This window comes from Herbidospora sakaeratensis, assembly GCF_001570525.1.
Taxonomy (GTDB): domain Bacteria; phylum Actinomycetota; class Actinomycetes; order Streptosporangiales; family Streptosporangiaceae; genus Herbidospora; species Herbidospora sakaeratensis.
Genome location: NZ_BBXC01000007.1, coordinates 1276961 through 1386481 on the forward strand (window position 1 = coordinate 1276961; position 109521 = coordinate 1386481).

A 109521-nucleotide genomic window follows, 5' to 3' on the forward strand; every position below is an offset into this window, starting at 1 on the left:
TGGAGGAGAACGCCGGGCTGCACGCCCAGCTGCTCGTCCAGGCCCGCGAGGCCGGCGTGCTCGACGAACGCCAGCGCATGGCCCGCGAGATCCACGACACCCTCGCCCAGGGCCTGATCGGCATCATCACCCAGCTCCAGGCCGCCGAGCAGCGGCACGAGGTGCCCGCCGCGTGGCGGCGGCCGTTCGACGCGGTGATGGGGCTGGCCCGGGAGAGCCTGGCCGAGGCCCGCCGCTCGGTCGAGGCGCTGCGCCCCGCCGACCTGGAGACCGCCCGGCTCGGCGAGGCCCTGGAGACCGTCTCCGGGAAGTGGTCGGCGCTGCACGGGGTCCCGGTCCGGTTCACCGCCACGGGGACCGCCCGGCCGCTCGCCCCCGCCATCGAGGTCGCGCTGCTGCGCACGGCCCAGGAGGCGCTGGCCAACGTGGCCAAGCACGCCGGGGCCACCCGGGTCGGGGTGACGCTCTCCTACTTGGCGGACGAGGTGGCCCTGGACGTACGGGACGATGGGAGGGGTTTCGATCTCTCCGGCCGGAGTGAGGGTTTCGGGTTGGCCATCATGCGGCAGCGCGTCGAGGGGCTCTCGGGGAGCCTGCGCGTCGAGTCGGAACCCGGCGGCGGCACCGGCGTCTCCGCCTGCGTCCCCTGGAGGTCCGCGTGATCCGGCTGCTGGTCGCCGACGACCACCCCATCGTCAGAGACGGACTGTGCGCCATGTTCGCGGCGGCCCCCGGCTTCGAGGTGGTCGGCGAGGCCGCAGACGGCGCCGAGGCGGTGCGGCTCGCCGTCGGCCTGCGGCCCGACGTGATCCTGCTCGACCTGCGCATGCCGGAGCTCGACGGGCTGGGCGCGATCACCGAGCTGGCGCGGCTGGGCGTGCCGTCGAGGATCCTGGTGCTGACGACGTACGACACCGACTCCCACGTGCTGCCGGCCATCGAGGCGGGCGCGACCGGCTACCTGCTGAAGGACTCGCCCCGCGAGGAGCTGCTGCGCGGCGCGCGGGCCGCCGCCCGAGGGGAGAGCGTGTTGTCGCCGTCGGTGGCGGCCCGGCTGCTGACCCGGGTGCGCACACCCCCGCCGCCGCTCAGCCCCCGGGAGCTGGAGGTGCTCGAACTCATCGCGGCCGGCAACTCCAACCGCGAGACGGCGGCCCGGTTGTTCATCACCGAGGCCACGGTCAAGAGCCACCTGCTGAACATCTACGCCAAGCTCGGCGTCAACGACCGTGCCGCGGCCGTCGCCGAGGCCTTCAACCGGGGCCTGCTGGTGCCCCGTTAGGCCCGCGACAGCGGCAGCCTGACGGGCGGCGGCAGCGGCGCGGCGACCGGCTCGGCCATGAACGACTGGATCATCAGCGCCGCGAACCGCCGCGAGGCGGCCACCCGCGTCGCGGGCGACTCGGCCCGGATGCCCTCGTTGGCCATCAGCGCCAGGCTGAGATCCTCGACGACGAAGTCGCGGCGCAGCGGGCCCGCCTTCTTCGCCCGGCCGACGAGGTCGAGCAGCATGCGCAGCGTGCGGTCGCGGTCGGCGGCGAAGACCGCCTCGGGCAGCCGCGAGGTGAACACGCGGGCGAACCCCCGGTCGAGGGCGTGCAACTCCATCAGCCGCTCGACCACCAGCCGGAACCCCTGCCACGGATCGGCCGCCGCCAGCCCCTCGGCCACGATCGCCGAACACGTCTCCATCTGCTCGGCGAACGCCTCGGCCAGCAGCGCGTCCTTGGTCGGGAAGTGGCGGTAGAGGGTCGCCGGGCCGACCTCGGCGCGGCGGGCGATCTCGCGGATCGGCACGTCGACGCCCTCGGTGGCGAACGCGAGCCGGGCCACCGCCAGGATGCGCTCACGGTTGTCGCGGGCGTCGGACCGCAGTTTCGGTCCCACTTCTGCCGTCATCGCTCTCACTTTAGACAACCGGACGGGGTGTTCCGTTACGGTCCCCGGACATGAGAACAGTGCAGTTCACCGCATACGGCCCGCCGTCCGTCGTGCACGTCGCCGAGGTCCCGGAACCGCACGCCGGGCCGGGGGAGATCCGCGTCGCCGTGCGCGCGTCGGGGGTGGCCGCCGGCGAGATCGCCATCCGCTCCGGGCGGCTGCGCGACCTGGTGCCGGTCGCCTTCCCGTTCCGGACCGGCTTCGACGCCGCGGGCGTGGTCGACGAGGTGGGCGACGGCGTCACCGGCGTCCGGGCCGGCGACGCGGTGTTCGGCGCGGCCGGTTTCACCCGGCGCGGGGCCAACGCCGACCACGCCGTGCTGACCGCGTGGGCGGCCAAACCGGCCGCGTGGAGCTGGGAGGAGGCGGGCGGCGCGGCGGGCGCCGCCGAGACGGCGACCCGGGTGCTCGACCGGCTCGCCGTCGCCGCCGGGCAGACGGTGCTCGTCAACGGGGCCGCCGGGGGCACGGGCGCGGTCGTCGTCCAGTTCGCGGTCGCGCGCGGGGCCACGGTCATCGGCACGGCGAGCGGGCACAACCACGGCTTCCTGCGCTCGCTGGGGGCGACGCCGACGACGTACGGGCCGGGGTTGCCCGGCCGGGTCCCGGCCGGGGTCGACGCCGTCGTCGACTGCGCCGGCGGCGCGCTCCCCGACCTGGTCGCCATCGCCGGCGACCCGGCGCGTGTGGTGACGATCGCCGACTTCGCCGCGCGGGAGCACGGCGTGCACCTGTCCTCCGGCGCGACCGACCCCCTGGCCTGGCACGGGCTCGCGGTCGCGGCCGCCCTCGCGGACGAGGGGCGGCTACGGGTGCCGGTCGCGGCGGCGTTCCCGCTGGACGAGGTCGCGGCCGCGCACGAACTCGGCGAGACCCGGCACGCCCGGGGGAAGATCGTGCTGGTGCCCTGACGGAAAGTTTCGGTCCCGTGGCGGCGTTGTTCCGAAACCGCGCCCCGGCCGATCGTCGCAGCTGAGACCGGCTCACCCCGGCTGATCGGCGAGGTAGCGAGGGTGAAAGTTTCGAAACTATTGACCCCTTCGTTCGTTACATCTACGTTTGCTGCGATCGAGTACGGCAGACGGAGGGACGGGTCACATGAGAGCTGCGCTGCTGGAACGGGTCGGAGCGCCTCTCGTGGTGCGCGACCTCGACCTCGCCCCACCGGGCCCCGAAGAGGTGCTCGTCCGGATCGAGGCGGCCGGGGTCTGCCACAGCGACCAGCACTATTTGGCGGGCGACCTCACCTGCCCCCTCCCGGTGGTCCCCGGCCACGAGGGCACCGGCGTGGTCGAGGCCGTCGGCCCGGGGGTGACCCGCCACCGGCCGGGCGACCGCGTCTGCCTCATGTGGCGGCCGAGGTGCGGCCAGTGCCGCAACTGCCTCGTGGGCCGCCCGGCCCTGTGCGAGGCGGCGGGCATCATGGTCGGCTCCGGCGGGCTGCTCGACGGCACCACCCGGCTCAGCGCCGACGGCGAGAAGGTGCACCACCTGCTCGGCGTCTCCTGCTTCGCCGAATACGCCGTGGTCTCCGAGCGCGCGGTCGTGCCGGTCCCCGGCGGGGTGCCGCCGGAGATCGCCGCCATCGCCGGGTGCGCCGTCATCACCGGCGTCGGCGCGGTGCTCAACGCCATCGGCGAGTGCGCCGGCGACGGCATAGTGATCTTCGGCGCGGGCGGGGTCGGCCTGTCGGCCGTCCTCGGGGCCGTGCTCGCCGGCGCCAACCCGATCGTCGTCGTGGACGTCGTCGCCGAACGCCTGGAGACCGCCGAGCGCCTCGGCGCCACCCATGTGGTCGACGCCTCGGCCGGCGACGTCGCCGAGGCCCTGCGCGAGATCCGCCCCGGCGGCATGGAATGGGCCATCGAGGCCATCGGCCGCCCCGAGACCCTGGAGACCGCCTTCGAGGTGCTGCGCCCCGGCGGCGCCCTGGTCGCCGTCGGCCTCGGCAGGGTCGGCCAGACCTTCAACGTGCCGGTCAACCTGCTCGTCCAGCGCGAGAAGCGGGTGATCGGCAGCCTCTACGGCTCCGCCAACCCCCTGATCGACCTGCCCAAGATCTTCGAGCTCTACCTCGCCGGACGCCTGCCCCTCGACCTCCTCATCGGCAGGCGCTACCGGCTCGACCAGATCAACGAGGCGTTCGCCGACCTCACCGGGGGCGCCGTCGGCCGTGGAGTGATCGTGCCATGAGCGAGTACGCCACCTATCCCAGCCTGCGCGGCAGGGTCGCCCTGGTCACCGGCGGCGCGACCGGCCTGGGCGCCGAGTTCGTCGCCCAGCTCGCCGCCCAGGGCGCCAAGGTCGCCTTCGTCGACGTCGACGACGCGGGCGCGCAGAAGCTCACCGACCGGGCCCTCTACATCCATGCCGACGTCACCGACGTCGACGCCCTGCGCGGCGCGATCGTCATGGTCGAACAGGCCCTCGGCCCCGTCTCGATCCTGGTCAACAACGCCGCCAACGACACTCGCACCGGCATCGAGACCCTCGAACCCGCCGAATGGGACCAGGGCATCGCCGTCAACCTCCGCCACCAGTTCTTCGCCGCCCAGGCCGTCCTGGCCGGCATGCGCACGCTCGGCGGCGGCTCGATCATCAACCTCGGCTCGGTCAGCCCCCACGTCGGCCTGCTCGGCCTGCCCGCCTACGTCTCCTCGAAGTCGGCCATCGAGGGCCTGACCAAGATGATGGCCCGCGAGCTCGGCGGCGACCACATCCGCGTCAACTGCGTCATCCCCGGCTGGGTCTTCACCGAGCGGCAGCTGACCCATTGGGTCACACCCGAGGTTCGCGAGAAACTCGCGGAGGTGCAGTGCCTGCCCGACAACCTCGCGCCGTCCGACGTGGCGCGCCTGGTGCTCTGGCTGGCCGCCGACGACAGTGCCATGTGCACCGGACAGAACTGGATCGTGGACGCCGGATGGATGATGTGAGCGAGAACGTGACGCGACGCAGTCAGCACTGGTTCGGGGCCGAAGGGCGCTCCGGCATGCTCTACCGCTCCTGGATGCGCAACCAGGGGTTCGGGCCGGAGGTGTTCGACGGACGGCCCGTCATCGGCATCGCCAGCACCTGGTCGGAGCTGGCCCCCTGCAACGCCCATCTCGACCGGGTCGCCGACGCGGTCAAGCGGGGCGTCTGGATGGCGGGCGGGTTCCCGCTGGTGTTCCCGGTGATGTCGACCGGTGAGACGCTGCTGCGGCCGACCGCGATGCTCTACCGCAACATGCTCGCCATGCAGGCCGAGGAGCTGATCCGGGCCAACCCGCTCGACGGCGTGGTGCTGCTGTCGGGGTGTGACAAGACCACGCCGGGCCTGCTCATGGGCGCGGCCAGCGTCGACCTGCCCGCCGTCATGGTGACCGGCGGGCCGATGCTGAACGGCAAGTTCCGGGGCCAGGACGTCGGCTCGGGCACCCACGTGTGGAAGTTCGAGGCCGAGATCAAGGCCGGCCGCATGTCGGTCGAGGACGGCTACGTCGCCGAGGGCTGCATGGCCCGCTCGAACGGCCACTGCATGACGATGGGCACCGCCTCGACGATGGCGTGCCTGGCCGAGGCGCTCGGCATGCAGCTGCCCGGTTCGGCCACCTGGCCGGCCGTCGACTCGCGCCGCTACGAGGTCGCGCAGGAGGCGGGCAAGCGGATCGTGGCGATGGTCGAGGAGGACCTGAAGCCGAGCCAGATCATGACCCGCGCCGCGTTCGAGAACGCGATCCGCGCCAACGCCGCGATCGGCGGGTCGACCAACGCGATCGTCCACCTGACCGCGCTGGCCGGGCGGCTGGGCGTCGACCTGCCGCTCGACGACTTCGACGCGCTGGCCCGCGACGTGCCGACCATCGTCGACCTGATGCCGTCGGGCCGGTTCCTGATGGAGGACTTCTGCTACGCGGGCGGCCTGCCCGTCGTGCTGAACCAGCTCGACGAGGCCGGGCTGGTCAACCCCGACGCGCTCACGGTGACCGGGCGCACGCTCCGCGAGAACGTGCGGACGGCGGTCAACTGGAACACCGAGGTGATCCGGCCGATGGCCGCGCCGCTCCAGCCCGCCGGGACCGGCACCGCGATCCTGCGCGGCAACCTCGCGCCGAACGGCGCGGTCATCAAGCAGTCGGCGGCCTCGCCCGCGCTGATGACCCACACCGGCCGCGCGCTGGTGTTCGACTCGCCCGAGGCCTACCACGCGGTCTGCGACGACGACGACCTCGACGTCACGCCCGACGACATCCTGATCATCCGGGGCGCGGGGCCGAAGGGCTACCCGGGCATGCCCGAGGTGGCCAACGTGCCGCTGCCCGCCAAGCTGCTGCGCGCCGGGGTGACCGACATGGTGCGGATCAGCGACGGCCGGATGAGCGGCACCGGCTTCGGCACGGTCGTGCTGCACGTCTCGCCCGAGGCGGCCGTGGGCGGCCCGCTGGCTCTCGTCCAGACCGGTGACCTGGTCGAACTCGACGTGCCCAAGCGGAGTCTGACCCTGCTCGTACCGGACGACGAGCTCGCCCGCAGAAGGGCCGAGTGGACGCCCGCGGTCCATGAGGACCTGGGCGGCTACCGGTGGCTCTACCGGGAGCACGTGCTGGGGGCCGACGGCGGCGCCGACTTCGGGTTCCTGCGGGGTGGACGTGGCAGCGACGTGCCGCGCGACTCCCACTGACCTCGGTACGATCGGTTGATGTCCGACTCGTTAGTTTCTCGCGTGACCGTGGCCGACATCGCCGCTGAGGCCGGGGTGTCCCGCGCGACGGTCTCGAAGGTGCTCAACGGCCGGTCGGACGTGGCGCCCGCCACCCGGTCGCAGATCGAGACCCTGCTGGCCCGGCGCGGCTACGTGCCCACCAAACGCACCAAACGGCCGCTGCCGCTCGCCCTGCCCCGGGCCTCGTCCCGGCGGGGCGGGCTGCTGGAGCTGGTGGTGAGCGACGTGAACTCGCCGTGGGCGGCCGAGGTGATCCGGGGCGCCGAGCAGGAGGCGCGGTCGGCCCGGGTCGGCGTCGTGGTGTCGGTGTTCGACAACACGCCGGGGCACGGGCAGCAGTGGCTGGAGGACATCGCCGACCGGGCCCCGGGCGGCATCATCCTCGCCCTGTCGGAGCTGACCCCGGCCGACCTGGCGCTCATCGCCAAACTGGGCTTGCCGGCCGTGCTGGTCGACCCGGTCGGCGACGCCGACGGCACGATCCCGTCGATCGGCGCGGGCAACTGGGGCGGCGGCCTGGCCGCCGCCAAGCACCTGCTCGACCTGGGTCACCGCCGCATCGGCGTGCTCACCGGGCCGATGCGGCTGCTGTGCAGCCAGGCGCGGCTGGCCGGGTGCCGCGCGGCGGTCGAGCGGGCCGGGATCACGCTCGACGACGACCTGGTCCAGCACGGCGACTTCCACTACCACAGCGGGTTCTCGCTGACCCAGGCCCTGCTCGACCGGCCCGAACCGCCGACGGCGATCTTCGCGGGCAACGACGAGCAGGCCCTCGGCGTCTACGCCGCCATCCAGGAGCGGGGCCTGCGGGTGCCCGCCGACGTGAGCGTCGTCGGGTTCGACGACGTGCCGATGGCGCAGTGGATGGCCCCGCCCCTGACGACGGTCCGGCAGCCGATCGCGAAGATGGCGGCGCTGGCGGTCCGGTCGCTGCTCGGTCACCAAGAGGGCGCGGAGATGACCGAGGGCCGGGTCGAGTTGTCGACCAAGCTGGTGGTCCGGGCCAGCACCGCCTCCTATTCGCCGGGGTAACGCAGTCCGGCCTGGGCGCGCACCTCGTCCATGGTGCCCATGATCTGGCACGACTCGTCGAGAGTGAGGACCGGGCTCTCCAGCAGGCCCGCGCGCACGCAGCGGGCGACCTCCTCGGCCTGGAAGCGCAGGCCGTTGCCGGGCACGTCGAAGGTGTAACGCTCGGCCGCGCCGGCGCGCGTGGTGAGGGTGAACGACGTGGGCCGGTACCACCAGGGGTCGATGTCGACGCGCGCGTCGGTGCCGGCGATCGAGGCCCGGTTGGGCAGGAACGCCTCCATGCTGCTGGTCGCCACGCCCTGCCGGCCGCCCTCGTACTTCGTCAGCACGGCCGTCTGGCCGTCGACGCCGGTGTCGCCGAACTGCGTCGAGGCGGTCACCGAGACCGGCGTGCCGAAGACCATCGACAGGAACGAGACCGGGTAGACGCCCAGGTCGAGCAGCGCGCCGCCGCCGAGGGCGGGGTCGAACATGCGGTGGACGGGGTCATGGCGGAACCAGACGCCGTGCTCGGCCACCGCGAGGCGCACGTCGCCGAGCCGCCCTTCGGCGAGCAGCTCGCGGATGCGGACCATGTGCGGCAGGAACCGGGTCCACATGGCCTCCATCAGGAACACCCCGCGGGCGCGGGCCGCCGCGACCAGCTCCTCGGCCTCGCGCCGGTTGATGGTGAACGGCTTCTCGACCAGGACGGCCTTGCCCGCCTCGATCGCGGCCAGGGCGCCGGCGTGGTGGGCGGGGTGGGGGGTGGCGACGTACACGGCGTCGACGTCGTCGGCCGCGAGCATCGCGGCCTGGTCGGCGTAGGCGCGGGGCGCGCCCGTCTCGGCGGCGAACGCCTCGGCGCGGGCCTGCGTCCGCGAGCCGACCGCCACCAGCTCGGCGGCCTCCGTCAGGCGCAAATCGTCGGCGAACTGGCGGGCGATGCCGCCGGTGCCGATGATCGCCCAGCGCAGGGGAGGGGAAGAGGTCATGACAACTCCTGGGAGAGAGAAAGGGGCGGCCCGGCCGACGGGCCGCCCCCGGATCCGTCAGAGGACGGATGCTTCCATGACTCGGTCGAATCCGACAAAACGCCGGGGGCCGGTCATCGTCACGGCGAGCACGGCGCGGACGTCGGCGCTGGACGCGCCCACCCGCAGCTCGACGTCGCCGGGGTCGACCTGCCGCCGCCACGACGCCCCGGTGTAGGAGGTCTGGTCGGCGTGCAGGGTGAGGGTGAGCTGGCGGCTCTCGCCGGGGGCCAGGTCGACGCGGTGCGCCGCGATGAGCGCCTGCACCGGCCGGGCGACCTCGGCGACCGGGTCGTGCAGGTAGACCTGGACGACCTCGGAGGACTCCCGCTCGGTCTCGTTCCGCAGCGTCACGGTCACGTCGAAGGTGCCGTCGGTGGTCCAGGCATCCGGGCCGGTGACCTCGCCCCAGGTGACCGGGGCGTACGACAGGCCGTGGCCGAAGGCGAACAGCGCGCTCGGGTCGACGTTGCTGACCTCGCTCTTCTGGGCCAGCGGCGCGCCGAGGTAGGTGGCCGGCTGGTTGCCGCCGTCGCGCGGGAAGCTCACCGGCAGGCGCCCGGCCGGGTTCGCCCGGCCCGACAACACGTCGGCCAGCGCCGCCGCGCCCTCCTCGCCGGGGAAGAACCCGCACACCACGGCGGCCAGGCGGTCGATCTGCCGGCCGAGCTCGTAGGGGCGGCCGACCAGCAGGACCAGCACGACCGGCTTGCCGGTGTCCAGCAGCGCCTCCAGCAGCTCCTCCTGCCGGCCGGGCAGCGCCAGGCCGGGGGCGTCGCAGCCCTCGCCGGAGGTGCCGCGCCCGAACAGGCCGGCCTGGTCGCCGAGCACGGCCACGATCACGTCGGCGTCGGCGGTGGCCGCGACGGCCGCCGCGATGCCCGCGTCGTCGCCGCCGGTCACCGGCACGCCCTGCGCGTGGGTGACGGCGTACTCGCTCTTCAGCGCGTCGAGCAGGGTGGGGATCTCCACGCCCATGCCCGTCTCCGGGTGGTGCACGCCGACGTGCATCGGGAAGGAGTAGCAGCCCATCATGGCCTGCGCGGTGTCGGCGCGCGGGCCCACCACGGCCAGCTTCGCGCCGGGGGCCAGCGGCAGCGTCGCGTCCCGGTTGTGCAGCAGCACGATGGAGCGGCGGGCCAGCCGGCCGGCCAGCTCGCGCACCTCGGGCCCGTCGAGCACCGGGTCGGTCTCGTGCAGGATGGGCGGCTCGGGATCCCAGTCGGCGTCGAGCAGGCCGAGCTCGGCCTTCTGGACCAGCACCCGGCGCAGCGCGCGGTCGATCAGCGCGAGGTCGACCTCGCCCCGCTCCACCGCCTCGACCAGCGCGGGCCCGAAGGTGTTCACGGTCGGCAGCTCGACGTCGATCCCGGCGGTCAGCGCCAGCCGGGCCGCGTCGGTGGGGGAGGCGGCGACATGGTGCAGGGTCTGCAGGAACGCCACCGAGAAGTAGTCGGCCACGACCGTGCCGGTGAAGCCGTAGGTGTCGCGCAGCAGGTCGGTCAGCAGGGTCGCGTCGGCCGCGACGGGGGTGCCGTCGATGTCGGCGTAGGAGTTCATCACCGACCCCGCGCCCGCGCGCAGGGCCATCTCGAACGGCGGCAGCAGCACGTCGGCGACCTCGCGGCGGCCCGCCGACACCGGGGCGAGGTTGCGGCCGCCCTTGGACGCCGAGTAGCCCACGAAGTGCTTGAGGGTGGCGACGACGCCCTGCGACTGCACGCCCCTGATGTAGGCGCTCCCGATCAGGCCCACCAGGTGCGGATCCTCGCCGATGGTCTCCTCGACCCGGCCCCAGCGCAGGTCGCGGGCGACGTCCAGGACCGGGGCCAGCCCCTGCTGGACGCCGAGGCGGCGCATGGTCGCGCCGATCTGGGCGCCCATCCGCTCGACCAGTTCGGGGTCGAACGTGGCGCCCCAGCACAGCGGGTTGGGGTAGACGCCCGCCTGCCAGGCGGCCACGCCGGTGAGGATCTCCTCGTGCACGAGGGCGGGCACGCCCCAGCGCCCGGCCGTCATGAGGGAACGCTGCGCGGCCGCCAGCGTCGTGGCGCCCTTGACCGGGTCGACCGGCGTGGTGCCGAACGGCCGGGTGAGCTGGCCGATGCCGTCCTTGACCAGGTCGTCCCACGGGATCGGCAGCGCGGTGAACTCGTGCTGGTGGGGGGCCATCTCGCCGTCGGTGTTGTCGATGCCGACCCACACCCCGTACAGCTGGGCGATCTTCTCCGGCAGGCTCATCCGCGCCATCAGCGCCTCGGCCCGCTCCTCGGGGGACCGTCCCGCGTCCTTCCAGGGGGCGGCGGGGGTGTCCACGATGGTCATGTGTCTCTCCGGTTGATGCGGTCGAGTTCGTCCCACAACTCGGCGGGGATCGGGATGGACGCGAGCTCCAGCGTCGCCGCGACGCGTCCGGGTTCGGAGACGCCGACGATGGTGGAGGTCACGCGGGGGTCGCGCAGCGAGAACTGGAGCGCCGCCGCGGGCAGGGGCACGCCGTGGGCGGCGCACGCCGCGGCCATGGCCCTGACCGCCTCGCGGACCGACTCGGCGGTCTCCCGGTAGGCGTAGCGGGGCTGGACGTCGGGGCCCTTGACGAGCATGCCGCCGCCGTAGGGGGCGCCGTTGACGAAGGCGACGTCCTTCGCGTGGGCGTCGTCCATGAGCGGAGCGGCGGAGCGGTCGACCAGCGTCCAGCGGTTGTGGTTGATCACGGCGTCGAAGACGTCGGTGGCGACGAACCGGCGCATCAGGTCGACCGGGCCGCCCGCGATGCCGAGGTGGCCGACGACGCCCTCCTCGCGCAGCGCGACCAGCGCCTCCACGGCGCCGCCGGGGGCCATCGCCTCCTCGAAGGTGACGTGGTACTCGGGGTCGTGCAGGTACATGACCGGCACGTGGTCGACGCCGAGGCGCTCCAGGCTCTCCTCGACCGAGCGGCGCACCCGCTCGCCGGAGAAGTCGCCGGTGTCGGGGTCGGCGTCGGCCTTGGTGGCCAGCACGAAGCCCTCCGGCAGGCCGCGGCGGCGGATGACCGCGCCGATGCGGCGTTCGGCGCTGCCGGCGCCGTAGTTGTTGGAGGTGTCGAGGAAGTTGACCGGGCCGTCGAACACGTCGTCGATCGTCGCCTCGGCGCGGGCGTCGTCGACGGCGTAGCCGTACAGGTCGGGCATGCTCGCCAGCGGGCTGGTGCCGACGCAGATGGGCGTCACGCGCAGGCCCGTCCGGCCGAAGGGCCGTTCGTCCATCTCAGATCACGAACCTGTTCGCGGGTCGGCCGCGGTGGCCGGGCTCGGCCCGGAAGATCGCACCGGCGGCGGGCTGGTCGCGGAGCTGCGCGGGGGAGAGCTCCTCGGTGGAGGTGGAGATGTAGAGCAGGCCGAGGTCCGGCCCGCCGAACGCGCACGAGGTGACCTGGGTGACGGGCAACTCGACGACCACGTCGGGCTCGCCCTCCCAGTAGCGCACCACCCGGCCGCCGCCCCAGAAGGCCACCCACACCCCGCCCTCGGCGTCGACGGTCAGGCCGTCGGGCATGCCGGGCTGGTCGGAGGTGTCGGCGTAGGTCCGGCGGCCGGTCATGTCGGCGTCGAAGACGTCGATCCGCCGGGTGGGGGTGTCGACGTAGTAGCAGCGGGTGCCGTCAGGCGACCAGTCGATCCCGTTGCTGCACGTCACGCCGGTCAGCACGGTGTGCAGGGACCGGTCGGCGTCGAGCCGGTAGAGGGCGGCCGCGCCGGTGGTGAAGGCGTAGGCCATGCTCCCGGCCAGGTAGCGCCCGGCCGGGTCGACGTTGCCGTCGTTCATCCGGATCTCCGGCCGGCCGGCCAGCGGCGCGGCGAGCCGTTCGGTGACCACGCCGCCCGAGGTCAGGGCCATGCCGTCGCCGTCGGCGATCAGCAGGGTGCCGGGGTCGGTGGTCATGTGCACGGCCGTGACCGGCGCGGGCAGGTCGACCCAGTGGACGTCGCCCTCCGGCCCCGCGTCGAAGACCCGGCCCCGGGGGATGTCCACGAACCGCAGGCGGCCCGCGACGTCGTCCCAGGTCACTCCCTCCAGGTGGACGCCCCCGACGTCCAGCCAGACGTCCGCCATCAGCGGGCCGGCGGGGTGATCGCCGCCAGGGCGGCGTGGTGGGCGGCGACGAGCCGGCCGAGCACCTCGTCGGTGGCCGCGTCGGGACGGGTCTGCCCGGGGTTGGCCGACCGCCAGGCGTGCAGCCGCCGGGCGCCCTCCGACCACGTCGTGGTCGGGTTGAAGGCCGGCACGAACCGCTTGATCTTGCTGTTGTCGAAGACCGCCGTGTGGGCGAGGTCGCCGAGGATCAGCGTCGACCAGAACCAGTCGGGCGCGACCGTCGGCAGGAACTCCGAGGGCAGGTGCACCAGCCGGGGCTCGACGTGCTCGGTCCTGGCGATGATGCCGTAGATCTCGTCCCAGGTCAGCGACTCGTCGGAGGTGATGTGGAAGTCCTCGCCGATCGCCTGCCAGTTGCCGATCAGGCCCGCCAGGCCGACGGCGAGGTCGCGGGCGTGGGTGAGCGTCCACAGGCTGGTGCCGTCGCCGGGCACGACCAGTTCGTCGCCGCGCGCGATGCGGTCCCAGGCGGTCCAGTCGCCGGGCAGCGGCGGGTTGGCGTCGTCGTAGGTGTGCGACGGGCGCACGATCGTGACCGGGAACGCGCGCTCCTCGTAGGCGCGGTGCAGCACGTCCTCGGCGGCGATCTTGTCGCGGGCGTAGGCCAGGTAGGGGTTGCGCCGGGTGGTCGACTCGGTGACCGGCCACTGCCGCACCGGCTTGTGGTAGATCGAGGCGGAGCTGATGTGGACGTACTGGCCGACGCGGCCGTCGAGCAGGTCCACCATGGCGGCGGCGTCGCCGGCGCCGAAGCTGAGGAAGTTGACCACGCTGTCGAACGCGGCGCCCTCGAACACCTCGGCGAGGGACGCCGGGTCCTGCACGTCGCCCGTGATGGGCGTGACCCCGTCGGGAGGGGGCGCTTGCTGGTCTTGCCGCGGTTGAGGACGTACACGTCCTGTCCCTGGCGGACCGACTCGGCCACGCACGACGAGCTGATCGTGCCGGTGCCGCCGATGTAGAGAACCTTCATCGTGAAATCTCCTAGTTGCGGGACTTGCCGGCGTACCAGTCCTCGAAGCCGTTCTCCACGACGCTGATCAGCAGGTCGTCGTTGCGGATGCCGAGGTCGGCCAGGTTCTTCGCGATCAGGTCGAAGGTCGCCCACTTGGTGGTCACGTCGTACATGTGGACCATCTGGATCTGGATGCTGATCAGGTCGCGGCGGTCGACGCCGTTGTACCCGGGGTCGGCGACCAGCTCGCCGGGGGCGTGCGTGCGGAAGATCTGGAACTTGTCGGTCGGGTCCATCCCGAGCCCGTCCACCAGAGCCTGGTGGACGCCTTCGCTGATCTGTGGGCCCAGCCGTTCGGCGAGGGAACGGTCGAGGTCGATCTGCACGAGAGGCACCGGGGACTCCTTCAAAGAAAGTTTCGGGAATTATCCGAAACTCCGAGCATTCGGAGACACCGTAGGGCTGACTTTTCCGGACGTCAAGACTGTTTCGAGGAAGTTTCGGACGGCGCGGCGGTGCTGTCCCTGATCACCAGGCTGGTCGAGAGCTCCAGCCGCAGCGGCTCCTCCGCCGGGTGCTCCGACTCCAGCACGTTGCGCACGGCCAGCATCGCCATCTGCGCCAGGGGCTGCCGGATCGTGGTCAGTTTCGGGGTCGTCCACTCGCAGACCTCGGTGTCGTCGAAACCCACGACGCTGAGGTCGTCGGGCACCCGCAGGCCCCGGGCGTGCACCTCCTCGTAGACGCCGGCGGCCTGCTGGTCGGAGGCGGCGAACACGGCGGTCGGAGGTTCGGGCAGGTCAAGCAGGTCGGCCGCGCCGAGGCGGCCGCTCTCGGGGTAGAAGTCGCCCGGCCGGATGAGGCGCTCGTCGACCGGCAGCCCGGCCCGGCGCAGCGCGGCGCGGTAGCCGTCGAGGCGCTCCATGCTGCACGGCACGCCGTCGGGCCCGGTGATCATGCCGATGCGGCGATGGCCCAGGTCGATGAGGTGCTCGGTGGCCGCGAACCCGCCGGCCCAGTTGGTCGCCCCGATGGTCGGGATGTCCTTGTCGAAGCCGCCGACCTGGTCGACGACCACGAACGGGGCGTCGATCGTGCGCAGCCGGGCCGCCCCCAGGTGCTGGGTGCCCGACCCGACCAGGACCACACCGTCGGTCGGCCGGGAGGCGATGGCGGCCAGCCACTCGCGGGGGTTGGCCTGCCGGTCGTGGGTGACGGTGAGCACCAGCCGGGCCCCCAGCCGGTAGGCCTCCTGCTCGGCGCCGCGCAGCAACTCGCTCGCCCAGGCGGTGTCGAGCTCGGTGATCACGAAGTCGACCAGACCCACTTTGCGTGGCTCTGACCTGGCCCTTCGCTGGTAGCCTGTGGCCTCCAGCGCATCCTGCACGCGTCTCCGGGTCTCCGGGCCCACGGCGTCACGGCCGTTGAGCACCTTGCTCACGGTCGGCACGGATACCCCCGCCGCCGTGGCGACCATCGCGATGGTCACCCGGTCGGCGCGCCTGGTTGTGACCCGCTTCGGCACGACACCTCATCATGCGTAGATTCGATCTGTCGAAACTTTCCATCACCGTAGCACCGGCCGGGTCGGTGCCGTCCAGAGCGCTCGTGAACTGGGCTTATTCGGATCTATGCCCGAGACGGCGCTCCGGATGGCCGGTGGCAGCGCAGGTGACAAGATCCAGAGTTTCGAAACTCGACGGAAACAATTTAGCCCAAATTCTTGACACTGCCGAGAGCTCGGTGTTTCTCTCTTTCGAGACCGCTTTCGAAACTTTCGGAGTTTTCGGAAGCCTTGCCTGATCCGGCTCTCGACTTTTCTCACGGGGCGGAACGGCGTCAGTACCACGGTGCGTGCCTATCACGCGCAAGGAGAGACACATGCTGGGATCTTCGCGAATCTGGAAGCGTCGTCCCCTCGGGTTCGCCGCCGCGATCATGAGCGGCGCGCTGGTGCTCGCCGGTTGCGCCGGCGGCGGGGCGCCGGCGGGGGGCGCCGCCCAGAACGCGGATCAGGGATCCGCCGACTCGGGCGAGATCACCTGGTGGGGCTGGACCCCCGACGCGGCGCCTGCCGAGGCATACATCAAGGCCTTCAACAAGGCCTACCCCAACATCAAGGTCACCTTCAAGAAGCTCACCATCGACGGCTACGACGCGGCGATCCGGCCCGCGCTCGCCTCGTCGGTCGGCCCCGACGTCTTCGACGTCGCCCCGGGCGCGGCCAACGGGTCCGTCGACATCTACGGCGTCAACGCCATCGACCTGAAGCCCGCCGTGGAGAAGGCGCTCGGCGCCGACTGGGAGTCGAAGCTGGCCCCGATCGGGGTCTCCAGCCTCAAGAACGGCGACAAGCTCGCCGCCCTGTCGGTCGGCTCGGTGTTCTCCGGCACGGTCTGGATCAACAAGGACCTGTTCGACAAGTACAACCTGCAGCCCCCCACCAACTACGACGAGTGGAAGAAGGTCTGCGCGACCTTCAAGGCCAACGGCGTCGGCTGCTTCGTGCAGGGCGCGGCCCAGACCGCGTTCAACGAGGACACCCTCCAGGCGATCTCCAACAACGTCCAGCCGGGCGTGTGGGAGAAGGCCCTCAAGAAGGAGGTGCCCTGGACCGACCCGACGATCGTCAAGGCGCTCACTCTCTGGAAGGGCCTGTTCGACGACGGGATCATGCAGGAGGGCGCCCTCGGCACCCAGCAGTACCCCGACGCCAACAACGGCTTCATGTCCGGCAAGTACGCCATGGTCATGATGGGCAGCTGGTACATGCAGTACTCCACGGTCGAGGGCATGACGGCCGCCATCTCCGGCGCCGGCGTCGCCGACCCCAAGCCGTTCACCCAGCTCCCGATCGCCTTCCCCGACATCGCGGGCACCGGCAACGTCGGCTCCCTCTACGGTGACGCCGACTTCGGCCTGGCCGTGAACCAGAAGTCGAAGAACATCGCCGCCGCCACCACCTTCGCGACCTGGCTCGGCACCTCCGCCGAGGGCCAGCAGGCGGTGGCCGACATCCTCAACGACATCCCCGCCCTGGTCAGCGCCCAGCCCAACTGGGACACCGTCAAGCTGGTCAACCCCGAGGCGCAGCAGCCCGCGCTGGAGAAGCTGATCGCCGACGCCGGCAAGTCGGACGAGCCCCGTCTGGCCACGGTCGTCGCCGACCTGCAGACCGCGATCGGCGTCGCGTCCACCACGGTGGCGGCCGGCGAGGCCACCCCCGAGGAGGCCGCGGCCACGCTGCAGGACACCGCTTCGAAGATCAAGTAACCCCCGAGGACGGAACCCTTGACCTCCACGACCACATCGAAGACCGGGGCACGCCGTCCTTCCGGATCCTCCGCTCCGGGACCCGGTTCCCGGAGCGGGGCGATCCGCCCCTCCGGCCTTCCCTGGATCCTGCCCGCGTTCGTCTTCGTGGTCGGCATCCTCTACTACTGCATCGGCGAGACGGGCTACCTGTCGACCCTCGACTGGGACGGCACCAGCCCCACCCCCACCTCGGTGGGCCTGCAGAACTACCAGGACATCCTGGTCGACCCGATCTTCTGGCAGGCCATCTGGCACACGGTGATCTTCTTCCTGGTGACCTTCACCGCGCAGACCGCGATCGGCTTCGTGTTCGCGGCGCTGCTGCACTCGAAGGTGAAGCTGGCCACCGTCTACAAGGTGATCGTGTTCACGCCGGTCGTCATCGCGCCGGCCACGATGGCGCCGGTGTTCCGGCAGATGTTCGCCGCCGACGGCCAGCTCAACTGGTTCCTCGACCACGTCGGCCTGGGCTTCCTCTCTCAGCCCTGGCTGGCCCAGTCGAGCACGGCCATGCCGGTGATCATGTTCATCACCGTCTGGAACTTCACCGGCCTGACCTTCGTGCTCTACTACGCCGCGATGGGCCAGATCGACCCCGAGGTGCTGGAGGCCGCGCGCACCGACGGCGCCAGCAACCTGCGCACCCTCGTCAGCATCGTGTGGCCCGGCGTGCGCAGCACCACGGTCGCGCTCGCCATGCTCAGCGTGATCGGCGCGCTGAAGACCTTCGACATCCCCTACCTGGTGACGATCGGCGGCCCCAACTACGCCACCGAGTTCCTCGGCACCTACATCTACCGGATCAGCATCCCCAGTGCCCACGTCGGCTACGGGGCCGCGCTGTCGATCATGCTCCTCGTGCTGGCCCTGCTCGGCGCCATCGCCGTCGCCGCCCGCTCCAACCGGAAGGACGGTGAGAGCGGTGTTTGAGGCCCGCCGCCCGTCGGCCAGGCTGCTGCTGCAGATCCTGGTCACCGCGATGGTCATCCCCTACCTGTTCCCGCTGGTCGTGATGGTCCAGGGGTCGCTGGCGGGGGAGGGCTGGGGCAACTACCGCGCCGTCTTCGAGGTCGGCACGATCGGCACCTTCTTCAAGAGCAGCGTCATCATCTCGGTCTCGACGATCATCATCGTGTACGTCCTGACGATGCTCGCCGCGTTCGGCTTCTCCAAGCTGCGCGTGCGCCGCAAGGAGGTCTACTTCTGGATGATCCTGGCGGCGCTGACGCTGCCCGAGGTCGTCCTGCTCACCCCGTTGTTCGCCACCACGCTGGCGCTCGGCGTCTACGACACCTACTGGGCGGTCGTGCTGCCGCTGGCCGCGCTGCAGATCCCCTTCACCGTGCTGATCGCCCGCCGGTTCGTCGACGGCGTGCCCGACGCGCTGTTCGACGCCGCCCGCATCGACGGCGCGAGCACGTTCACCTCCTTCCGCTACATCATCATCCCCATGACGCGGCCGATCGCCGCCGCGATCGTGGTGCTGACCCTGATCGGCTCGTGGAACGCCTACCTGCTGCCGCTGGTCCTCATCCAGGACCCGGCCCAGCAGACGGTGACGCTGCTGCCGCAGTTCTTCGTCAGCCAGTTCAGCAACGACCAGACCAAGGTCCTGGCCAGCGCGGTGATCACCGCGATCCCCGAGATCGTCGCCTACCTCTGCCTCCAGGGCCTGTTCGAACGCGGCCTGTCGGCCGGTGCCATCAAGTAAAGGAACCCCTCACATGACCTTCCTCCGGGTCGAAGGACGCCAGATCGTCGACGAGTCGGGCGCCCCCGTCCGCCTGCGCGGCGTCGCGGTCGGCGGCTGGCTGAACATGGAGAACTTCATCACCGGCTACGCGGCCAACGAGGCGCTGATGCGCAGCACGGTGCGCGAGGTCCTCGGCGACGAGAAATACGAGTTGTTCTTCGACCGCCTGCTGACCGCCTTCTTCAACGAGGACGACGCGAAGCTGCTGGCCGAGATGGGCATGAACTGCGTCCGCCTCCCGGTCAACTACCGCCACTTCGAGGACGACGAGCGGCCCTTCGAGTTCAAGACCGAGGGCTTCAGGCACCTCGACCGGGCCGTGGAGGCGTGCGCGAAGCACGGCATCTACACCGTCATCGACCTGCACGCCCTGCCCGGCTCGCAGAACCACCACTGGCACTCCGACAACATCACCCACCGCCCCCTGTTCTGGGACCACCCCCACTTCCAGGACCGCGTGGTCAAGATGTGGGAGCACATCGCCGAGCACTACAAGGACAACCCCTGGGTGGCCGGCTACAACCCGATCAACGAGCCCGCCGACGAGTCGCGCAAGGTGGTCGGCCCCGTCTACACCCGCCTGGTCAACGCCATCCGGGCCATCGACGACCGGCACATCCTGTTCCTCGACGGCAACACCTACTCCACCGAGTTCGACGTCTTCGACGAGCCGTGGGCCAACACGGTGTACGCCGCCCACGACTACGCCGCCCCCGGCCTGGGCGGCGGCGGCCCCTACCCGGGCGAGACCGCAGGGAAGCACTGGGACAGGTCCACCCTCGAGGAGAAGTACGCCGAGCGCACCGAGTACAGCAACCGCACCGGCACCCCGGTGTGGGTCGGCGAGTTCGGCCCCATCTACACCGGCTCCGAACCCCGCGACGCCGAGCTCCGGCAGCTGCTGGCCGACCAGCTCGACATCTTCAGGCGCGACGACGCCGGGTGGTCGATCTGGATGTACAAGGACCTGGGCCGCCAGGGCCTGGTCACGGTGCGCCCCGACTCCCCGTACCTGAAGCGGTTCGGCGACTTCGTCGCCAAGAAGGTGCGCCTGGGCGCCGACCAGTGGGGCAGCGACGGCACGGGCGTGGCCGAGGTGACCGGCCCGTTCTACCAGATGATCGCCGACGAGTTCCCCGGCTTCGACCCCTACCCCTGGGGCCAGTACGACTGGGTGCGCACCCTGCTGCTGAACCTCACGGTCGCCCAGCCGCTCGCCTACGAGTACGCGGAGTTGTTCCGCGGCCTGACCGACGACGAGCTGATCGCCCTGGCCGACTCGTTCGCGCTGGCCAACTGCGACGTCCGCACCACCCTGCGCGACCAGATGATGGCCGGTTAGAGGTACTGGCGCGTCCACTCCTCGAAGGTGGTCAGCGGGATGCCGAGCGCCCGCGCGTACTCCGGACGCGCGGGCTGCCCGACCGCCCCGGTCCGTTCGTGCGAGATCCCCGCCCAGACGGGCATGCCCAGGGCGAGCGCCTCCTCCTCGGTCAGGTCGGGCGCGGTCAGCTCGGCGCCGAGGGCCTTCGACATGACCGCCGCGATCTCCGTCATCGTCAGGAGCTCGCTCGCCAGCTCCAGCTCGACCCCGTGGAACCGCTCGGGGTCGAGCACGGCCGCCGCGGCGGCCCGCCCGATGTCGTCGACCGCGACGAGCGAGAGCCGGGTCTGCGGCTTCAGCACCGTGACCAGGCCGCCCTGGACCCCGCGCGGCAGCAGGTAGGCGGCCGAGGGCAGGAAGTTCTCCATGAACCAGCCGGGGTTGAGCAGCGTCCAGTGACGGAACCCGGCCTCCCTGACCCGGTCCTGGATGCCGGACTTGGTGGTGTAGTAGGGCTGCAGCGCCGCCCACCGCTCTCTGGTGATCTTCTGCGCGGCCCCCGACACGGCGGTGTGCACGAACTGCGGCACCCCCGCGGCCAGCGCCGCCTCGATCAGGTTCTCCGCCTGGACGCGTTCGCCGTCGAAGTCGATGGCGTCGTCCTGCATCGGCGGCATCTGCACCGAGAACACGGCCCGCACCCCGTCCACGGCCGCGTCCAGCGAGCCGCGGTCGGTGAGATCGCCCGTGACCAGATGGGCCCCGAGCGCCTCGACCGCCTTGGCCTTGGCCGTCGAAGGATCCCTGACCAGGGCTCTGACGGGCACCCCCGCCGCGATCAGGGCGCGGGCGGTCGCGCCTCCCTGTTGTCCGGTGGCGCCGGTGACCAGTACCTGGGACATGGCACTCCTCTTCCGATCATAAACGGCGGGGTCCGCCGTTTCTGTTTCGGTACGATACGGAGACCCCCGCCGTTTAGCAATCCCCGAGGTGAGGCCCATGCGCGCCGACGCCCAGCGCAACTACGCGCGGCTGCTCGCCGTCGCCGAGGAGGAGATCGCGCTCAACGGCGCCGACGCGTCACTGGAACAGATCGCCCGCGTCGCGGGCGTGGGATCGGGCACGGTCCGCCGCCACTTCCCCAACCGGCACGCCCTGCTGGCCGCCGTCTTCCGCGACCACGTCGAGACCCTGTGCGCGCACGCCCGCGACCGCGTCGGCCGCCCCGACCCGAGGGCGGCCCTGCTGGAATGGCTCAACGCGGTGACGACGTCGGCCGCGACGATCCGCGGCCTGGCCATGGCCCTCAACCGCGACCAGGTCACCGGCGACGAGCACGAACACTGCGCCACCGGACAGCTCACGGAGGCGGGCGAACCCCTGGTCCGTCAGGCCGCGGCCGTGCTGGCCCCCGGCGTCACCATCGCCGACCTGCTCGCCCTGATCACCGGCATCGCCCTGGCCACCGAACACCACCCCGACCCGGCCGCCGAGGCCAACCGCCTGCTCTCCCTGGCGGTGACGGGCCTCAGCCCGGCGCCCTGAGCGGCCGGCCGGCGGCGCGGGTCAGGCGGCCTGGCTGCGCGCGGTGAGGGCGCCGAGGGCGGTCAGCAGGCGGTCGACGTGTTCCTCGGTGCTGCCGAGGCCGATCGAGGCGCGGACCGCGCCGCCGATCTCGTCGCAGCCGCCCCGCCCCACGCCGAGCAGGTGCCGCACGAACGGGTGGGCGCAGAACTTGCCGTCGCGGACGCCGATGCCGTGCTCGGCCGACAGCCGTTCGGCCACCTCGCGGGCGGTGTGCCCGTCGACGACGAACGAGACGATGCCCACCCGGGGGTGGTCGGCGGGCCACAACGCCAGCTCGTGCACGCCGTCGATGGCGGCGAGGCCGGTCCGCAGCCGGGTGAGCAGGCGGTCCTCCTCCTCGACGAGGCCGGCCCAGCCGGTCTGGTTCAGGTGGTCGCAGGCCGCGGCCAGGGCGATGGCGCCCAGCACGTTGGGGGTGCCGGCCTCGTGCCGGGCCTCCACGTCGGCCTGCCACTCGGTCTGGTCGCCGACGGCGACCGTCGCGCCGCCGCCCTTCAGGTAGGGCTCGGCCCGCTCCAGCCAGTCACGGCGGCCGATCAGCACGCCCGCGCCGAAGGGGGCGTACAGCTTGTGGCCGGAGAAGGCGACGTAGTCGAGGTCGAGGGCGGCGACGTTCAGGGGGCGGTGGGGGGCCAGCTGGGCGGCGTCGACCGCGATGCGGGCGCCGTGCCGGTGGGCGATGTGGGCCAGGCCGGCGATCGGCCACAGTTCCCCGGTGACGTTCGAGGCGGCCGTGACGACCAGCAGCGCGGGACCGTCGATCGCGGCGAGCGCCTCGTCGGCGGCGCGGACGGCCTCACCGGGCAGCGCGGGCGGCGCGAGGCGCACGGGGGCCGGCCAGGGGAGGAGGGTCGCGTGGTGCTCGGTGTCGAAGACGACCACCGTGGTGCCCTCGGGCAGGCTCCGGGCCAGCAGGTTCATCGCGTCGGTGGTGTTGCGGACGAACACGAGCGCGTCGTCGGGCCGGGCGCGGGCGAACGCCTTGATGGTGTGCCGGGCCTGCTCGTAGCGGGCGGTGGTCAGCTGGGAGGCGTGGCCGGCGCCCCGGTGGACGCTGGAGTAGGCGGGCAGCGCGTCGGCGACGGCCTGGCTGACCGCCTGGAGACAGGGGGCGCTGGCGGCGTAGTCGAGATTGGCGTAGGGGACCAGGGCGCCGTCGCGAACGGGCACGTCAAGGGAGAAGACAGGGGACATGACGCCTCCAGGCGAGTCACGCGCTTGCCCGCCGCACCCCGCGACGGACCAGGTCTTCACCCGGGGCACCCCGCCGCGGACGCGAGGGTTGCCGGCCAGCAAGCCGGGGCTGTGCGCTGGCACTCATGACCTTCGCGAGGACTATAACATCCCGTTTCGGATCTACTTTGTAAAGGCACCGGTCCAGTGCAACGACAGGTCGGTCGCCTTGCGCTCGGCCCGGATCTCCATCCACTCGCCGAGGATCGTGGCGTGGTCGACGACGATCGGCGTGCCCCGGTCGTCGTAGGTGACACGCTCGCTGACGAACACCGGGCCGCCCGCCGGGCGGCGCAGCCGCGCCGCCACGGGGGCGGTGAGCAGGGCGGGCCTGATGCGCTCGGTGGCCCGGTGGATGCGCGCGCCGGCGTCGGCGAGGGCGGTGTAGAGGGGGACCTCGGTGAAGTCGGCCGCCCTGACGGCCGAGGCGTGCGGCTCGGCGACCCACGAGATCTGGTGGACGACGGGCCGGTCGCCCAGGTGGCGCACCCGGACCAGCCGGAGGGCCCGCAGTCCGGCCGGCGCGTCGCCGAGCAGCCGGGTGAGGGAGCGCGGGGCCGGTCGCAGCGCGGCCGAGACCACTTCGGTGCGCAGCGGATGCCCCTGCCTGCGCAGGTCGTCGCCGAGGCTGCGCAGGGTGTCGAGCGGGTATTCGGCGCCCGGCCGCGTCACGTAGGTGCCCCGGCCGGCCCGCTGCTCGATCAGGCCCTCGCCGCTGAGGACCTGCAACGCCTGCCGCAGCGTCATCATCGTCACGCCGTAGGAGGCGCTGAGCTCACGCTGCGCGGGCAGGGCCTCGCCCGCGCGGTAGTGACCCGACCTGATCTTGTCGCTCAGGTCGTCGGCGATGACGCGGTAGCGGGGCGTGCTGCTCATCGGGCTCCCTAGTCGAGTGCGCGGCGCATGCTCGCCACATACTCTCCCAGTTCACGCGGCCGGGCGCCGTCGAGAAGGCGGCGCATCAGGGCCGAGGCGACCACGACGCCGTCGGCGTGCCGGGCGAGCTCGGCGGCCTGGCGCGGGCTGGAGACGCCGAAGCCGAACAGGACCGGCCGGTCGGTGAGCTCCTTGAGCTCGCGGCCGAGCCGGGCGGCCTGCTCGGGCACCTCGTCGCGTTCGCCGGTGGTGCCCATGCGGGTCAGCGCGTAGACGAAGCCCCGGCTGCGCGCGGCGATCTCGCCCAGCCGGGCGCGGGGGGTCGACGGCGCGGCCAGCAGCACGAGGTCGAGGCCCTCCTTCACGGCGGCGTCGGCCAGCTCGCCGGCCTCCTCCAGCGGCACGTCGGGCACGATGAGCCCGCGCAGCCCGCTCATGGCCAGCGCCGCGCAGAACTTCGCGCCGCTCCGCTGGAAGACCAGGTTTCCGTACGTCATCGCGACCAGCGGCACCCCGACGTCGAGCGCCGTGACCTCGTCGAGGATGCCGGTGACCGTGGTCCCGGCGGCGATGGCCCGGTCGGAGGCCTCCTGGATGGTGACGCCGTCGAGCATGGGGTCGGAGAAGGGGAAGCCGATCTCGACGGCGTCGGCCCCGGCGTCGGCGTAGGCGCGGACGACGTCGGTCCATCCGGGGGCGGCCCCGGCGGTGACGTAGGGCACCAGCAGGCGCCCGGTGGCGCGGCGGGCGAGCAGGAACGTTTCCAGGGACGTGGTCACAGCAGCTCCTTGATGGACGCGATGTCCTTGTCTCCCCGGCCCGACAGCGTCAGCATCACGGACGACCCCGGCGCGATCCGGCCGGATCCGGCGGCCCTGATCACCCAGGCCAGGGCGTGGCACGACTCCAGCGCGGCGACGATGCCCTCGGTGCGGGCCAGGCGCACGAGCGCCCGGACGACCTCCTCGTCGGTGACGGTCGCGTAGCGGGCCCGGCCGCCGTCGCGCAGGTGGGCGTGCTCGGGCCCGATGCCCGGGTAGTCGAGCCCGGCCGCGACCGAGTGGGCCTCGGTGACCTGGCCGTGTTCGTCCTGGAGCACGAGCGAGCGGAAGCCGTGCAGGACCCCGGCCCGGCCGGAGGTGGCCGCCGCGCCGCCTTCGGCCTCGACCCCGACGAGCCGGGCGGTGGTGCCGACGAACCCGGCGAACGTGCCGGCGGCGTTCGACCCGCCGCCGACGCACGCGACCACGTAGTCGGGCACCGCGGCGGGCAGTTCGGCGGCGCACTGGGCGCGGGCCTCCTCGCCGATGACACGCTGGAACTCGCGCACCATCCACGGGTAGGGGTGCGGGCCCAGCACCGAGCCGAGGCAGTAGTAGGAGTCGTCGGTGGACGCCACCCAGTGGCGCATCGCCTCGTTGCAGGCGTCCTTGAGGGTCCGGCTGCCGGTGGTGACGGGCACGACCTCCGCGCCGAGCACGTTCATGCGCAGCACGTTGAGCTCCTGGCGCTCGATGTCGCGCTCGCCCATGAACACGGTCGCCCGGAGCCCGAGGAGCGCGGCGGCGGTGGCGGTGGCGACGCCGTGCTGCCCCGCGCCGGTCTCGGCCAGCAGCCGCCGCCTGCCCATGCGCTGGGCGAGCAGCGCCTGGCCGACCACGTTGTTGATCTTGTGGGAGCCGGTGTGGGTGAGGTCTTCCCGCTTCAGCAGCAGCGTGACGCCGAGCTCCTCGGACAGCCGCCGGGCGGGGGTCAGCGGGGTGGGGCGGCCGGCGTACACGGTGAGCAGGGTGGTCAGCCGGTCGCGGAACCCGGGGTCGGCCCAGGCGTCGCGGAACGCGGCCTCGATCTCCTGGCAGGCCGGGATCAGCGACTCCGGCACGTATCGCCCGCCGTAGTCGCCGAACCGGCCGGTGGTCCCCGGGTCGCTCATCAGGGTGGTCATGGACGTCGTCCTCCGACTGTTCTAGAACAGCATCTGTTCTAGAACAGTACCTCACGGAGTCACGGACGCGCCGGAGGCCACGGGATCTCCGCCAGGAGGGGAAGCAGCACCTCCTCCTCGTAGTCGAGGTGCGCGGTCAGCTCCGCCGCCATGCGGTCGAGTTCGGCCCGGAACCGCCGGGGGTCCGCGCCGCCGATGTCGGCGAGCAGGGAGGCCAGGTCGCCCTGGATGCGCGCGACGGTCCGGTGTTCGGCGGCGAGCCGCTCGAAGACGCCGGCCAGGTGGGGGTGGTGCGGGGCCATGCCGGGGAACAGGTGGCCGTCCTCGCTGGTGTGGTGGAACTCCAGCGCCTGGCAGAACGCCAGGCAGCGCTGCCGGATCTGCAGGCCGAGGCTCGGGGGTTCGCCCGGCTGGGCGGCGAAGTGGGCGTCCACCTCCGCGCGCACGTGGCGCAACTGCCCGCGCAGCCAGGTGTGGACCTCGACGAGCTTGTCGGCGAGATTGGCGATCACGCGCGGTTCGCCGGGATCGGCGCGCTCCAGGACCACGACCGGGGGCGTGCCGGTGGTCTGGGCGCGGTGGTCGTGGTGGCCGGGGGAAGCGCGCACGACCTGCTCGAACAGCTCGTCGTGGCCGGCGGGTGTCGCGGGGGCGTTCAGGGCCTCGAACAGTTCGTCGCGCCGGGTTCCTTCGGCGGGCACCGCGAGGGCGTCGAAGGTCTCGCCGCCCAGTTCGACGCGGACGGCGGGATGGGCGAGCAGGTCGTCGTACCAGCCGGGGGAATCGTCCGGGCCGGAGCCGACGACCAGCAGCAGGTCGCCGTGGCGGACATAGGGCAGGGGAGTGGTGGTCGGCTCGCCGGACGTCGCGCCGGTGGTGGTGAGCAGCAACAGGTCTGATGGCGTGGGCATGCGGATGTGTCTCCGGAAGACAGGGGAAAACGCGGCAGGTCAGAAAGAGGGGGAGTGTGCACTCATTGGAGAGACCCCTCGAAGTCGGGATGCTCGCCCGATCACCGGCCGGCCCACTGCTCTTTGGCCGGAGTCACGCGACATCGGGGCTCATTAGACCGGCCGTCCGCCGTCCCGTCAACGCAGTTGGAAATCTACTTAGTAAAGACGCTGGGTTGTGGCAGTAATCTTCAGCTTGCAGACGACAACCCTCCACGAAGGGAGAGCGCGGCGCTCCGAAGCGGCGTGACCAGGGCTGACAGGGCGCCGCTGTGATCGTCATGGGTGCCTTCGTGCAGAAGGCCGACGGGTCAGGTGAGGGTTCGGTGCAGGCGGTTGTCGGGGCGAACGGGGCCGGTCGACGATGGCGTCATGGTGGGGATGCGACGGCGGGTGCGGGGGATCCTCGACCGGATCTACGTGCGGAGGCTGGCGGGCCGGCTGCCCCGGGAGCTGATGCCGCGTCATATCGGGATCATGGTCGACGGCAACCGGCGGTGGGCGCGGTCGGCGGGTTTGCGTGATCCGGCCGACGGCCATCGGGCGGGTGGGGCGAAGATCCCGACGTTCCTGCGCTGGTGTGACGCGTACGGGATCGAGCAGGTGACGATCTATCTGCTCTCGGACGACAACCTGGGTCGCGGGGAGGCGGAGGTCGCGGCGCTCCTGGAGATCATCGAAGGGGTGGTCGAGGAGCTGGCGGCGCCGGGCCTGCGGTGGGAGGTGACGCCGATCGGGAGCCTTGACCTGCTGCCGGACGCGACGGCGCGGGCGATCAAGGGGGCGGCGGCGCGGACGGCGGGCCGGCGGGGCGGCGTCAGGGTGAACGTGGCGATCGGTTACGGGGGTCAGCGGGAGATCGCGGACGCGGTGCGGTCGGCGATCGGTGAGCGGCTGGCGGCCGGGGTCGCGTTGGAGGAGATCCTGGACGGGTTCGACGCGGCGGTGATCTCGCGGCATGTGTACACGGCGGCGCAGGCGCCGCTCGACATGATCGTGCGGACCAGCGGCGAGCAGCGCCTGTCGGGTTTCATGTTGTGGCAGTCGGCGTACGCGGAGATGCATTTCTGCGAGTGTTACTGGCCGGACTTCCGGGAGATCGACTTTCTGCGGGCGCTTCGTTCGTATGCGGGCCGGGGCCGGCGGTTCGGCCGGTGAGCGGTTATTCGTGGCTGCCGGTGAACTCGTCGATGGTGGCGGTGGTCTGGGTGACGCCGGTGAGGACGCAGTTGGCGCCGAGGTCCAGGAGGCTGGTGGTGGTGCGTCCGGTGAGGTGGGCGGCGCCGCTGTCGAGGGTGTAGGCGGTGAGGTCGCCTCGGTGGCTGGCCTGGTTGGCGGTGGTGGTGGTGCCGTCGTTCCAGGTGATGGTGAGGCGGGTGTAGCCGGGGCCGATGGGGCCGGGGCACTGGGTGGTGAGGTTGCCCTCGATGTGGATCCTTCCGCCGGTGATGGCCGGGTGCCGGGGCGAGCCGCAGACGCCGAGGTCGCCGTTGGCGGTCATCCAGGTGGTGTTCTTCCGGTAGGTGATCGGGGGCGTGTAGTGGAGGCTGATGCTGCCGCCGTGGCAGGTGATGTCGCCGGTGTCGGCGGCGGCGGCCGACGGGAGGGGGGTGAGGGTGAGGGCGAGCGCGGCGGCGTACAGCAGGTGGCGCATTGGGATGTCCCTTCTGTGGAAGGGCTCCATGATGTTCATGGGTGGGTGGTGCGGGAGCTTGTCGACGTGCCAGGGTTTGCCGGAATTTGGCCTGGTCAGCGGGCGAGGAGTTCGCGGAGCCGCCCGGTGATCTCGGCGGGGGCCTCTTCGGCCATGAAGTGGCCGGCGGTGGTGGTGTGGTGGTGGAGGCCGGGGGCCCAGGCGCGCCAGAGGGCGGCGGCGTCGTAGCCGAGGGCGGCGCCCCAGTCCTGCTGGACGACGGTGACGGGCATGGTGAGGCGGTTGCCGGCGGCGCGGTCGGCGGCGTCGTGGTGGACGTCGACGCCGGCGGAGGCGCGGTAGTCGGCCACGATCGACGGGATCGCCTGCCGTGAGGCGGTGAGGTAGGCGTCGCGGACGTCGTGGAGCGCGGCGGGGTCGCGCACCCACGCGTCGAGGAAGTGGCCGAAGAAGGTGTCCGGGTCGGCGGCGATGAGGGTCTCCGGCAGGCCGGGCGGCTGGGCCATGAGGTAGAGGTGCCAGGCGACGGCGGCGGAAGCGCCGTGCAGGACGTCCCACATGTCGAGGGTGGGCAGGACGTCGAGGCAGGCCAGGTGGGTGACGGCGGCGGGGTGGTCGAGGCCGGCGCGAAAGGCGACGAGGGCTCCCCGGTCGTGGCCGGCCAGCGCGAACCGTTCGTGGCCGAGGGAGCGGGCGAGGGCGACGACGTCGGCGGCCATCTCGCGTTTGGAGTATCCGGTGGCGGGTTTGTCGCTGTCGCCGTATCCGCGCAGGTCGGGGCAGATGACGGTGTGGGTGGCGGCGAGGTCGGCGGCGACGTGCCGCCACATGAGGTGGGTCTGCGGGAAGCCGTGCAGCAGGACGACGGCGGGCCCGTCGCCGCCCACGGCGGCGTTGAGGGTGACGTCGTCGGCGACGGGGACGCGGTGGTAGGTGAAGTTCTCGATCACGGGGTCGAGGTTGCCGGGTGCGGATGAGCAACCGATGAGCACTAGCGTGGTGGGGTGTCCGTTGTGGTGGGGGTCCTCGGGCCGGTGGAGGCGTGGGACGCGGCGGGGGCGGCGATCGCGTTGCGGGGGCCGCGGCACCGTGAGGTGCTGGCGCGGCTGGTCGCGGCCGGCGGCCGGGTGGTGCCGGTCGAGGTGCTGGCGGCCGATCTGTGGGACGACCCGCCCGAGGGCGCGGTGGCGGCGATCCGGACGTTCGTGGCGGCGTTGCGGCGGGCGCTGGAGCCCGGCCGGCCGCCGCGCACGCCGCCGAAGGTGATCGTGACGGCGGGTCCGGGGTACGCGTTGCGCGCCGAGGCCGACGTGTGGCGGTTCGAGGAGGCGGCCCGGTTCGCCGGACCGCCGGCGGCGGTGCTGACCCGGCTGGATCAGGCGCTGGGATTGTGGCGGGGCCCGGCGTACGCGGGGCTGGCGTGGGCCGAGGGGGAGCGGGCGCGGCTGGCCGAGGTGCGGTTGCGGGTGGTGGAGCGGCGGGCGCGGGCGCTGGTGGACCTGGGCCGGGCGGATGAGGCGGTGCCGGATCTCGACGCGCACGTGCGGGCTCATCCGTGGCGGGAGGAGATGTGGCGGCTGCTGGCGCTGGCGCTCTACCGGTCGGGGCGGCAGGCCGACGCGCTGGCGGTGCTGCGGGGCGCGCGGGCGGAGCTGGCGGGGCGGCTGGGGCTCGATCCGGGGCCGGGGTTGCGGGACCTGGAGGCGGCGATCCTGCGGCAGGACGACGGGCTGGCCTTCGGTGACGCGGCGGCGCGGGTGTGGGCGGGCGCGGCGGCGGCGCATGACCGGGTGGCGGCGGGGGCGGGGCCGAGGCTGGAGGCGGCGGTCGGGCTGATGCGGGGGCTGGCGGTGACCGGGGGCGAGGGGCTGGTGGCGGCGCGGGAGCATCGTGCGGCGGCGGTGGAGGCGGCCGAGGAGCTCGGTGACGCCGATCTGGTGGCTCGGGTGATCGGCGCTTATGACGTACCGGCGATCTGGACCCGTTCCGATGATCCGGCGCAGGCGGGGCGGGTGGTCGGGGCGGCGGCGCGGACGCTGGACCGGATCGGGGCCGGGGCCGGGCCGGCGACGCGGGCGCGGCTGCTGGCGACGATCGCGGTGGAGTCGCGGGGCGGCGGGTCCGCGCGGGCGGGCGCGGCGGCGGCCGAGGCGGTGGAGATCGCGCGCGGGCTGGCCGACCCGGTGCTGCTGGTGTTCGCGCTGAACGGGGCTTACATGCAGGCGTTCGGGCGCACCGGCCTGTCGGGGCGGCGGGCCCGGATCGGGGCGGAGATCCTGGCGGTGTCGGCACGGCACGGCCTGGCGAACTACGAGATCCTGGGTCGTCTGATCGGGCTGCAGTCGGCCTGCGCGGTCGGCGACTTCGGCACGGGTGACGGGCACGCCGCCCGCCTCGACGCGCTGGCCTCGCGGCACGACCGGCCGCTGACGTCGGTGTTCACGGCGTGGTACCGGGCGCTGCGGCTGGCCGAGGATCCGGCGGCGGCGTTCGCCGGCCAGGAGGCGGCCTACCGCGAGGGGGCCGGGTTGCTGGAGGGGGCCGGGATGCCGGGGCTGAGCGAGGGGCTGCCGGCGTTGGCGTCGTTGTGCCTGCGGCTGCGCCACGGCCGGCCGCCGGAGCCGGTCGATCCGGGGGTGTACGGCCCGTTCGAGCCGTGGGCGGGTGCGGTGCTGCGGCCGGACGCCGATCTCGGCGCGGTCCCCGATCCGCCGCGAGACCTGCTGGCCGAGGCGATGTGGGCGCTGCTGGCGCGGGCCGCGCGGGTGCGGGGCGACGGCGCGGCGTTCGGGCGGGCGCGGGCGGCGTTGCGGCCGGCGGCGGGGGAGCTGGCCGGGGCGGCGAGCGGCCTGGTGAGTCTCGGGTGGGTGCGAGACGTCATCGGCTGACCCCCTTTCCGGCGGGCGGCGCGTCGGTTAGGTTGATCATGACATCGCGGGAGCCCGGCGTACCGGGCTGAGAGTGCGGCTGGAACGGCCGCAGACCGCTTGAACCTGACCGGGTCATGCCGGCGTAGGGAGAAGGTCTCATCATCAGCACGTTCAGCGACGGGTTGTGGGACGCCGCGGCCCCCATCTATCAGGCGATCCTCCGTCATCCGTTCATCACCGGGCTCGTCGACGGCACGCTGCCCCGGGAGGCGTTCCGGCACTTCGTCGTCCAGGACTCCCACTATCTGCGCGACTACGCCCGCGCGCTGGCGGTGTGCGCGGCCAGGGCGCCCGACGAGGACGTCACCCGCGCGTTCGCCGGTGACGCGGTGGGGGCGATCGCGGCCGAGCGGGAGATGCACGCCGCGTTCATGGCCGACCTGGGCGGGTCGGCCGAGGAGGCGGCGGCGCAGCCGGTGGGGCCGACGACGCGGGCGTACACGAGTTACGTGCTGGCCACGGTGTACGGCGGTTCGTTCCTCGACGGGCTGGCGGCGGTGTTGCCGTGTTACTGGATCTACGCGCGGGTGGGGGCCGACCTGCTGGCGCGGTCGTCGCCCGATCCGCTCTATCGGCGGTGGATCGCGGCGTACGGGAACGAGGAATTCCAGGAGACGGTCCGCCGGGTGGTGGCGCTGGCCGACCGGCTGGGCGGGGAGGCGACGGAGATGCAGCGGGCGCGGGCGGTGGAGCACTTCACGGCGACGGCCCGTTACGAGTGGATGTTCTGGGACGCGGCCTGGCGGCGGGAGTCCTGGCCTCTGTGACGCCGGAGGCGGGTGAGCGACGGCCCGCCCGCGAAGCACCACAACGCGATGACCGGGTCGCACAGGGCGCAGCCGAAGCTGGAGTCCTCGGCGAAGGGGATGATCGGCGCGCCCTGGAGGTGGTGGACGACGTCCCAGGCGGTGTGCAGCAACCAGCCGACGCCGATCCAGTTCCAGTTCGTCAGGCCCCGGTAGGCGACGTAGGTCATGACGACGGGCAGCACGAACTCCCCGTAGCCGAGGCCGCCGCCGCCGAGGTAGGCGGCGCCCGCGCCGGCGACGAGCACGGCGTTCACCGGGCGGCGATGCGGCTCGGGGATGAGCGACAGCAGGGCGACGCAGATCAGCCCGATGACGATCGGCAGGACGACGGCCATGTGGTTCCGTTTCTCGATGGGTGCGGGGTGGCAGCGCCACGGTAGGACGGCCGGGCCGCGCCGCCCCATGGGGTGAACGGACAATCTCCGCCGGGTTTCCGCCAGTAGCGTGGCGCTGTGCACACGGTGGCGGTCCTGGCGCTGGACCAGGTGGTGGCGGCCGATCTGGCGACGCCGGTGGAGGTGTTCGGGCGGGCCCGGCTGGCCGACGGGAGCCGCCCCTACAGGGTGGTGGTCTGCGCCCCGGCGCCGCGGGTGACGGGTGCGGCTTTCACCCTCATCGCGCCCTACGACCTGTCGGTGCTGGGGGAGGCGGGCACGGTCGTCGTCCCGGGATGCTCCGAAGGGTCGCCCCCGCCGCCGGTCGCGGTCCTCGACGCGTTGCGCGCGGCGGCGGCCCGGGGCACCCGGATGGTGTCCATCTGCGCGGGCGCCTTCACCCTGGCGGCCGCCGGGCTGCTCGACGGGCTGCGCGCGACCACCCACTGGGCCGCCGCCGACCTGCTGGCCCGGTCGTATCCGCGCGTGACGGTGGAACCCGACGTCCTGTACGTCGACAACGGGCGCATCCTGACCTCGGCCGGGGCCGCCGCCGGGCTGGACCTGTGCCTGCACGTGATCCGGCGCGACTTCGGATCGGCGGTGGCGGCCGAGTCGGCCCGGTTGTCGGTGGTGCCGCTGGAACGGGAGGGCGGGCAGGCGCAGTTCGTCCCGCACACCCCGCCGCCCGTTCCGCGCGGGTCGCTGCTGGAGCCGGTGCTGGCGTGGATCGAGGAGAACCTCGACGGGGAGGTGACGGCGGCGCGGATGGCCCGGCGGGCCGGCATGGGCGAGCGGACCTTCGCCCGCCGCTTCCGCGAGCAGACGGGGACGACGCCGCTGCAGTGGCTGCTGCGGGCGCGGGTACGGCGGGCCCAACTGCTGCTGGAGAGCACCGACGAGGGGGTGGAGCGGGTGGCGGCGCGGGCCGGGTTCGGGTCGGCGGCGGCCTTCCGCGACCGGTTCAAACGTGTGGTCGGGGTGACGCCGACGGCCTACCGCGCGGCCTTCAGGGATTGTCGGTCGGGTTCGACATGATGAGGGCATGACCGAGACACCCCCCATGACGGCGATCGCCGATGAGACCGCGTACGCCGAGGCCGTCCAGCTGGCCGTCGACGCGTCGGCAGCCTATTACGCCGACGGCACCTCCACGCTCGACGACGACGCCTACGACCGGCTGGTGCGGGGCATCGAGGCGTATGAGGCCGCCCATCCGGAGCAGGTGCTGCCGGCCTCGCCGACCGGCAAGGTGGCGGGTGGCGCGGTGGTGGGCGACGTGCCGCACACGGTGCCGATGCTGAGCCTGGACAACGTGTTCGGGCCCGATCAGCTGGTGGCGTGGGCGGCGTCGCTGGAGCGGCGGCTCGACCGTCCGGTGACGGCGTGGAGCGTGGAGGCCAAGCTCGACGGGCTGGCGGTGTCGGCGCGTTACCGGCGGGGGCGGCTGGTGCAGCTGGTGACGCGCGGTGACGGCCTGGCGGGGGAGGACGTGTCGCATTCGATCGGCACGATCGTGGGGTTGCCGGAGCGGCTGGCCGAGGCGGTGACGGTGGAGCTGCGCGGTGAGGTGATGATGACGACGGCGCAGTTCGAAGACGCGTGCGCCAAGCGCCAGGCCCACGACGGCACCACGTTCGCCAATCCGCGCAGCGCGGCGGCGGGCACGTTGCGGACGAAGGACCGTCCGTATGTGTGTGAGCTGACGTTCTTCGGTTACGGCGCGTTGCCGTTGCCGCCGGGTGACGACTCGGAGCTGGCGGTGCGGCTGCGGGAGTGGCCGCACAGTCAGATCATGGAATGGGTGGCGGGCCAGGGGGTGCGGACGACGGCGGTGACGCCGGTGGCGGGGGTGCTGGTCGCCGATCTGGCGGCGGTGCAGGCGCGGGTGGAGGAGATCGCGGCGGCGCGGGCCGGGCTGGAGTTCGGCATCGACGGCATCGTGGTCAAGTGCGACCTGGCGGCCGACCAGGCGGCGGCGGGGTTCAGCTCGCGCGCCCCGAGGTGGGCGGTGGCCTACAAGCTGCCGGCCACCGAGAAGATCACCAAGCTGGTGGGCGTGGAGTGGAACACCGGCCGGACCGGCATCATCGCGCCGCGTGCGGTGCTGGAGCCGGTGGAGCTCGACGGGTCGATCGTCACCTACGCGACCCTGCACAACGCGGCCGACATCGCGCGGCGCGGCCTGATGATCGGCGACTCGGTGACCGTCTACAAGGCGGGCGACGTGATCCCGCGCGTGGAGGCCCCGGTCGTCCACCTGCGCACCGGCGACGAGACGCCGATCGACATCCCGCAGGTGTGCCCGTCGTGCGGCGACGCGATCGACGCGAGCCAGGAGCGGTGGCGGTGCGTGCGGGGCCGCGCGTGCCGGGCCATCGCCTCGATCGAGTACGCGGTGGGCCGTGACCAGCTCGACATCGAGGGTTTGGCGGTCAACCGGATCCAGCAGATGCTCGACGCCGGTCTCATCGCCGACTTCGCCGACCTGTTCTTCCTGACGCGTGAGCAGCTGCTCGGGCTGGAGCGTATGGGCGAGACCAGCACCGACAACCTGCTGGCCGCCCTCGAACGCGCCAAGGCGCAGCCGTTGAGCCGGGTGTTCTGCGCGCTGGGCGTGCGCGGCACGGGCCGCAGCATGTCGCGCCGCATCGCCGCCCATTTCGGCACCATGGACGCCATCCGCGCCGCCGACGCGGCCGCGATCCAGGAGGTCGACGGCATCGGCCCGGAGAAGGCCCCCGTGGTGGTCGCCGAGCTGCTGGAACTCGACGCCCTGATCGACAAGCTGATCAAGGCGGGCGTGAACATGACCCAGCCCGGCGTGGTGCCGAACCGGGCCGACGTCGCCGAGGCGGCGGGCGAGCCGGTCGAGCTGCCGCTGGCGGGCATGTCGGTGGTGGTGACCGGCACGATGACGGGCCCGCTGGCGGCGTTGTCGCGCAACGAGATGAACGAGCTGGTGGAGCGGGCGGGCGGCAAGGCGTCGTCGTCGGTGTCGGCCAAGACGTCGCTGGTGGTCGCGGGCGACAAGGCGGGCTCGAAGCGGGCCAAGGCCGAGAGCCTGGGGGTCCGGGTGGCGAGCCCGGAGGAGTTCGCCGACCTGGTCGCGGCGTTCCTATGAGGTCGGCGCGTCGCCGTCGTCGTCATCCGGTGGTGGCCGTCGAGCTCGGTCAAGCGACCGCCGCCGGTTACGCGGAGTGAACGGCGGTCGCCTCCGCCCATGGGGCGGCTAGTTTCCGCTGTGGTCGATCACGTTGCCGTTGGAGCAGTTGTTCACGTGGTTGCCCACCCAGTCTCCCAGGACCGGCACGACCGCGACCTCCTGCAGGCAGACGGCGGCGGCCGTGAAGTTCCAGTTGTTGGCCGCGTTCACCCCTCCGCCGAAGTTCGAGTCGGGATCGTCGGCATGCGCGGAGCCGGCCATCCCCGCCACGCCCAGCGCCAGCGCGACCGTCGCGAACGTCCTCTTCATCGGAACCACTCCCTCAAAACCAATTACAAAGCGTAATCAGAGTGGCGCATGCCTCGATCGATCCCGTAGAGCCACGCCCACGATGACCGGCACGTCGATGTCGAAGCCGTGCACGAACAGATCGGGCTCCCGGCCTCATCCGCGAAGGCCGGGGTGTCGGGCCGGGACCACCTGCCGGTCGGGCACTAGGGTGTCCGGGTGAGCGACTGGCGCTTCCTGTACGAAAGCCTCCACGACTCGCCCGACCCGCTGTGGCCCTGGCTGGCCGCGCACCCGGATCTGGTCGCCGACGTCCAGCGGGCAGGTCGGCCCGGCAGCCACCTGACCTCCCCGGGAGACGAGACCCTGTGGCGGCTCTACGCCGTCGGCCGCGTCATCGACCTGCTCATCGCCGACCACCCCCGCCTCTACCCCGCCTTCTGCACAGCCCTGGGAGGCGACCGCATCGACCGACCCGACTTCCACCCGTTCTGCCACGAGGTCGCCGAGGTCCGGCAGGCCGCCGACCCCGACCAGCCGCCGGTGATCGTCGAAGAGCGCCGGCCAGGATTCATGGTCGGGTCGTTGTTGTTGTCCCGCGCCGGCGTCGTCGTCACCGCAGGGGAACGCCACCTGGTCGCCGGGGTCGCCGACCGCTCGACCCTCTACTGGACGCACCGCCGCCGCGACCGCCCCGCCCGGGACCTGTCCCACGGCTGGGGACACAACTCGCAGTGGCGGACCGCCGCCCGCCGCGACTACCTCGCCGACGGCCACTTCCACTACAACGTCGACGGCACCGAGCGCCCGACAGGCCGGGCGGAGATCGAGATCGTCCGCCATCGGTGCGGCACGCTGCACGATCCGGGTGACGACCTGTTCCCCTACGACGACGTCCACGTCGAGCCCGCCATGCCGGCCGCATGAAGATCGTCGTCCTGTCCGACACGCACGCGCCGCGTTTCTGGAAGGCCCTCCCGCCCCGGGTCGCCGAGCACCTGCGCGGCGCCGACGTGATCCTGCACGCCGGTGACGTGTGCGTCGGGTGGGTGCTCGACGAGCTGGCCGCCCACGCGCCCGTCCACGCCGTCAAGGGCAACAACGACGGCCCCGACGTCGAGGCCCCCGAGACGCTGGAGCTGACGCTCGGCGGGCTGCGCGTGGCGATGATCCACGACGCCGGGCCGGCCAAGGGCAGGCCGGCGCGGATGCGGGCCCGGTTCCCGGACGCCGATCTGGTCGTGTACGGCCACTCGCACATCCCCCTCGACGACGACTCCGGCCCGGTCCGCATCTTCAACCCGGGCTCGCCGACCGACAAGCGCCGCCAGCCCCACGGCACCCTCGGCCTGCTGCGCGTCGAGGGCGGAAGGCTCGCCGAGGCGAGGATCGTCGCGGTGACCTGACCCGCGTCCGGTGCCGCGCGGCCTACGATGTCGCAGGTGACCGCCTACGACGACGACCTGTTCGAGCACCTCGACACCGCAGGGCTGCCGCCGCGCCAGCAGCGGATCCTGGCCACGATCCACGACTGGGTGGTGCGGCACGGCTATCCGCCGAGCACCCGCGAGATCGGCGACGCGGTGGGGCTGCGGTCGGCGTCGGCGGTGTCGCGGCATCTGCGGAGCCTGGAGGAGCTGGGGTTCCTGCGCCGGGGCAGTGCGATGAGCCGGCCGATGGACGTGCGGGCGTTCCTGCGCGGGCCGGCGGCGCGGCCGGCCGCCGACCTGGTCAGCGTGCCGGTCGTGGGCGACATCGCGGCGGGGGCACCGATCCCGGCCGAGCAGTACGTCGACGACGCGCTGACGCTGCCGCGCGACCTCACCGGCCGGGGCACCGTCTTCGGGTTGCGGGTGCGGGGCGACTCGATGGTCGAGGCGGCCATCTGCGACGGCGACATCGTCGTGGTCCGGCAGCAGCCGGAGGCGCACTCGGGGCAGATCGTGGCCGCGATGATCGACGGCGAGGCGACCGTGAAGGTGTTCCGGCGGCGCGGCGGCCACGTCGTGCTGGAGCCGCGCAACCCGGCCTACCCCGACATCGACGGCGACGACGCGGTGGTGCTCGGCATCGTGGTCTCGGTGTTGCGCAGCGTCTGAGAAATTCCTCCCGCCGGGATGTCGAGAACGCGGCGGCGGCTCCGTCCCCGGTTCACCTACGGAGAAGGAGAACCACCATGACCGTCCAGCGCATGGACAACGTCGCGATCGTCGTCGACGACCTGGAGGCCGCCGTCGCGTTCTTCGCCGAGCTGGGGCTGGCCGTCGAGGGGCGGGCCCGCATCGAAGGGGGGTTCGCCGACCGTACCGTCGGACTGGAGGGTGTGAGCAGCGACATCGCGATGATGCGCACCCCCGACGGGCACGGGCGGCTGGAGCTGACGAAGTACCACCACCCGGCGGCGGTCGGCCCCGACCCGGGCAGCCTGCCGCCCAACACGCGGGGCATGCACCGCGTCATGTTCGCCGTGACCGGCATCGACGACGTCGTGGCCCGGCTGCGTGAGCACGGCGCCGAGCTCGTCGGCGACGTGGTCCGCTACGAGGACAGCTACCGGTTGTGCTACCTGCGCGGCCCGGAGGGCGTCATCGTCGCCCTGGCCGAGCAGCTGAGCTGACACCGAAGGAGGGACCGGAGATGGCCAAGTACCTGCTGCTGAAGCACTACCGGGGCGCGCCGGCCGCCGTGAACGACGTGCCGATGGACCAGTGGACGCCCGAGGAGGTCGCCGCGCACGTCCAGTACATGGTCGACTTCGCCGCCCGGCTGGAGGGCACCGGCGAGTTCGTCGACAGCCAGGGACTGTCCCCGGAGGGGAGTTTCGTGCGCTACGACGGCGAGGGGCGGCCGCCGGTCGTCGACGGCCCGTTCGCCGAGACGAAAGACCTGATCGCGGGCTGGATGGTGATCGACGTCGAGTCGCCGGAACGCGCCTACGAGCTGGCCGCCGAACTGTCGGCCGCTCCCGGCGCGGGCGGCCGGCCGATCCACGAATGGCTGGAGGTGCGGCCGTTCCTCACCCTGCACGCGGCCGTCTTCGACCGGGTGCCGGATTGAACGAGGCGCTGCTGCGGGAGCTGGTGCCCGCGGTGATCGGGGTGCTGGTCCGCCGCGGGGCCGACTTCGCGGCGGCCGAGGACGCCGTCCAGGACGCCCTCGTCGAGGCGGTGCGGGCGCCGCAGGACGTGCGCGACCCCAAGGGGTGGCTGATCACGGTGGCCTGGCGCAAGTTCCTCGACGCCGCCCGCGCCGAGACCTCCCGGCGCGACCGGGAGCTGCGCGCCGACAACGAACCGGAGCCCGGCCCGGCCGAGTCGGCCGACGACACGCTGCGCCTGTACTTCCTGTGCGCCCACCCGTCACTGACCCCGGCGTCGGCGGTGGCGCTGACGTTGCGGGCGGTCGGCGGGCTGACCACCCGGCAGATCGCGCAGGCCTACCTGGTGCCCGAGTCGACGATGGCGCAGCGCATCAGCCGGGCCAAACGCACCGTGGCCGGGGTGCGGTTCACCCGGCCGGGCGACGTCGCGACCGTGCTGCGGGTGCTCTACCTGGTGTTCAACGAGGGCTACTCCGGCGACGTCGACCTGGCGGCCGAGGCGATCCGGCTGACCCGCCAGCTGGCCGCCATGACCCGGCACGAGGAGGTCGCCGGGCTGCTGGCGCTGATGCTGCTGCACCACGCCCGGCGGCCGGCCCGCACCACCCCCGAGGGGCGGCTCGTCCCGCTGGCCGAGCAGGACCGGAGCCGGTGGGACACCCGCCTGATCGCCGAGGGCGTCGAGGTGCTGCAGGCGGCGCTGGCCCGCGACCGGCTCGGCGAGTTCCAGGCGCAGGCCGCCATCGCCGCGCTGCACGCCGACGCCCCGGCGGCCGCCGAGACCGACTGGGTGCAGATCGTCGAGTGGTACGACGAACTGGTGCGCCTGACCGGCAACCCGGTGGCCCGGCTCAACTGCGCGGTCGCGGTCGGCGAGGCCGACGGCGCGCACGCGGGCCTGGCCGCTTTGGCCGAGGTCGACCCGGGCCTGCCCCGCCACACGGCCGCCTCGGCCTACCTGCACGAGCGGGCCGGCGACCTGGCCGCCGCCGCCCGCCTGTACGCCGAGGCCGCCGGCCAGGCGTCCAGCGTGCCCGAACGCGACCACCTCACCCGCCAGGCCGCCCGCCTCAACGCCCTCCTGCGCCGTTGATCAAAACGGTCGGTAAGGTGCAGCACCATGGAATTCTTCCGCCACGGCCCCGCCGGGTCCGAGCGCCCCGCCGTCCGGCACGGGGGCCGCGACTACGACCTGACGCCGCTCACCGCCGACATCGACGGCCCCTTCCTGGCCGATGACGGCATCGAGCGCGCCGCCGCCGCGCTGGCCGCCGACGAGCTGCCCGAGATCGACATCGCCGGGCGGCGCATCGGCCCGCCGATCGCCCGCCCGCCGGCGGTGGTGTGCATCGGCATGAACTACGCCGCCCACGCCGCCGAGTCGGGCGCCGCGCCGCCGCCCTACCCGATCGTGTTCCTCAAGCACCCCGGCTGCGTGGTCGGCCCCGACGACGACGTGATCCTGCCGCCGAACTCGGCCAAGACCGACTGGGAGGTCGAGCTCGCCGTCGTCATGAAGGGCACCCCCCGCTACCTGAACGACCCCTCCGAGGCGCTCGGTTACGTCGCCGGATACGCCCTGTCGAACGACCTGTCGGAGCGCGCCTTCCAGCTGGAGGAGTCGGGCGGCCAGTGGTCGAAGGGCAAGTGCGCCGAGACGTTCAACCCGCTCGGGCCGGTGCTGCGGCCCGCCTCGGAGATCGACCCCACCGGGCTCCGGCTGCGGTCGTGGGTGAACGGCGAGGTGCGGCAGGACTCCAGCACGGCCGACATGGTGTTCTCCGTCGCCGAGATCATCCACCACCTGAGCCACTACATGCTCCTCATGCCGGGCGACGTGATCAGCACCGGCACCCCCGAGGGCGTGGCGCTGTCGGGCCGTTTCCCCTACCTGAAGGTCGGCGACGTCGTGACGATGGAGATCGACGGGCTCGGCCGCCAGGAGCAGGTGATCGTGGCCTACTGAGCGGGGAACGTCACCTCCGGACAGCACGGCGACGGCCCGTCCAGAAGAGGTTGCCGCCGCCCTTTCAGGTGCAGGTCGAGGAAGGCGGCCACGTAGGCGCGGGTGAGCTCCGCGCCCCGGGACGCGGGCAGCATCCCGGGCAGCGGGTCCAGGCCGATGACCTCGGCCAGCAGCGGGACGTCGGTGAACGTCTGGTGCTCGGCCCCGGCGACCACGAGCCACCGCTTCCACCCCGTCAGCGCCTTCCAGTCGCGGTCCCACGAGTGGTCCGGTCCGCCCGGGACGTGCTGCGGCGTGCCCAGGAACAGGAACGGCCGCGACAGGCCGCCCTTCGGGATGCGCGCGTAGGTGGTGCCGTCCAGGTCGATCCCGGCGCGGACCCGCCGGTCGGCGACCATGGCCGCCACGGCGGCGGCCCCGCCGATCGACTGGCCGGCCATCGCGATGCGCCCGGAGTCGATCAGCCGGGCATACGTGGAGGTCAGCCGGTCGAGGACGAAGGACACGTCGGCCGCCCGGCCCCGCACCAGCCCGGCGCGGAACCCCGGGTCGCCGGAGGAATCGCAGGCCAGGCACCCGGCCACCCGCCCGTCGGCCAGGGTCGTGGCGTAACTTTCGTGGGTGTGGTCGATCCCGGCCACGACGTACCCCCGGGAGGCCAGGTCCTCGGCCAGGGACGTGAGGGTGCTCATCGGTTTGGTGAAGCCGGGAGACAGCACCACGAGCGGCAGGCCGCGCCCGGCGGGGGCGGCGTCCCTGACGGAGTGGGTCCCCGTCTCGCTCAGCGTCCCGGCGGCGGTCGCGGGCATCCCCGAGCCGGTCAGCAGCGGTTCGGCCTCCTTCGGCGACATGTACGGCGCGCGCGGCCCGTCGCGTTGCTCGGTCGGGTACCAGAGGGTGACCCTGAGCTGCCTGGCCCGCATGCTCTCGTCCCAGGGGTCGGGGCGGGAGCCGTCGGTCAGGTGCAGAACCGCGCTGCCGACCGGGCGGCCGCCGGTGGGGGCGGGGAGGGCGACCGGGCGGGCGGGCGCGGGCGAGGGGGCGGCCGAGCGGGGCGGTTCGGGCGCGGAGCAGGCGCACGCGGCGACGCCGGTCAGCAGCGCGGCGGCGAGCAGTCGTCTCATCGGAGGTCCGTTCACGGGCGCAGCAGGGTCAGGGCCGTCTCGAGCGCGCGGTCGCGCCCGGCGGCGGCGTCGTGCGGGGTCGCCGGGACGTGGTGGTCGGGCGGCACGCCGATCCGGTCGACGACCTCCCGGTCCGGGCCCAGATGACGCCGGGCCGACAGGCTCAGCACGGTGCCGTTCCCGAGCCGGAACGGCCGGGCCGGGCCGGAGATCGCCCCGGCGGTCCGCGTGCCGACCAGCGTGCCGGCGCGCAGCCCCTTGACCGCGGCGGCGAGGTGCTCGCAGGCCCCCGCGCAGCCGTGGTCGACCAGCACCACCAGGGGCAGGCCGAGCAGGGGAACGGTGTCGTCGGTCCACACGCCGTCGCACCCGCCGTCAGCGGCGCACTCGTGGGCGGTGACCGCGCCGTGGACGAACGCGCTGAGCAGCCGGACCGCCTCCGTCGAGCTGCCGCCGCCGTTGCCGCGCAGGTCCAGCACCACCCCGGACAGGGTGTGTCCGGCGCGCAGCCGGGAGATCGCCCGCAGCGCCCGGTCGGCGGCGTCGGGCGGGAATCCGGTCATCCGCACGTGGGCGACGTCGCCGAGCAGCTCCGACCGCACCACCCGCAGGGCGGCCGGGTCTCTCGGGTAGACGGCGGGCGTGAGGGTCACGCCCCAGCGGCGGCCGGTGCCGGGCCGCAGCAGCCGCAGCCGCACCGGCCGCGCGTCCGGGTAGACGGCGTCGAGCTCGCCGTCGGCGCTCTCGACGACGTCGCCGGGACGCAGCCCCGCCGCCCGCGCCGGGCCGCCGTCCACGGCCGTGACGAACAGCGGAGGGAGCGCCGCGCCGGCGTTCGTGCGCAGCCCCAGGCCGTAGCCGTCGCCGTCGTGGTGGTCGGGCGGGATCTCGGGCGGGCGCTCCCAGCGGGCGTGGCCCTCGCCGAGGGCGGCCGCCATCCCCTCCAGGGTGGCGGCGGCCAGGTCCGCGCGCAGGGCGGGGACCCGGTCGCCGATCGCCCGGAGCCGGGTCTCGAAGGCGGCCCAGTCGGCCGCGCGGTCGCCGGTCATCGCGGGCAGGGCCGCCTCGGGCAGGTCGCGCCCGCCCCGGTTGAGCTCCCGCACGAGGGCGGCGAACCCGGCGGTCAGCACCTCGCGGCCGTCGACCTGGGAGTCGGCGAGGATGCAGCCGTACGCCTGCCCGACGACGTCGATCGTGGTGGGCGTCACCGTGAGGGAACCCGAGGGCGGGGAGCAGGCCGGGAAACCGGCCTCGGCGCGCGGCGGCGCGGGAACGGAGCAGCCCGCCGCCAGGAGCAGGGCCGCGCCCGCGGTGGCGAGTCTCACAGCGGGCTCCTGATCCACCGCAGGCAGCAGCCCGCCAGGCCGAGGGCGAGCAGCGCGTAGATCCCGGTCTCGATCCACTGGACCGGCCAGAAACGGTCGAGGGGCTGGTAGGCGGCCTGCTGGCGGTAGCCGAGCCGGTTGACCTCGTCCAGGCACGGGCTCGTCCCCGGTGGCGCCGCCGCTCCTTCGGGCCCGCACGGCCCCGACGTGGTGGAGACCGGGATCGACCGGGTGACCGTGCTCGACGGGCCGGAGAGCCCCTCGGCGCTCGCCCGTCCCGGGCCGGTCAGTTCGCTCGACAGGACCCACGCGCCCGGATGGCCGGGGACGGCAGAGGTGCGCAGGAAGACGTGGAGCGAGCCGCCGCGCTCCGCGCCGATCCCGTCGACGTTCTCCCGGCCGAGCTCGAAGGTCCCGGTGACGGGCGGCATCAGGTGGGGCCGGACCAGCAGCGGCACGGCGACCTGGACGGCCGCGAAGATCACCAGGGTGAGCGCCATCGCGGGCAGCGTGCGGCGGACCAGCAGGCCCACGGTCACGCCGAGGACGAACGCGAACGCCGCGTACCCCATCGGCGCGATGCCGCGCGCGCCGAACACCACGGGGGCCATCTGCGCCATCTCGGGCACGGCCGACCGGTCGAGCGGGCCCGACCACCACGTCACCGCCAGCCCGCACCCCCCGGCGACGGCCACGGCCGCCAGGCCGACGACGGCGAGCTTGACCGCCAGCCAGCGGCGGCGGGTGACGCTCTGGCTCCACACCAGCAGATGCGTGCCCGCCTCCAGCTCCCGGGCGACCAGCGGCGCGCCCCAGAACAGCCCGATCAGCGCCGGCAGGAGCAGCACGACGAGGGTGAGGGCCAGGAACAGCAGGTCGTACGCGCCGAAGAACCGGTCGAAGAAGTCCAGGCAGGTCTCGTCCGGGACGCAGGCGGCGATCCCGGCGGTGTACTCGGCGGCCAGGCCCGGGCCGGTCGCGCCCAGCGCGACGACGAAGGCGACGAGCACGGCGGCCGTCAGGGCGGCCGAGCCGCGGAACTGCCGCCAGGTCAGCCAGATCATCGTCCGGCCCCCGCGTCCATGGCGGCCAGGACGACGTCCTCCAGGCCGCGCCCGGAGGCCCGCAGCCGGTCCACGTCACCGGCCAGCCGGACGCGGGAGCCGGCGAGCACGATCACGTGGTCGCAGACGCGTTCCAGGTCGGAGACCAGGTGGGAGGAGAGCAGCACGCTCAGCCCGTGCGCGGCGGCGGCCTCGCCGAGCCCTTCGAGGAACTCGCGGCGGGCCAGCGGGTCGAGCGCGGCGACCGGCTCGTCCAGGATCAGCAGTTCGGGCCGCTTGGCCAGGCCCAGGGTGAGGGCCAGCTGGGCGCGCTGGCCGCCGGACAACCGTCCGGCCCGCCGGGCGGGCGGCAGGCCGAGCCGCGCGGCGCGTTCGCGGGCGAGCGGGGCGTCCCAGCGCGGGTTGAGGCGGGCGCCCAGCCGCAGGTGGTCGGCGACCGTCAGGGCCGCGTACACGGGGGTGTCCTGGGCGACGAACCCGACCCGGGCCAGGTGCGCGGGGGTGGCGCCGGGCCGCTCGCCGAGGACGGCGAGGTCGCCGGTGGTCGGCGCGAGCTGGCCGGCGGCCAGCTTCAGCAGGGTGGTCTTGCCGGCGCCGTTGGGTCCGACCAGGCCGACGACGCGGCCGGCCGGGACGACGACGGTGCACTCGCGCAACGCCCAGCGAGTGCCGTATCTACGACCGAGCACGTGGGCTTCCAGGACGGCGGTCATCGCCATCTCCTCCTGAACCGGTGGTCCGATGGGGCAGGGCACCGAACCTAGGCAGCGCCCCCTCGGGCCCGCGTCGGCCGCGCCACCGAGATCGGGTCACTCCCGGGAGCGAGGGGCGGCGGGGTCATCCTCGCGATGTACTCCCGGCGGCCGGGCGGCGCCCTCACTACGGCCGATGCGGGAGCGCCGGGTCCGCGTGATGATGTCCCGGTGGAAACCGGTGAACGACCGCCCTGGTGGCGGCTCCTGCTCGACTCCGGCCGCGAGCGGGCGCGGCCGTCCCGCTGGGCGGTGGCCGCCGACGTCGTGGTCGCGCTCGTCCTGACGTTCGTCGTGCTGGCCGTGGCGAAGGACCTGACCGGTTCCGCCGAGTACCTGTCGCTCCGGCCGGAATCCGATCCCCTGCCGCCGCCGCTTCCCGTGCTCCCGGAGGTCCCCGACGGGAGCGGGCCCGCGCCCGGCTCCCCGCCGCCGCTGGTGCTGGTGGCGCTGACGGCGCTGCCGCTGGCGGTGCGGCGGCGGTTTCCGCTCGCGACCTGCTGGGTGGTGCTGGCCGCGGCGCTGGCCACCCAGGCGGCCGCGACCTGGATCACGGTGCTGACCTGCGCCGTCGCCACCTACGGGGCCGTCGTGCACGGCCGCAACCGGGTGCTGGCGATGGGCGGCCTCGTGCTCGCGGCGGTGCTGGCGGGGGTCGCGTTCCGGGACGTCGCGCCCGCGCCGAGCTGGATGGGGCCGTTCGTGGTGCTGCTGGGCGTCGGCGTCGCCGCGAGCTTCGTCGGCCGGCTGGCCGAACTGCGGCGGGCCCAGGAGGAGGCCACCCGCCGGGCCGTCGCCGAGGAGCGCTCGCGGATCGCCGCCGAGCTCCACGACGTGGTGACCCACAACGTCAGCGTGATGGTGATCCAGGCCGGGGCGGCCCGCAAGGTCGTCGACGTGGAGCCGGAACTGTCGAAGGAGGCGCTGCTGGCGATCGAGTCGGGCGGCCGGGCCGCCATGGCCGAACTCCGCCACGTCATGGGCCTGCTCGCCGGGCCCGGCGGCGACCGCCTCGACGGGCCCGCCGACGGGCTCGAACCCCAGCCCGGCCTCGACCGGCTCGACGCCCTGGTCGACGGGGTCCGCGCCGCCGGGGTGCCGGTCCGCACCGAGGTCGCGCCGCCCGGCCCGCTGCCGCCGGGCGTCGACCTGGCCGCCTACCGCGTCGTGCAGGAGGCCCTCACCAACACGCTCAAGCACGCGCCGGGCGCGGCGGCGTCCGTCCGGATCGGCGGCGACGCCGAATGGCTGGAGATCGAGGTGACCGACACCGGCGGGACCCGCGGCGGCGGGCCGAGGGCGCCCGGCGGCCGGGGCCTGATGGGGTTGCGCGAGCGGCTGGCCGTCTACGGCGGCACCCTGGAGGCCGGGCGCACGGTAGACGGCGGGTTCCGCCTCGCCGCCCGGGTCCCGTGGGGCACGCCGTGACCGGGCCGCTGCGCGCCGTCATCGCCGACGACCAGGCGCTGGTCCGCACCGGTTTCCGGATGATCCTGGCCGCCGACGGCATCGAGGTCGCCGCCGAGGCCGCCGACGGCGACGAGGCCGTGGCCGCCGTCCGCCGCACCCGGCCCGACGTGGTGCTCATGGACGTCCGCATGCCGCGGACCGACGGTCTGGAGGCCACCCGGCGGATCACGGCGGCCGGCGGGGACACCCGGGTGCTGATCCTGACGACCTACGACCTCGACCACTACGTGTACGCCGCCCTCGCGGCCGGGGCCAGCGGCTTCCTGCTCAAGGACGTCACCCCCGAGCACCTGGTGGCGGCCGTGCGCCTGGTGCGGTCGGGCGACGCGCTGCTCGCGCCGACGATCACCCGCCGGCTGGTGGAGCGGTTCGCCCGCCGTGACCCGGCGCGGCCGGCGCTCCATCGCGACCTGGGGGAGCTGACGTCCCGGGAGCTGGACGTGCTGCGGCTGCTGGCCACGGGCTTGAGCAACGCCGAACTGGCCGCGCGGCTGAGCCTGAGCGTGGCGACGGTGAAGACGCACGTCGCGCGGATCCTGTCGAAACTGGGCCTGCGTGACCGCGTCCAGGCGGTGGTGGTCGCCTACGAGACCGGCCTGGTCGCGCCCGGGGGCCCGGCCCCGCCGGGCCGCCCCTGAAGGCGGCCCGGCGGGCGGCGTCACGTCAGCAGACGATGAAGACGCTCTTCCAGCCGACCGGCGTGATCTGCTCGGCGTTACGGTTGCTGTCGAGCGTGAAGTGGGCCACGCCCTGGGCGTTGGGCTGGTTGTACATCCGGCCGCTCTGGCCGGTGCCGTACCACTTGTAGGAGCCCCCGAACGGGATGTTGTTGATGCCGCACGCGCTCAGGGCGACGCTGCGGCCCGAGAAGCCGGGGCCCTCGTAGGCGACGTACACCGAGGCGTGGGCCATGCCGGCGGTGCCGGCGATGACGGCGGCGATCGCGGAGGTGAGGAGGATCCTCTTCACGGGTGTCCTTCCGTTGAGTGACATTGCGTGATCATCGTGGGACGGCCCGCGTCCATGATCGAGTGCGCCGCGCGTACAGTGACCACATGAAGATCGTCATTTTGGACGACTATCAGCGGGTGGCCCGCGAACTGGGCCCCTTCGACACCCTGACCGGCGACGAGATCGTCGTCCTGCACGAGCACCTGGCCGATCTCGACGACCTGGCGGCGGCGCTGGCGGACGCGCGGGTCGTGGTCGCCATGCGCGAGCGCACCCCCTTCCGCGCCGAGACCTTCGCGCGGCTGCCCGGCCTGCGGCTGCTGGTGACCACCGGCATGGCCAACGCGTCGATCGACCTGGCGGCCGCCGCCGCCCACGGCGTGACCGTCACCGGCACGGCCGCGACCGGGTCGGCCACGAGCTCCAACACGGCCGAGCTGACCTGGGCGCTGATCCTGGCCTGCCGCCGCCACGTCGTCACCGAGGACCGGGCGCTGCGCGAGGGCCGCTGGCAGACCACCGTGGGAACCGACCTGGCCCGCACCACCCTGGGCGTGCTCGGGCTGGGCCGCCTGGGCGGCCAGGTGGCGCGCATCGGGCAGGCGTTCGACATGCGGGTCATCGCCTGGAGCGAGAACCTCACCCCTGAGCGGGCCGCCGAGGCGGGCGCGACGTGGGTGCCCAAAGACGAGCTGTTCGCGCGCAGCGACGTGCTGACCGTCCACCTCAAACTGAGCGACCGCACCACCGGCCTGGTCGGCGCGGCCGAGCTGGCCGCCATGAAACCGACCGCGATCCTGGTCAACACCTCCCGCGGCCCGATCGTCGACCAGGCCGCGCTGGCCGCCGCGCTCACCGCCGGCACGCTCGCCGGAGCCGGCCTGGACGTCTACGACACCGAACCCCTCCCGCCCGGCGACCCCCTGCGCGACGCGCCCCGCACGGTGCTGCTGCCGCACCTGGGGTACGTCACCGAGGCCGGCTACCGGTCGATGTACACGCAGGTCGTCGAGGACATCGCCGCCTGGAAGGCGGGCTCGCCGATCCGCGTGCTGACGGGCTGACCTACGGCGCGGGGCGTAGCCGGGGACACCCCGCCACGCCGATGAACGGGGGAGGGGCCGGTCCCTAGATTTCGGGCCATGATCTCCGCAACGACGCCGCTGGCGCTCGCCCTGTCCTCGGTCCTCGCGCTCGGCACGCCCGCGCAGACCCCCGCTCCCCGCCCGCACGACTACCTCGGCGCCTGGAACTACGACCAGCCCGACCGCGCCACCCTGCGCAACGTCGCCGTCATCAGGGCCACCCCGCCGATCCACGTCCCGCAGATCGGCGACATCGTCTTCACCAGCACCGCCGACGGCGTCACCGGCCGCACCGACCAGGGCTGCACGTGGACGTTCGCCGTCCGGCCCGCCTCGCTGGAGCTCGACCCGCCGACGCAGAACTGCTTCAACCGGGTCATCGGGTCGGCGTACACGATCACGAGATGGTCGGTGACCGTGGCCGGCCGCCACCAGCGCGAGAGCATCGAGGCCGTCAGCCACCAGCCGAACGGCGACTACGCCTTCCGCCTCGGCGACGGCCGCCGCACCCGCGCGACCGGCGGGACGGGGGCGCGCTTCGCGGGCTCCTGGCGCTACGACCCGGCCGACCCGGCGGCCCGGGTGAACATCGTCACCACCCGCTACGCCGACCGGGTCACCCAGACGCCCCGGCAGGGGACCGTCACGTTCACCGGCCGCCGGGGCGTGCTGACCGCCCGCACGGCCGACGGCTGCGCCTGGCGGCTGACCGCGCGCGGCAACACCGCCAAGCTCGACCCGGCCGTGCAGACCTGCGGCGGCACCACGTTGTCGTTCTGGACGGTCGCGAGCGACGGCCGCCGGCAGGCGTCGGTCCAGGCGGGCACCGGCCCGGACGGCGGGGCGTTCCTGCTCAGCGTCGGTGCGCTGACCAGGGAGCGCGGGTAGCAGGATGGGGCGCATGACTTCAGCCCGCGCCTTCTGGGAACAGCACACCTGCCTGCCGCTCAGCCTCGACGCCGACGTCGGCGACCTGCTGCGCTACCGCCGCCCCGGCGGGGCCTACGTGTCGGTCAACGTCGGCTACGCCCCGCACTCCCGGGAGGACGCGCTCGCCTACATCGGGCACTTCACCCGGGCGGTCGAGGCCCACCCCGACCTGGAGCTGGCCACGACCGTCGCGGAGATCGACGCGGCGGTGCCGGGCGACCGGATCGTGGTGGCCTTCGACCTGGAGGACTCCGCGCCGCTGGCCGGCGACCTGGACATGGTGGAGACGTTCTACCGGCTGGGCGTCAAGTCGCTGCTGCCGAGCTACAACAACGGCAACGCCGCCGGGGGCGGCTGCCTCGACGCCGTCGACTCCGGGCTGACCGCCTACGGGCGCGACCTGGTGCGGCGGATGAACGAGGTCGGCATGCTGGTCGACGGGTCGCACTGCGGCACCCGTACCGGGCTGGACCTGTCGGAGGTCTCCGAGCGGCCGATGATCTACTCCCATTCGGCCATGCGCGGGGTGTGGGACCACGCCCGCAACATCACCGACGAGCAGGCCCGCGAGTGCGCCGCGACCGGCGGCGTCATCGGCATCCCCGGCGTGGGCATCTTCCTGGGCCCCAACACCGCCACTTTGGAGGCGTTCGTCGCGCACATCGACTACGCCGTCGAGCTGGTGGGGCCCGAGCACGTCGGCATCGGCAGCGACTACTCCTTCGACGCCGACACCATCATGGAGGACCTGGCGGCCAACCCCGAGCTGTTCCCCGAGGAGTACACCCGGTGGGGCACGATCCGGTTCGTCGAGCCGGAGACGACGCTGCTCGTCGAACGGGAACTGATCGGGCGCGGCTACCCGGAGGAGACGGTGCGCGGCATCCTGGGCGGCAACTTCCGGCGGGTGGCCGCCCAGGTCTGGACCTGAGGTTCTTGTCTGATCGGACAAGGGCCGCCGGTTCGGGTTGTGCGATCGGCTGAGTACGACGGCCGCCGCGCGATCTAGCCTCGGCACATGACGACGCCGGAACGCTGGCTCGACGAGCACCTCGCCCCGATCCTGGCCGCCCGCGGCGTGCCGGGCGCCTCGGTCGCCGTGCTGGCCGGAGGCCGGGTGGTGACGGCCGCCGCCGGGGTGCTCAGCACCGCCACCGGCGTCGCGGCCACCCCCGACTCGGTCTTCCAGATCGGGTCGATCACCAAGTTGTGGACGAGCGCGCTGGTGCTGCAGCTCGTCGACGACGGCCTGGTCGACCTCGACGTCCCGGTGCGGGTCTACCTGCCGGAGCTGGCGGCGGGCGACCCGTCGATCACCACCCGCCAGCTGCTCTGCCACGTCGCCGGGTTCGAGGGCGACGTCTTCACCGACACCGGCCGGGGCGACGACGCCGTGGAGCGCTACGTCGCCTCGATCCGGGACATCCCGCAGTTGTTCCCGCCCGGTGAGGTGTTCTCGTACAACAACACCGGGTTCGTCGTCCTCGGCCGTCTGGTCGAGGTCATGCGCGGCGAGCCGTTCGACCGGGTGCTGGTCGGCCGGCTCGCCGCGCCCCTCGGGCTCACCCACGTCTCGCCGAGCCCGTACGAGGCGATCCTGCACCGGGCCGCCGTCGGGCACCTGCCCGGCGAGGGCGGCGGCCCGGTGCCGGCGCCGACGTGGGCGCTGGCCCGTTCGAACGCGCCCGCCGGGTCGATGCTCGCGATGACCGCCCGCGACCTGGCCGGCTTCGCCGCCGCGCACCTGGAGGGCGGCGCGGGCCTGCTCAAGCCGGGAACGGTGGCGGCCATGTGGCGGCCCCAGGTGCGGCTGCCCCGCCTCAGCGGCATGGCCGCCGCGTGGGGGCTCGGCTGGGAACTGGAGGAGCACGACGGGCGGGCCGTCGTCGGCCACGACGGCGGGACCATCGGCCAGGCCGCCTTCCTGCGGCTCGTGCCCGACCGCGGCGTCGCCGTCGCGCTGCTGACCAACGGCGGCGACGTCCTGGGCGCCTACGCCGACGTCGTCGGGCATCTGCTGGGCGAGCTGGCCGGCGTCGCGCTGCCGCCCCGCCCGACGCCGCCCGCCGCGCCCGAGCCGATCGACCCGACGCCCTACCTGGGCCGCTACGCCGACACGATCTACGACATCACCGTCAGCCAGGATGCCGACGGCGCCATCTGGCTGGAGCGGGTCCCCAAGGACGTCATCGCCGAGATCGGGGAGAAGCCCCTGCGGACCCGGCTGGTGCACCTGGAGGGCGACTCGCTGATCGCGCTGGAGGCGATCCACGGCGTCCATCCCGTCTTCGCCTTCGTCGGACGCGACGAATCGGGGCTCGCGAAGCACATCCACTACGGCCGCGTGGTCTCGAGAAAAGGAACGCCATGACGCGCATGAGGGCACTGGCGGCACTCGCCCTGACGGGTTCGGTCGGCCTGGCCGCCTGCGGCGGCGAAGCAGCCGAATCACCCGGCCAGGCCGCCGGGACGACCGGGTCCGCCTACGCGACCGGCAAGACGTTCACCCTGAACATCGCCGCCGACCCCGGCGCCCTCGACCCGCAGGGCGCGGCGACGAGCGGGCTGTTCGCCCTGACGCAGTACGCCTACGACAACCTGGTCGCCGTCGCGGCCGACGGCTCGATCCAGCCGCAGCTGGCCGAGGCGTGGACGGCCGAGGGCGCCACCCTCACCTTCACCGTCAAGAGCGGCGTCACCTGCGCCGACGGCGCGCCGTTCACCGCCCAGACCGTGGTCGACAACATCGCCTACGTGACCGACCCGGAGAACAAGAGCCCGTTCCTGGGCGTGTTCATCCCGGCCGGGGCCACCGCTTCGGCGGAAGGCGCCAAGGTGACGGTCAAGCTGCCCGCGCCCGCGCCGTTCGCGCTGAACCAGTTCTCCAACCTGCCGATGGTGTGCGACGCCGGGATGAAGAACCGCGCGAGCCTCAAGGCCGGCACCAACGGCACCGGGCCCTACACGCTCGTCGAGGCGGTGCCCTCCGACCACTACACCTACCAGCTGCGCCAGGGCTACACCTGGGGCCCCGGCGGCGCGACCACCGCCGAGCCGGGCCTGCCGGCCACGGTCGTCGTCAAGATCGTCGCCAACGAGACCACCGCCGCCAACCAGCTGCTGTCGGGGGCCGCCAACGCCGTCCAGATCACCGGCGCCGACGCCGCCCGCCTGAGCGGCGCGGGCCTGAAGTCGGTCGACACGCAGGCGCTCGTCGGCGAGCAGTGGTACAACCAGGCCGACGGCCACCCCACCGCCGACCCGGCGGTGCGGCTGGCGCTGACCCGGGCGCTCGACCTCAACCAGCTCCAGACCGCCATCACCTCCGGCAAGGGCGCCGCCGCCACCCAGCTGGCCGTGCTGGCGCCGAGCGGCTGCGCGGGCGACGCCGTGGCGGGCAACCTGCCCTCCTTCGACGCCGCCGCCGCGGGCGCCGGACTCGACGCGGCCGGATGGGTGAAGGGCGCCGACGGCGTGCGGGCCAAGGGCGGCGACCGCCTCACGGTCTCCCTGCTGTACGACGGCGCCCTGGGCAGCGCGGGCAGCGCCGCGGCCGAACTGGCCGTCGCGGCGTGGAAGGCGGTCGGCGTCGACGCCAAGGCCGTCCAGCAGAACCAGACCCAGCTGTCCGGCGCGATCTTCGGGACCGGCGGCTGGGAGGTCGCCTGGGTGCCGCTCAACGTCAGCACCCCCGACCAGGTGATGCCGTTCGTGTCCGGCCCGGCCGCGCCCAAGGGCACCAACTTCGCCGCCATCGACAACCCCGACTACCTCGCCGCCGCCAAGCGGGCCATGGCCGCCACCGGCGCCGAGGGGTGCGCCGACTGGTTCGCCGCCGAGCAGGCCCTCTACAAGGCCGCCGACGTGGTGCCCTTCGCCAACAACGTGGTCCCCACCTTCGTCAAGGGCGCGGAGTTGTCCGTCGTGGGCAGCATCGTCCCGACCAGCATCCGGATGCTCGGCTGACCATGAAGACCCCGACGTCCGGCGTCAAGGTCGGCAGGTGGCCGCGCTTCGCGCTCCGGCGCGCGGCGCGGCTGCTCGCGTCGTTGTGGGTGCTGGTGACCGCCTCGTTCCTGATGATCCACCTGGTGCCCGGCGACCCCGTGCGCGCAGCGCTCGGCCCGACCGCCCCCGCCGACCTGGTGCTCGCCCACAAGGAGGAGCTCGGCCTGCTCGACCCGCTGTGGCAGCAGTACGCGACCTTCCTCGGCCACCTGCTCCAGGGCGACCTGGGGGTGTCGATCGCCAGCCGGCTCCCCGTCGGCGAGGTGATCGCCCAGCAGCTGCCCGCCACCGCCGAGCTCGCCCTGCTGGCGTTCCTGCTGGCGGTGGCGGTCGCGGTGCCCGTCGGCGTGGTGATGGCGGTGCTCACCCGCCGGGGCCGGGGACGGCGCGCCGAACTGGCCTTCACCGGCACGAACGTCGTGGTCAGCGCGATCCCCGACTTCCTGCTCGGCGTCGGGCTGGTCTACCTGCTGGCGGTGCAGACGCACGTGTTCCCGGTCGCCGGGCGCGCCGGGCCCGACTCCTACGTGCTGCCGGTGCTGGCCCTGGCGGTCGGCCCGGCGGCGGTGTTGTCGCGCATCGTCCGGGTGGAGATGCTCGCGGTGATGGAGGCCGACTACGTGCGCACGGCGCGGGCCAAACGGCTCACCCCGGTGCGGGTGCACGTCGTGCACGCGCTGCCGAACGCGGTGACCGCGACGTTGACGATCGGCGGGCTGGCGCTCAGCTCGCTGGTGGCCGGCACGGTGCTGGTGGAGAACGTGTTCGCCTGGCCGGGGCTCGGCTCCTCGATCGTCTCCTCGATCGTCGCCAAGGACTATCCGCTGGTCCAGGGCACCGTGCTGGTGTACGGCGTCGGGGTGCTGCTGATCAACACGCTCGTCGACGTGGCGCTCGCGCTGCTCGACCCCCGCTCGGCGATCGGGGAGGCCTGATGAGGGCGCTGCGCAGGCCCGTCGGCCTGGTCGGGGTCGCGCTGCTGGCCCTGGTGCTGTTCGCCGCCGCCTTCGGGCCGGTGCTCTGGGGGGATCGGGCCGCCGCCGTCGACACCGCCGACCTGCTGGCCGGGCCGTCGGCCGAGCACTGGATCGGCACCGACAACCTCGGCCGCGACCTGTTCGCCCGGGTGCTGGTGGCCGCCCGGCTCTCGATCCTGCTGGCGCTGGCGGCGACCGCGATCGGCATGGTGCTGGGCTTCCTCCTCGGGGCCGCGCCGATGCTCCTCGGGCGGCGGCTCGGCCGCCTGATCACCGCCGCCGTCAACGTCCTGGTCGCCTTCCCCGGGCTGCTGCTGGTGCTGTTCTTCGCCGTCGTCTTCGGCGTCGGCGCGCGCGGGGCCGCGCTCGCGGTCGGGCTGGCCGGCGCGCCCGCCTTCGCCCGGCTCTGCCACACCCTCATCGCCGGGGTCTCCGAACGCGACTACGTCGCGGCGGCCCGCATCGCCGGGGTCGGCCGGGTGCGCATGCTCTGGCGGCACGTGCTGCCCAACATCGCCGAGCCGGTCATCGTGTACGCGACGATGACGGCCGGCGCGGCCCTGCTCACCTTCGCGGGCCTGTCGTTCCTCGGGCTGGGGGTGCAGGCGCCGGACTACGACTGGGGCAAGCTCATGCAGGACGGCCTCAACGGCATCTACGTCCACCCGCTGGCCGCGCTCGGCCCCGGCATCGCCGTCGTGCTGGCCGGGCTGGCCTTCAACCTCACCGGCGAGGCGTTCGCGGCCGGGCCGCGCCGCACCCACGTCCTGCCCCCGGCCGGGCCGCCGTCGCCCGCCACCACCCCGGCCGCGACCACCGTGTTGTCGGCCGACGACCTGCGGGTGACCATCCCCGGCCCGAACGGGCCGATCCACGCCGTGCGCGGGGTCAGCCTCACCGTCGGCGACGGCGAGGCCGTCGGGGTCGTCGGCGAGTCGGGGTCGGGCAAGTCCGTGACGGCGCTGGCGGTCGCCGGGCTGCTGGAGCCGCCGGTCCGCGTGGAGGCCGGCCACCTGGCCGTCGCCGGGGAGGACCTGCTGGCCCCCGGCGCGAGCCGGCGGCTGGGCACCGCGCTGGCGGTGGTGTTCCAGGACCCGATGACGTCGTTCAACCCGGCCCACCGCGTCGGCCCGCAACTCGCCGAGGTGAGCCGCTTCCACCAGGGCATGGGCCGCAGGGCCGCGTTCGCGCGGGCGGTCGACCGGCTGCGCGCGGTGCGGATCGGCGACCCCGCGCGGCGGGCCCGGCAGTACCCGTTCGAGTTCTCCGGCGGCATGCGCCAGCGGGCCATGATCGGCATGGGCCTCATGGGCGAGCCCCGGCTCATCGTCGCCGACGAGCCCACCACCGCCCTCGACGTCACCGTGCAGCGGCAGGTGCTCGACCTGCTCGCCGACGTGCGCCGCGACACCGGCGCGGCGCTGCTGCTGATCAGCCACGACGTGTCGGTCGTCACCGACGTGTGCGACCGCGTCCTGGTCATGTACGCCGGTCGTGTCGTCGAGGAGCTGCCCGCCAAGGACCTGCGGGCGCTGGCGCGCCATCCGTACACGCGGGCGCTGGTGGCCGCCGTGCCGGACATGGAGACCGACCTCGACCGGCCGCTCGCCGTCATCCCCGGGCTGCCTGTCGACCCCGTCGAGGCGCCGGCCGGATGCGCGTTCGCGCCCCGCTGCCCGCTGGCCGACGACCACTGCCGCGCGGTTCCGCCGCCGCTGCTCGACGGCGTGGCCTGCCATAAGGCCGGGGAGGCCCAGTGAGCACGCTCACCTTCCACGAGGTGTCGGTACGGTACGGCACGCACACCGTGCTGCACGAGGTCAGCCTGGAGGTCCCCGAAGGCGAGACGGTCGGCCTGGTCGGCGAGTCGGGCTGCGGCAAGTCGACCCTCGCCCGCGCCGCCGTCGGCCTGGCCCCCGTCACCTCCGGCGCGATCCTGCTCGACGGCCGGCCGGTGCCCACCCGGGGCCGCCGGCCGGTCCAGATGGTCTTCCAGGACCCGTACTCCTCCCTCGACCCGCGCATGACCGTGGGGGAGAGCATCGCCGAGGCGCTGCCCGGCCGCCCCGCCCGCAGGGAACGGCAGCAGGAGATCGCCCGGCTCCTGGCCCTCGTCCACCTCGACCCCGGCCGAGCCGGCGACCTGCCCGGACAGCTGTCGGGCGGGCAGCGGCAGCGGGTCGCGCTGGCCCGCGCGCTCGCCGCCCGGCCGCAGGTCATCCTCGCCGACGAGATCACCTCCGCGCTCGACGTGTCGGTGCAGGGCGCGGTGCTCAACCTCATCCGCGACATGCGCCGCGAGCTGGGCCTGTCGATGTTGTTCATCTCCCACGACCTGGCCGTCGTCCGCTACGTCGCCGACCACCTCGCGGTGCTGCACGCCGGGCGGATCGTCGAACACGGCCCCGCCGCCCGGGTGCTCGGCGACCCCCGCCACGACTACACCCGCCACCTGCTGGCCTCCGCCCACCCTCTGAAGGAGCACACGTGAACCAGGCCCACTGGCAGCACCGCCTCGACGAACTGGCCGCCAAGCACGGTGTGCCCGGCGCCCAACTGGGCATCCTGCGCGACGACGACCTGCTGACCCTGGCCACCGGCGTGCTGCACGCCGGGACCGGCCAGCCCGCCGCCCCCGACTCGGTCTGGCAGATCGGCTCGATCTCCAAGGTGTGGACGGCCACCGTCGTCATGCAGCTGATCGACGAGGGCCGCTTCACCCTCCAGACCCCGGTCGCCGAGGTGCTGCCCGAGTTCCGGCTGCGCGACCCCGGGACCACCGCCGCCGTCACCGTCTGGCACCTGCTCACCCACACCAGCGGCATCGACGGCGACCTGTTCACCGACACCGGCCGCGGCGACGACGCCCTGGAGAAGTACGTCGCCCTGCTGGCCGACTCGGCGCAGAACCACCCGATCGGCGCGACCTGGTCGTACTGCAACGCGGGCTACTCGGTGCTCGGCCGGATCATCGAGGTCGCCACCGGCCAGACGTGGGACCAGGCGATCAGGGAGAAGCTGTTCACGCCGCTCGGCCTGACCCGCACCACGACCCTGCCCGAGGAGGCGATGGTCTTCGGCCACGCCATGGGCCACGTCAAGGGCGGGGAGGAACCCGTGGTCGCGCCCGTGTGGGGGCTGCCGCGCGCGGTCGGCCCGGCCGGGCTCATCACCGCCCCCGTCGCCGACGTGCTCGCCTTCGCCCGCATGCACCTGCGCGGCGGGCTCGCCGCCGACGGCGCCCGGGTGTTGTCGGAGGAGAGCGCGGCGGCCATGTCGGCCTACCAGACCGACTGCCCCGAGAAGCGGCTGCTCGGCGACTCCTGGGGGCTGGGCTGGTTCCGCTGCGACTGGCGCGGCCACCGCGCCTACGGCCACGACGGCAACACCATCGGCCAGGCCGCGTTCCTGCGCGTGCTGCCCGAGGCCGGGGTCGCCGTCGCGCTGCTCACCAACGGCGGCAACACCCACGACCTGTACGCCGACCTCTACGACGAGATCTTCGCCGAGCTGACCGGCGTCCACCTGCCCGAGCCGTTCGAGCCCCCGGCCGAACCGGTGGCCACCGACCTGACCGCCCACGCCGGCGTGTACGAGCGCGAGTCGGTCCGCATGGAGGTCTTCGACGACGACGGCAAGCCGACCCTGCGCACCATCCTCACCGGCCCGCTGGCCGGGCTGGAGGACGACCCCGTGCAGACCTACGAGATGACCCCGGTCGAGCCCGGCGTGTACGCGGTCCGCCCCGAAGGCATGGAGACGTGGATCCCGGTGACGTTCTACTCCCTGCCGACCGGCGAGGAGTACGTCCACTACGGCGCCCGCGCGACCCCGAAGAAGCTCGGCTGACCGTGCTCTCCCAACACCACGACGACCACCTCGACGCGGCCCGGGACGCCGGCGACCGGGCCCGCAAGGCCGGCGTGGAGATCCGGGAACTCCACGACCTGCCCGGCGCCCACGCCATGATCGACCTGCTCGCGGAGATCTGGGGCCGCCCGCTGATCACCGTGGAGTTCCTCCGCGCGCTGACCCGGGCCGGCAACTACGCCGCCGGCGCCTACGACGGCGACCGCCTCGTCGGCGTCTGCCTCGGCTTCCACGAGGAACCGGCGGCCCGCACCCTGCACAGCCACGTCGCCGGGGTCGTGCCGGGGCTGGCCGGCCGCGGCGTCGGCGCCGCGCTCAAACTCCACCAGCGGGCCTGGGCGCTGGCCCGCGGCATCCCGACGATCGAGTGGACCTTCGACCCGCTCGTCAGCCGCAACGCCTACTTCAACATCGTCAAGCTGGGGGCGCTGCCGGTGGAGTACCTGCCGAACTTCTACGGCGCGATGCACGACGCCATCAACGGCGCCGACGACACCGACCGCCTGCTGATGCGCTGGGACCTGCTCTCGCCGAGGGTCGCCGCCGCCTGCTCCGGCGCGCCCTTCGACCGCCCGGCCGCCGGTCCGGCCGGGCGACGCGTCGCCGTCCCCGACGACATCGAGGCGCTGCGCGCCGACGACCCGGCCGCCGCCGTAGCGTGGCGGCGGCGGCTCCGCGACGAACTGGCGCCGCTGATGACCTCCGGAGGCCGCGTCGTCGACTTCGACCGCGACCTCGGCTACCTCGTCGACCTGGAGACCCCATGAAGCTGCGCGGAATCGAACTGCGCCGCGTCTCGATGCCGCTCGTGGCGCCCTTCCGCACCTCGTTCGGCACCCAGACCGACCGCGACGTCCTGCTGGTGAAGGCGGTGACCGACGAGGCCGAGGGCTGGGGCGAGTGCGTCGCGCTGACCGACCCGCTCTACTCGCCCGAGTACGTCGACTCCCAGCAGGACGTGCTGCGCCGCTTCCTGCTGCCGAAACTCGCCTCGCCGGAGGGGGCCGCCGCGGTCGGCCGGTCGGGCGCGGCCGGGGTCGCGGGGGCGCTGCACGCGTACAAGGGACACCGCATGGCCAAGGCGGCCGTGGAAATGGCGATCCTGGACGCCGAACTGCGCGCCCTCGGCCGCTCCTTCGGCCGTGAACTCGGCGCCGTCGCCGACCGGGTGCCCAGCGGCGTCTCGGTCGGCATCCACGACTCGATCCCGGCGCTGCTGGCGGCCGTCGAGGGCTACCTGGACGAGGGCTACGCCCGCATCAAGCTGAAGATCGAACCCGGCTGGGACGTGGAACCGGTCGCCGCCGTCCGCGACCGCTTCGGCGGCGACGTGCTCCTGCAGGTGGACGCCAACACCGCCTACACCCTCCGCGACGCCCGCCACCTGGCGAGACTCGACGCCTTCGACCTGCTGCTGATCGAACAGCCGCTGGAGGAGGAGGACGTGCTCGGCCACGCCGCCCTGGCCCGGCAGCTGGCCACCCCGATCTGCCTCGACGAGTCGGTCGTGTCGGCGCAGACCGCCGCCGCCGCGATCACGCTCGGGGCCTGCCAGATCATCAACATCAAGCCCGGCCGCGTCGGCGGCTACCTGGAGGCCCGGAAGATCCACGACCTGGCCGCCGCGCACGGCGTCGCGGTCTGGTGCGGCGGCATGGTCGAGACCGGCCTCGGCCGGGCCGCCAACATCGCCCTGGCCGCGCTGCCCGGCTTCACCCTGCCCGGCGACGTGTCGGCCTCCGGCCGCTTCTACCGGACCGACATCACCGAGCCGATCGTGCTGGCCGACGGCCACGTCGCGGTGCCCACCGGCCCCGGCCTGGGCGTGACCCCGATCCCCGAGCTGCTGGAGCGGGTGACGACGTCGGTGGAGTGGATCCCGTTCTGAGGTGCGCGCCTATACTCCGGGCGTGAGTCAGCGACCGCGTGCGAGCCTCGGCCGGGTCCTCGACGACCTGGGCTCCACCCTCCTGGAACTCGTCGCGGGCGACGTCGACCACCCCGGGGGCATCAGCGCCCTGGTCATCTTCGACCCGCTCGACGAACCCGTGCTCGCGCCCCGCTCGCTGGTGCTGGGCGTCGGCGTCGACCCCGCCGCCGGGGCGCTGCCCGCGCTGCTGCGCTCCCTCGGCGGCCACGACACGGTCGCCCTGGTCGTCAGGGCCCCGGTCGCGCTCACCCCGGAGGTGCGGGCGGCCGTCCAGGAGAGCGGCGTCGCCCTGATCGGCCTGCGCCGGGGCGCCACCTGGGCGCAGCTGACGGCCCTCATCCGGGCGATGCTCGCCGAGGGCGACATCGGCGTCACCGGCCACGAGTCCCTCGGCGGCCTGCCGTCGGGCGACCTGTTCGCCGTCGCCAACGCCGTGGCCGCGCTGCTCGACGCCCCCATCACCATCGAAGACCGCAGCTCCCGCGTGCTGGCCTTCTCCGGCCGCCAGGACGAGGCCGACCCCTCCCGCGTCGAGACCGTCATCGGCCGCCAGGTCCCCGAACGGTACGCCAACCGGCTGACCGAACTCGGCGTCTTCCGCGACCTCTACCGCTACCAGGCCCCCGTCGTCGTCAAACCGCAGGACCTCGGCTACGACGAGACCACCGTCCAGCGCGTCGCCATCGCCGTGCGCGCCGGCGACGAGGTCCTCGGCTCCATCTGGGCCGCCATGGACGGCGAGGTCGACCGCGAACGCACCCAGGCCCTGCTCGACGCCTCCAAGCTGGTCGCCCTCCACCTGCTGCGCCTGCGCGCCGGCGCCGACGTCCAGCGCCGGCTGCGCACCGACCTGATCGGCACCGTCCTGGAAGGCGGCGCCGGGGCCCGCGACGCCCTCGGCCGCCTCGGCCTGTCGGCCCGCCGCCTGGTCATCGTCGGCGCCGGCCTGCGGCCCGGCCATCCCCCCACCGACCTCGAACGCCTGGCCGACGCCCTGTCGGTGCACCTGTCGGCGACCGTCCCGGCCTCGGCCGTGGCCGCCGTCGGCGGCACCGTCTACGGCCTGCTCCCGGTCGTCGTCACCACCGGCAGCCCCGAACAGCGCGCCGCCCGGCTGGCCGCCGACTTCGTCGACCGCGTCGACGGCAACCTGCACGCCATCGTCGCCGTCGCCCCCGCGGGGTCGGACATCAGCGGCATCGTCCACGGCAAGGCCCAGGCCGACCGCGTGCTGCGGGTGATGCGCGAAGGCCACACGGGCCTGCGGGTGGCCCAGCTCGACGACGTCCAGACCCTCGCCCTGGTCCTGGAACTGCGCGACCTGGCCGCCGCCAGAGACGAACGCCCCGGCGGCGCGATCGCCCGCCTGATGGACTACGACGAACGCAACAACGCCGGCCTGGTCGAGACCCTGGAGGCCTGGCTCGACGCGCTGGGCGACGTGGGCAAGGCGGCGGCCGCCCTGTTCATCCACCCGAACACGCTGCGCTACCGGCTCCGCCGCGTCACCGAGGTGGGCGAGATCGACCTGACCGACCCCGAACAGCGGTTCGCGGCGATGCTCCAGCTCAGGATCCTGTCCCCCCGCTGACCGACCGGCGCGTCAGAGATGGTGGGGCTCAGCAGAGCGATTCGGGAGGCCGGCGGCGCCGGAGACGACAGTCCGCCGCGAGCAGCACGACCGCCGACTATGGCAAGGTGTCGGACATGACGGACAGAAACGAGCCCACCCTTCCGCGGTGACCGCGCTCCCATCGCCTCGACGGCACCGTGATCGCGGGGTGCCGCATGAGTGACCCGGAGACCCTGGCGTCACTGCTGCGAACGGCCGCCGGCAGCCGGAGTGTGTCGCCGGCCGAGCTGCTCAACGGCGTCGACGACGCCACCGTGGTCCGCCTCGGCCGGTTGTTGCAGGAGCAGATCGAGTTCCGCTACTGCGCCGCGGGCATCCACGAGTTCCCCGACGCCTGCCGGACGGTCGCGGCGTTCGCCGAACGGGCCGAGACGGCCGAACCCGTGCTCGACCTGCTGGCCTCGGCGCTCGCCATGGCCGACGACCTGCGCAGCGGCCCCACGGGCCGCCTCCCGTGGCCGCCGGGGGAGCGGGCCGCCACCCTCGCCCGGCTCGAACGGCTCATCGAGTCCCCGCGCTGGAACCCGGTCCTCGCCGAGGCGCGGCGCTCCGCCGACCCGCTCACCCGGTGGCGGGCGGAATGGGCAGGCCGGGCGCCCGCTGTCGTTCCCTCCGGTTTGGTGGTGTACGTCGCCGTGCCCGACCCCGCACGCGGCGGCAGAGCCGAGACCCGGCTGCTGGTCGACGGGCTGCCGATCGTGGCCGAGGGTTTCCGTTCCGGCGCGCCGGACGTGCCCGAACGGCTGCTGCCCGCGCTGCGGGCGACGGCGGAACCGCGCGAGGTGCGGCTGGCCGAGGCGTGGTGCGCCGAAGGGTGCTGCGGGGCGTTGTACGTGACGATCGCCCTCGACGGGGACACGGTCGTGTGGAGCGACTGGCGGGGACACCGCCCGGGGGCCGCCCTCACGACCTTCTGTTTCCCGGCCGCCGATTACGACCGGGCGCTGGAGACGGCCGTACAGGACGAGGAATGGAAGTGGCCCGCCCGCACACTCGCCGACCGGCTGGCCCGCCGCCTCGGCGACGACCCCGGCCTGCTCGGACGCTGGGAGTGCGAGATCGGCGGAGTGCTCGCCCAGGTGGGCGAGCAGGATCGGATCGAGGTGGTCTTCTGGCGGCGGGGGCGGCCCCGGATCCAGTTCGGCTGGACCGTCCCGGTCGACGACGCCGACCTCGACCGTCAGCTGGCCCGAATCATCGAGCGGCTGCGCGAGGAGGACCCCACGACGCACGCCGAACGCCTGGGCTTCTCCTGGCCCGAGCCGTGAACCGGTCACCCGTGCTGAGGGCACCACTTCACGTGCAACAGCGTCGACGGATGCCCGCGGTCCGCAGAGCGAGGGCGGTCGGCCTCGATCTCGGCGCAGCAGTGGGCGCCCGGGTTCTCCGCACGGTGGGCCGGGCCCGATTCGACCAGGTCACGGACCTCGTCCAGCTGCGCTTCGAAGGCGGGGCGGCTGCCGGTCAGGAAGAGGGTGTCGGCCGCGACATCCCAGCGGAGGTGGTCGCGGAACTCGCGGTGGCGTCGGCGCTCGTGATCGACGGACGGCCGCCACGCCCACGGCGGGAGCGCCACCCGATGCGGGCGTCCCGGCCCCAGCCGGGCCCGGACCTGCTTCCACCGCGAGGCCGGGAACCCTAGCCGATGGTGCAGCAGCACCAGGTCGAGCAGCCGCTCCCGGTTGACCGAGCCGGCCGGGCGGGCCTTGCGCAGCGGCAGGTAGATCAGGCTGTTCGGCGACCGGGCGGCCAGGCCCCAGGCCAGCGCGACCGTCAGCGCCGTCGCGCGGTCGACGCTCAGCTCCGCGCCCCACCAGTGTTCCCAGAGCATGCCGTGCCGCGAGGCCCGCGCCGGGCGGACGACGCGGTAGGTCTCCCGGCCCAGCCGGACCTCGCTGATCAGCGTCGGCCAGGTCTGCCGCGACAGTCTCACGCGAAGCAGGGTAGAAGGCGGCCCATCCGCGTGCCGACCGGTTTTTCCCGCTATGAGACGATGCCCCGGCAAAGGCGACGGCGGACGAGGAAACCGGTGCGAATCCGGCGCGGTCCCGCCACTGTGACCGGGGCGGCCCCTCGCCCCGGGAGCCAGGAGACTCACGCGGTCGCCTCCTCACGAGCCGGGGCGGATCTCCCCGAGAGAGGACGGCGCCGGTGCGCGTCACCGTGTGCCGGGACTGCTGCTGCGGCAGCACCCGGAAGGTTCCCCATCTCGACCACGACGAGCAGATCCGGCTGCTGCGCGAGGTCGCCGAGGTGCGGGTGACCGAGTGCCTGGACGTCTGCGACCAGGCCAACGTCATCGTCGTCCAGCCGACCCCCGAAGGCCGCGCCGCCGGAGGCCGGCCGGTGTGGCTCGCCTTCGTCAACGACGGCCCGGCCACCGCCGACGTGGCGGCCTGGATCCGCGCGGGCGGGCCCGGACTCGCGCCGTTGCCCCCGATCCTCGAACTGCACCGCTTCACCGCGCCCGGTCGCTGAGCCGGCGCACCGCCTCGACGACCGGCGCCGCGCCGTCCTCCGCCGAGATGCCGGCCGCGAGTGCTTGGGCGCGCCGCCGGTAGACCGGGTCGGTGACCGCTGTGGTGAGCGCGGCGGCCAGGCGGGCGGAGGTCAGGCGGCGGAAGGGCAGCGCGGCCGGGGCCACGCCGAGCGCCGTCAGCCGGGACGCCCAGAACGGCTGGTCGTTCATGACGGGCACGGCCACGGCCGGCGCCCCCGCCCGCAGGCCGATCCCGGTGGTGCCGGCGCCGCAGTGGTGGGCGACGGCGGCCATCTGGGGGAACAGCCAGTCGTGCGGCACGTCGCCGACCGCGAGCACGTCGTCGGTGAGGCGTCCGCGCACGCCGGTCTGCAGCACGCCGCGCAGCCCCGCCCGCCGCAGTGCGCCGAGGGCCAGTTCCGTGTACCGCTCGGCCCGCGTGTCGGCCAGGCTGCCGAAGCCGACGAATACCGGCTTGGGGCCCGCCGCCAGGAAGTCGCGCAACACCGGGTCGGGCTGCCAGCCCGGCGGCCGGAGCGGCCACCAGTACCCGGTGATCTCCAGGCCGGGCCGCCAGTCGGCCGGGCGCGGCACCACCAGCGGGCTGAACCCGTGGAAGACCGGCCAGCGGGTGGTCTCCCGGCGCAGGTGGAGGGCGCGCGGGGTCATCGGGGGCAGCCCCAGCCGGGTCCGGATCCGGGTGCTCAACCCGGTGATCAGCGGCCCGGCGGCCGGCACCTCGAAGGCGAGCCGGGCCGCCCGCCGGTTCGCCCAGCGGCCGAGCGAGCGCTGGAACACGCTCATGACGGGCGGGAAGTCGCCCGTGGGGTCGATCGGCTGCAGGTGCACCCCCATGCTGGGCACGCCCATCGCCTCGGCGACGTGACGAGCCGGTGTGCCCGCGACGCCGGTCAGCAGCAGGTCGGCCCGCTGCCCGGCGAGCCCGGCCAGTCCTTCGACGAGCTGCTCGCCGTAGTGCCTGAAGGCGCGGATGGAGAGCAGGGAGAGCGGGTCTCCCGGAACCGGCAGGTAGGCCAGGCCCGCGCCGGTCACCAGATCCCGGTACGGCTCGTGGGCCGCGATCGTCACCTCGTGCCCGGCCGCGCGTAACCGAGAGCCCAGCCCGGTGTACGGCCCCACGTCGCCGCGGGTGCCGACACCGATGAGAAGGATTCGCATGTCATACAGTCGCATGAGAAAAGAGCTTTTACCATGCACTCGCATGAGAAAAATGGCGGGCAATGCCGAAGATCGTCGACCACGACGCCCGGCGCCGGCACATCGCCGACGCCGTGCACCGCATCGTCCACGACAAGGGGATGGAGAGCGTCAGCCTGAGAGAGGTCGCCGCCGAGGCCGGGATGTCCATGGGGGCGGTGCAGTACTACGTCGCCACCAAGGAGCAGATGCTGCTGCTGGCGCTGGAGCGCATCGGCGTCTGGATCGGCGAGCGCATCGCGACCGTGGCCGCCCGGCAGCCGACGCCGCTCGACGTGCTGCGGACGACCGTCCTGGAGCTGCTGCCCCTCGACGAGGAACGCCGCTACCTCAACCGCGTCGGGCTGGCCTTCCAGGCGAGTTCGGTGGTGAACGACAACCAGGCCGCCGCGATGCGGATGGGGTACACGCACCTGCTCGCCTTCCTCGCCGAGCAGATCAGGGCCGCCCAGGCCGCCGGTCAGCTCGCCGCCGGCCTGGACGCGGGCAAGGAGGCGAGCATCCTGTACGCCTTCGCCCAGGGCGTCGTGAACGCCGCTCTCGTCGGGCACTACACGGCCGACGAGGTCACCGCGCTCCTCGACGAGCATCTGGGGCGCCTGTCGGCGTAGCCGCCGGTCACATGTGGGCGTCGTTCCACAGGCGGTACCAGGGGCCCGCCAGGTGGCGCACTTCGGCCGGTCGGCGGACGGGGTTCCAGATGTAGCCGTAGCCGTCCTGGTCCCAGGTGCGGCCCCGGTAGAAGATCACCCCGTCCTCCTCCTGGCGGACGAACACGAACGACAACAGCCCGATGTGCACGTCGCGGACCTCGACGCCCTTGCCCAGCGTGCGGGCGAACTCCGCCATCTCCTCCGACGAGTGCTCGAAGCGCAGGCCCTCGGCCCAGGGCACGTCGACGACGAGGACGACCGCCAGGAGCACGTACAGGATGCGCTTGGTCATGGGGACATTCTCGGTGCTTACTCAAAGATCGGTGTCTTCTGAGCATTCCGGGCGGCGGGGGCGGGCACGGCTGACGGTGTGAGAGTGGTCGTCGATCTGACCAGGTGCCAGGGCTACGGCCAGTGTGTCTTCCTCGCGCCCGAGGTCTTCACCATGGGCGAGGAGGTGCTCCGGTACGACCTCGACCCGCCCGACGACCAGCGCGACCACATCCTGCGGGCGGCGGCGGCCTGTCCCGTCCAGGCCATCCACCTCGACTGGACGGCCATGCGCGCGCTGCCCGCCTCCCGGGAGTGCGGGACCCGGTTCGAGGGGCGGATCGTCATCGTCGGCGGGTCGCTGGCCGGGGCGCGGGCGGCCGAGGCGCTGCGGCGCGACGGGTTCGGCGGCCCGCTGACCGTGATCGGCGAGGAGGACGGCGAGCCCTACGACCGGCCGCCCCTGTCGAAGCAGGTGCTCACCGGAGAGGTCGCGCCCGAGCACACCAAGCTGCCGAAGGTGCGCCGGGTCGAGGCCGAGTGGCTGACCGGCACCCCGGCCGCCGGCCTCGACGTGGCCGCGAAGAAGGTGCTGCTGGCCGACGGGCGCGAGATCCCCTTCGACCGCGTGCTGCTGGCCACCGGCACCCGCGCCCGGCCCTGGCACGACGAGCGGGAGGCCGCGCTGACGGGCGTGCACACCGTGCGGTCGGCGAAGGACGCGGCCGGGCTGCGCGCGGCGCTGGCGGCGGGGCCGAAGCGGGTGCTGATCCTGGGGGCGGGCTTCACCGGCAGCGAGATCGCCTCGGTCTGCCGGGAGCTCGACCTGCCGGTGACCGTCGTCGAGCGCGGGCCCGCCCCGCTGGTGAGCGCCCTGGGCGGGGTGATCGGCGACGTCGCGGCCGACCTGCAGCGCGAGCACGGCGTCGACCTGCGCTGCGGCACGACCGTCACCGCGCTGGAGGGCGACGCCCAGGGCCGGTTCCGCCGGGCGCGCCTGTCGGACGGCTCCGTGGTCGAGGCCGACGTCGCCGTGGTCGCGCTCGGCTCCATCCGCAACGTCGAGTGGTTGCGCGGGTCGGGGCTGGCCGCGGGGGTGTGGGGGGTGACCTGCGACGCGGGCTGCCGCGCCGTCGACCTCAACGGGCTGGTGCTGGACGACGTCTTCGTGGCCGGCGACATCGCGCGGTTCCCGCACCCGCTCTACCAGTACCAGTTCATGACGCTGGAGCACTGGGGGAACGCGGTCGCCCAATCGGAGATCGCCGCCCACAACATGATCAGCGACCAGGCCCACCGCTGGCCGCACCTGGCGGTGCCGGTGTTCTGGTCGAGCCAGTTCGGGATCAACATCAAGTCGGTCGGCGTGCCGACCTTCGCCGACCAGATCGTCGTCACGCAGGGCTCGACGGCCGAGCGCCGGTTCGTCGCCGCGTACGGCTACCAGGGGCGGATGACCGCGGCCGTCACCTTCGACCAGGGCCTGTGGCTGGAGTTCTACCAGCGCCGCATCGAACAGGCCGCGCCCCTCCCGCAGGGCGACGCGCAACCCGCGCGGGTGCCCGAACGGCTGTCGGCCACCGCCGAGACGACCGTGGTGGTGACCGGCCACGACCCGGCCGAACGGCGGGTCTCGCTGCTGCACGCACCCGGGGGAGTCACGTCGTGAGTTGTCCGTTCCAGCGTCTGCTCGAGCCGTCGGGCCGCCCCGACCCCTACCCGATGTTCGCCGAGTTGCGGTCCACGCCGGTGGCGCGGCAGGACGACGGCACCTACGTCGTCAGCACCTACCAGGAGATCGTCGCCCTGCTGCACGACCCGCGCGTCAGCTCCCGCCGCCGCGACCCCGACCGGGTCCCGGCCTTCATCGCCCTCGACCCGCCCGAGCACGACCGGCTGCGCCGCCTGGCCATGCGCCACTTCGGCCCGCCCCACTCACCCGGCCGGATCGACGCGCTGCGCCCCGAGATGCTGGCCGTCACGACCGGCCTGGTCGACGCCCTGGCCGGCAGACGCCGCGCCGACCTGGTCGAGGAGGTCGCCTACCCGCTGCCGGTCACGATGATCTGCCGGCTGCTCGGCGTGCCGCGCGAGGACGAGGGGCGGTTCCACGCCTGGGCCGACGAGCTGATCGAGACGCTCGCGCCGGGCGAGCAGCACCGCGCCGAACGCGAGCGCGCCCGGCTGGAGGTGACCGCCAAGTTCGACGGCTACCTGAGCGACCTGGTCGACGCCCGCCGCCGCGAGCCCGGCGACGACCTGCTGTCGGGCCTCATCGCCGACGGCGAGATGACCCGGGACGACATCGTCAGGACCGGCGTGCTGCTGCTGATCGCCGGGCACGAGACCACGATCAACCTGATCGCCAACGGCATGCTCACCTTCCTGCGGCACCCCGAGATCCTGGCCCGCGTCCAGGCCGACCCCGGCCTGATCGTGCCGGCGGTCGAGGAGCTGCTGCGGTTCGAGCCGCCGGTGCAGATGCTGCCCATGCGGACGGCGCTGGAGGACCTCACCATCGCGGGGGTCGTGATCCCGGCCGGGTCGCCGATCGTGCTGGCACTGGCGGCGGGCAGCCGCGACCCCGCCCACGTGCCCGACCCCGACCGGTTCTCGCTCGACCGGCCGCGCAACGAGCACCTGGGGTTCGGGGGCGGCGTCCACTACTGCTTCGGCGCTCCGCTGGCCCGGCTGGAGGCGCAGATCGTGCTGACCGAGCTGGTCCGCCGCCTGATCGGGCCGAGGCTGGTCAGCGACCCGCCGCCCTACCGGCCAAGTCCGGTTCTGCGCGGGCCGCGCCATCTGTGGGTGGAGTACGACGGGGTCGCCCGGCCATGACGAGCGTGCCGGCCAGGGCCGTGATCGCCACGACGGTCCCGTAGCCGGTGGCCATGGACGACACGCCGACCACGCCGACCAGCTGGCCGGCGACGATGGCGGGCACCCCCAGCGCGAGGTAGCCCACGAGGTAGATGGCCGCGAACAGGCCGGCGCGCTCGTGCGGCCGCACCTCGGGCACCAGCCCCCGGGTCAGGCCGGAGAACGACGTGCCGACCCCGGCCCCGCCGAACACGGCGGCGGCCCACAGCAGGGGCAGCGCCCCGGCGGCCACGGTCGCGACGAACAGGACCGCGCCGACGGCGACCAGAGCCATGCCGTACAGGCGCAGCACCCGGGGCGGCACCCCGGTGGTGACCACCGAGGCGACGCCTCCGGCGGTGAAGGCGACGAAGGCGGCCAGCGCCCCGGCGATCGGGTTGTGCACCCCGAACTCGCCCCCGAGCACGATGGGGACCAGCCCGAGGAACAGCGCCATCGTCATGAAGGCGCTGACCGTGCTGGGCAGCGTCGTGGCGAACAGCCGCCGCACCTGCGGCGGCACCGAGACGCGCGGCGCCAGCGACCGCAACGCGCCCGGTTTGGGGGTGGACGTCTCGGGGGTGAACAGGGTGAACACCGTCCCGGCCGCCATGACCACGACGAGCACCAGCCAGACCGCGAACACGGGCTCGGCGGCGAACTCGGCCAGCAGGCCCGCGAAGATCGCCCCCAGGGCCAGGCCCGCCAGCGGCGCGACCGTGGTCACCAGCGCGCCGAGCTTCTTGTGCCGGGCCGGCGCGAGCTCCACGACGGCGGCGCTGAGCGAACTCGACGCCGCGCCCGTGGCGATGCCCTGCACGATCCGGGCCGCGACCAGCCCCCTGATCGAGGACGCCGACAGGAACACCAGCATCGCCACCAGCTCGACCGCGAGGGCCGCGATCATGAGCGGCCTCCGTCCGACGTGGTCGGACAACGAGCCGATCACCAGGATGGTGAGCAGGAGCGCGAGGGAGTAGACGCCGAACGCGAGCGTCAGCTCCCACGGCGCGAGGTGCCAGGAGGACTCGTAGACCGGGAGCAGCGGGGTCGGCACCCCGGCCGCGGCGAGGATCGCCACCATCGCCGCCGAGATCCCGGCGAAGCCGACGGTGAGCGGCAGCCTGATGGATGTCATGCCGTGACAGTAGCCAGCTTTACTTCATTTCTGCAAGTGAACTTCTGTCGAGAAAGTGAGCTATCATTTCTGCATGACGCGTCGCGACTACGGGCAGTACTGCGGCCTGGCCCGCGCCCTTGAGATCGTGGGCGAACGATGGGCCATGTTGATCGTCCGCGACCTGCTCGTCCGCCCCCTCCGCTACACCGACCTGGTCGAGAGCCTCCCGGGCATCCCCACCAACGTGCTGGCCACCCGGCTGAAGGAGCTGGAGCAGGCGGGCGTCGTCGAGCGCCGCCTCGCCCCCGCGCCGAAGCGCGGCGTGCTCTACGCGCTGACCGCCGCCGGCGTCGACCTCCAGCCCGCCCTCCTGGCCCTCGGCCGCTGGGGCGCCGGCCAGATGGGCGAGCCGCAGCCCGGCGACATCGTCCGGCCCGAGCTGATGACCATCACCTTCCGCGCGGCCTTCGACGCCGAGGCCGCGTCGGGCCTCCACGCGACCTGGGAGGTCCACGTCGCCGACGTGGTGCTGCACCTCGTCGTGGCCGACGGAGATCTCGTCTCCGGCGTCGGCCCGGCCCCCCGCGAGCCCGACCTCGTGATCACCTTCCGGCCCGACGGCCCGCCCTCCTTCCGGGCCCTGATCAGGGCGGCCAGATTGGGCGAGGTCGCCCTCACGGGCCGCGCCGAGCTCCTCGACCCGTTCCTGCGCGTCTTCTCCCTCGTGCCCGTTACCCGCGACGTAATCGCGGCTCCGCGCGGCGGCTGACATCGTTCGGGGTGTCGGCACGTCCCCTTTCCGCCGGAGGAGCCCGAGATGACCACCGTCACCGACCGCACGAAGTTCCTGCGCCTGGCGCTCCTCGGCGACGCCGTCGTCACCGGCGGCAACGGCCTGATCTACCTCGCCCTCGCCGGCCCCGTGAGCTCCCTGCTCGGCCCGGAGGCCGGCCTGCTCCGGGGCATCGGCGCCTTCCTTCTCGTGTACGGCCTCGCGGTCGGCCTGCTGTCCACGCGGCGCCCGATCAGCCCGGCCGGGACCACGGCGGTCATCACCCTGAACGTGTTGTGGTCGCTGGGCAGCGTCGCCGCCGTGCTCGCCGGCGCGGTGGCGTTCACCACCGTCGGCGCCCTGTGGGCCGTCGCCCAGGCCGTGGTGGTCGCGGCCTTCGCGGCGCTGCAGGTCACCGGCCTGCGAAGGTCGTAGCGAGCCAGTCCCGGTACGACAGCGGCTCCCGCCCCAGCAGGTCCCTGACCGTCGACGTGGCCGGGTGGGGGGTGCGGTGCCACGCGGCGAAGATCTCGATCAGCTCCTCCCCGTGCCCGGCCGCCCGCCAGCGCTCCCGGGCCTGCTCCTCGCCCAGCTCGGCGAACTCCAGCCGCCGTCCCAGCACCTCCCCGATCGCGGCGAGCCGCTCGCGGGCCGTCAGGGCGGCCGGTCCGGTGATCGTGTACGACCGCCCCGCGTGCCCGCCGTCGATCAGGATCCGGGCCGCGACCGCGCCGACGTCGGCCTCGTGCACGAACGCCACGGGCACGTCCCCGAACACCTCCTCGACCCGGCCTTTCTCGATCTGAGGCGACCACTGGAGGGTGTTGGCCATGAAGTCGGTCGCCTCCAGCCGGGTCCACTCGACCGGCCCGGCCGCGAACGCCTCCTCGACCGGCCCCACCCGCCCGTTCCACAACAGGGCGACCCGCCGGACGCCCGCCTCGGCGAACAGGGCGACCAGCTCGGGGCCGGTGGCGAGGGTGGCGTAGTCGTCCCCGCCGGTGGTGAGCAGGTGCACGCCCACCACGCCGCGTAACGCGGCGCGCAGCGATTCGGGGTCGGTGAGGTCGCCGCCCGCGACCTCCACCTGCGGCGGGAAGGCCGCCTCGCCGGGGTGGCGGGTCAGGGCGCGCACCCGGTGGCCCTCGGCGAGCAGCGCGTCGACGACGTGGCGGCCGGCCCGGCCCGTCGCCCCGGTCACGAGAAACGTCATGCGCCCGAGGCTACGAACCGCCCGCCCGCGCCGCCTCGGTCAACGGTCGGAGCCGAGCCTCGGACTTTCGGCCGGTTCCAGGAGGGGGGCGAACGGGTCGTCGTACCGGGCCCAGGCCGATGAGCCCGCCACCGCCTCCTCCGGGGTCAGCAGGCACGCGTCGAGCGTGGCGTGGACGCGGTCGCGGTCGAGGTCGGGGCCGATGAAGACCAGGTGCTGGACGCGGTCGCCGAGCGGGCCGGTCCAGTCGAGGGCGGCGGCCGCGCGGCGGGCGGGGGAGACCAGGTCCCAGGCGGCCTCGGGCAGCGCGGCCAGCCACGGGCCGGCGTCCTCGACGGCCATGCCGCCCGCGACGGCGTCCCAGCCGAGCAGCCGGTCGGGCCGGGTGGCCAGCCAGAACCGGCCGCGCGAGCGGACCGAGGTGGTGACCAGGTCGTCGAGGGCCTCGAACAGCCGCCCGGGGTGCAGCGGGCGCAGGCGGTGCCACACGACGGTGGTGACCTCGCCGTCGCGCGCGTCGCACGGCAACACGGCGGTGGCGGGGTCGACGCGTTCGGCCAGGGTCCGGGTGTCCAGGGCGGGGCCGGTCACCTCGGGCAGGCCGTCGGCCACGGGGGTGGCGGGCGCGAGGTGGGCCAGCAGGGCACGCGACAGGTCGTGGTCCTCCTCGTCCCCGCCGTACAGGACCAGAGCGGTCGCGTACTCCGTCTGCCGGGCCAGCACCTCGGCCAGGTGCCGCCGGTCGCCGCCCGTGCCGTGGCCCGTCTCCGACAACCGCTCGCCCCGGACGATGTCGACCGGCAGCCGCGCGGCGTGCAGCGCGGTCGCCACGCAGGTCAGCCGCAGCGCCTCGGCCGCCTCCTCGGTGTCGAGCGCCTCGGCGACCGCGCGCGGTTCGACCGCGTCCCACAGGTCGACGACCAGCAGCGACGCGCTCGGCGCACGCCGGATCAGCTCGGGCAGCAGGTCCTCCCTGACCGTGCAGGTGACGCACCCGTGCGCCAGCCGCACCTCGGCCCGCTCCAGCACGCCGGAGACGTCGCGGACGGTGCGCTCGACCCGGCCGGAGGCGACCTCGCGCAGGTCGTGGTGGACGGCCACCGCGCCGGGGTGGGCGGCCAGCAGACGGTGGACGGTGGCGGTGCGGGCCCGGCGGTGCAGGCCGGCGACCAGGACGACGGGGGTGGTCATGGCGGACCTCTCGAGTAGCGAATGAAAACAATTATCATTATCATCGCATGGACACGCCTCCAGGAAGGACCCGGCCTTGGCCAGGAACGAACTACGCCCGGTGATCAAACTCCGCTCCACGGCGGGCACCGGCTACACCTACGTGACCCGCAAGAACCGCCGCAACGACCCCGACCGGCTCACCCTCAGCAAGTACGACCCGATCGTGCGCCGCCACGTCGCGTTCCGGGAGGAACGATGAGCGCCCGCTGCCAGCTCACCGGCGCGCAGCCGGTCTTCGGCAACCGGGTCTCCCACTCCCACCGCCGCACCCGCCGCCGGTGGGACCCCAACATCCAGAGCCGCCGCTACTGGGTGCCGAGCGAGAACCGGCACGTCCGGCTCACCCTCAGCACCCGTGCGATCAAGACCATCGACAAGATCGGCATCGAGGCGGCCGTGGCCCGCATCCGCGCCAGAGGAGAGAGGATCTGATGGCCAAGAAGAGCAAGATCGCCGCCAACGACCGCCGCCGCGCCGTCGTCGCCCGCTACGCCGCCCGCCGCGCCGAGCTCAAGGAGCTCGTCCGCGTGGGCACGCCCGAGGAGAAGGCCGCGGCGGCCCGCGAACTGGCCCGCCAGCCCCGCGACGCCAGCGCGACCCGCGTGCGCAACCGCGACGCCGTCGACGGCCGGCCCCGCGGCCACCTGACCAAGTTCGGCCTGTCGCGCGTCCGCTTCCGCGCGATGGCCCACCGGGGCGAACTGCCCGGCGTCACGAAGGCGAGCTGGTGACGATGGCCGTCCCGAAGCGGAAGACCTCCCGCAGCAACACCCGCCACCGCCGCGCCCAGTGGAAGGCGGCGGCCCCCGACCTGGTCCCGATCGTGGTCGGCGGCGAACGCCTCCTGGTGCCCCGCCGCCTGGTGGCCGCCTACCAGCGCGGCCTGATAGCGGTGCGCTAGAACAGCGTCCTTCGCCGCCCGTCTACCCGAGGAACTCCCGCAGTGGGCGCGCCGGGCGGCCCAGGATGTCGGCGACGGTCGTCGTCGTGGTGGCCCAGCGGCCGTCGCCGATCTGGGCCATCAGCAGTGCCAGGTCGCGGGCCGCCTCGGCGGGCAGGCCGCGTTTCCCGAAGTGTTCGGCGCCCTCCTCGACGGACATGTCCACGTATCGCACCGGTCGCCCGAGCGCGCGGGTGAGTTCGGCGGCGATCTCGTCGTGCGTCGGCGCGGCCGGGCCGGTGAGTTCGTAGGTCGCGTTCTCGCCCACGGGGCGGGTGAGCAGCGCGGCCGCGACCGCCGCGATGTCGCGGGCGTCGATGTAGCCGACCGGGCCCCGGCCGTACGCGCCGAAGATCCGCCCCTCGTCGTCGACGTCGCCCGCGAGGTTCTGCATGAACCCGACCGGCGCCAGGATCGACCAGGGCACGCCCGACGCCGTGAGGTGGTCGTCCACCTGCCCGTGCAGGCCCGAGGCGAGCAGCCCGGCCGGCGTCGCGCCGCGCACGGACACCGTCACCACCTGCGCCGCGCCCCGGGCCGCCGCGTGGTCGATCACCGCCCGGTGCGCCGCCACGAAGCCGGGCCAGATCGAGCTGTTGAGGAAGAGCCGGTCGCCGGGCCCGACGGGAATGCTCTCCGGCCGCTCCAGGTCGCCGACCACGTGCTCACAGCCGAGGTCCGCGCCCTGTTCCGGCCGCCGCACCACCGCCAGCGCCGCGCCGCCGAGTTCCCCGATCAGCGCGCGCCCGATCGTGCCCGTCGCGCCCGTCACCACGATCGCCATGACCATCTCCTATAGTAAGCGGAAGCCGATCGTCCACTTAGGAGCGTCTCACATGCGCGCCGACGCCCGCCGCAATCGGGACAAGATTCTCGAAGCGGCTCGTGATGTGGTGGCCGAGCGCGGCCCCGACGTGCCGATGGAGCTGATCGCCCGCCGGGCGGGGGTCGGCGTGGGCACCCTCTACCGCCGTTTCCCCGACCGGAACACCCTGCTCGCGGCGCTGGCGGAGCAGTACGTCCACGAGCTCATCGACGCCCTCGGCGAAGCCGCGTCGGCCGGGCCCGACGCGTGGGCGGCCGTGCGCGCCTTCGTCGTGCACGCCGTGGACGAGGGCCGGGGCGCCGTCGCGGCCGCGCTGGCCGGGACCTCCGCGCCGGAGGCGAGAGAGGCGCTGGTCGAGCGGCTCGACGTGCTGGTCGGTCAGGCGCAGGCCGACGGCGCGATGCGGTCGGACGTCGGCACCGGCGACGTCATGGACCTGCTCAACGTCTTCGCCTGCAACCCGGGCGTCATCCCGGAACGTTTCCTGCCGCTCATGCTCGACGGTCTGGGGCGGCGTTCTCCTGGAAGGTGACGATCGCGTCGCCGTGCGACCTCGCCCAGTCGGTGAGCACCGCGATCGGCTCGACGAGGGTCAGCCCCAGCTCGGTCAGGCTGTACTCGACGCGTGGGGGAGCCTCGGCGTAGGCGTGGCGTTCGACCAGGCCGTAGCCCTGCAACCGGCGCAGCGTCTGGGTGAGCACCTTGCGCGAGACGCCGCCGACGAGGTCGACGAGCTCGCCGTGCCGGCACGGCCCCCGGCTGAGCGCGAACAGCACGACGACCGCCCACTTGGTGGTGATGATCTCGATGGCCAGCCGGGCGGGGCAGTCGGCGAGGAAGACGCTGCCTGCGGAATCATGCACGCGCCGAAAGGTACCAAAAGGTTCCTAACGGATCTCTAGCGTCGAGCCCATGAAGACCTTCCTGCTCGTCCACGGCGCCTGGCACAGCGGCCGCGTCTGGGACCGCGTCGTCCCCCTGCTGACCGAAGCCGGGCACCGCGTGCTCGCCCCCTCGCTGACCGGCCACGGCGACAAGGAACACCTGCTCGGCCCCGATGTGGGCCTCGACACCCACGTCGCCGACGTCCTGGCCGTCCTCGCCGACGAGGACCTGACCGACGTGGTCCTCGTCGGGCACAGCTACGCCGGGATGGTGATCTCCGCCGTGGCCGGCCTGGCGCCGGAGCGCGTCTCCGCGCTCGTGTACGTCGACGCGATGATCCCCGCCGACGGCGAGAGCGTGCTCGACGTCATGCCCTTCACGCAGGGCCTCATCGACGCGGCCGGCGGCTGGCGCATCCCGCCCATGGGCGGCGATTTCGGGGTGACCGACCCCGCCGACGTCGAATGGCTGCGCCCGATGCTCTCGGACGAGCCGGTGCGCTGCTTCCAGCAGCCGGTGAGCCTCGACGAGGCGGCCCTGGCGGCCATCCCGCGGACCTGCGTGCACTGCGTCGGCGACGCCCCGGAGGGCGTCGCCCGCCGCGTCCCGCCCGGGGCGCGGGTCTGGGAGCTGCGCAGCGGCCACGACTGCATGGTCACCGTGCCCGGGGAGCTCAGCGGGCTGTTGCTGAAGGCCGCGTCAGCATGAAGTCGCGCAGGCTCGCGGCCAGCCGGTCTTCGGCTTCGAGCGCGAGGCTGTGGCCGCACCGGTCGAAGACGTGCTCCCGTTCGACGCCCTCGGACACCGCGCGCATCTGGTCGGCGACGAGCGCGCCGAAGAACTCCGTCGCGCCGACCGTCATGATCGGCAACGTCAGCCGGGTCTGCCGGAGCTCCGCGTTGATGCGCGCGTTCGCCAGGCCGGCGCGGTAGCTCTCCAGGCATCCGCGCAGCCCGCCGGGCGCCTTGAGGCAGCCGATCCACTCGGCGATGGCCTCTTCGGAGACGGCGTAGGGGTTGTAGGTCTCCGCCTTGATCCAGTACTCCCAGAACTCCCGTTCGTGCCCGGTGATCAGCATCTCCGGGATGTGCGGGAGCCAGAAGAACGGCGGATGCCACAACCAGACGCCCTGCCGCCGGTACTGCGCCGAGACGTGGTCGGGCGTGAAGGCCGTCCACTCCTCGAACCCGCCGCCGGAGAGCAGCATCTCGCCGAACGACAGGGTCCTGATCCGCTCGGGACGGGTCGCCGCGAGCACGTAGCCGTACTCCGCGCCGCGGTCCTCCCCGTGGACGTGGTAGCTCGCGTGGCCGAGCCGATCCATCAGTTCGGCCACGTCGGCCGTGCTGGTGAGGCTGTCGTAGCCCTCTTCGGCCGGCGGTTTGTCGGTGTGGCCGAAGCCGCGCAGGTCGGGCGCGACGACCGTGAAGTGCTCGGTCAGCAGCGGGATCAGTTTGTACCAGTAGAAGTGGTTCTTCGGGGTGCCGTGGAGCAGCAGCAGCGGTTCGCCCCGCCCGGCGGTCACGTAGTGCATGCGGATGCCGTTGACATGGGCCCGGCCATGCGTGACCGGGTCTCCCCGATGGTCGTACGTCTCAGCCACTCCCGAACGTTACGTCTCCGCGGTCTCGGCGACCTGGAGGAGGCGCAGGCTGTTGGCCCAGAGTTGGTCGAGCTGGCCCGGATCGTTGAACAGTTTCGCGAACAGGACCGTGCCCTCGATCTGGGCGACGATCGACTTGGCCGCCCCGGGCGCGTCGATGGCGGTCAGCTCGCCCTGCGCCTGGGCGGCCTCGATCGAGCGGCGGATGAGGTCGACCTGCTCGTCGAAGATCGTGCGCAGTTTCTGGCGCATCGGGTCGTCGCCGGTGCTCAGTTCGAGGCTGAGGTTGCCGAACAGGCAGCCGGAGACGATGCCGGCGTCGTTGAGCGAGGCGGTCTGCACCTCGACCGTGAACGCGAACAGGTCTTTGAGCCGGTGGACGAGCGGGCGGTCGCCGTCGAGGATCGCCTGCCAGCGGCCGCGCTGGGAGTTCCACTGGAGGTCGATGATCTCCAGGGCGAGCGCCTGCTTCGACTCGAAGAAGTGGTAGAAGCTGCCCTTCGGCGTGCCCGCCTGCGCACAGATCTCCGCGACGCCGATGGAGCCGTAGGAGCGGCGGGAGAACAGGTCGGTGGCGGCGGCGAGGATCCGCTCCCGAGCGTCTGACGTTCGGCCCATCTTGCAATTATACGACCGGTCGGCTAAAACGGAAATGTCAGTAGTAGACCGACCGTCTAGGAGCAAGTCATGGCAGATCAGCGCGTCGCCGTCATCACCGGGGCCTCGCAGGGCATTGGAGCGGCCCTGGTGGCGGCGTACCGGGAACTGGGCTACGCCGTGGTGGCCACCTCGCGTTCCATCGAGCCCGCCGACGACCCCGAAGTGGTCGCGGTGCCCGGCGACATCGCCGAGCCCGCCACCGCCGAGCAGGTCGTGAAGACCGCGCTGCACCGGTTCGGGCGCGTCGACACCCTGATCAACAACGCGGGCGTCTTCGTCGCCAAGCCGTTCACCGACTACACGCACGAGGACTACAAGAAGGTGATGGACATCAACGTCGGCGGCTTCTTCCACCTCACGCAGCAGGTCATCGACCCGATGCTGGAACAGGGCGGCGGCCACATCGTCAGCATCACCACCACGCTCGTCGAGCAGGCCAACTCCGCCGTCCCCTCGGTGCTGGCCTCGCTCAGCAAGGGCGGGGTCGCGGCGGCCACCAAGTCACTGGCCATCGAGTACGCCTCCCGCGGCATCCGGGTCAACGCCGTGTCGCCGGGCCTGATCGACACGCCGCTGCACAGCGGCGGCGACCCCGACCAGCTCGCCCAGATGCACCCGATGAAGAAGATCGGGCACATCAGCGACGTCACCCACGGCGTGCTCTACCTGGAGCGGGCGCCGCTCGTCACCGGGGAGTTCCTGCACGTCGACGGCGGCCAGAGCGCGGGCCGATGAGCGAGGAGGTCTTCGCGGGCGTGCTCGCCGTCTGGAAACACGGCATCGACGTCCACGACCCCGACGAGATCGGCACGGTGTTCGCCGACGACGCGCTGTTCCAGGGCGCCCACCCCGAGCCCACGCGGGGCCGCGCCTCGGTCGTCGCCTACTACGACGGCCAGCCGGCGGGCCTGCGGGTCGACTACGCGATCATCGACGCCCGCCGGTCGGCCGACGACGTCGTCACGGGCTACGCGGCCGCCGACTTCACCTACGCCGACGGCGAGGTCGTGCGCCGTCACGTGACGATGGTGCTGGAACGCCACGACGACCGGTGGCTCGTCGGCCACTACCACGTCTCGCTGAAGCCGCCGGAGTGACGTAACCGTCACCGGAGCCTGTCACGATCACGGACATGCTCCTCATCGTCCGACGAACGGCCGCCGGAGCGGCGGCCGGAGTGCTCGCCTTCGGCCTGGTCCTTGTGGCGACAGGGCTGGTCCCGCACCTGAGTCCCGTCACCGTCTACGGGTTGTTCACCCTGGTCTACGCCGCGCTTCCGGCGGGCGCGCTCCTGGCCTGGCCGCTCCTCTGGGCGTTCCGGGTGCGGCCCGCGGGGTACGCGGCGGTGCTCGGACTGCTGATCGTCATGGTGGCGGGCTATCTGTACCTTCAGGTCGGCGACCTGGAGATCCTCCCGTCGGCCCTGGTCGTCGCGGGGGCCTACGCCGTGGCGGCCCTGCTCACCGCCCCGGGACTGGGCTGGCGGCTGCCGTTGCTCGCCCCCGACCTGGCCGATCACACGCTGGAGGTGGTGGACGTCTCCCCGGGCTTCCTGCACTACCGGCTGGTCGCCGCCACCGGCCCGGCGGTCGAGGTGACGATCTGGCCACCGGGCTTCGGCGGCCTGGAGGGCCGGATCGTCGAACGCCGCGACGCCACCGTGGCGATCATCGCCGGTCCTGACGTGCCCGAATCGGTGATCGAGACGATCATGTCGACCCTCGCCCCCCGGCCCCGCCTCTTCCGTGGCGATTCTGTCGGGGAGGGCCGCTAGAGTCCCCGGCGTGAACGCGTGGGAGCAGGTCGGGAAGTACATCGACGCCGGTGACGACGCCGGGCTGGCCGCCCTCGCCGGGTCGCTCACCGACGCCGACCGCAGGGCCGTCGCCGACGAGCTGCCCCGCCATGCGGCCTCCCGGCCGCGCGCCGAGGTCGCCGGACGGGCGAGGGCCTTCCGGGTCGCCGGGGCGGCCTGCTTCTCCGGCGCCGCCCAGGTCGCCGCCTGGCTCGACCGGCGCGAACTCCGGCTGCCACAGTGGCCCAGAACCGACGCCGAGCGCGTCGCCGAGATCCTCCGGCCGAGAGACGAGCGGTGGCGGTGTGACCTGGCCCGCCGTCTCGTCACCGGGCTGCGGCCGGGCGAGCGCCGGGGCTGGCAGAACGTCGACGGCCAGCCCGGCTACGACCTGGCCGCGCGCCTCGTGATCGAGACGGGCATCGAGCCGCCCGGGAACGACGCCTTCGTCGTCGGCTGGTTGTGGGACGTGTGCCACCGGTTCTGGCAGGGCGGAGGGCTCGGCCTGCTCCGCGACGATCCGCTCCTCGACGTGCTGACGCCCCGGGTGTTCACCGCCGAGGGCGTCGCCGCGCCGCTGATCCACGACGGGAAGTGGAACGGCGCCTACGACAAGACCACCGTCATCGGCGCGCTGACCGCCCTCGCGGACGAGGGGCGGCTCGACCGGCGCATGCTGCTCGACGGGTGCGTGTCGCGGTTCCTGACCCACGGGCACGACCGCGACATCGAGCCGTTCACCCTGTTATGGGAGCGGCTGCGCCCCGAACCCGCCGAGATCCCCGCGATCGACCTGGTCAGGGTGCTGCCGGTCGCCGCGCCGCCGCTCGCGGTGCTGGCCGTCGGCGAACTGGCCCGGGTCCCGCTCGACGCCGGCCTGTTCGCCGAGGCCGTGGGGGCGCTGGCGTTCCGGCCCGAGAAGAGACACGTCACCACCGCGCTCCAGTGGATCGCCCACGCGCGGCCCGAGGAGGCCGACGGCGCGCTCGCGGCGCTGGCGGTCGTCTTCGATCAGCAGACCCCGGCGCTGCGCGACCGCGCGGTGCGCCTGGCGCTCACGCTCGCCCCGCACGCCTCTCCCGAGACGGCCGTCGTCGTCCGCGAGGCCGCGTCGGGGCTGCCGCCGGAGCTGCGCGCCCGGGTCGCCGACGCGTTCGGGGCGGTCGAGGCGGAGCCCGCCGAGGTGCTGACGCCCGGCGAGCTGCGGGTGACGGGTGGGTTGCCCGCGCTGCCGCCGGCGATCGGCTCCCCGGCCGAGCTCGCCGACCGGGTGGGCGACGACGGGCCGTCCCACGACCCCGCCGAGGTCGAGCGGATCATGGCCGCGCTGGTGGCGTTCAGCCATGACGACCGCGAGGCGACGATCGCCGCCGTGCGGCCGTGGGCCGAGGGGGGCTGGGGGCGGCTCCGCCCCATCGATCACTACTACCTGGCCCACCACCTCGACGTGCTGCTGACCCAGTGCGCGCTCGCGCTGGTGAACCCGGCCGAGAGCGCCGAGTTGTCGGGCCGGATCACCGGGTATCTGCCCCACTCGCCCGACCAGGGCACGCCGTTCGACCGCTTCACCCGCGACCGGGTGCGCGAGGTCGTCGCGCTGCTCGAATCGGGCCGCACCATCCCCCTCCTGCTGGCCACCCCGACCGAGCCCACCGGCCACGTCGACGCCGCGACACTGGTCGACCGCGTGACGCGGCTGGGCGACGCCGAGCCGCTGCCGCTCGACTTCTGCCAGGCCCTGCTCCGGCTGCCGCGCACCGTCGACCCGGCCGTGCGGGCCCGCGCCGATCGCCTGACCTCCCCGGCGGGCCGGCGGCTGGCCGCGTGGTTGCGCGACGGCGGGCTGGCCGACCCCGAGGTGACCTGCTCCGTCGAGACCACCCTCGATCCCGACTGGTTCGAAGACCGGGAGATGTCGGCCGTGCACGCCCGCGTCCGGCCGTCCGCTCCCGGGCTGCCCGATCCGGTCGCCGCGTTGTGCACGCTCGGGCCGGGCGACTGGAACCACCACTCCGGCGAGACCCGGTGGTGGCCTGCGGTGCTGCCGTCCCACCGCGAGGTGGTCGCCGCCCACGTGCTCGAATGCTTCGTCGCCGGCATCCGGTCGAACGAGGCCCGGGTGTCGACGCTGCGGGCGCTGGTCCAGGGGAGCGGCCCGGTCGGGCGCGCGACGGCGAGCGCCGTCACGATGGCGCTCGGCCACAAGGACCCCGAGAAGCGCGACCTCGCCGTCGAGGCGATGAAGATCCTCGCGGTACGCGGCGAGCTCGCCCCCGCCGACTTCGGCTGGGCCCTCGGCCAGCTGGCCGGGGCGGGCGCCGTGCCGCTCAACCGGGCCACGCCCGCCCTCGAGGACCTCGTCTTGTCGGGAGCCCATCGCGAGACGTGGGCGCTGCTGGCCGAGGCGCTGCCGCTGCTGCTGCGCCGCCCCGGGCGGCCCGTCCACGGGCTGGCCGGCCTGCTCGACGTCGCGGTCAGGGCGGCCGTGCTCGCGGGCGCCCGGGGCGAGGTGCCGGGGCTGGCCGAGGCGGCGGCCCGCAGGGGGGCCAGCAGGGTGACCGACACGGCCCGCCGTCTCCTCGACACGCTCGGCGCACCTCAACCGCATTAGCGCAGGTGAGGGCGGGCGTCTGAGAGTTTCACGGGCGACCTGCGCTTCCTCTGCCGCGAAGGGGAGATCGCTGGCCTGTCGACCAGCGGGGGCGGAGCATCCGGGCATGAGACTGCGCTTGTCCCTGATCGCCGGAGCGTTGCTCGCGATCATCACCCCGCTCCCGGCCCTCGCGGCCGATACGACCCCGCCGTCCCGCCCCGGCGGCCTGATGTCCTGCCCGCCGCCGAGCTCGCAGGGCGGCATGGTCGGCATCTGCTGGACGCCGTCGACCGACGACAGCGGCTCGGTGGCCGGATACGACGTGTACCGGCTCACCTCGACGGGGTTCGTGAAGACCTCGTCGCCCACGAGCAGCCCCACCATCGTCGGCGGCCTGGTGCTCGGCCGCTCCTACTCCTTCTACATCGTCGCCCGCGACCTGTCGGGCAACGTGAGCGCGCCCTCGTCGTTCATCACCCTGACGGCGACCACCGGCATGCAGACGCCCACGCCGTCGCCCGAACCCGGCGACACCCGGCCGCCGACCCAGCCGCAGAACGTGCGCGACGGCTGCCTGTGGGACTTCCCCGGCACGGCTTTCTGCTGGGACGCCTCCACCGACGACGTGGGCGTGGTCGGCTACGACGTCTACCGGGAGACGATCGGCGGCTGGCTCAAGGTCGGCACCGCCGGCACGCAGTACCGGATGTTCAACGAGGGCGGCCTGGTCACCGGCCAGTACTACACCTACGCCGTGGTGGCCAGGGACGCCGCGGGCAACGTCAGCCCGCCGTCCACGCCCACCCCGATCCTGGCCCGGCAGGGCCTGCCCACCCCCAGCCCGAGCCCGAGTCCCAGCCCGAGCCCGACGCCGACGGCGGGCCCGTGTGAGGTCGGCTACGACAGCGCGATGTGGACGACCGGCATGGCCGTGTGGATGTCGGTCAAGAACACGGGCACCACGCCCGTCAGCATCTGGAGCCTGGAGTTCGACTTCCCCGACGCCGGACAGCGGTTCGTCTCGGGGCACAACGCCAACTGGTCGCAGTCGGGCCGCCACGTGACCGCGCGCAACGTCGCCTGGAACGCCCAGATCGCGCCGGGCGCGACGATCAACCTCGGCTTCAACGGCGCCCACACGGGCCTGAACCCCGAGCCGACGGCCTTCACGCTCAACGGGATGAGCTGCGTCGTCAAGCCGTGACCGGCCGCGCGCCGATGTCCGACGCCACCCCGGACATCGGCGCCCGCGTCACCGGGCGCGCCGCCGCCGGACCACGACGACCAGGTCGGCGATCGCGATCAGGGCCAGGACGGCCATGATGATCCCCAGGACCATCAGGCCGATCACGAAGGCCGCCACGGCCAGGGCGCCGCAGACGATCAGGCCGAAGATCGCCAGCACCATCCGGAGGCCGAGCGCGCTGCGCGGCCGTTCGGACGTCGGCGAGAAGGTCTCCCAGAACCTGTCGCCGATCTTCTTCCGGTCGATGAGAACCTCCCTCCCGTCCACGTTAACCAGGCACCCGATAACCGGGCAAATGTGACGTAGTGCATAAAGTGGCTGGTGGAAGACCTGTACCGGCCACGATCAGGACGGGGGGCGGTCGCCCATGGCCAGGTTGCTCTTCATGATGCCCGCGGCGTCGTACTGGACGCTCAAGGACGGGACCCGGCACGCCACCGGGTACTGGGCCGAGGAGTTCGCGGCCCCCTACCGGGCGCTCACCGAGGCGGGGCACCGGATCGTGGTCGCCACCCCGGGCGGGGTGATCCCGACCGTCGACATGATGAGCCTGCGGCCCGAGATGGCGGGCGGCGCGCAGGCGGCGCTCGACCTGGAGGCGACGATCCGTCAGGCCGAGGAGCTGCGGCAGCCGATCCAGTTGTCCGGCGCGCGGCTGGAGGACTACGACGCCGTCTACTGCCCCGGCGGGCACGGCCCGATGGAGGACCTGTGCGCCGACCCCGACGCGGGGCGGCTGCTGACGGCGGCGCTGGCCTCGGGCAAGCCGCTCGCCATCGTCTGCCACGGGCCGGCCGCCATGCTGGCGACCCGGTTCCGCGGCGAGTCGCCGTTCGCGGGGTACCAGGTCACCGCGTTCTCCAACGAGGAGGAGGAAGGCGTCGGGCTGGCGTCCCAGGCCCGGTGGTTGCTGGAGGACGAGCTGATCAAGCTGGGTGTCGACTTCACCAAGGGCGAGCCCTGGAAGCCGTACACGGTCGTCGACCACAACCTGCTCACCGGGCAGAACCCCGCCTCGGCGGAGGTGCTGGCCGAGCAGCTGCTCAAGGTCCTCAACTAGCCGGTACGTCGTCGTGGGCGATGTGCATGAGCTGCCGCCACAACACGACCAGGAACACCAGCGAGCCGCCGAACGCGAACCAGAACGGGGCCGCGACCCCGAACTGGGTGGCCAGCACGCCGCCGATCAGGGAGCCGACGACGAGACCGGCGTACACGCAGACGGTGTTGACGCTGCCCACGCGGCCCTGCAGTTCGGCGGGGACCGCACGCTGACGGACGGTGACCGAGGTGGTGCCCCAGATGAACGCGTGCGCGCCGAACACCAGGAAGATCGCCCCGGCCACCCACGGGGAGTGGGTCAGGGCCAGGCCCAGGTGGGTGAAGGTCTCGATGACGAGCCCGATCCGCATCAGCGCGCCGAGGCTCACCCTGCGGGTGATCGCCCCGTAGAGGCCGGTGCCGATCAGGCCGCCGACGCCGCCGATCGTGGTCATCAGGCCGAAGCCGAGGGCGCCGAGGCCGAGTTGCTCCTGGGTGTAGAGGACCAGCACCGACCAGGCCGCGCCGAACGTGAAGTTGAAGATCAGGATCGTCAGGGCCAGCGTCCGGACGGCGGCGTGCCGGGCCGTCCAGCGGAAGCCCTCGACCAGTTCGCGCAGCCCGTTGGGCTTGCGGCCGCCGGCCTGCCGGGGATGCGGCGGCAGGGTGAGGCGCGAGACCAGCACGATCGCCGCCGCGACCAGGAGCAGCTGACCGGCGAACGGCCAGGCCAGGCCCAGGCCGAACAGCGCCGCGCCGACCGGCGGCCCGGCCAGTTGGTTGAGCGTGATGAACCCGGTGCCCAGGCGGGCGTTGGCGACCACGAGGTCGTCGCGGTCGACCAGCATCGGCGTGAGCGTGGCGGTCGCGTTGTCGGCGAAGACCTCCGCGACGGCCCGCAGCGCGAGCAGCGCCAGCGCCGCCTCGACCGTCACCCGGCCGGTCGCCATCAGCACGACGAGCAGGACCAGCACCAGCGCCCGCGCCGCGTTGGCGGCCAGCACGATCCGCCGCCGGTCGTGGCGGTCGGACAACACGCCCGCGTACAGGCCGAACAGCAGGGGCGGCGCCCAGGCCACCAGCGCCGACAACGAGATCATCAGCGGGTCGTCGGTCAGCGACGCGACCAGCAGCGGGCCCGCGGCGGCGGCGATGCCGTCACCCAGGTTCGTCAGCCAGCTCGACGCCAGCAACCACCGGAATCCGCGCCCGAGACGCGCGGGCAGCACCCGCTCCACAACTGTGACCACGGGCGCAAGACCATACGTTCCGGAGAAGACCGGCGGCAACGCGTTTTCGGCGCCGGATCAGGCCGGCGGTCGGGGCCGGGCGGGCGGAGCCGTGACGGAGCCGTATTTTCCGGCGAGCGCGACGGCGCGGTCGTGCAGGGCGGCGCGCAACCACGGCGGCGCGAGGGCTTCGGCACCCGCGCCGAGCCGCCACAACGCCCACACGGCGTGCCGGGAGTCCTGGAAGGCGACCTCCAGCCGCAGCCGCCCGTCGGGTTCGGTCTCCTCGGCGAGCACGGCCAGCGCGGTGCCCGCCAGCTCCTCCCGCCGCGCCGCGTCGAGCACGACCAAAACGGTGACCTGGTCGCCGCCCGCCCGGAAACGGGTGCCGCGCTCCTGCCAGGCCCGGTCGAGGTCGACGCGCTCTGGCCGCTCGGCCGCGTCGGCGAGCTCCTCGACGGCCGCGATGCGCGACACCCGGTAGGTGCGGTCGGCCCCCGACCGCGTGGCCAGCAGATAACCCTTGTCGCGCACGGTCACCAGGCCGATCGGGTCGACCGTGCGCCACTGCGGCTCCTGACCGGCGGGGGCGTAGTGGATGCGCAGCTTGCGTCCGGCGAGCACCGCGCGCAGCACCCCCGCCACGACCGCGTCGGGCGCCTCGTCGTGCACCAGCCGCCGTGACAGCAGATCGGTCTCGGGGTCGATGAGCAGCCGCTCGGCCGCCCCGGCGGCGGTGTCGCGATAGTTGTCGGGCAGCGCGTCGACCACCTTCAGCATCGCCGACGCGAGCGCCGACCCCAGCCCGAACGCCTGCGCGCCCCGCCGCGACCCCGCGATCAGCAGTGCGAGAGCCTCGTCGGGGGTCAGCCCGGTGAGCTCGGTACGGAACCCCGGCAACAACACGAACCCGCCATGCCTGCCCCGCTCGGCGTAGACCGGCACCCCGGCCGCCGAGAGCGCCTCGATGTCGCGCAGGACCGTGCGCGTCGACACCTCCAGCTCCCGGGCCAGCGCCGACGCGGACAACCGGCCATGCCGCCGGAGCAGCAGCACCAGGGAGACCAGCCGGTCGGCACGCATACGCCAACCCTAGGAGCAATACACGACAGAGGATGTCGTGATTCGGCGGGAGGCTCGATCCACACAGACGAACGAACGGAGCTTTCTCATGGCGATGCGGCGCACGGCCGTCAACCCGGTGACGTGGTCGGCGGACCTGGGCTTCAACCAGGGCGAACTGGTCTCGGGTGAAACGCGGACCCTCTACCTGTCGGGCCAGACGGCGATGGACGCCGACGGCAGACCCCAGCACGCCGACGACCTGGCCGGGCAACTGGCGCTGAGCCTCGACAACGTGGAGGCGGTGCTGGCGGAGGCCGGCATGTCGCTGGGGAACCTGGTCAGGCTGAACGTGTACACGACCGACGTCGACCTGCTGTTCCGGCACTACGGCGTGCTGGCCGCGCGGCTCGGGGCGGCGGGTGCGGCGCCGGCGACGACGATGCTCGGGGTGACGCGGCTGGCGATCGCGGGTCAGCTGGTCGAACTGGAGGGAACTGCGGTGGCGTGACGCGCCGCACCATCGGGTCGGCCGGGTTGTGAGATGTGGGAATCATCCGCGTAACACGGCCGTTGACCGGAATGCGGCCCGCCGACGGGATCCGCCCGGACGAGACGCGCCGTACCCGGACTGCCAAGACGACGCTCCGAAAGGAGCCGTCATGGCCTGGATCCTCCTCATCGCCGCCGGTCTGTTCGAGGTCGCGATGGCCTACTCGCTCAAGCTCAGCGACGGGTTCTCCGTGCCGGTCCCCGCCGTCGCCTTCGCCGGCTTCGCGATCCTCAGCTTCGGCCTGCTGGCGGTCGCGCTGAAGAGCCTCGACGTCGGCACCGCCTACGCCGTCTGGACCGGCATCGGCGCGGTCGGCACGGCCACCCTCGGCATGATCGTGCTGGGCGACGACGTGAGCCCCTTGAAGATCGCGTCGATCGTCCTCATCCTCGCGGGGGTGGTCGGCCTCAACCTGGCCGGCGCCGGTCACTGAGGGCCCGGACGGTCTCCTCGAAACGGCGCGCCTCGTCCACGTCGACGGCGTGGGCGAGGCGCCGGCCTCTGCGCCACATCGTGAGCGGTTCGGCCGGTGGGCGGTCGACGAGGGCGGCGATCGGCGGGATCGCCCGGGACACCGGCTGGGCGAACACCGCCGACGCCGCCCGCACGATGCCGCGCAGCGGCTGCCTGAAGGGCTCGTGCAGGCCCGTCGCCACGAACACCGGGTTGTACAGGACGTATCTCACGCGTTCGGCGACATAGGCCGCCCCGAGCAACTCGCCGGCCCTGGCTCCCTGCATGGTCGCGGTCAGCGGGCGGTAGCTCTTCGTGAGCTGGAGGTCGTCCCAGTGGATGCGGCCGCCCTGGCCGGCGCCGCACAGGTTGACGATCACCGGGGCGGCCGCCCGTTCGAGCGGGCCGCGTAGTCCTTCGGCCAGCACATGGCGGTTGAGCACGTAGAGGGCGAAGGTGTGCTCGAAGCCCTCTTCGGTGACCACCCGCACGGGGTTGAAGCGGAACGCCGCGAGGATCAGGGCGTCGATCACGGGGTGCTCGGTGGCCAGCCGGTTCACCAGGTCATGAGTGTGGCGCAGCGAGCTGAGGTCGCATCTGACGAACCGGATGCCGGGCGTGTCCTCGTGGGGGCGGCTTCCGCTGGCCACGACCACGACCTGGTCGCCGCGTGCGGCGTGGTGGTGGGCCAGGGCCTTGCCGATGCCGTGCGTGCCACCGGTGATGACGATCGTCCGAGTCATGACTTGAGAGCTCCCTCAACTTGAGACAGGCCTCAAGTTAGCTAGGGTGGCGGTCATGCGCAAGGACGCCGTACAGAACCGCGAGCGCCTGCTTCGCGCGGCGCGGCAGCTGTTCGCCGACCGCGGGCTCGACGTGCCGCTCGACGAGATCGCGCGGGTGGCGGGGGTGAGCATCGGCACGCTCTACAACCGGTTCCCCACCCGCGACGCCCTGGTGGAGGCGGTCTTCGCCGACCGGAGGGCGACCGTCGCCGACCTGGCAGAGCGGGCCCTCGCGGCCGACGACGCCTGGGACGGGTTCGCCGGCTTCCTCACCGGGGTGTGCGAGCTGCAGGCGGCCGACCTCGGCTACAACGACCTCGCCGCGCGGACCGCGCCCGTCGACGGCGACCGGGGACCCGCGCTGATGATCGAGATCGTCGAACGGGCCCAGCGTGCCGGAACCCTGCGGGGCGACGTCACGCTCACCGACCTGGCCTTCGTGATCTGGGGCGTCGCGGCGACCATCGCCGCCACCCGCCAGACGGCCCCGGGGGCCTGGCGGCGTCACCTCGCCCTGATGCTCGACGGCCTGCGCGCCGGCGCGGCCCGGCCGCTGCCGGGTCCGCCCATGTCCGCCGGCCAGGCCGGGGCCGCGCTGCGGGACTGCTGAGCCGGGGGCGGGACCTCGTCCCGCCCCCGCTGTTCCTATTGGGTCGAGGTGTACGACACGAACGACGCGCGGTCGGCGCGGGTCACGTTGGTCCAGCACTGCACGTTGCGCACCATGGCGACGCCGCCCATGGTGTTCCAGACCGACTGCAGGTTGCAGTGGTCGGGGTTGTTGCCGTAGGCCGTCACCTGGACGTGGTCGATCGCGTAGCCCACCAGGGGGAACGTGACCAGGCGCAGGCCCAGGCCGGACGACCGGACCGTGTTCACCCCGCCCTGCGAGTTGTAGTTGACGCCCGGCGGGGCCGGCGCGTAGGGACCGGGGTTGGCCGGGGTGTGGTCGAAGGTGTAGCCGAACGCCTTCGGCGGCACCCAGCGGCCGTTGATGTTGCGCTCCCGCTGGTAGGTCAGGCTCCAGCCGGAGTGCATCGGGGTGTTGACCCCGTTGAAGCACCGGATCTCGATCTGCTGGACGACCGCTCCCGGCACCCAGTTGACGACCTTGCACCTGGCCTGGGTCAGGTCGTTCTGCGCGGTCACCTGGATGCCGCCGGCCACGGCGGCCGAGCCGAGGCCGTTCATGTCGACCTTGTACCAGCCCACGCCCAGCACGCTGACGAGGTTCGCGCCGCCCGCGGAGTTGTAGGAGGCGATGGTCCCGCCGTTGTAGTGCACGTAGCCGAAGCCCTGGCCGGCGGGGCCGGCCATCGGGGGCGTGCTCTCCGACCAGGTGACCGTGAACGGCGTGGTCACCGGCGCGCCGCCGAACTGGTGACACCTGACCACGACGATCTGGTCGGGGCCGACCGGCATCCACTTGGCGACCTGGCAGATGTTCGGCCCGGTCGACACGGCGGTGGCGTGGGCGACGCCGCCGGGGCCGGCGATCTGCGGGAACCGGACGATGGTCTCGCCGGGCACGCCCGGGGTCACGCTGACGTTGAAGCCGCCCGGCCAGCTTCCAGCCTGGTGGGCGAGGCTGGGGATGCCGGCGGGGACGTTGACGTAGGCGTAGCCCCAGCGGTTCGGGACGGCGGCCTGCGCGGGCGTCGTGGCGACCTGCACGAGGCCGAGGGCGATCGCGACCGCCAGCAGGGTCCTTGATAATCGCGTCACGGGTTTCCTTCCGGTTGGAGAGGTTGTCACGCCGTTCATAAACCGGAAACGCGATTGTGAGAAGCGGGGGTCCCGCTAAGTGAGACCACCGCCGCGCGGCCGCGATCAGAGCCACAACCGGCGGGTGAGGCCCGTCAGGATTCGCGTCACGGGTTCGGCCGTGGCGTTGTGGTAGCCGGTGCCGGCCCACAGGTTGACGCGTTCGGGGTCGCCCGCGGCGGCGGCCGCCTTCCGGATCGGGCTGGTCAGGTGGTGGAGGGCCGGGTAGCCCAACGGGGCCCGGGCCGTGTAGCGGTCGGTGAACTCGTTGCGCAGGCCGCGGGCCGGGCGGCCGGTGAAGGCGCGGGTGATCACCGTGCACCGGCGCCGGGCGTCGGCCAGCGCGTCGCGGTGGGGGGCCGAGGCGCCGCTCTCGTCGGACCGCAGCAGCACGGTTCCGACGCTCACCGCGTCGGCGCCGGCGGCCAGGGCCGTGCCGACGGCGGTCGGGGTCGCGATGCCGCCTGCGGCGATCAGCGGCAGCCGAACGGCCGCGCGCACCTCGCCGAGCAGCTGGGGGAGGGGCGTCTCGGGCGGGACCCGGCCGGGGGTGAGGGTGCCCGAGTGGCCGCCGGCGGCGGACGACTGGACCGCCAGGAGGTCGACGCCCCGTTCGGCGGCGGCCCGGGCCTCCTCGGCCGAGGTGACGGTCTGCACGACGAGGGTGCCGGCGGCGCGCAGGGCCGCGACGGTCCGGGCCTCCGGGAGGCCGAAGGTGAAGCTCACCACCGGGACCGGGTCGGCCAGCAGCAGGTCGATCTTCTCGTGCCAGTGGTCGTCGTCCTCGGTCGCCTCGACGCCGCCGACGTCCAGGCCGTAGCGGTCGGCCTCGGGGCGCAGCAGGCCGGCGTACTCGCGGTAGCGGGCCGGGTCGACCGGGACGGGGTTGGGCGCGAAGACGTTCACCCCGAAGAGCACACCCGCCGCGCGGACCTGGCCGATCTGATCGGCGAGCGCGGCCGGCGTCTTGTAGCCCGCGGCCACGAAGCCGAGGCCGCCCGCCTTCGCCGCCGCGACCACCAGCGCCGGGGTGCTGGCCCCGCCGGCCATCGGAGCCGCCAGGACGGGGGAGGTCAGTCCCAGGCCGCTGAGGGTACTGTGCACGATCGGTCCTCTCGGTGTGTCGTCACTCTGACGCTAGGTCGCCCCGGAGCCATCCGGAAATGCCCATTGTGGTGCATCTATGCTTGACGGTTATGGATGTGGAGCTGCGGCACCTGCGGGCGTTCGTCACCGTGGCCCGGCTGGGGTCGTTCACCCGCGCGGCCGACGAGATGGCGCTCACCCAGCCCGCGCTGAGCCGGACCGTGCGCCAGCTGGAGGACGCGCTCCAGGTGCGGCTGCTCGACCGCAGCTCCCGGCACGTCGAGCTCACGGGCGAGGGGCGGCAGTTCCTGGACGACGCTGAGAGGGTGCTCGCCGACGTCGACCGCGCCGTGTCGGCGGCCCGGCGGCAGAGCCGGGTCCGGCTGGGTTTCAGCTGGCTGCTGCCCGACCCGTGGGCGCAGGAGATGATCAACCGGTTCGAGGAGGCGACCGGGAGCACGGTCGTCATGGTCCGCGCCGACGACGTGATCGCGGCCGTGGAGCGCGGCACCGTCGACGTCGGGCTGCTGCGGGGCGACCTGAGACACCCCGCCTCGGGCGAGCTGCGGCTCGTCCACCTCTTCGACGAGACGCGCGTGGCGGTCTGCGACCTCAACAGCGACCTGGCCGCCCGCGACCACGTCGACTGGGAGGAGATCCCCGACTGGCCCCTGGTCGTCAACGTCCTCAGCGGGACCACCGGGCCGTGGTCGTGGTCCGACCGGCAACCCCGCGCCGTCGTCGAGACCGAGAACTTCGACGAGTGGATCGAGTCGGTCGCCGCCGGGCGCGGCATCGGGGTGGTGCCGGAGGTGGCCCGGCGGCGCTCCGTCCACCCCGCCGTCACGTACGTGCCGCTGCGGAACGCCCCGCCGATCCCGGTGTCGCTGGCCTTCGTGCCCGGCAGGCAGGAGCGGCTGGTGCGCGCGTTCGTGGAGGCCGCCCTGCAGGCGTGACGGCTCAGGGCGCCAGCCCGGTCTCGTACGCGATGATGACCAGCTGCACCCGGTCGCGGGCGGCCAGCTTCACCAGCAGCCGCGTCACGTGGGCCTTGACCGTCGCCGCGCTGATGAACAACTCGGCCGCGATCTCGGCGTTCGACCGGCCGCGCCCGATCAGGGTCAGCACCTCGCGCTCGCGGTCGGTGATCACGGCCAGCGACCGGGGCTCGGGACGGGGTTCCGGCCGGGCGGCGAAGGCCGCGATCAATCGGCGGGTCACGGCGGGCGCGATCAGGGCGTCACCGGCGGCGACCACCCGCACCGCGCTCAGGATGTCGTCGAGCGCCATGTCCTTGACCAGGAACCCGGCCGCTCCGGCGCGCAGGGCGCCGTAGACGTTCGCGTCGTCGTCGAAGGTCGTCAGCACCACCACCCGGGCGGTCCCGCCCGCCTCGGTGATCCGCCGGGTCGCCTCGATGCCGTCCATGCCGGGCATCCGCAGGTCCATCACGACCACGTCGGGGGCGAGTTCTCCGGTGAGGCGGACCGCCTCGGCGCCGGTGCCGGCCTCGCCCGCGACCTCCAGGCCGGGCGCGTCGGCGATGACCATGCGCAGCGCGGTCCGGATCAGCGGCTGGTCGTCGGCCAGCAGCACGCGCACGGTCACCGCGCCTCCACCGGCAGCCGCGCCGCCACCCGGAACCCGCCCCCGGGCGCGGGACCGGCCGTGAACTCGCCGCCCAGCAGCGCCGCCCGCTCCCGCATGCCGGCCAGCCCGAACCCCGGCACGATCGGCCCCCGGCCGCCCCGCCCGCCGTCGACGACCTCGACGGCCACCTCGGCCTCGCGGTAGTCGATCGTCACCGCGCACGAGCCGGTCGCGGCGTGCCGGGCCACGTTGGTGACGGCCTCCTGGATGATCCGGTACGCCGCCCTGTCGACCTCCGGCGGCAACGTCCGCCGCCCGCCGCGTTCCCGGATCTCCACGCGCACCCCCGTCGCGGCGAGCCGCGGCAGGTCGGCCAGCCCGCCCGAGGGGGCCGGGTCGCCGTCGCGCAGCGCCACCAGCAGGCGGCGCAGCCCCGTGAGCACCTCGCGCCCGGCCGTCTCGATCTCGCCGAGCGCCCGCGCCGCCTCGTCGGGCCGGGTCTCGATCACCCGCCGGGCCGCCCCGGCTTGGAAGGCGATCACGCCCATGGAGTGGGCGACCGTGTCGTGCAGCTCGCGGGAGATGCGCAGCCGCTCGTCGGTGACGGCCTGGGCGGCGGTCCAGCCGACGCGCGCGGCGGTGTGCTCGCCGGCCTGCCCGACGGCCCGGCCGAGCAACCAGGCGATCACGGTGAACAGCACCACCACGGAGTAGGCGGGCGGGGCGGACAGCAGGCAGAGGATCTCCACCCCCGCCGCGGCGGCCAGGGCGACCGCCGAGACGCGCCGGGCGGCGGTGGCGGCGATCCGGTAGAGGGCGAAGTCGACCACGGCGAACTGGGCGAACGGCAGCACCCCGACGGAGAGCAGGCCGCCGACCGGCAGCGTGACCAGCAACAGGGCGAGCCCCGGCAGCGGCCGCCGGTCGAGCAGCCATCCGCCCGCCACGACCAGCACGGTCGTGACCGCCAGCACGGCCACATCGGAGCCCCCGGGGGAGCCGCCACGCGACAACACCACGACCAGCACGCCGACCGCCCACGGCGGGACCGTCCACCACAAGCCCGGTTGACCCATGGGCCGATCGTAGGTTCGCGGCGGTGGGCGAGGAATCGGACCGTGGTCGTACACCCCGGCTCCGACGCGCCCCTTCGGCGGGCTGCGGCATCGTCCCCGGCATGAAGCGTCTGCTGGGATCACTCCTGCTCACCGCGTCCGTGGCCGTGCCGGTCGGCGGCCAGGGCGTCGCCGCGCCGCCGGCGACCCCGGTGGCCTTCGGCCCGGCGCAGTACACCCTGACCAGGGAGGCCATCGGCCGCGCCGCCCGGCAGGCCGCCGAACGGGGCGACGCCACGCGGGCCGCGTCGTTGCGCGCGATGGCGGTTCCGGCGCGCACGTTCCTGGCCTTCGACGGCCACGACGGTGGCACGGCGATCGAGGTCGTCGGCGCGCTCCCGGCCCGGACCGTCGCGATCCTGGTCCCCGGCGCGGGCACCACCCTCGACGCCTACGGGCGGCTCCGGGGCGGCGCGCTGCGCCTCCACGCCGCGCTCGGGCCCGGTTCGGCGGTCGTCGCCTGGCTCGGCTACCCGGCCCCGCGCCTGCTCAGCCTCGGCTCGGTGACCACCACCCGCGCCGACGCGGCGGCCCCGCGCCTGCGCGCGTTCGTCACCCGGCTCGCCGCCGCCCACCCGGCCGCGCGGATCTCGCTGCTCTGCCACTCCTACGGCGCCGTCGTGTGCGCCCGCGCCGCGCCGGGCCTGCCCGTCGAAAACCTGGTCCTGTACGGCTCCGCCGGCGTCCCGGCCCCGTCGGCCGCCGCCCTGCGCAGCCCGGGGACCGTCTGGGCCGGCCGGGGCCGGGCCGACTGGATCGGCGACGTGCCGGCGATCTTCGGACCCGACCCCGCGGCCCCGGGCTTCGGGGCGCGGCCGTTCGACGCCGGCGACGCCGGGCACGGCGACTACCTGCTGGGCCGGTCGCTGATGAGCATCGCCCGGATCGTGGCCCATGCGTGACCGTGGCGTCGACGCGCTGCGTGCCTTCGCGATCACGGGGGTGGTGGGCGGCCACTGGCTCGTCACCGCCCTCGTCGCCGACAGCGGCACGATCAGGGTGACCAGCCCGCTGAAGCACCTGCCCGAACTGGCCCCGGTGTCGTGGCTGCTCCAGACGATGGCGCTGTTCTTCCTGGTCGGCGGCATGGTCGCGGCCCGGAGCACGACCCCGCTGCGGCTGCGCCTGCTCCGGCTGCTGCGCCCGCTGCCCGCCCTCGCCGGGGTGTGGGCCGTCGTGGTGGTCGTGCTGCTGGCCTGCGGTGCCGACCCCGGCACGGTGGCGGCGCTGGCCAAGCTGGTGTGGGCGCCGTTGTGGTTCCTGCCCGTCTACGGCGCGCTGATGGCGGCGACACCGCTGGTCGCGAGGCTGCACCCCGGCTGGCCGGTGGCCGTGGTCGCGGCCGTCGACCTGGCCAGGTTCGGCTTCGACGCCCCCGGGTGGGTCGGCTGGCTCAACGTGGGGGCGGCCTGGCTGGTGCCCTACTGCGTCGGGCTGACCTGGCGGCGGCACGACGGCTGGACGCTGCTGGCGGGCGGGGCCGTCGCGACCGGCGTGCTGATCACCGCCGGGGGCTACCCGGCGGCCATGGTCGGCGTGCCCGGCGCGGTGGTGTCGAACCAGTCGCCGCCGACGCTGGCCGCCGTGACGTTCGGGCTGGCCCAGGCGGGCGCGGCGCTGCTGCTCCTCGGCCCGCTGCGCCGCCTCATGCGCCGCCCGGCCCTGTGGGGCGCGGTGGCGGCGGTGAACCTGTCGGCGCTGACCGTCTACGTCTGGCACCAGACGGCCCTCATCGCGGTGACCGCGCTCGCGCTGCCCGCCGGGCCGCTGGCCGGGCTGCACACCATTCCGGTCGATCTGGGCTGGGTGGCGGCCCGGCTGGCCTGGTTGCCGCTGTTCGTGCCGGCCCTGCTGGCCTGCCGGGCCGTGTTCCAGCGGGCGGCCCCGTCACGTCGCCGCCCCGGTGAGCTGGGCGTGCAGCCGCCTGCACTCGTGGACGAAGCGGAGCGTGCGCGGGCTCCGCGCGTTCTCGGCGACGACCGGGATCTCCCCGCGCGCGCCGGCCCGGCGGGCGACGTCGGCGGCGAAGGCGACGAGTTCGGTGAGCGTCACGGTCATGCGCCGGCGCTCGACCGGCAGCACCGCGGGCAACACGGCGCTCAGGACGCGCCACACCTCCTGGTGGCCGCCCGCCTCGGCGAGCTCACTCAGCACCGCGACGGCCGGCCGGGTCTCCCGGCCCGAGCGGCGCAGCACCAGCACGAGCTGCCGGGCGACCTCCTCGACGGGCAGCTCGCCCTTGGCGGCCATGGCCCGGAACAGCGGGACCACGCCGGGCGCGCCACAGGCCACGAGGAACGCGACGATCACCGCCGTCGGCGCGCCGGCCGGGCCCTCGGCGAGCTCCAGCCCGGCCAGCTCGGCAGGGGTCACCCGTTCGCGCAGCAGGTAGGGCAGCAGGTTGAGCGCCACGACCTCGCGGTGGGAGGGCAGCATGGCGGGCCAGTCGCCGAGCCCCTGGGCAGAGTCGTCGACCATCCAGTCGCGGGGCTCGCGCAGCAGCACCTCGTCGATCAGCCGCAGGCCCGTCGGCGCGGTGACCCGCAACCTCGGCCGCAGCCGGAGCTCAAGGCGCTCGCCGAGGTCGTCGTCGGCGAAGTCGACCATGGAGGCGCCCACCATGTGCTGCCAGGTGAACCCGCACTCCGGGTCGGCCAGGCCGTCTCCGGCCAGCCAGCGGACGGCCTCGCCCGCCGCGGCCGAGCCGATCCGGGCGGCCCGTCCGGCCGCCGCCGGGTGGCCGCCCCGGGGGAGGCGCAGCAGCGCCTGCGCGAGGTCGGCGGGCAGCGGCTCCACACCGGCGGCCGCGCAGGTCTCCAGCCGGTCGACCAGCACGTCGGGGTCGAGGTGGCCGCTCGGGCGGGTCGGCGTGGCCAGCAGGACCGGCGGCAGCGCGTCGTCGCGGAGGGCGGCGGCGACCTCCGCGTAGCGGTGCAGCAGGAAGTCGTGCGGCGGGGCGACCGCGCCGGGGCGCGGCAGCCGGTTCCGCCGCCGCCACTCGTCGGGCCCGTCCAGTTCCCCGGGCACCACCGAACGCAGCCGCGACGGGACGAAGGCCACGCTGACCTCGACGAGAGGCTCGCCGGGGCCGGGCGGCGGCACCTCTCCGCCGGCCCGCATCGCCTCGATCCGGACGGGGTCGACGCCCAGCTCGGCCATGCGCGCGAAGACGGCGTCGAGGAGGTGTTCGGGCATGACCTCCTCGGAGTCGTCGTAGACGACGCCGGGCCGGAGCACCAGGTCGTCGTCGACGTCGTGCCAGGACCTGGCGGGCGGCGGCGGGCGCTCGACGTCGGTGGGCGCGCCGTTCAGGTGGACGCGGCCCCGCGCGTAGGGGACCTCCCGGTCGCCCTCGCGGGCCACCGCACCGCTCGGGCCGTCGTCGCTGGTCCAGGTGACCAGGAAGACACGCCTCGGGGTGTCGTCGGCGGCGGGACGGCCGGGATGCCGGCCCATGACCACGAACCGCCGGGGCGAGGAGTCGGGCTCGGGCTCCTCGCCGCGGGTCACGACGCGGACCTTCGTGGAGTGGCCCGCCCCCTCCCAGTAGCGGTGCGGCTCGATCGGCGGCACGGCCAGGGCGCTGCCCGGCGTGACGAGCTCGGTGGCCAGCGCGGCCTGCCAGTGGGCGGGGTCGAGGAAGGACTCCGTGGACCGCCGGTATCCGTCGTCGGAGTCGACCTGGGGCCGGAGTCGGTCGCGCAGGGCCGCCCGATCGGCGGCGGCTCCGGCGACGAAGGCGGCCAGCCAGCGTTCGCCGGAGCCGGGGGGCTCGGTCCAAGGGGTCATGGCCGGGACCCTAGATCCCGGCACCGACAAACTCGATCAGCCGAACCAGCGGGCCAGGCAGACGTCGAGATCCCGCTGGTCGTCGCCGATCCAGGCGACGTGGCCGTCGGGCCGGAGCAGGACCGCCGGGACGTCCAGCGCCGCCGTCGGATCGGCGAGGTGGTCGACGCGGTCCGACCGGCCGCCGGGGGTGAGGCCACCGGTCCGGTCGAGCAGCAGGCCCCGGCCGTGCCGCAGCAGGCCGAAGAGGGTGCCCTCCTTCACCGCGACGTCGGGCAGGCGGCGGCCCAGCAGGTCGGGGCCCGGGCCGAAGTCGTACCTGATGTCGATCGCGGTGATCTTCTCGATCAGGCGGCGGTTCACCGCGTCGATGTCCATCAGCTCGGTGAGCAGCCGGCGTACCGCCCGGGGGCCCGGTTCGGGGGACGAGAGCTCCATCTGGGCGCGGGTGTTGTCGAGCACGTCGGCGGCGACCGGGTGACGTTCGGCGTGGTAGGTGTCCAGCAGGCCGGCCGGGGCCCAGCCGGTGACCTGCCCGGCCAGTTTCCAGCCGAGGTTGACCGCGTCCTGCACACCCAGGTTGAGGCCCTGCCCGCCGATGGGCGGATGGATGTGCGCCGCGTCGCCGGCCAGCAGCACCCGCCCGACCCGGTAGTGGTCGGCCAGCCGGGTGGCGTCGCCGAAGCGGGACGACCAGCGCGGGGAGTGCACGCCGAAGTCGGTGCCCGCCAGGGCGCGCAGCCGTTCCTTGAAGTCGTCCAGGGTGGGCGGTTCGGCCCGGTCGGCGACGACCCCTTCGGCGGGGACGACGACGCTGTAGACGCCGCCGATGGGCCGGATCCAGAACCGCTGGAGGTGGTCGCGGAGCCCGGCGATCGTGGCGGCGATCTCCTCGGGCGGCGCGGTCGCTTCCATCTCGCCCATGAGCGTGTCGTGCCGCGACGGCTCGCCGGGGAAGCCGACGCCGAGGAGGCGGCGGACCGTGCTGCGCGCGCCGTCGCAGCCGACGAGGTAACGCGCGCGCAGCCGTTCTCCGTCGGCCAGTTCGACGGTGACGCCGTCGTCGTCCTGGTCGAAGCCGGTGACCGCCTGCCCGCGCCGGATCCGCGCGCCGAGTCCGGTCGCGTGGTCGGCGAGCAGGCGCTCGATGTCCGGCTGCCGGATGCCGACCATGTAGGCGTAGGGGGAGTCGAGGCCCTCGGGCGCGGGTTTGGCGATGGCGGCGAAGAAGCCGGCGGCCGGACGCCGCCGGCCGTGCTCCAGGATCGGGTCGAGGAGGCCGCGCATCGCCATCAGTTCGAGGCTGCGGATGTGCAGACCGACGATGCGGACGGACGAGGGCGGCGCGGTCTCCTTCTCCAGGACGAGGACCCGCACACCGTGCAGCCGCAGCTCGGCGGCCAGCATCGCGCCGGTCGGCCCGCATCCGGCGATGATCACGTCGGTGTCGACTTGCGGAGAGTTCATCAGGTGGTGCCTTTCGGGAGTGCCTTGATGACGGCGCTCCCGGCGACACCTGCCTCAGTCGCCCGGCCGTGACGGATCGGGGAGCACCCACGTCGATACAGCGTTCATGGGTCTCACCTCCCCGGGCGGAGTCACGGTCGACCGCAAGCTACAAGCCCGCGCTTCCCCCCGTCCACTGCTTTTTCAGGACCTGTGCGGATCGCCCAGGTACGGGAACCGGTCGAGCGTGTCGGTGTGCGGCGTCAGGCCGGTGGGCGGGGCCTCGTTCTTGGTCAGGAACGCGACCCGGACGTCGATGACGTCCTCGGTGAAGGTCCGGCCGTTGGGGTAGTACGCCGGCTTGGCCGGGTCGAAGTGCAGCACGTCGGGCAGCAGGCCGTGGTCGTCGATCGCGGCGCGCGCCTCCTCCTCCGTGTAGCCGCCGGTGTGGCCGAGCAGGTGCACGAACTGGTCGGTCCACCGCTCGCGGTCGTTGACCGGCTCGCTGGCGTTGTACTCCTCCTTCGTGTCGTCGGTGTTGAAGAAGCTGCTCATCGACGGGTGCCCGGCGCGGTCGGCGTGCACGAGCCCGCCGTCGCGCCGGACGCTGCACCGGCCCCAGACGCGCAAGGTCGGGCTGGGCCGCAGCGCCGCCGTCGGCAGTTCGATCGCCATCGAGAAGACGTTGGCGGTGGTGTTGGAGTCGACGCCGGTCCACGGCGACTTCCCGCCCAGGTGGGGCGCGGTGAAGTTCCGGTTGCCGCTGGTGTCGAACAGGTTCTTGATGCCGTCGAAGTCGAAGAAGAACGCGTCGCTGCGGCTCCCGGCGGCCACCGTGTACGCGCCGCTCTCGACCACGTTGGCGCGCGGGCCGAACGAGACGGCGGCGTCGGTCACGATCGGGGTGCCGACCGCCTCGGGGTTCCGCGCCTCCTCGCCGGTCGCCATGGTGACGCTGTAGGTCTGCGAGCCGTCGGCCCCCGGCTGGCCGAACACCCAGCTGAAGGCGACGTCGGTCAGCAGGTCGCCGTCGGTGTCGACGTTCATCCGGTAGATCGCGTCCGGGTGCAGGGCGTCGGCGTTCGGATTGGCGTTCAGGATGAGCACGGTCCGGTCGGGGTCGCCGGGCGCGGTGAAGGCGTAGAGGTCGCACAGGTCGAGACGCTGGTCGCCCATGGGCGGGCCGAGGCTGAGGCCGGTGAAGTGGTTGGACATATTTCCGCAGGTTAAGCGGCAGATGGCCGCGTGGAGAGTTCCCGCGCGGTGTGTCGCTAAGCCACGGCGTCGGCGAACTCCCGGGTCCGCATGAGGCCCAGGCTGTCCTCCTCGTCGAGGACGACGTTCCGGGCGTTCGGGGCCACGGGCGTCCAGTCGGCGGCCTCGCCGGTCGCGGTCCGCGCCGTCTGGAAGACCAGGGCCGGCCCCCGGTACGGCCGGGGATCGTAGTTCTCCTGCGCGAACGCGCCCGCGGCGGCCACCACGGCGTGCCAGAAGAGGTCCGCCGGCTTCACCCCGTCGAGCCGGAAGGTCTCCTCGAAGACCTCCAGCACGTCGGCGCGGTTCGCGGCCAGGTCGAGGTCGCCGAACATGAGCTGCACGTAGGCGAGCCGTTCGAGGTAGAGGTCGGCCGGCCCGGTCCCGGCCGGTCGTTGCCGCACGCCCGGCCTGATCGAGTTCACCCCGCCCGCGTCCAGCGAGAACGCCGAGGGCATCAGCGCCAGGACGGGCACCTCCTCGCCCGCCTCGGTCAGCCGGTGGGCCATCTCGAACGCCACGTGGCTGCCCATGCAGAACCCGCCGATCGAATAGGGGCCGTGGGGCTGCACGCGGCGGATCTGGGCGACGTACTGGGCGGCGATCTCCGTCATCGACAGCGGGGGCCGCGTGCGGTCGCGCAGCCCGATCGCCTCGATGCCGTAGACCGGGCGGCCGCGCCGGAAGTCGTCCACGACCTCGTGCACGAACCGCACCTGGCCGAGGCCGGTGTGCACGAAGAACAGCGGCGGGCCCGCGCCGTCGGCCAGCGGCACCAGCGTGTCGGCTTCGGCGGACCACACCGACGTGCTCTCCTCCCACAGGTCGGCGAAGGCGGGATACTCCCCGGGCGCACCGGTCTCGCGGCCCCGCAGCGCCTCGGCCAGCAGCGGCACGGTCGGCGACCGGAGCAGGTCGCGCATGCTGACCGGGAGACCCGCCTGCTGGAGGCCCACCACGAAGGCGACCATCGCCGCCACGCCGCCGGGGCCCGACAGGAAGCCGTCACCGGGCGCGAGCCGCCGCCACCGGGACCGCAGGTACTCGTCCATGATCGAACCTCTCTTCACGACGGGGCCCGCCGCACGGCCAGGATCGGCCGCGCCAGCGGGAGCGACAGGTGGACGACGGCGTGCACGACGGTGATCGCGACGACGGTCGCCGGCGTGCCGGCCGCGGCGGCCACCGCCCCGACCGCCAGGTAGCCGAGCGGGGCGAAGAACACCGACCCCATCCAGTCGTAGGAGCTGATCCGCGAGATGACGGCCGGATCGACGTTCTCCTGCAGCGCCGACTCCCACAACGTGTCGGCCGCGACCAGCCCCACGCTCGCCACGACCGAGGCCGGCACCAGCGTCACCACGGGCAGCCCGGCGGTCAGGCCCAGCAGGAACGGCAGGTCGAGCAGCAGGAGCGCGCAGGCCAGGGCGACCGGGCGTTTTGGCCGCCAGCGCAGGAGCAGCAGGCCCCCGGCGATGGCCCCGGCGCTGCGCGCCGTCAGCACGGCGGCCCAGCCGCCCGCGTCCCCGGTGATCAGCGGCCCGAGGACGAAGACCACCGGCAGCACGGTGGCCTGGTAGACGGCGAACGACCCGACCATCAGCCACACCCAGGTCGTGCGGCGGAACACCGACCACCCCTCGGCCAGCTCCCGCGCGAACGACGCGCGGGCGGCCGGCGCGGACAGTCTCGGCAGCCCGGCCACCGCAGCGGCGGACACCAGGAACGTCGCCGCGTTCGCCACCAGCGCCCACTCCGGCCGCCAGACGGCCGCGATCCCGGCGGCGGCCGGGGGGCCGAGCACCGCCGCCGTGTTCATGGCCGTGCGCAGCAGTGCGTTGGCCCGTTGCAGGCCGGTCACCGGGACGAGTTGCGGCAGCACGCCGATGAGCGCGGGGACGGCCAGGGCGTTCGCGCAGCCGTACAGGACCTGGACCGGGACCAGCAGGTGCAGCAGGCCCGTGCCGCCGTGCCACAGCAGCAGGGCGGTCGCGACCTGCGTGCACGCCATCAGCAGGTCGCCGACGATCAATACCGTCCGGCGGTCGAGGCGGTCGCCGATCACGCCTCCGGCCAGCAGGAACACCGTCTTGGGCAGGATGGCCGCGCCGAGCACCACCCCGAGGACGGCGGCGCTCGCGCCGTGCCAGATCAGCGCCACCGGCAGCGCGACGGCCGCCATCTGGTTGCCGAACGCCGACACCGACGAACCGGCCACGTACCGGCGCACGGGCGAGGTGATCAGCGTAGGCATGCGGGCCAGTCCTCGCCGGTCACCGGCTCGCCCCGCTCGTCGGTGAACGTGAACGCCGACTGGAGGTGGTCGGCCAGGTCGCGGAACCGGTCCCAGAGCTCCTGGTGGTCCTCGCCCGTCAGCCAGACCGTGGCGACCGCGTCGTCGGTGCCGCGCCGCCAGTCGCACGGCTCCCCGGCGCCGCGCACCTCGTCGACGGCCAGCACCCCGGGGCGGCGGCCGAGGCTCCGGCGGTCAGGAGCCCGGCTGATCCGCCGCGCGGCCTGCGGCGCGGGGAACAACAACACGGCCACGCACCGCCGCCACCCGATCGCGGGCGCCTCCGGGGCCGCGCCGGCCGCGACGTCGAGGGCCAGCCGGGCCACGTCGACGTCGGAGCCGTAGCGGGCCGCGCGTGCGACGAAGCCGCCCAGACGGCCGTTGACCTCGATGATCTCGTCGTGGTCGGGGCCCGGCTTCAGCTCGACGTGGTAGCTCCCCGGGCCCGCCCCGAGCGCCGCGAGCGCGTCGCCCGCGGTGGCCACCAGCCGGGCCACCGACGTCTCCGGCAGCGACGTCGGCCACATCAGCCCGGTCTCCCGGCACGGCGCGGCCAGCGGGGCGCGGTCGGTGACGAACGCCAGCGGGCCGACCATCTCGACCGAGACGTAGTCGGCCGGCAGCGGCGTCGCGCGGGGCAGCCCGGCGATGAACTCCTCGGCGAACAGCCGGTGCGGGCCGGCGGCGGCGGCGAACGCGTCGACGTCGGCGGGGGTGCGGAGCAACCAGGTGTGCGCGCTGGCGACGCCGTCGACCGGCTTCACCACCACGCCGCCGCCCCACCCGGCCAGCAGCGGCCGGACCTGTTCCGGGTGGTCGAGCACGGCCGACCGGACCCGGGAGACGCCGGCCGCGACCAGGCGGCGGCGCTGCTCGTCCTTGCCGCTCCAGACGTCGTGGCGGATGCGCGCGGCCAGGGGGCAGAGCCGGTCGGTGAACGTCGTCACGGCGTGGGCCCCGGCGGCGGCGATGGCGGCCGCGCAACCGTCGGCGTCGGCGAAGTCGGCGTGCACGGTGGGGGCCAGCGCCTCGGCGACCAGCCGGAGGCGGTCGTCGGTCTTGTGGTCCAGGACGAACAGGACCGGCAGGTTGTCACCGGCGGCCGTGACGATCTCCGCCGGGGTCAGGGAGGCGCGGTCGGCGACCAGGACCGCCAGGGGGCCGGTCACCGTAACGCCCGGCGGTCGATCTTGCCCGCGGTGGTCCTCGGGAGCGCGTCCACGGGTTCGATGCGGGCGGGACGCATGGCGGCGGGCAGCCGTTCGGCCAGCCAGCGGCGCAGGTTCCGGACGTCCACGCCGTCGCCGACGACGAACGCGGTGAGGTGGGTGCGGGCCGGGTCGTCGCGGGCGCTGACCACGACCACCGCCTCCGACACGCTCTCGTGCGTCTCCAGGGTGCGTTCGATCTCGCCGAGCTCGATGCGGTGGCCGCGCAGCTTGACCTGGTCGTCGTCGCGGCCCAGGAACTCGATCCGGCCGTCGCCGCGCGACCGGCCCCGGTCGCCGGTGTGGTAGCAGAGCCGGACGCCGTCGCCGGTCTCGCGCGGGCGGAAACGGTCGGCCGTCAGGCCGGGCCGGTCGAGGTAGCCGAGGGCGAGGCCGTGGCCGTACAGGAGGATCTCGCCCTCGGGAGACAGGCACAGGCCGCTGCCCGGCAGCGCCGCGCCGAGGGCCACGTCGCCGGGGGAGGCGACCATCTGGGCCGAGGCCCAGATGGTCGCCTCGGTCGGGCCGTAGACGTTCCAGAGACGGCGGCTCCGGGGGAGGAGCCGCGCGGCCAGACCGGTCGTCAGCTCCTCGCCGCCGCACCACAGGTCGGCGTCGGGCGCGCCGGGCCAGCCGGCGGCCACGGCCAGCCGCCAGAAACTCGGGGTCGCCTGCAGGACGTCGGGGGAGTGGCGGCGCACCACCGCCGCGAAGATCTCCGGGTCGAGGCGGGCCTCCTCCGGGGCGGCGACCACGGTGCCGCCGACGGTCAGCGGCAGCAGCAGCTCGGCGATCGAGATGTCGAACGACAACGCGGTCATCGCCAGCATGCTCTGCCCTCGCCGCAGCCCCGGCACGGCGGCCAGGCCGGTCAGCCGGTCGGCCAGCGCCGTGTGGGAGACCAGCACGCCCTTCGGGCGGCCGGTCGAGCCGGAGGTGTAGAGCAGGTAGGCCACCTCGTCGAGCCCGGTGCGCGGCACGCCCGCCGCAGGCACGACGTCGAGGTCCGCGGTGTCGCCCGGCCGCAGGACGGCCGCCGGGCGGGCGTCCGCCAGCACGGCGGCCCGGTGCCGGGGCGGGCTGTCCTGGTTGAGCGGCATCAGCGCGACCCCGGAACGGGCGGCGGCGAGGTAGGCCGGCGCGCCCAGCGCCGGGTCTCCCGTGTCGAGCGCGACCAGGCCGCCGCGCAGCCCGCCCAGCCGATCGCCGAGGTCCTCGGCGCGGGCCCGCAGGTCGCCGTAGGTGACGACCCCGGCGTCGGACCGGATCGCCGGGTGGTCCGGGTGGCGTTCGGCGTGGTGCCGGAAGGCGGTCCAGACGGTCACGCGTGGCCGTCCACCAGCTCGTGCACCCCGGCCGGGGTGGGGCGGCGGATGACGTCGATCATGCGCAGGGTCACGCCGGTGCGCTCCTGGATGCGGGCGATCAGCGTCAGCACCAGGAACGAGGTGCCGCCGACCTCGAAGAAGCTCTCGTCGGCCGCCAGGTCGTCGGTCTCCAGGATCTCGGCCATCAGGCCGGCCACCTCTGACTGGGTCATCCGGTACTCCTCGGATCGGGCCCGCGCGCGAGCCGCCTGGTGTCCTCGGCGTCGAGCACGCCGCCGTACAGCGGCTCGAACGCCGCCCCCCTCGACGCCTTCGGGGTCCGGGCGGCGGTGCCCGCGCGGACGGCGGTCAGCCGGTGCGCGCGGGCGTACGCGTGCGGGCGGTGGTAGATCAGGTCGAGGTAGAGCGCCAGCCGGGCCGGGTCGCCGGACGGCGGCAGGCCGATCTCGTGCAGTTCGAGGCCGCCGCGCCAGACCAGCGCGGTGAGCACGCCGTGATGCGGCCCGGCGCGCCCGTCGAACACGATCACCTCCACCCCGGCGCAGGCGGCCCACTGGTCGTACCGCAGGCGCACGAACTCGGGGTCGTCGAACTCGCCCATGCGCAGGTTGTGGTCGGCGACGAGCCGGGCGGTCGCCGGGTCGGCGTCCCGCCAGGGCACGACCGACGCGGTGGTGGCGGCCCGCTCGATCAGCCGCCGGTCGCGGCGCAGCACCCCGCGCACCCGCGACGCCGGCTCGCCGAGCGTGAACCGGGCCTCGTGGGCCAGGACGGTCCACCGCACCCGGCCGCCGGTGGCGGCGTCGACGGTCCGGCGGGCGCGGGCGTAGAGGAACGGGAAGACCAGGCAGCGGTCCTCCTCGACGGCGATCCGGGCCGCCTCGCGCAGCGCCTCCGGGGCCAGGGCCGCCGGCAGGTGCAGGGCGGTGCGGCGGTCGTACACGCCGCCGACGAGCAGGCAGCGGTCGGCGGTGATCCCGGGGTCCGGCGCGTAGGCCCGGTCGGGCCAGACGCGCCCGGCCGGGCGGTAGAGCGGCACCAGCGCGTCGAGGCCGTCGGCCGATTCCGCCGTCACGTAGGAGCAGCGCCAGCGTCCGTCGGACTCGACGCCGAGCAGCCGGGCCGGCGCCCCGGCCGCGCCCGCGTCGAGGTCGAACGCGGCGGGCGTGAGGCGGGGCAGGCCCGACAGGGTCGTGGCGGTCCGGAACCGGACCCTCCGGTCAGGCCACCGGTCCATGGGGCCGGTTGACGACGTGACCGCCGAACTCCTCCCGCAACGCCGAGAGGACCTGCCCGCCGAAGGACGTCTCCTGCCGGGAGCGCAACCGCGTCAGCAGGGCGGCGGTCATCGCGGGGGCCGGGACGTTGCGGTCGATCGCCTCCAGCACCGCCCAGCGGCCCGTCCCGAGGTCTTCGACGTAGTCGGAGAACTTCGACAACTGCGGATCGGCGTCGAGCTTCCCGGCGAGCAGGTCGAGCAGCCGCGACTGGACGAGGCTGTTGTGCCGCCACAACTCGGCGATGGCCGGCAGGTCGAGGTCGTACGTGCTGGCCTTGAGCACCTCGAAGCCTTCGGCATAGGCTTCCAGCAGCCCGTATTCGATGCCGTTGTGGATCATCTTCACGTAGTGGCCGGCTCCGGAGGGGCCGACGTACCGACATCCGCCCTCGGGGGCGATGCTCCGCAGGATCGGCATCGTCTCCGCCGCCAGATCGGGGTCGCCGCCGACCATCAGGCAGTAGCCCTCGGCCCGGCCGAGCAGCCCCGACGACGTGCCGACGTCGAGGAACCGCAACCCCTTCTCCCGGCAGCGCGCGGCCCGCTCGACCGTCTCGTGGAAGTTGGTGTTCCCCCCGTCGATCAGGAGGTCTCCCGGTTCGAGAGCGTCTTCGAGGTAGGCGGTCACCTCGCGGGTCGGCGGACCGGCCGGCAACATCGTCCACACCGTGCGCGGCGCGGGCAGGGCGGCGACCAGCGCCGCGAGGTCGCCGGCCCGTTCGAGGCCCTCGTCCAGCAGACCGGCGGTCGCCGCGTCGTCGAGGTCCTGGCCCACCACCCGATGACCGTCCCGCAACCAGTGCCGTGCGATGCCGGCCCCCATCCGGCCGAGTCCCACCAGCCCGATATCCATTTCGTCCTCCCGACGCTGCGCCCCGGCCTCGGTGAAATGTCGCGTTCAGCACGTTATCAAACACACGCACAAATTGGCATATATACATATCCGGAAATAGGAGGCACAATGGCGGGCCGGATTCTGGTTTTCGATTTCGACGGGGTGATCGTCGACACCGAGTCGGCGGTGGTCGCCGGATGGCGGGCCGAGTGCGCCGACCTTGACATCCATTTCGACGAAAAGGCGTTCCTGGCCACTTTGGGGCAGCAGAGCCTGCGGCCCGAACGGGTGGCCGACGTGCTCGGGGAGGCGGGCGGCGATCCGCTGGCGGCGGTCCTCCGCATCCGCACGCGGGTGCGGGAGCTGGCCCTCGACCTGCCGGTGCTGCCGGGCGTGCGCGAGCTGCTGGCCGAGGCGCGGGCCGCCGGGGCGACGGCCGCCGTGGCCTCGGGCGCGGCCCGGGAGTGGGTGACCGGCCATCTCGACCGGCTCGGGCTCCTGGCGGAGTTCACCGCGGTGTTCTGCCGCGACGACGTCGCGGCCGCCAAGCCCGCGCCGGACGTCTACCTGGCGGCGCTGGCGGGCCTGGACGCGACGGCGGAGGCGGCGGTCGCGATCGAGGACACCGCCACCGGGGTCGCCGCCGCCAAGGCCGCCGGGCTGCGCTGCGTGGCGGTCCCCGGGCCGCTCACGGCCGGGCACGACCTGGCCGCCGCCGACCTGGTGCTGCCGTCGCTGGCCGGGGTCGGGCTCGACGACCTGTTCCGCCTTCAGGCCAGGGCCGGGACGGTGTAGGTCAGCGACCGGCTCCCGGTGTCCAGCACGGCCGGGACGCCGAGGGGCACGGTCAGCTGGCGGGGGCCGTGGCCCACGT

115 protein-coding genes, 1 pseudogene and 4 riboswitches (2 of these 120 only partly in view) are annotated in these 109521 nt (G+C 73.6%); of the genes and pseudogenes, 64 read left to right on the forward strand and 52 right to left on the reverse strand.

The features are described from left to right. Both AW271_RS05350 and AW271_RS05355 read left to right on the forward strand, forming a co-directional pair. A protein-coding gene (locus tag AW271_RS05350) for a sensor histidine kinase (protein WP_245652931.1) crosses the window boundary here: on the forward strand, positions 1–662 show its 3' portion. The gene continues 457 nt to the left of window position 1, outside the view; 662 of the gene's 1119 nt are visible here — the last part of the coding sequence; the start codon falls outside the window, past its left edge; its stop codon occupies positions 660–662. Then, positions 659–1282: a response regulator gene (locus AW271_RS05355; protein ID WP_169806282.1), complete on the forward strand. Its 624-nt coding sequence runs from the start codon at positions 659–661 to the stop codon at positions 1280–1282. The genes AW271_RS05350 and AW271_RS05355 overlap by 4 nt, the downstream gene beginning before the upstream one ends. Here the strand turns inward: AW271_RS05355 and AW271_RS05360 are convergent. Continuing rightward, on the reverse strand, positions 1279–1899 hold the full coding sequence (locus AW271_RS05360) for a TetR/AcrR family transcriptional regulator (RefSeq protein ID WP_062332534.1): 621 nt from the start codon (positions 1897–1899) through the stop codon (positions 1279–1281). The two genes, AW271_RS05355 and AW271_RS05360, sit on opposite strands and share 4 nt — an antisense overlap. A 50-nt stretch (positions 1900–1949) precedes the next feature. Between AW271_RS05360 and AW271_RS05365 the strand changes: the two genes are divergently transcribed. The 5 genes from AW271_RS05365 to AW271_RS05385 all read left to right on the forward strand — a co-directional run bounded on the left by AW271_RS05365 (position 1950) and on the right by AW271_RS05385 (position 7678). Further along, the gene (locus tag AW271_RS05365) at positions 1950–2852 is read left to right on the forward strand and encodes an NADP-dependent oxidoreductase (protein WP_062332537.1); all 903 of its coding nucleotides are present in this window, start codon (positions 1950–1952) and stop codon (positions 2850–2852) included. Between the two features lie 187 nt (positions 2853–3039). Further along, complete coding sequence (locus AW271_RS05370) at positions 3040–4134, forward strand: alcohol dehydrogenase catalytic domain-containing protein (protein ID WP_062332540.1); 1095 nt, start codon at positions 3040–3042, stop codon at positions 4132–4134. Continuing rightward, positions 4131–4877, forward strand: coding sequence for an SDR family NAD(P)-dependent oxidoreductase (locus AW271_RS05375; protein WP_062332543.1), 747 nt, complete (start codon positions 4131–4133; stop codon positions 4875–4877). Before AW271_RS05370 ends, AW271_RS05375 begins: the two co-directional genes overlap by 4 nt. A gap of 8 nt (positions 4878–4885) precedes the next feature. Continuing rightward, complete coding sequence (locus AW271_RS05380; protein ID WP_245652932.1) at positions 4886–6604, forward strand: IlvD/Edd family dehydratase; 1719 nt, start codon at positions 4886–4888, stop codon at positions 6602–6604. 18 nt (positions 6605–6622) lie between these two features. After that, positions 6623–7678, forward strand: coding sequence for a LacI family DNA-binding transcriptional regulator (locus AW271_RS05385; protein ID WP_062332550.1), 1056 nt, complete (start codon positions 6623–6625; stop codon positions 7676–7678). Here the strand turns inward: AW271_RS05385 and AW271_RS05390 are convergent. The 7 genes from AW271_RS05390 to AW271_RS05420 all read right to left on the reverse strand — a co-directional run bounded on the left by AW271_RS05390 (position 7663) and on the right by AW271_RS05420 (position 15308). Beyond that, positions 7663–8652, reverse strand: coding sequence for a Gfo/Idh/MocA family protein (locus tag AW271_RS05390; protein ID WP_062332553.1), 990 nt, complete (start codon positions 8650–8652; stop codon positions 7663–7665). The two genes, AW271_RS05385 and AW271_RS05390, sit on opposite strands and share 16 nt — an antisense overlap. A 57-nt stretch (positions 8653–8709) precedes the next feature. After that, on the reverse strand, positions 8710–11016 hold the full coding sequence (locus AW271_RS05395; protein ID WP_062332556.1) for a glycoside hydrolase family 3 N-terminal domain-containing protein: 2307 nt from the start codon (positions 11014–11016) through the stop codon (positions 8710–8712). Continuing rightward, on the reverse strand, positions 11013–11939 hold the full coding sequence (locus AW271_RS05400; protein WP_062332558.1) for an aldo/keto reductase: 927 nt from the start codon (positions 11937–11939) through the stop codon (positions 11013–11015). Before AW271_RS05400 ends, AW271_RS05395 begins: the two co-directional genes overlap by 4 nt. A gap of 1 nt (position 11940) precedes the next feature. Then, the gene (locus AW271_RS05405; RefSeq protein ID WP_062332560.1) at positions 11941–12786 is read right to left on the reverse strand and encodes an SMP-30/gluconolactonase/LRE family protein; all 846 of its coding nucleotides are present in this window, start codon (positions 12784–12786) and stop codon (positions 11941–11943) included. Then, positions 12786–13757, reverse strand: coding sequence for an NAD-dependent epimerase/dehydratase family protein (locus AW271_RS05410; RefSeq protein ID WP_218007947.1), 972 nt, complete (start codon positions 13755–13757; stop codon positions 12786–12788). Before AW271_RS05410 ends, AW271_RS05405 begins: the two co-directional genes overlap by 1 nt. 55 nt (positions 13758–13812) lie before the next feature. Next, positions 13813–14178: a tautomerase family protein gene (locus AW271_RS05415; protein WP_062332562.1), complete on the reverse strand. Its 366-nt coding sequence runs from the start codon at positions 14176–14178 to the stop codon at positions 13813–13815. Between the two features lie 83 nt (positions 14179–14261). Beyond that, on the reverse strand, positions 14262–15308 hold the full coding sequence (locus AW271_RS05420; protein WP_245652934.1) for a LacI family DNA-binding transcriptional regulator: 1047 nt from the start codon (positions 15306–15308) through the stop codon (positions 14262–14264). Between the two features lie 356 nt (positions 15309–15664). Between AW271_RS05420 and AW271_RS05425 the strand changes: the two genes are divergently transcribed. From AW271_RS05425 to AW271_RS05440, 4 genes are all read left to right on the forward strand, one after another. Beyond that, a complete protein-coding gene (locus AW271_RS05425) occupies positions 15665–17056 on the forward strand; it encodes an ABC transporter substrate-binding protein (RefSeq protein ID WP_062332564.1) in 1392 nt (463 codons plus the stop codon). 147 nt (positions 17057–17203) lie between these two features. Further along, the gene (locus AW271_RS05430; protein ID WP_218007948.1) at positions 17204–18028 is read left to right on the forward strand and encodes a carbohydrate ABC transporter permease; all 825 of its coding nucleotides are present in this window, start codon (positions 17204–17206) and stop codon (positions 18026–18028) included. Next, on the forward strand, positions 18021–18809 hold the full coding sequence (locus tag AW271_RS05435) for a carbohydrate ABC transporter permease (RefSeq protein ID WP_062332566.1): 789 nt from the start codon (positions 18021–18023) through the stop codon (positions 18807–18809). Before AW271_RS05430 ends, AW271_RS05435 begins: the two co-directional genes overlap by 8 nt. 13 nt (positions 18810–18822) lie before the next feature. Further along, positions 18823–20193, forward strand: coding sequence for a glycoside hydrolase family 5 protein (locus AW271_RS05440; protein WP_062332569.1), 1371 nt, complete (start codon positions 18823–18825; stop codon positions 20191–20193). Here AW271_RS05440 and AW271_RS05445 read toward each other — a convergent pair. Then, a complete protein-coding gene (locus AW271_RS05445; protein WP_062332573.1) occupies positions 20190–21077 on the reverse strand; it encodes an NmrA/HSCARG family protein in 888 nt (295 codons plus the stop codon). The two genes, AW271_RS05440 and AW271_RS05445, sit on opposite strands and share 4 nt — an antisense overlap. Positions 21078–21174: 97 nt before the next feature. Here AW271_RS05445 and AW271_RS05450 point away from each other — a divergent pair, with 97 nt between their 5' ends. Next, positions 21175–21720: a TetR/AcrR family transcriptional regulator gene (locus AW271_RS05450; RefSeq protein ID WP_157553907.1), complete on the forward strand. Its 546-nt coding sequence runs from the start codon at positions 21175–21177 to the stop codon at positions 21718–21720. A gap of 21 nt (positions 21721–21741) precedes the next feature. Here the strand turns inward: AW271_RS05450 and AW271_RS05455 are convergent, their stop codons facing one another. The 5 genes from AW271_RS05455 to AW271_RS05475 all read right to left on the reverse strand — a co-directional run bounded on the left by AW271_RS05455 (position 21742) and on the right by AW271_RS05475 (position 26727). Beyond that, positions 21742–22956 (reverse strand): aminotransferase class V-fold PLP-dependent enzyme, encoded by a 1215-nt coding sequence (locus AW271_RS05455; RefSeq protein WP_062332579.1) that lies wholly within the window; start codon positions 22954–22956, stop codon positions 21742–21744. Between the two features lie 15 nt (positions 22957–22971). Then, a riboswitch (SAM riboswitch) is annotated at positions 22972–23087 on the reverse strand. Positions 23088–23118: 31 nt separating this feature from the next. Further along, the gene (locus tag AW271_RS05460; RefSeq protein ID WP_062332581.1) at positions 23119–23871 is read right to left on the reverse strand and encodes a GntR family transcriptional regulator; all 753 of its coding nucleotides are present in this window, start codon (positions 23869–23871) and stop codon (positions 23119–23121) included. Between the two features lie 8 nt (positions 23872–23879). Further along, positions 23880–24650 (reverse strand): tryptophan synthase subunit alpha, encoded by a 771-nt coding sequence (trpA, locus tag AW271_RS05465; RefSeq protein ID WP_062332585.1) that lies wholly within the window; start codon positions 24648–24650, stop codon positions 23880–23882. Continuing rightward, complete coding sequence (gene trpB, locus AW271_RS05470; protein WP_062332588.1) at positions 24647–25816, reverse strand: tryptophan synthase subunit beta; 1170 nt, start codon at positions 25814–25816, stop codon at positions 24647–24649. Before trpB ends, trpA begins: the two co-directional genes overlap by 4 nt. 59 nt (positions 25817–25875) lie before the next feature. Next, positions 25876–26727 (reverse strand): nitroreductase/quinone reductase family protein, encoded by an 852-nt coding sequence (locus AW271_RS05475; protein ID WP_062332591.1) that lies wholly within the window; start codon positions 26725–26727, stop codon positions 25876–25878. A 411-nt stretch (positions 26728–27138) separates the two neighbouring features. Here AW271_RS05475 and AW271_RS05480 point away from each other — a divergent pair, with 411 nt between their 5' ends. Then, the gene (locus tag AW271_RS05480) at positions 27139–27924 is read left to right on the forward strand and encodes an isoprenyl transferase (protein ID WP_062332594.1); all 786 of its coding nucleotides are present in this window, start codon (positions 27139–27141) and stop codon (positions 27922–27924) included. A 4-nt stretch (positions 27925–27928) separates the two neighbouring features. On the opposite strand, the gene AW271_RS05485 is transcribed toward AW271_RS05480, so the two are convergent. Both AW271_RS05485 and AW271_RS05490 read right to left on the reverse strand, forming a co-directional pair. Further along, entirely contained in the window at positions 27929–28420 is a 492-nt protein-coding gene (locus AW271_RS05485) for a hypothetical protein (RefSeq protein ID WP_062332596.1), read from the reverse strand. A gap of 95 nt (positions 28421–28515) precedes the next feature. Beyond that, positions 28516–29370 (reverse strand): alpha/beta fold hydrolase, encoded by an 855-nt coding sequence (locus AW271_RS05490; protein WP_245652935.1) that lies wholly within the window; start codon positions 29368–29370, stop codon positions 28516–28518. A gap of 54 nt (positions 29371–29424) precedes the next feature. Between AW271_RS05490 and AW271_RS05495 the strand changes: the two genes are divergently transcribed. Further along, positions 29425–31308, forward strand: a complete 1884-nt coding sequence (locus AW271_RS05495) for an AfsR/SARP family transcriptional regulator (protein WP_062332599.1) — start codon at positions 29425–29427, stop codon at positions 31306–31308. Between the two features lie 36 nt (positions 31309–31344). Then, positions 31345–31456, forward strand: a riboswitch (TPP riboswitch). A 16-nt stretch (positions 31457–31472) separates the two neighbouring features. Then, positions 31473–32117: a thiaminase II gene (gene tenA / locus AW271_RS05500; protein WP_245652936.1), complete on the forward strand. Its 645-nt coding sequence runs from the start codon at positions 31473–31475 to the stop codon at positions 32115–32117. Here the strand turns inward: tenA and AW271_RS05505 are convergent. Further along, the gene (locus tag AW271_RS05505) at positions 32063–32494 is read right to left on the reverse strand and encodes a DUF6010 family protein (RefSeq protein ID WP_062332607.1); all 432 of its coding nucleotides are present in this window, start codon (positions 32492–32494) and stop codon (positions 32063–32065) included. The two genes, tenA and AW271_RS05505, sit on opposite strands and share 55 nt — an antisense overlap. A gap of 117 nt (positions 32495–32611) precedes the next feature. Here AW271_RS05505 and AW271_RS05510 point away from each other — a divergent pair, with 117 nt between their 5' ends. Both AW271_RS05510 and ligA read left to right on the forward strand, forming a co-directional pair. Beyond that, the gene (locus tag AW271_RS05510) at positions 32612–33571 is read left to right on the forward strand and encodes a GlxA family transcriptional regulator (RefSeq protein ID WP_062332610.1); all 960 of its coding nucleotides are present in this window, start codon (positions 32612–32614) and stop codon (positions 33569–33571) included. 7 nt (positions 33572–33578) lie between these two features. Then, entirely contained in the window at positions 33579–35657 is a 2079-nt protein-coding gene (gene ligA / locus AW271_RS05515; RefSeq protein ID WP_062332613.1) for an NAD-dependent DNA ligase LigA, read from the forward strand. A 108-nt stretch (positions 35658–35765) separates the two neighbouring features. On the opposite strand, the gene AW271_RS05520 is transcribed toward ligA, so the two are convergent. Continuing rightward, the gene (locus tag AW271_RS05520) at positions 35766–36008 is read right to left on the reverse strand and encodes a hypothetical protein (RefSeq protein ID WP_062332615.1); all 243 of its coding nucleotides are present in this window, start codon (positions 36006–36008) and stop codon (positions 35766–35768) included. A gap of 198 nt (positions 36009–36206) precedes the next feature. Here AW271_RS05520 and AW271_RS05525 point away from each other — a divergent pair, with 198 nt between their 5' ends. The 7 genes from AW271_RS05525 (at position 36207) to AW271_RS05555 (ending at position 41053) form a co-directional block, all read left to right on the forward strand. Beyond that, the gene (locus tag AW271_RS05525; RefSeq protein WP_062332618.1) at positions 36207–36914 is read left to right on the forward strand and encodes a hypothetical protein; all 708 of its coding nucleotides are present in this window, start codon (positions 36207–36209) and stop codon (positions 36912–36914) included. Further along, positions 36911–37393 (forward strand): metallophosphoesterase family protein, encoded by a 483-nt coding sequence (locus AW271_RS05530; protein WP_062332623.1) that lies wholly within the window; start codon positions 36911–36913, stop codon positions 37391–37393. The genes AW271_RS05525 and AW271_RS05530 overlap by 4 nt, the downstream gene beginning before the upstream one ends. A 27-nt stretch (positions 37394–37420) precedes the next feature. Beyond that, the gene (gene lexA, locus AW271_RS05535; protein WP_218007949.1) at positions 37421–38086 is read left to right on the forward strand and encodes a transcriptional repressor LexA; all 666 of its coding nucleotides are present in this window, start codon (positions 37421–37423) and stop codon (positions 38084–38086) included. A 92-nt stretch (positions 38087–38178) separates the two neighbouring features. Continuing rightward, positions 38179–38604: a VOC family protein gene (locus AW271_RS05540; protein ID WP_218007981.1), complete on the forward strand. Its 426-nt coding sequence runs from the start codon at positions 38179–38181 to the stop codon at positions 38602–38604. 20 nt (positions 38605–38624) lie between these two features. Next, positions 38625–39044 (forward strand): YciI family protein, encoded by a 420-nt coding sequence (locus tag AW271_RS05545; RefSeq protein WP_062332629.1) that lies wholly within the window; start codon positions 38625–38627, stop codon positions 39042–39044. Further along, entirely contained in the window at positions 39041–40180 is a 1140-nt protein-coding gene (locus AW271_RS05550) for an RNA polymerase sigma factor (RefSeq protein WP_062332632.1), read from the forward strand. Before AW271_RS05545 ends, AW271_RS05550 begins: the two co-directional genes overlap by 4 nt. Positions 40181–40207: 27 nt before the next feature. Beyond that, positions 40208–41053, forward strand: coding sequence for a fumarylacetoacetate hydrolase family protein (locus tag AW271_RS05555; RefSeq protein WP_062332641.1), 846 nt, complete (start codon positions 40208–40210; stop codon positions 41051–41053). On the opposite strand, the gene AW271_RS05560 is transcribed toward AW271_RS05555, so the two are convergent. Genes AW271_RS05560 through AW271_RS05575 form a run of 4 tightly spaced genes read right to left on the reverse strand, consistent with a single transcriptional unit; the run spans position 41047 to position 45279 of the window. Continuing rightward, entirely contained in the window at positions 41047–42177 is a 1131-nt protein-coding gene (locus tag AW271_RS05560; RefSeq protein WP_083976091.1) for an alpha/beta hydrolase family protein, read from the reverse strand. The genes AW271_RS05555 and AW271_RS05560 overlap by 7 nt on opposite strands. Positions 42178–42188: 11 nt before the next feature. After that, complete coding sequence (locus AW271_RS05565) at positions 42189–43502, reverse strand: S41 family peptidase (RefSeq protein ID WP_062332643.1); 1314 nt, start codon at positions 43500–43502, stop codon at positions 42189–42191. Continuing rightward, complete coding sequence (locus AW271_RS05570; protein WP_062332647.1) at positions 43499–44566, reverse strand: ABC-2 membrane transporter-related protein; 1068 nt, start codon at positions 44564–44566, stop codon at positions 43499–43501. Before AW271_RS05570 ends, AW271_RS05565 begins: the two co-directional genes overlap by 4 nt. Then, positions 44563–45279, reverse strand: coding sequence for an ABC transporter ATP-binding protein (locus AW271_RS05575; RefSeq protein ID WP_062333166.1), 717 nt, complete (start codon positions 45277–45279; stop codon positions 44563–44565). The genes AW271_RS05570 and AW271_RS05575 overlap by 4 nt, the downstream gene beginning before the upstream one ends. 210 nt (positions 45280–45489) lie before the next feature. Here AW271_RS05575 and AW271_RS05580 point away from each other — a divergent pair, with 210 nt between their 5' ends. Together AW271_RS05580 and AW271_RS05585 are read left to right on the forward strand one after the other, a co-directional pair. Then, positions 45490–46746, forward strand: coding sequence for a sensor histidine kinase (locus tag AW271_RS05580; RefSeq protein ID WP_245652937.1), 1257 nt, complete (start codon positions 45490–45492; stop codon positions 46744–46746). Further along, positions 46743–47426: a response regulator gene (locus tag AW271_RS05585; protein WP_062333172.1), complete on the forward strand. Its 684-nt coding sequence runs from the start codon at positions 46743–46745 to the stop codon at positions 47424–47426. Before AW271_RS05580 ends, AW271_RS05585 begins: the two co-directional genes overlap by 4 nt. A gap of 25 nt (positions 47427–47451) precedes the next feature. Here AW271_RS05585 and AW271_RS05590 read toward each other — a convergent pair whose 3' ends face one another. Next, on the reverse strand, positions 47452–47757 hold the full coding sequence (locus AW271_RS05590) for a MiAMP1 family antimicrobial peptide (RefSeq protein ID WP_062332650.1): 306 nt from the start codon (positions 47755–47757) through the stop codon (positions 47452–47454). A gap of 86 nt (positions 47758–47843) precedes the next feature. Here AW271_RS05590 and AW271_RS05595 point away from each other — a divergent pair, with 86 nt between their 5' ends. The 13 genes from AW271_RS05595 (at position 47844) to AW271_RS05655 (ending at position 63440) form a co-directional block, all read left to right on the forward strand. Further along, complete coding sequence (locus AW271_RS05595) at positions 47844–48803, forward strand: D-2-hydroxyacid dehydrogenase family protein (protein ID WP_062332652.1); 960 nt, start codon at positions 47844–47846, stop codon at positions 48801–48803. Between the two features lie 78 nt (positions 48804–48881). Then, complete coding sequence (locus AW271_RS05600) at positions 48882–49712, forward strand: hypothetical protein (protein ID WP_062332655.1); 831 nt, start codon at positions 48882–48884, stop codon at positions 49710–49712. Between the two features lie 13 nt (positions 49713–49725). Next, positions 49726–50685, forward strand: coding sequence for a dipeptidase (locus tag AW271_RS05605; RefSeq protein ID WP_062332658.1), 960 nt, complete (start codon positions 49726–49728; stop codon positions 50683–50685). Between the two features lie 87 nt (positions 50686–50772). Continuing rightward, complete coding sequence (locus AW271_RS05610; protein WP_062332661.1) at positions 50773–52125, forward strand: serine hydrolase domain-containing protein; 1353 nt, start codon at positions 50773–50775, stop codon at positions 52123–52125. Next, positions 52122–53720, forward strand: a complete 1599-nt coding sequence (locus AW271_RS05615) for an ABC transporter substrate-binding protein (RefSeq protein WP_062332664.1) — start codon at positions 52122–52124, stop codon at positions 53718–53720. The genes AW271_RS05610 and AW271_RS05615 overlap by 4 nt, the downstream gene beginning before the upstream one ends. A gap of 2 nt (positions 53721–53722) precedes the next feature. After that, on the forward strand, positions 53723–54697 hold the full coding sequence (locus tag AW271_RS05620) for an ABC transporter permease (protein ID WP_062332667.1): 975 nt from the start codon (positions 53723–53725) through the stop codon (positions 54695–54697). Next, a complete protein-coding gene (locus AW271_RS05625; protein WP_062332670.1) occupies positions 54697–56499 on the forward strand; it encodes a dipeptide/oligopeptide/nickel ABC transporter permease/ATP-binding protein in 1803 nt (600 codons plus the stop codon). Before AW271_RS05620 ends, AW271_RS05625 begins: the two co-directional genes overlap by 1 nt. Next, entirely contained in the window at positions 56496–57230 is a 735-nt protein-coding gene (locus tag AW271_RS05630) for an ABC transporter ATP-binding protein (protein ID WP_062332672.1), read from the forward strand. Before AW271_RS05625 ends, AW271_RS05630 begins: the two co-directional genes overlap by 4 nt. Continuing rightward, the gene (locus AW271_RS05635; RefSeq protein ID WP_062332676.1) at positions 57227–58588 is read left to right on the forward strand and encodes a serine hydrolase domain-containing protein; all 1362 of its coding nucleotides are present in this window, start codon (positions 57227–57229) and stop codon (positions 58586–58588) included. The genes AW271_RS05630 and AW271_RS05635 overlap by 4 nt, the downstream gene beginning before the upstream one ends. A gap of 2 nt (positions 58589–58590) precedes the next feature. Then, positions 58591–59376, forward strand: coding sequence for a GNAT family N-acetyltransferase (locus AW271_RS05640; protein ID WP_157553908.1), 786 nt, complete (start codon positions 58591–58593; stop codon positions 59374–59376). Continuing rightward, positions 59373–60497 (forward strand): o-succinylbenzoate synthase, encoded by a 1125-nt coding sequence (gene menC, locus AW271_RS05645; RefSeq protein WP_062332679.1) that lies wholly within the window; start codon positions 59373–59375, stop codon positions 60495–60497. Before AW271_RS05640 ends, menC begins: the two co-directional genes overlap by 4 nt. Before the next feature lie 22 nt (positions 60498–60519). Further along, positions 60520–62130 (forward strand): PucR family transcriptional regulator, encoded by a 1611-nt coding sequence (locus tag AW271_RS05650; protein ID WP_062332682.1) that lies wholly within the window; start codon positions 60520–60522, stop codon positions 62128–62130. A gap of 197 nt (positions 62131–62327) precedes the next feature. Continuing rightward, positions 62328–63440 carry an SGNH/GDSL hydrolase family protein gene (locus AW271_RS05655; protein ID WP_062332685.1) on the forward strand — a complete coding sequence of 371 codons (1113 nt, stop codon included), beginning with the start codon at positions 62328–62330 and terminating at the stop codon, positions 63438–63440. A 5-nt stretch (positions 63441–63445) separates the two neighbouring features. Here AW271_RS05655 and AW271_RS05660 read toward each other — a convergent pair whose 3' ends face one another. Continuing rightward, positions 63446–64105 carry a hypothetical protein gene (locus tag AW271_RS05660; protein WP_062332688.1) on the reverse strand — a complete coding sequence of 220 codons (660 nt, stop codon included), beginning with the start codon at positions 64103–64105 and terminating at the stop codon, positions 63446–63448. A 43-nt stretch (positions 64106–64148) separates the two neighbouring features. Next, positions 64149–64288: riboswitch (cobalamin riboswitch) on the forward strand. 35 nt (positions 64289–64323) lie between these two features. On the opposite strand from AW271_RS05660, the gene AW271_RS05665 reads away from it, so the two are divergent. Further along, on the forward strand, positions 64324–64650 hold the full coding sequence (locus tag AW271_RS05665) for a hypothetical protein (RefSeq protein ID WP_062332690.1): 327 nt from the start codon (positions 64324–64326) through the stop codon (positions 64648–64650). Here AW271_RS05665 and AW271_RS05670 read toward each other — a convergent pair. After that, the gene (locus AW271_RS05670) at positions 64631–65830 is read right to left on the reverse strand and encodes a glycosyltransferase (RefSeq protein WP_062332693.1); all 1200 of its coding nucleotides are present in this window, start codon (positions 65828–65830) and stop codon (positions 64631–64633) included. The genes AW271_RS05665 and AW271_RS05670 overlap by 20 nt on opposite strands. A 62-nt stretch (positions 65831–65892) precedes the next feature. Here AW271_RS05670 and AW271_RS05675 point away from each other — a divergent pair, with 62 nt between their 5' ends. Beyond that, complete coding sequence (locus tag AW271_RS05675; RefSeq protein ID WP_062332696.1) at positions 65893–66480, forward strand: TetR/AcrR family transcriptional regulator; 588 nt, start codon at positions 65893–65895, stop codon at positions 66478–66480. 7 nt (positions 66481–66487) lie between these two features. Here the strand turns inward: AW271_RS05675 and AW271_RS05680 are convergent, their stop codons facing one another. Next, positions 66488–66814 (reverse strand): hypothetical protein, encoded by a 327-nt coding sequence (locus AW271_RS05680; RefSeq protein WP_062332699.1) that lies wholly within the window; start codon positions 66812–66814, stop codon positions 66488–66490. A gap of 84 nt (positions 66815–66898) precedes the next feature. On the opposite strand from AW271_RS05680, the gene AW271_RS05685 reads away from it, so the two are divergent. Together AW271_RS05685 and AW271_RS05690 are read left to right on the forward strand one after the other, a co-directional pair. Continuing rightward, a complete protein-coding gene (locus tag AW271_RS05685) occupies positions 66899–68461 on the forward strand; it encodes an FAD-dependent oxidoreductase (RefSeq protein ID WP_218007950.1) in 1563 nt (520 codons plus the stop codon). Further along, positions 68458–69630 carry a cytochrome P450 gene (locus AW271_RS05690; RefSeq protein ID WP_062332706.1) on the forward strand — a complete coding sequence of 391 codons (1173 nt, stop codon included), beginning with the start codon at positions 68458–68460 and terminating at the stop codon, positions 69628–69630. The genes AW271_RS05685 and AW271_RS05690 overlap by 4 nt, the downstream gene beginning before the upstream one ends. Here the strand turns inward: AW271_RS05690 and AW271_RS38255 are convergent. Beyond that, complete coding sequence (locus AW271_RS38255; RefSeq protein WP_083976096.1) at positions 69542–70789, reverse strand: MFS transporter; 1248 nt, start codon at positions 70787–70789, stop codon at positions 69542–69544. The two genes, AW271_RS05690 and AW271_RS38255, sit on opposite strands and share 89 nt — an antisense overlap. Positions 70790–70862: 73 nt before the next feature. On the opposite strand from AW271_RS38255, the gene AW271_RS05700 reads away from it, so the two are divergent. Further along, positions 70863–71540, forward strand: coding sequence for a winged helix-turn-helix transcriptional regulator (locus tag AW271_RS05700; RefSeq protein ID WP_062332711.1), 678 nt, complete (start codon positions 70863–70865; stop codon positions 71538–71540). A 48-nt stretch (positions 71541–71588) separates the two neighbouring features. Further along, positions 71589–71978, forward strand: coding sequence for a hypothetical protein (locus AW271_RS05705; protein ID WP_062332714.1), 390 nt, complete (start codon positions 71589–71591; stop codon positions 71976–71978). Here the strand turns inward: AW271_RS05705 and AW271_RS05710 are convergent. Both AW271_RS05710 and AW271_RS05715 read right to left on the reverse strand, forming a co-directional pair. Next, positions 71956–72756 carry an SDR family oxidoreductase gene (locus AW271_RS05710; protein ID WP_062332717.1) on the reverse strand — a complete coding sequence of 267 codons (801 nt, stop codon included), beginning with the start codon at positions 72754–72756 and terminating at the stop codon, positions 71956–71958. The two genes, AW271_RS05705 and AW271_RS05710, sit on opposite strands and share 23 nt — an antisense overlap. A gap of 39 nt (positions 72757–72795) precedes the next feature. Next, on the reverse strand, positions 72796–73947 hold the full coding sequence (locus AW271_RS05715) for a CobW family GTP-binding protein (RefSeq protein ID WP_062332720.1): 1152 nt from the start codon (positions 73945–73947) through the stop codon (positions 72796–72798). A gap of 76 nt (positions 73948–74023) precedes the next feature. Between AW271_RS05715 and rpmG the strand changes: the two genes are divergently transcribed. The 4 genes from rpmG to rpmF are packed head-to-tail and all read left to right on the forward strand — an operon-like array spanning position 74024 to position 74890. Next, complete coding sequence (gene rpmG / locus AW271_RS05720; RefSeq protein WP_062332723.1) at positions 74024–74188, forward strand: 50S ribosomal protein L33; 165 nt, start codon at positions 74024–74026, stop codon at positions 74186–74188. After that, positions 74185–74421, forward strand: coding sequence for a 50S ribosomal protein L28 (rpmB, locus tag AW271_RS05725; protein ID WP_062332726.1), 237 nt, complete (start codon positions 74185–74187; stop codon positions 74419–74421). The genes rpmG and rpmB overlap by 4 nt, the downstream gene beginning before the upstream one ends. Continuing rightward, positions 74421–74720, forward strand: coding sequence for a 30S ribosomal protein S14 (gene rpsN, locus AW271_RS05730; protein WP_062332729.1), 300 nt, complete (start codon positions 74421–74423; stop codon positions 74718–74720). Before rpmB ends, rpsN begins: the two co-directional genes overlap by 1 nt. 2 nt (positions 74721–74722) lie before the next feature. Beyond that, complete coding sequence (gene rpmF / locus AW271_RS05735; protein WP_062332732.1) at positions 74723–74890, forward strand: 50S ribosomal protein L32; 168 nt, start codon at positions 74723–74725, stop codon at positions 74888–74890. 22 nt (positions 74891–74912) lie between these two features. Here rpmF and AW271_RS05740 read toward each other — a convergent pair whose 3' ends face one another. Then, a complete protein-coding gene (locus AW271_RS05740) occupies positions 74913–75713 on the reverse strand; it encodes an NAD(P)H-binding protein (protein ID WP_062333178.1) in 801 nt (266 codons plus the stop codon). Positions 75714–75765: 52 nt separating this feature from the next. On the opposite strand from AW271_RS05740, the gene AW271_RS05745 reads away from it, so the two are divergent. Continuing rightward, positions 75766–76287, forward strand: coding sequence for a TetR/AcrR family transcriptional regulator (locus tag AW271_RS05745; RefSeq protein WP_062332735.1), 522 nt, complete (start codon positions 75766–75768; stop codon positions 76285–76287). On the opposite strand, the gene AW271_RS05750 is transcribed toward AW271_RS05745, so the two are convergent. Further along, complete coding sequence (locus tag AW271_RS05750) at positions 76247–76618, reverse strand: winged helix-turn-helix transcriptional regulator (protein WP_062332737.1); 372 nt, start codon at positions 76616–76618, stop codon at positions 76247–76249. The two genes, AW271_RS05745 and AW271_RS05750, sit on opposite strands and share 41 nt — an antisense overlap. A gap of 49 nt (positions 76619–76667) precedes the next feature. On the opposite strand from AW271_RS05750, the gene AW271_RS05755 reads away from it, so the two are divergent. Next, positions 76668–77348, forward strand: coding sequence for an alpha/beta fold hydrolase (locus AW271_RS05755; RefSeq protein WP_062332740.1), 681 nt, complete (start codon positions 76668–76670; stop codon positions 77346–77348). Here the strand turns inward: AW271_RS05755 and AW271_RS05760 are convergent. After that, positions 77314–78243, reverse strand: a complete 930-nt coding sequence (locus tag AW271_RS05760; RefSeq protein WP_062332743.1) for an alpha/beta fold hydrolase — start codon at positions 78241–78243, stop codon at positions 77314–77316. The two genes, AW271_RS05755 and AW271_RS05760, sit on opposite strands and share 35 nt — an antisense overlap. A gap of 9 nt (positions 78244–78252) precedes the next feature. Continuing rightward, positions 78253–78861: a TetR/AcrR family transcriptional regulator gene (locus AW271_RS05765; protein WP_062332746.1), complete on the reverse strand. Its 609-nt coding sequence runs from the start codon at positions 78859–78861 to the stop codon at positions 78253–78255. Between the two features lie 69 nt (positions 78862–78930). Here AW271_RS05765 and AW271_RS05770 point away from each other — a divergent pair, with 69 nt between their 5' ends. The 5 genes from AW271_RS05770 (at position 78931) to AW271_RS05790 (ending at position 84495) form a co-directional block, all read left to right on the forward strand. Next, positions 78931–79638 (forward strand): SDR family NAD(P)-dependent oxidoreductase, encoded by a 708-nt coding sequence (locus tag AW271_RS05770; protein WP_062332749.1) that lies wholly within the window; start codon positions 78931–78933, stop codon positions 79636–79638. Continuing rightward, complete coding sequence (locus tag AW271_RS05775) at positions 79635–80000, forward strand: SgcJ/EcaC family oxidoreductase (RefSeq protein WP_062332751.1); 366 nt, start codon at positions 79635–79637, stop codon at positions 79998–80000. Before AW271_RS05770 ends, AW271_RS05775 begins: the two co-directional genes overlap by 4 nt. 35 nt (positions 80001–80035) lie before the next feature. Further along, positions 80036–80677 carry a hypothetical protein gene (locus AW271_RS05780; RefSeq protein ID WP_157553909.1) on the forward strand — a complete coding sequence of 214 codons (642 nt, stop codon included), beginning with the start codon at positions 80036–80038 and terminating at the stop codon, positions 80675–80677. Positions 80678–80687: 10 nt separating this feature from the next. Next, positions 80688–83309, forward strand: coding sequence for a DUF7825 domain-containing protein (locus tag AW271_RS05785; RefSeq protein ID WP_062332754.1), 2622 nt, complete (start codon positions 80688–80690; stop codon positions 83307–83309). A gap of 106 nt (positions 83310–83415) precedes the next feature. Continuing rightward, positions 83416–84495, forward strand: a complete 1080-nt coding sequence (locus AW271_RS05790) for a cellulose binding domain-containing protein (RefSeq protein ID WP_062332756.1) — start codon at positions 83416–83418, stop codon at positions 84493–84495. Positions 84496–84543: 48 nt separating this feature from the next. Here AW271_RS05790 and AW271_RS05795 read toward each other — a convergent pair whose 3' ends face one another. Continuing rightward, positions 84544–84804, reverse strand: a complete 261-nt coding sequence (locus AW271_RS05795; RefSeq protein ID WP_083976099.1) for a DUF6343 family protein — start codon at positions 84802–84804, stop codon at positions 84544–84546. Positions 84805–84904: 100 nt separating this feature from the next. On the opposite strand from AW271_RS05795, the gene AW271_RS05800 reads away from it, so the two are divergent. Continuing rightward, entirely contained in the window at positions 84905–85597 is a 693-nt protein-coding gene (locus AW271_RS05800; RefSeq protein WP_062332757.1) for a type 1 glutamine amidotransferase domain-containing protein, read from the forward strand. Here the strand turns inward: AW271_RS05800 and AW271_RS05805 are convergent. Both AW271_RS05805 and AW271_RS05810 read right to left on the reverse strand, forming a co-directional pair. Further along, positions 85590–86828, reverse strand: a complete 1239-nt coding sequence (locus tag AW271_RS05805; RefSeq protein ID WP_062332760.1) for an MFS transporter — start codon at positions 86826–86828, stop codon at positions 85590–85592. The genes AW271_RS05800 and AW271_RS05805 overlap by 8 nt on opposite strands. A 57-nt stretch (positions 86829–86885) precedes the next feature. After that, the gene (locus AW271_RS05810; protein WP_062332762.1) at positions 86886–87890 is read right to left on the reverse strand and encodes a helix-turn-helix transcriptional regulator; all 1005 of its coding nucleotides are present in this window, start codon (positions 87888–87890) and stop codon (positions 86886–86888) included. Between the two features lie 94 nt (positions 87891–87984). On the opposite strand from AW271_RS05810, the gene AW271_RS05815 reads away from it, so the two are divergent. Together AW271_RS05815 and AW271_RS05820 are read left to right on the forward strand one after the other, a co-directional pair. Continuing rightward, positions 87985–88380 (forward strand): RidA family protein, encoded by a 396-nt coding sequence (locus tag AW271_RS05815; RefSeq protein ID WP_062333184.1) that lies wholly within the window; start codon positions 87985–87987, stop codon positions 88378–88380. A gap of 70 nt (positions 88381–88450) precedes the next feature. Next, positions 88451–88518: riboswitch (guanidine-III (ykkC-III) riboswitch) on the forward strand. Positions 88519–88531: 13 nt separating this feature from the next. Further along, on the forward strand, positions 88532–88855 hold the full coding sequence (locus tag AW271_RS05820; RefSeq protein WP_062332764.1) for a DMT family transporter: 324 nt from the start codon (positions 88532–88534) through the stop codon (positions 88853–88855). Here AW271_RS05820 and AW271_RS05825 read toward each other — a convergent pair. After that, entirely contained in the window at positions 88830–89618 is a 789-nt protein-coding gene (locus AW271_RS05825) for an SDR family NAD(P)-dependent oxidoreductase (protein ID WP_062332767.1), read from the reverse strand. The two genes, AW271_RS05820 and AW271_RS05825, sit on opposite strands and share 26 nt — an antisense overlap. 55 nt (positions 89619–89673) lie before the next feature. Between AW271_RS05825 and AW271_RS05830 the strand changes: the two genes are divergently transcribed. Then, on the forward strand, positions 89674–90270 hold the full coding sequence (locus AW271_RS05830; protein WP_062332770.1) for a TetR/AcrR family transcriptional regulator: 597 nt from the start codon (positions 89674–89676) through the stop codon (positions 90268–90270). Positions 90271–90305: 35 nt separating this feature from the next. On the opposite strand, the gene AW271_RS05835 is transcribed toward AW271_RS05830, so the two are convergent. Continuing rightward, on the reverse strand, positions 90306–91385 hold the full coding sequence (locus AW271_RS05835; RefSeq protein ID WP_062332774.1) for a hypothetical protein: 1080 nt from the start codon (positions 91383–91385) through the stop codon (positions 90306–90308). Positions 91386–91490: 105 nt separating this feature from the next. Next, positions 91491–92528, reverse strand: coding sequence for an NAD(P)H-dependent flavin oxidoreductase (locus AW271_RS05840; protein WP_062332776.1), 1038 nt, complete (start codon positions 92526–92528; stop codon positions 91491–91493). Positions 92529–92620: 92 nt separating this feature from the next. Here AW271_RS05840 and AW271_RS05845 point away from each other — a divergent pair, with 92 nt between their 5' ends. Continuing rightward, on the forward strand, positions 92621–93466 hold the full coding sequence (locus AW271_RS05845) for a LysR family transcriptional regulator (RefSeq protein WP_062332780.1): 846 nt from the start codon (positions 92621–92623) through the stop codon (positions 93464–93466). A gap of 4 nt (positions 93467–93470) precedes the next feature. Here AW271_RS05845 and AW271_RS05850 read toward each other — a convergent pair whose 3' ends face one another. After that, positions 93471–94118: a response regulator gene (locus AW271_RS05850; RefSeq protein WP_062332784.1), complete on the reverse strand. Its 648-nt coding sequence runs from the start codon at positions 94116–94118 to the stop codon at positions 93471–93473. Then, the gene (locus tag AW271_RS05855) at positions 94115–95176 is read right to left on the reverse strand and encodes a sensor histidine kinase (protein ID WP_083976101.1); all 1062 of its coding nucleotides are present in this window, start codon (positions 95174–95176) and stop codon (positions 94115–94117) included. Before AW271_RS05855 ends, AW271_RS05850 begins: the two co-directional genes overlap by 4 nt. Positions 95177–95277: 101 nt before the next feature. Between AW271_RS05855 and AW271_RS05860 the strand changes: the two genes are divergently transcribed. Beyond that, positions 95278–96117 (forward strand): alpha/beta hydrolase, encoded by an 840-nt coding sequence (locus AW271_RS05860; protein WP_062332790.1) that lies wholly within the window; start codon positions 95278–95280, stop codon positions 96115–96117. Further along, positions 96110–97015, forward strand: a pseudogene (locus AW271_RS43080) (acyltransferase family protein); the annotation flags it as partial. The gene AW271_RS05860 and the pseudogene AW271_RS43080, both read left to right, overlap by 8 nt. 87 nt (positions 97016–97102) lie before the next feature. Here AW271_RS43080 and AW271_RS05865 read toward each other — a convergent pair. From AW271_RS05865 to gnd, 10 genes are all read right to left on the reverse strand, one after another. Further along, entirely contained in the window at positions 97103–99004 is a 1902-nt protein-coding gene (locus AW271_RS05865; RefSeq protein ID WP_062332792.1) for a hypothetical protein, read from the reverse strand. 36 nt (positions 99005–99040) lie between these two features. Next, positions 99041–100471 (reverse strand): FAD-dependent monooxygenase, encoded by a 1431-nt coding sequence (locus tag AW271_RS05870; RefSeq protein ID WP_062332795.1) that lies wholly within the window; start codon positions 100469–100471, stop codon positions 99041–99043. A gap of 183 nt (positions 100472–100654) precedes the next feature. Continuing rightward, positions 100655–101665 (reverse strand): DUF4331 family protein, encoded by a 1011-nt coding sequence (locus tag AW271_RS05875; protein WP_062332798.1) that lies wholly within the window; start codon positions 101663–101665, stop codon positions 100655–100657. 56 nt (positions 101666–101721) lie between these two features. Continuing rightward, on the reverse strand, positions 101722–102756 hold the full coding sequence (locus AW271_RS05880) for a thioesterase domain-containing protein (protein WP_062332801.1): 1035 nt from the start codon (positions 102754–102756) through the stop codon (positions 101722–101724). A gap of 14 nt (positions 102757–102770) precedes the next feature. Further along, a complete protein-coding gene (locus AW271_RS05885) occupies positions 102771–103958 on the reverse strand; it encodes an MFS transporter (RefSeq protein ID WP_062332804.1) in 1188 nt (395 codons plus the stop codon). Further along, the gene (locus tag AW271_RS05890; protein ID WP_062332806.1) at positions 103946–105166 is read right to left on the reverse strand and encodes an ATP-grasp domain-containing protein; all 1221 of its coding nucleotides are present in this window, start codon (positions 105164–105166) and stop codon (positions 103946–103948) included. Before AW271_RS05890 ends, AW271_RS05885 begins: the two co-directional genes overlap by 13 nt. Then, a complete protein-coding gene (locus tag AW271_RS05895; protein WP_062332809.1) occupies positions 105163–106530 on the reverse strand; it encodes an AMP-binding protein in 1368 nt (455 codons plus the stop codon). The genes AW271_RS05890 and AW271_RS05895 overlap by 4 nt, the downstream gene beginning before the upstream one ends. Further along, the gene (locus tag AW271_RS05900) at positions 106527–106745 is read right to left on the reverse strand and encodes a phosphopantetheine-binding protein (RefSeq protein ID WP_062332812.1); all 219 of its coding nucleotides are present in this window, start codon (positions 106743–106745) and stop codon (positions 106527–106529) included. Before AW271_RS05900 ends, AW271_RS05895 begins: the two co-directional genes overlap by 4 nt. After that, positions 106742–107770, reverse strand: coding sequence for a hypothetical protein (locus AW271_RS05905; RefSeq protein ID WP_062332816.1), 1029 nt, complete (start codon positions 107768–107770; stop codon positions 106742–106744). Before AW271_RS05905 ends, AW271_RS05900 begins: the two co-directional genes overlap by 4 nt. Further along, positions 107754–108665, reverse strand: coding sequence for a phosphogluconate dehydrogenase (NAD(+)-dependent, decarboxylating) (gnd, locus tag AW271_RS05910; protein WP_062332819.1), 912 nt, complete (start codon positions 108663–108665; stop codon positions 107754–107756). Before gnd ends, AW271_RS05905 begins: the two co-directional genes overlap by 17 nt. A 108-nt stretch (positions 108666–108773) precedes the next feature. Here gnd and AW271_RS05915 point away from each other — a divergent pair, with 108 nt between their 5' ends. After that, positions 108774–109442 (forward strand): HAD family hydrolase, encoded by a 669-nt coding sequence (locus tag AW271_RS05915; protein WP_062332823.1) that lies wholly within the window; start codon positions 108774–108776, stop codon positions 109440–109442. Here AW271_RS05915 and AW271_RS05920 read toward each other — a convergent pair. Beyond that, positions 109418–109521, reverse strand: the end of a protein-coding gene (locus AW271_RS05920) for a S66 peptidase family protein (protein ID WP_218007951.1). Its footprint extends 808 nt past the window's final position; the window shows 104 of its 912 coding nt (coding positions 809–912); its start codon lies off the right edge, out of view; the stop codon is at positions 109418–109420. The two genes, AW271_RS05915 and AW271_RS05920, sit on opposite strands and share 25 nt — an antisense overlap.

Bases quoted from the DNA above. Each gene is read 5' to 3' on its own strand.
- AW271_RS05360 (WP_062332534.1), bottom strand. From the start codon at position 1,899: ATGACGGCAGAAGTGGGACCGAAACTGCGGTCCGACGCCCGCGACAAC.
- AW271_RS05365 (WP_062332537.1), top strand. From the start codon at position 1,950: ATGAGAACAGTGCAGTTCACCGCATACGGCCCGCCGTCCGTCGTGCAC.
- AW271_RS05370 (WP_062332540.1), top strand. From the start codon at position 3,040: ATGAGAGCTGCGCTGCTGGAACGGGTCGGAGCGCCTCTCGTGGTGCGC.
- AW271_RS05375 (WP_062332543.1), top strand. From the start codon at position 4,131: ATGAGCGAGTACGCCACCTATCCCAGCCTGCGCGGCAGGGTCGCCCTG.
- AW271_RS05385 (WP_062332550.1), top strand. From the start codon at position 6,623: ATGTCCGACTCGTTAGTTTCTCGCGTGACCGTGGCCGACATCGCCGCT.
- AW271_RS05390 (WP_062332553.1), bottom strand. From the start codon at position 8,652: ATGACCTCTTCCCCTCCCCTGCGCTGGGCGATCATCGGCACCGGCGGC.
- AW271_RS05395 (WP_062332556.1), bottom strand. From the start codon at position 11,016: ATGACCATCGTGGACACCCCCGCCGCCCCCTGGAAGGACGCGGGACGG.
- AW271_RS05400 (WP_062332558.1), bottom strand. From the start codon at position 11,939: ATGGACGAACGGCCCTTCGGCCGGACGGGCCTGCGCGTGACGCCCATC.
- AW271_RS05405 (WP_062332560.1), bottom strand. From the start codon at position 12,786: ATGGCGGACGTCTGGCTGGACGTCGGGGGCGTCCACCTGGAGGGAGTG.
- AW271_RS05425 (WP_062332564.1), top strand. From the start codon at position 15,665: ATGCTGGGATCTTCGCGAATCTGGAAGCGTCGTCCCCTCGGGTTCGCC.
- AW271_RS05440 (WP_062332569.1), top strand. From the start codon at position 18,823: ATGACCTTCCTCCGGGTCGAAGGACGCCAGATCGTCGACGAGTCGGGC.
- AW271_RS05445 (WP_062332573.1), bottom strand. From the start codon at position 21,077: ATGTCCCAGGTACTGGTCACCGGCGCCACCGGACAACAGGGAGGCGCG.
- AW271_RS05450 (WP_157553907.1), top strand. From the start codon at position 21,175: ATGCGCGCCGACGCCCAGCGCAACTACGCGCGGCTGCTCGCCGTCGCC.
- AW271_RS05455 (WP_062332579.1), bottom strand. From the start codon at position 22,956: ATGTCCCCTGTCTTCTCCCTTGACGTGCCCGTTCGCGACGGCGCCCTG.
- AW271_RS05460 (WP_062332581.1), bottom strand. From the start codon at position 23,871: ATGAGCAGCACGCCCCGCTACCGCGTCATCGCCGACGACCTGAGCGAC.
- trpB (WP_062332588.1), bottom strand. From the start codon at position 25,816: ATGACCACCCTGATGAGCGACCCGGGGACCACCGGCCGGTTCGGCGAC.
- AW271_RS05475 (WP_062332591.1), bottom strand. From the start codon at position 26,727: ATGCCCACGCCATCAGACCTGTTGCTGCTCACCACCACCGGCGCGACG.
- AW271_RS05480 (WP_062332594.1), top strand. From the start codon at position 27,139: ATGGTGGGGATGCGACGGCGGGTGCGGGGGATCCTCGACCGGATCTAC.
- AW271_RS05485 (WP_062332596.1), bottom strand. From the start codon at position 28,420: ATGCGCCACCTGCTGTACGCCGCCGCGCTCGCCCTCACCCTCACCCCC.
- AW271_RS05505 (WP_062332607.1), bottom strand. From the start codon at position 32,494: ATGGCCGTCGTCCTGCCGATCGTCATCGGGCTGATCTGCGTCGCCCTG.
- ligA (WP_062332613.1), top strand. From the start codon at position 33,579: ATGACCGAGACACCCCCCATGACGGCGATCGCCGATGAGACCGCGTAC.
- AW271_RS05520 (WP_062332615.1), bottom strand. From the start codon at position 36,008: ATGAAGAGGACGTTCGCGACGGTCGCGCTGGCGCTGGGCGTGGCGGGG.
- AW271_RS05530 (WP_062332623.1), top strand. From the start codon at position 36,911: ATGAAGATCGTCGTCCTGTCCGACACGCACGCGCCGCGTTTCTGGAAG.
- lexA (WP_218007949.1), top strand. From the start codon at position 37,421: ATGTCGCAGGTGACCGCCTACGACGACGACCTGTTCGAGCACCTCGAC.
- AW271_RS05540 (WP_218007981.1), top strand. From the start codon at position 38,179: ATGGACAACGTCGCGATCGTCGTCGACGACCTGGAGGCCGCCGTCGCG.
- AW271_RS05545 (WP_062332629.1), top strand. From the start codon at position 38,625: ATGGCCAAGTACCTGCTGCTGAAGCACTACCGGGGCGCGCCGGCCGCC.
- AW271_RS05555 (WP_062332641.1), top strand. From the start codon at position 40,208: ATGGAATTCTTCCGCCACGGCCCCGCCGGGTCCGAGCGCCCCGCCGTC.
- AW271_RS05560 (WP_083976091.1), bottom strand. From the start codon at position 42,177: ATGAGACGACTGCTCGCCGCCGCGCTGCTGACCGGCGTCGCCGCGTGC.
- AW271_RS05570 (WP_062332647.1), bottom strand. From the start codon at position 44,566: ATGATCTGGCTGACCTGGCGGCAGTTCCGCGGCTCGGCCGCCCTGACG.
- AW271_RS05575 (WP_062333166.1), bottom strand. From the start codon at position 45,279: ATGACCGCCGTCCTGGAAGCCCACGTGCTCGGTCGTAGATACGGCACT.
- AW271_RS05595 (WP_062332652.1), top strand. From the start codon at position 47,844: ATGAAGATCGTCATTTTGGACGACTATCAGCGGGTGGCCCGCGAACTG.
- AW271_RS05600 (WP_062332655.1), top strand. From the start codon at position 48,882: ATGATCTCCGCAACGACGCCGCTGGCGCTCGCCCTGTCCTCGGTCCTC.
- AW271_RS05605 (WP_062332658.1), top strand. From the start codon at position 49,726: ATGACTTCAGCCCGCGCCTTCTGGGAACAGCACACCTGCCTGCCGCTC.
- AW271_RS05610 (WP_062332661.1), top strand. From the start codon at position 50,773: ATGACGACGCCGGAACGCTGGCTCGACGAGCACCTCGCCCCGATCCTG.
- AW271_RS05615 (WP_062332664.1), top strand. From the start codon at position 52,122: ATGACGCGCATGAGGGCACTGGCGGCACTCGCCCTGACGGGTTCGGTC.
- AW271_RS05620 (WP_062332667.1), top strand. From the start codon at position 53,723: ATGAAGACCCCGACGTCCGGCGTCAAGGTCGGCAGGTGGCCGCGCTTC.
- AW271_RS05625 (WP_062332670.1), top strand. From the start codon at position 54,697: ATGAGGGCGCTGCGCAGGCCCGTCGGCCTGGTCGGGGTCGCGCTGCTG.
- menC (WP_062332679.1), top strand. From the start codon at position 59,373: ATGAAGCTGCGCGGAATCGAACTGCGCCGCGTCTCGATGCCGCTCGTG.
- AW271_RS05655 (WP_062332685.1), top strand. From the start codon at position 62,328: ATGAGTGACCCGGAGACCCTGGCGTCACTGCTGCGAACGGCCGCCGGC.
- AW271_RS05670 (WP_062332693.1), bottom strand. From the start codon at position 65,830: ATGCGAATCCTTCTCATCGGTGTCGGCACCCGCGGCGACGTGGGGCCG.
- AW271_RS05675 (WP_062332696.1), top strand. From the start codon at position 65,893: ATGCCGAAGATCGTCGACCACGACGCCCGGCGCCGGCACATCGCCGAC.
- AW271_RS05680 (WP_062332699.1), bottom strand. From the start codon at position 66,814: ATGACCAAGCGCATCCTGTACGTGCTCCTGGCGGTCGTCCTCGTCGTC.
- AW271_RS38255 (WP_083976096.1), bottom strand. From the start codon at position 70,789: ATGACATCCATCAGGCTGCCGCTCACCGTCGGCTTCGCCGGGATCTCG.
- AW271_RS05700 (WP_062332711.1), top strand. From the start codon at position 70,863: ATGACGCGTCGCGACTACGGGCAGTACTGCGGCCTGGCCCGCGCCCTT.
- AW271_RS05705 (WP_062332714.1), top strand. From the start codon at position 71,589: ATGACCACCGTCACCGACCGCACGAAGTTCCTGCGCCTGGCGCTCCTC.
- AW271_RS05710 (WP_062332717.1), bottom strand. From the start codon at position 72,756: ATGACGTTTCTCGTGACCGGGGCGACGGGCCGGGCCGGCCGCCACGTC.
- AW271_RS05715 (WP_062332720.1), bottom strand. From the start codon at position 73,947: ATGACCACCCCCGTCGTCCTGGTCGCCGGCCTGCACCGCCGGGCCCGC.
- rpmB (WP_062332726.1), top strand. From the start codon at position 74,185: ATGAGCGCCCGCTGCCAGCTCACCGGCGCGCAGCCGGTCTTCGGCAAC.
- rpsN (WP_062332729.1), top strand. From the start codon at position 74,421: ATGGCCAAGAAGAGCAAGATCGCCGCCAACGACCGCCGCCGCGCCGTC.
- rpmF (WP_062332732.1), top strand. From the start codon at position 74,723: ATGGCCGTCCCGAAGCGGAAGACCTCCCGCAGCAACACCCGCCACCGC.
- AW271_RS05740 (WP_062333178.1), bottom strand. From the start codon at position 75,713: ATGGCGATCGTGGTGACGGGCGCGACGGGCACGATCGGGCGCGCGCTG.
- AW271_RS05745 (WP_062332735.1), top strand. From the start codon at position 75,766: ATGCGCGCCGACGCCCGCCGCAATCGGGACAAGATTCTCGAAGCGGCT.
- AW271_RS05755 (WP_062332740.1), top strand. From the start codon at position 76,668: ATGAAGACCTTCCTGCTCGTCCACGGCGCCTGGCACAGCGGCCGCGTC.
- AW271_RS05765 (WP_062332746.1), bottom strand. From the start codon at position 78,861: ATGGGCCGAACGTCAGACGCTCGGGAGCGGATCCTCGCCGCCGCCACC.
- AW271_RS05770 (WP_062332749.1), top strand. From the start codon at position 78,931: ATGGCAGATCAGCGCGTCGCCGTCATCACCGGGGCCTCGCAGGGCATT.
- AW271_RS05775 (WP_062332751.1), top strand. From the start codon at position 79,635: ATGAGCGAGGAGGTCTTCGCGGGCGTGCTCGCCGTCTGGAAACACGGC.
- AW271_RS05780 (WP_157553909.1), top strand. From the start codon at position 80,036: ATGCTCCTCATCGTCCGACGAACGGCCGCCGGAGCGGCGGCCGGAGTG.
- AW271_RS05790 (WP_062332756.1), top strand. From the start codon at position 83,416: ATGAGACTGCGCTTGTCCCTGATCGCCGGAGCGTTGCTCGCGATCATC.
- AW271_RS05800 (WP_062332757.1), top strand. From the start codon at position 84,905: ATGGCCAGGTTGCTCTTCATGATGCCCGCGGCGTCGTACTGGACGCTC.
- AW271_RS05810 (WP_062332762.1), bottom strand. From the start codon at position 87,890: ATGCGTGCCGACCGGCTGGTCTCCCTGGTGCTGCTGCTCCGGCGGCAT.
- AW271_RS05815 (WP_062333184.1), top strand. From the start codon at position 87,985: ATGCGGCGCACGGCCGTCAACCCGGTGACGTGGTCGGCGGACCTGGGC.
- AW271_RS05820 (WP_062332764.1), top strand. From the start codon at position 88,532: ATGGCCTGGATCCTCCTCATCGCCGCCGGTCTGTTCGAGGTCGCGATG.
- AW271_RS05825 (WP_062332767.1), bottom strand. From the start codon at position 89,618: ATGACTCGGACGATCGTCATCACCGGTGGCACGCACGGCATCGGCAAG.
- AW271_RS05830 (WP_062332770.1), top strand. From the start codon at position 89,674: ATGCGCAAGGACGCCGTACAGAACCGCGAGCGCCTGCTTCGCGCGGCG.
- AW271_RS05845 (WP_062332780.1), top strand. From the start codon at position 92,621: ATGGATGTGGAGCTGCGGCACCTGCGGGCGTTCGTCACCGTGGCCCGG.
- AW271_RS05855 (WP_083976101.1), bottom strand. From the start codon at position 95,176: ATGGGTCAACCGGGCTTGTGGTGGACGGTCCCGCCGTGGGCGGTCGGC.
- AW271_RS05860 (WP_062332790.1), top strand. From the start codon at position 95,278: ATGAAGCGTCTGCTGGGATCACTCCTGCTCACCGCGTCCGTGGCCGTG.
- AW271_RS05865 (WP_062332792.1), bottom strand. From the start codon at position 99,004: ATGACCCCTTGGACCGAGCCCCCCGGCTCCGGCGAACGCTGGCTGGCC.
- AW271_RS05870 (WP_062332795.1), bottom strand. From the start codon at position 100,471: ATGAACTCTCCGCAAGTCGACACCGACGTGATCATCGCCGGATGCGGG.
- AW271_RS05875 (WP_062332798.1), bottom strand. From the start codon at position 101,665: ATGTCCAACCACTTCACCGGCCTCAGCCTCGGCCCGCCCATGGGCGAC.
- AW271_RS05880 (WP_062332801.1), bottom strand. From the start codon at position 102,756: ATGGACGAGTACCTGCGGTCCCGGTGGCGGCGGCTCGCGCCCGGTGAC.
- AW271_RS05885 (WP_062332804.1), bottom strand. From the start codon at position 103,958: ATGCCTACGCTGATCACCTCGCCCGTGCGCCGGTACGTGGCCGGTTCG.
- AW271_RS05900 (WP_062332812.1), bottom strand. From the start codon at position 106,745: ATGACCCAGTCAGAGGTGGCCGGCCTGATGGCCGAGATCCTGGAGACC.
- AW271_RS05905 (WP_062332816.1), bottom strand. From the start codon at position 107,770: ATGGACCGGTGGCCTGACCGGAGGGTCCGGTTCCGGACCGCCACGACC.
- gnd (WP_062332819.1), bottom strand. From the start codon at position 108,665: ATGGATATCGGGCTGGTGGGACTCGGCCGGATGGGGGCCGGCATCGCA.
- AW271_RS05915 (WP_062332823.1), top strand. From the start codon at position 108,774: ATGGCGGGCCGGATTCTGGTTTTCGATTTCGACGGGGTGATCGTCGAC.